The organism is Brevibacterium metallidurans (assembly GCF_037101285.1).
Classification (GTDB): Bacteria; Actinomycetota; Actinomycetes; order Actinomycetales; family Brevibacteriaceae; genus Brevibacterium; species Brevibacterium metallidurans.
In genome coordinates, this window is sequence record NZ_BAAAAF010000001.1 from 1 (window position 1) to 112,870 (window position 112,870).

Genomic DNA, 112,870 nt, shown 5'->3' on the forward strand with positions numbered 1-112,870 from the left:
CTGACTCGTCACTCCTCCACAAACTGTGGAAAACTGTGTGGAAGTCATGCACAGGTGTGGAGCATGCGACGAATGAGAATGACAAGCGAGAGGACCGACGGTGTCGAATTCCAAGAACGAGCTCATCGGCCAATGGCGAACGGTGGTCTCGACCCTGGATCAGGACGCCGATCTGTCCCGGCACCAGAAGAGCTTCCTCTACCTCGCCGTTCCCAAGGCGCTCGTCGACAATGCCCTCGTCCTCCTCGCCGTCCGTGACGAGCACTCCCGCCGGACCATCGAGACCCGCCTTCTCGAACCTCTGACCAGGGAGTTCTCCAAGGTCGTGGGCTTTGACGTGACCTTCGGCTTCGTCGTCGATCCCGAACTCGACGTGCCCATCCGCTTCGAGGAGCTCATCGACGAGTCCGGAACCGACCATCCCGCCGAGGCGGCTTCCGCATCCGTGCCCACGCCGAGTCCCGAGCCGGCCGGGATCCCGCAGACAGCACCCCCCGAGGTGAAGACTCCGGCTCCGACGCCGGCGCCGGAGCCTGTGGAGAACCGCACCGCCGCAGGTCCCCAGCAGCCGGTCTCCCGCGTCGAGGTCGAGATCGCCGAGGCGACCGAGACCCCCACCCCGCCCGTCGACGTTCCCGGCGTCGCCCAGCTCAACCCCAAGTACACGTTCGACACCTTCGTCATCGGCGCCTCGAACCGCTTCGCCCACGCTGCGGCCTTCGCCGTCGCCGAAGCACCGGCGAAGGCGTACAACCCGCTCTTCATCTACGGCGATTCGGGGCTGGGCAAGACCCACCTGCTCCACGCGATCGGCTTCTATGCCACACAGCTCTTCCCCGAGATCCGCGTCAAGTACGTCTCGAGCGAAGAGTTCGTCAACGACTTCATCAACACGATCGGCTCGTCCCGGACCTCGAACGCGCTGCGTCCGGCGTTCCAGCGCCGCTACCGCGAAGTCGACATCCTCATGATCGACGACATCCAGTTCCTCCAGGGCAAGGACGCCACGGTCGAGGAGTTCTTCCACACATTCAACGCCCTGCACAATGAGGCCAAGCAGGTCGTCATCACCTCCGACCAACCGCCGAAGATGCTCAAGGGCTTCGAGGAGCGGCTGCGGTCCCGGTTCGAGTGGGGCCTGCTCACCGACGTCCAGCCCCCGGACATGGAGACGCGCTTCGCGATTCTGCGCCGCAAGGCCGCCGGCGAGCACCTCGACGTCCCCGACGACGTCCTCGAGTACATCGCCTCACGTGTGTCCTCGAACATCCGCGAGCTCGAGGGCGCGCTCATCCGCGTCACGGCCTTCGCGAACCTCAACGACCAGCAGGTCGACGTGTCTCTGGCCGAGACCGTCCTCAAGGACTTCATCACGCAGGACGACACCCCGGCGATCACGGCAGCCGACATCATGGGACAGACCGCCGCGTACTTCAGCCTCACCCTCGACGACCTGTGCGGGACCTCCCGTTCGCGGACGCTGACGACAGCCCGGCAGATCGCGATGTACCTCTGCCGCGAGCTCACCGATCTCTCCCTGCCGAAGATCGGCCAGGCCTTCGGTGGGCGCGATCACACGACGGTCATGCACGCGAACAAGAAGATTCGAACGCAGATGGCCGAACGACGGGCCGTCTACACCCAGGTCACCGAACTCACAAACCGCATCAAACAGCAGCACCGCCTATAGAAGACGCTATGCACACCTGTGGATAACTCTGGGGACAGACTGACCACAGTGGGGATAACCCTGGGGACGACGGCCTCAGGCTGCGTGGACGGATGTGAACTACACGCCTGTGCTTACCCAAGCTCTCCCGGGCGCCCCGGCGCCGATGCACATGCGGTCCACACCCATTCGGAGGTAGGGATCCCAGATGCTGCGCGGCATGGGTCGCCTCCGTCCACAGGATCCACAGGTGCTGATACTTCTGCTGAATCAATCTCAAGAGGTAAGAGGGCGACCGCCATCGCCTGCTGACGATGACCTGACGAGCTCCGCGCTGCTGAGCGAACGATCGGTTCGAGATTCGAACACGCCTCGGAAACCGGTTCTCGGATCCGAGATTCGCTCGGTTCCTCCGCGTGTCCTCCCCGCTCCTCCGCCCATCCTCGGGTATCGCGGAATCGGATAGGCTGTGTACAGTTTTCCGAGCACCGTCACGCCGAAGCCGAATGCACGTCGGGTGATATCCCGAAGGAGTAAAGTGAACGACGAAGCAACCCCTCTCAAGTTCAAAGTCAACCGCGATGTCCTTGCCGACGCCGTGACCTGGGCGACCAAGACCCTCCCCAATCGCCCCTCTGCTCCCGTCCTCACCGGAATCCTCATCACCGCCGAGACCGGCGGAACGGTCCGCCTCGCCGTCTTCGACTACGAGGTCTCCTCCCGTGTCGAGATCTCCGCCGAGGTGGTCTCTCCCGGCACGGTGCTCGTCTACGGCCGTCTCCTCGCCGACATCTCCAAGGCCCTGCCCAACCAGGAGGTCACGCTCGAGCAGATCGGTTCGAAGGTCGACGTCACCTGCGGTTCTTCGCGTTTCTCGCTCATGACGATGCCCGTGGCCGAGTACCCCTCGCTGCCGCAGGTGCCCGAGGACTCCGGCACCGTCTCGGCCGGTGAGTTCCAGAACGCGGTCTCCCAGGTCACGATCGCGACCTCGAAGGACGACACTCTGCCGATCCTCACCAGTGTGCGCGTCGAGATCGAAGGCGAGAAGGTCACGCTCCTGGCCACCGACCGCTACCGCCTCGCCGTCCGCGAATTCACCTGGAACCCCGGACGTCCCGACGTCTCCGCTGTGGCTCTGCTGCGCGGTCGCACCCTCGGCGACGTCTCGAAGTCCCTCGGCGGGGATGTGACGATCGGCCTGAGCACCGATGCGGGCAAGGACCTCATCTCGTTCACCTCGGCGGGGCGGGTGACGACCTCGCTGCTCGTCGAGGGCGAGTACCCGAAGGTCCGTTCGCTCTTCCCCGACTCCGTGCCGATCCACGCGATCGTCGAGACCGCGGTGCTGCGCGAAGCCGTTCGCCGCGTCTCCCTCGTCGCCGAGCGCAACACTCCGCTGCGGTTCGAGGTCAGCGACGGGATGCTCACCCTCCATGCCGGCACCGGCGATGACGCCCAGGCCTCCGAAGCCGTCGAAGCCGTCCTCCAGGGCGAGCCCATCACCGTCGGATTCAACCCGCACTACATCGCCGAGGGCCTCGCGGCCATCGAGAGCCCGTATGTGAATTTCTCCTTCACCCAGCCGATGAAGCCCGTCATCATCTCCGGCCAGAAGGACCTCGACTCCTCGGCCGATGAGTCGTATCGCTACCTGCTCATGCCCACCCGCATCTGAATGTGGATATCCCGACTCTCGCTGCGTGACTTCCGCTCGTACCCCGTGCTCGACCTGGAATTCGAGCCCGGGGTCACGACGTTTGTGGCCGACAACGGCACCGGGAAGACCAACGTCGTCGAGGCCGTCGGGTATCTCGCGCACCTGCGTTCGCATCGGGTGGCCTTCGACGCCCCGCTCGTGCGTGAGACCACGGGCACCGCAACCGTCTCCGCCCTGGTCAACCGGGGCAAGCGGCATGCAGCCGTCGAGGTGACGATCCAGTCCAAGGGCGCCAACCGGGCGCGGGTCAACCGCTCTCCGGTGCGGATCCGGGAGATCCTCGGACTCGTCTCCGCCGTCGTCTTCGCCCCTGAGGACCTCAGCCTCGTCCGGGGGGAGCCGGCGGAGCGACGGGCCTGGATCGACACCCTCGTCGTCGCCCGCAACCCGCGCTTCGCCTCGGTGATCCAGGACTTCGACCGTGCGCTCAAACAGCGCAACGCCCTGCTCAAGCGCCTCCGGGAGGAACGCGACCCCGGGCTCGAGGCCACCCTCGACATCTGGAACATGGCCTATGCCGATGCCGCCTCCGAGCTCGTCTTCGGCCGGCAGCGGGTGCTCGCCGACATCGTCGACCCGCTCAAGGAGAACTTCGCCTACATCGCCGCCGACGCCCGCCTCGAGCGGCAGGGGGTGAGCGCGACCTACGATTCGCGCATCGACTACTCGCAGGCGACCTCGGCCGCCGAATGCCGGGAACTCCTGCTCGCCGCCCTCGAACGCCGACGAGCGACCGAGATCGACCGAGGGCTGACTCTCCACGGGCCGGGCCGCGACGACATCGCGCTGATGATCGGATCGCACCCGGCCAAGGGCTACGCCTCGCACGGGGAGACGTGGTCGCTGGCCCTGGCGATGCAGCTCGCCGGCTGGGATCTGCTCAGCGCGGATGCGGGGTCGAGCGCCGAACAGCCCATCCTCGTCCTCGACGACGTCTTCGCCGAACTCGACTCCGGGCGCCGCAGCCGGCTCGCCTCGCGGATCACGGACGCCGAGCAGGTCCTCGTCACCGCCGCCGTCGACGCCGATCTGCCCGCCGGCCTCGGAGGCACCCGGATCGACCAGGCGAGACTGCTCGCCGCGGGAGCGGCCTGATGAGCGGGGGCCACCGATGAGCGGGATCGAACGCGACGCCGCGACCCCGGTCGCCGCCCTCGAAGCCCTCGATCGGGTGCGGCGGATGGAGGTCACCGAGGCGCGGTTCTTCACCGGCCGCCGCCGCTCGCGCATCCGCGCCGAGGTCACCTACACCTCGGCGGGCAAGGATCGCAGGGATCCCACCTCGATCTCCTCGGTCCTCGGCGGGTTCATCGCCACGCAGGGATGGTCGTCGTCGATCGACATCGGCAAGGTGCTCGGGCGGTGGCCCGACCTCGTCGGCCACCAGGTCGCCCGACACTGCACACCCGTCGACTTCTCCCCGCCGCTGCTCGTCATCGCCGCGGACTCGACGACGTGGGCCACACAGCTGCGGGTGCTGCGGCCGACGATCCTCAAGGCACTCGAGGCGGGTCTCGGCTCGCAGACGATCACGGAACTCGAGATCCGTGGGCCGCGGGGACGCAGCTTCAAGAAGGGTCCGCGCAGCGTCCGCGGCCGGGGTCCGCGCGACACCTTCGGGTGAAGGTCGGCGCCTGATTCGGCACACGGCGGCGCCGTTCCCGGGATGGTGATCCGAAAATCCCCAGAAGGCCTCCAGGCGCGACAGCCGGGACCGATCGTGTCCGGGGGTACGTGACCCGCATGGTAAAAGCGGGAATGGACGTTTCTGAGCCGCTTGCGGGCATTTCGGGCGTGCGCGCGGTAGAATGGACAGCTGATAGCGTTCATTTGCACGAGGAGTCACATGACGACCGAGGAACAGTCCCATTACGATGCCGGGGATATCACGGTACTTGAGGGTCTCGAGGCAGTCCGCAAACGTCCAGGCATGTACATCGGGTCGACCTCGGAGCGCGGCCTCCACCACCTCGTCCAGGAGATCGTCGACAACTCCGTCGACGAGGCGATGGCCGGCTACGCCGACGACATCGACGTGACGATCCTCGCCGACGGCGGCGTGCGCGTGGCCGACAACGGTCGCGGCATGCCCGTGGCGATGCACCCCACCGAGCACAAGCCCACCGTCGAGGTCATCCTCACGATCCTCCACGCCGGCGGCAAGTTCGGCGGCGGCGGCTATGCGGTCGCCGGCGGCCTCCACGGCGTCGGTTCGACCGTCGTCAACGCCCTGTCCGAGCGCCTCGACGTCGAGGTCCTGCGCGACGGCTACCACTGGACGATGGACTTCCGCCGCGGCGTGCCCACCGGTGAGCTGACCCGCGGTGAGCCGACGGAGGAGACCGGGACGATCGTGACGTTCTGGCCGGACGCGGAGATCTTCGAGACCACGGACTTCTCGTACGAGTACCTGCGCGCCCGCTTCCAGCAGATGGCCTTCCTCAACAAGGGCCTGAAGATCCGACTCATCGACGAACGCCACACGCAGGTCGACGACGACAACGTCCAGATCGACGAGGACGAAGAGGTCGACGCGAAGCCGCGCGAGGCGACCTACCGCTACGAGCACGGCCTCCTCGACTACGTCCAGTACCTCAACTCGGCCAAGAAGGTCGACCTCATCAACCCCGACATCATCGTCTTCGAAGCCGAGGAGTCCGAACAGACCCTCTCACTCGAGATCGCGATGCAGTGGACGACAGCGTACAGCGAATCGGTCCACACCTACGCCAACGTCATCAACACGCATGAGGGCGGCACGCACGAAGAGGGCTTCCGCACCGCGCTGACCTCGCTCGTCAACGCCTACGCGCGTGAGCAGAAGCTGCTGCGGGAGAAGGACCCCAACCTCAGCGGCGACGACATCCGCGAAGGCCTGACCGCCGTGATCTCCGTCAAGGTCGGCGATCCCCAGTTCGAGGGACAGACGAAGACGAAGCTCGGCAACTCCGAGGTCAAGGGCTTCGTCCAGCGCGTCGTCCGCGACGAGCTCGGCCACTGGTTCGAGTCGAACCCGGCGCAGGCGAAGGACGTCGTGCGCAAGGCGCTGCAGGCCTCGCAGGCCAGGTTGGCCGCCCGCAAGGCCCGTGAGGCGACCCGCCGCAAGGGACTGCTCGAGACCTCCGGCATGCCCGGCAAGCTCAAGGACTGCCAGTCGAAGGACCCGGACATCTCCGAGGTCTTCATCGTCGAGGGCGACTCGGCCGGCGGTTCCGCCGTCCAGGGCCGCAACCCCTTCACGCAGGCGATCCTGCCGCTGCGCGGAAAGATCCTCAACGTCGAGAAGGCCCGCCTCGATCGGGCGCTGGGCAACAACGAGGTCCAGGCGATGATCACCGCCTTCGGCACCGGCATCGGGGAGGAGTTCGATCTCGAGAAGCTGCGCTACCACAAGATCATCCTCATGGCCGACGCCGACGTCGACGGCCAGCACATCACCACGCTGCTGCTCACGCTCATCTTCCGGTACATGAAGCCGCTCATCGAGCACGGCTACGTCTACCTCGCGATGCCGCCGCTGTACAAGATCAAGTGGTCGAACGCGCCCTACCAGTTCGCCTACACCGACCGGGAGCGGGATGCGCTGCTGGCCACCGGCAAGGCCGAAGGCAAGCGCCTGCCCAAGGATCAGGCGATCCAGCGGTACAAGGGCCTCGGCGAGATGAACTACGAGGAGCTGTGGGAGACGACGATGGATCCCGACACCCGCCTGCTCAAGCAGGTCACCCTCGACGATGCGATCGTCGCCGACGAGATCTTCACCGTCCTCATGGGCGACGACGTCGACTCGCGCCGCCGCTTCATCCAGGAGAACGCGAAGGACGTCCGCTTCCTCGACATCTGAGCACGACCTCGCCGAGGTGGGACCACCTCGGCGAGGGACCTGCCATCCGCATTCCACCCGCCGCCGTTCGCGTCGCCCGCCTGACGCCGGAAGAACGGTTCGAACACAAGGGAAGAGCCCACATTGGCTGACGAATTCGACACCCCCACCGAGATCAACCGCGTCGAGCAGGTCGATCTCAACCTCGAGATGCAGAGGTCGTACCTCGACTACGCGATGAGCGTCATCGTCGGGCGCGCGCTGCCCGACGTCAGCGACGGCCTCAAGCCCGTCCACCGCCGCGTCCTCTACGCGATGTACGACGGCGGGTACCGCCCCGACCGCAACTTCTCCAAGTGCGCCCGCGTCGTCGGCGACGTCATGGGCCAGTACCACCCGCACGGCGACTCGGCGATCTACGACGCCCTCGTCCGCCTCGTCCAGCCGTGGACGATGCGCTACCCGCTCATCGCCGGACAGGGCAACTTCGGTTCGCCCGGCGACGACGGCGCGGCAGCCCCGAGGTACACCGAGTGCAAGCTCGCGCCGCTGGCCATGGAGATGGTCCGCGACATCGACGAGGACACCGTCGACTTCCAGCCCAACTACGACGGCCGCAGCCTCGAACCCGTCGTGCTGCCCTCCCGGTTCCCCAACCTGCTCGCCAACGGTTCCGCCGGCATCGCGGTGGGCATGGCGACGAACATCCCGCCGCACAACCTGCGCGAACTCGCCGCCGGAGCGCAGTGGCTGCTCTCCCACCCCGAGGCGACGAAGGAGGAGGCGCTCGAAGCCCTCCTCACCATCGTCAAGGGCCCCGACTTCCCGCTGGGTGCCACGATCCTCGGACACAAGGGCATCGAGGACGCCTACCGCACGGGCCGCGGGTCGATCACGCAGCGCGCCGTCGTCGAGGTCGAGGAGATCCAGGGACGGACCTGCCTCGTCGTCACCGAGCTGCCCTACATGGTCAACCCGGACACCCTGGCCGCGAAGATCGCCTCGTACGTCAAGGACGGCAAGGTCGCCGGCATCGCCGACCTCCGCGACGAATCCTCGGGACGCACCGGTCAGCGCCTGGTCATCGTGCTCAAGCGCGACGCCGTGGCCAAGGTCGTGCTCAACAACCTCTACAAGCACACCTCGCTGCAGGAGAACTTCTCCGCGAACATGCTCGCGCTCGTCGACAACGTGCCGCGCACGCTCTCGCTCGACTCGTTCCTGCGCCTGTGGGTCAAGCACCAGATCGAGGTCATCGTGCGCCGGACGAAGTTCCGGCTGCGCAAGGCCGAGGAGCGGGCCCACATCCTCCGCGGCTACCTCAAGGCCCTCGACGCCCTCGACGAGGTCATCGCCCTCATCCGCCGTTCGCCGTCCTCGGACGAAGCCCGGGCCGGGCTCATGGAGCTCCTCGAGGTCGACGAACTCCAGGCGAATGCGATCCTCGACCTCCAGCTGCGCCGGCTGGCGGCCCTCGAGCGGCTGAAGATCCAGGAGGAGGCCGAGAAGATCGAGGCGCTCATCGCCGAGTACAACCACATCCTCGAAACGCCGTCGCGTCAGCGTGAGATCGTCTCCGAGGAGCTCGACGAGGTTGTCGAGCGGTTCGGCGACGACCGGCGCACGAAGATCCTCGCCGGCTTCGACGGGGACGTGTCGATGGAGGACCTCATCCCCGAGGAGGAGGTCGTCGTCACGATCACGCGCGGCGGCTACGCCAAGCGGACCCAGTCCACGCTCTACCGTGCCCAGCACCGGGGCGGCAAGGGCATCAAGGGCGCGCAGCTGCGCGGCGACGACGTCGTCGAGCAGTTCTTCGTCACCTCGACGCACAACTGGCTGCTCTTCTTCACCAACACCGGTCGCGTCTACCGCGCGAAGGCCTATGAGATCCCTGAGGGTTCCCGGGACGCGAAGGGACAGCACGTTGCGAATCTCCTGGCACTTCAGCCGGGCGAGACGATCGCGAAGGTGCTCTCGATCCGCGACTACGACGAGGCGGAGTTCCTAATCCTCGCCACGAAGTCGGGGGTCGTGAAGAAGACCCGGCTGAGCGAATACGACTCGAACCGCACCGGCGGCGTCATCGCCATCAACCTCCGCGAGTACAAGGGCGAACCCGACGAACTCGTCTCCGCGCGCATCGTCGGATCCGAGGACCATCTCCTGCTCATCTCGCGCAAGGGCATGTCGATCCGGTTCGCTGCCGATGACGACTCGATCCGTCCGCTCGGCCGTGTCACCGGGGGTGTCACGGGCATGAAGTTCAAGGACGACGACGAGCTGCTGACGATGGACGTCGTCCAGCCGGGCACCTATGTCTTCGTCGTCACCGAAGGCGGCTACGCCAAGCGGACCCCCGTCGACGAGTACCGCGTCCAGGGCCGCGGCGGCCTCGGAATCCGAGTTGCGAAGATCACCGAACAGCGCGGAGACTTGGTGGGCGGACTCATCGTCGAAGACGGTGAGGAGGTCCTCGTCGTCATGGAGCGCGGTAAGGTTGTGCGGTCGAACATCGACGAGGTTCCTGCGAAGGGACGCAACACCATGGGTGTGGTGTTCGCGAAGCCGGGCAAGAATGACCGTATCATCGCAGTAACCCGTGGACCCGAGACCGCAGTGGAAGACGAAGACGAAGCCGAGGCAGTCGAGACCGAGGTCGAGGCACCGCAGGCTGCAGCGCCTGAGGTCGCAGCGACCGAGACCGCCAGCGAGGATGTGGAAGAGTGAGCGAGAACAAGCAGCCAGGGCCTGGCAAGATCATCAGGACGTCGAGCGGATCGACCCGCCTGACCGCAGGCTCTGCGAAGAACGACACCTCTTCCGGTTCCGCACCGGCTCCGAGCAAGGGCGCCGACACCTCGGCGAAGTCTGCGTCGGGGTCGGCTCCGGCGACCGAGAAGGCCAAGGTCGTCACCCCTCCTGCGCCCAAGGCCTCACCCAAGCCCAACCGGGCGCCCTCGACCGGGTCGGGACCGTCGACGACCGCCACCTCGGCGGGATCGGGCTCGGCGGGATCGAACTCTGCCGGGCAGGGATCGTCGGGGACCGGCAGCGGTCCGGCCACCTCGGTGAAGGGCAGCGTCTCGAACACCGTCCGGGCGAGCTCCGGCGGTGTGAAGATGGGCGTGAAGAACATCGTCGACAACGGCAAGGGAAAGAAGAAGAAGGGTCCCCGGACCGTTCGCCTCACCGTCGCCGCGGTCGACCCGTGGTCGGTCATGAAGATGTCGTTCCTCATGTCCGTGGCCATCGGCATCGCCACGATCGTCGCCTTCATCGTCCTCTGGGTCGTCCTCCAGGCCACGGGCGTGATGAGCGGCCTCGAAGCGACGATGACCGAGCTAGCCGGCGCCGAGTCCGCTGAGCGCATCATCGGCATCTTCGGCTTCGGCCGCGTCGTCGCCGCGGGCTTCATCATCGCGGTGATCAACATCGTGCTGATGACGGCCCTGTCGACCCTGGCGGCCTTCATCTACAACATCGGCTCGCTCATCGCCGGCGGCTTCCACCTCACGCTCACCGACGACTGAGACCGGTCCCTTCGGTCGTCGACGATCCGCGCGCCGGCACGCTGTGAGGCGTGTCACGGCGCGCGGATTTGTGCAGGGGATGACCGGTTCGGTATATTTTTACTTCGGGTTCACCCCGAAAGGGCCTATAGCTCAGGCGGTTAGAGCGCTTCGCTGATAACGAAGAGGTCCCTGGTTCAAGTCCAGGTAGGCCCACTTCCTTTCGAGGAGGATCATGAAGAAGTGGATTCTCTCCGGTCTCACGCTCGTGGGGTTGGGAGTGTTCTTCCGGTGGCGGCACAGCAATCAGCGTGCCCAGGCCGAATGGTCAAAGCACACCGACTCGGTGTAGGGTGATAACCCACCTGGGGGTATGGCGCAATTGGTAGCGCATCTGCTTTGCAAGCAGAGGGTTAGGGGTTCGAGTCCCCTTACCTCCACTCGAGTAGTTCTGAGACAGCAACTCGTAGGCGATGGCCCCGAACCTGATGGTTCGGGGCCTTCGTCATGTGCGGGGTCGGTGTGGTGGGAACGGACCCGCCGAGGTGGCCGTTCCCACCGGCCCGAGCCCTACGCCCGGTAGGCGATCACCCCCATCATCCCGGCCTCACCGTGGTAGACGTTGTGGCAGTGGGTGAGCCACCGGCCCGGGTTGTCGGCGTCGAAGTCGATCGTCAGCGTGGCACCCGGCAGCACGATCGAGGTGTCCTTCCGCGGACCGCCGTCGGCGAGCTGATATGTATGCCCGTGGAGGTGGATCGGGTGCCACATGTCCGTGTCGTTGACGAAGCGCACCCGCACCCGCTCGCCTTCGCTGATGCCCCACGCGTTCGTCAGGGGTTTCTCATGGTCGAAGCGCTTCCCGTCGAAGGCCCAGTCGTACTTCGCCATCGACCCGGTCAGGCGGATGGTCAGCTCCTGGTCGGGCCGCTTCTGCGGCAGCGCGACGGCCTTGGCCGCAGTGAGCGCTTCGGCAGCAAGCGGAGCCGATCCGAATTCGTCAAGGTCGCCGTCGAGCCCGGGCACCTGTCCGGACCCAGCCCGCAGCACAGCATGCGTGCGCGCTCCCTTGCCCTCCGCCTCGGCGACGAGGGCGAAGACGCCGTCACCGACGGTGACGATGGCGTCGTAGCGCTCACCCATGCCGATGAGGAGGGAGTCGGTCACGGCGGCATCGCCGGCCTCGACGGGGAATCCATCGGTGTGGGTGACGGTGAGTCGGTGCCCGGTGAGAGCGACCCGGAACGCGGTGTCCCCGCCGGCGTTGATGATGCGCAGGCGGATCTTCTCGCCCGGTTTCGCGTCGAAGGTCTCCGGATCGTCGGGACCGCGCCCGTTGACGAGGTAGTGCGGGTAGAAGACGTCGCCTGCGTCGCCGCCGAGGACATCGGAGCTCGCTCCCATGAGCGTGTTGCCCATACGCATCGGGCCGCCCATTCCGCCGTGGTCCATCCCGCCCATGCCGCCCATCCCCTTGGACAGTTCGGTGAGGACGTCGTCGGGTGTCGCGGTGACGCCGTCGAGCCAGTCGTCGAGGATGATCACCCAGTCACGGTCGTAGTTCAGCGGTTCCTCGGGATCGTCGACGATGAGGGCGCCGTAGAGTCCGCGGTCGAGCTGCGTTCCGACGTGCGGATGGAACCAGTACGTGCCAGGTTGCGGGGCGATGAAGTCGTAGGTGTAGGACCCGCCGGCAGGGATGGGGTCCTGGGTGACTCCCGGCACCCCGTCCATGTCGTTGCGCAGGGCGAGCCCGTGCCAGTGGACGGTCGTCTCCTCCGGCAGATCGTTCCGCACGGTGGCTTTGAGGCGATCGCCGCGGGTCATGCGGATGACCGGTGCGGGGATCTCGCCGAAGCTCCAGGTCCGAGCGGTCGTGCCGCCGATCTGCAGGGTCGAGGCCGCGGCCGTGAGGGCGACGGTCACCGTGTCGCCGGTGGTGTCGCGGGCGGCTTCGACTTCGCCGATGCGGGCGTCGTCGGGACTGAGATACCCGGTTGCACGGGACTGCGGGGCGCAGGCGGAGAGCGCGATGATGCCGAGCGTACCGGTGAGGAAGCCGCGGCGGCGGAGGGAACGTGGGTTCTGGGGTCGGTGAAGGGGTCGGTGGTCGGTCATGAGGTGTCTCCAAGTCAGTGAGGTGGCCCAGATGCGTCGACGCGTGATCGCACGGTCGAGCGGGTCGCATGGCGGTGCCGCGAGCGCCGTCAGGCGGGCGCGCCGAGGCGGGGCCGGTGTCGGTCAGCGGTCGCTGATGAACGAGATCGAGAACGTCGGGGAAGGCGACGTTGGGCTGGTCTACGTCCGACTGATGGAGAGAACGGTGAGACGGGGAGCGAGCGAATCCGGGGGTGCCGGAATCGGCGGCAAGGGCGTCCGCGAGCTCGGCAGCTCACTGCGGGATATGCGGATCATGCCGGCGCGGTGCAGCGGTATGAGCAGGCTGAGGATGATCGCGGCGATCGTGCACATGAGCACGATGATGCAGGGCGTGAGCGGATCGTGGTCGCCGGTGCACGGCATGTCCGCGCAGTCGTTCGCCGAGGCGGCCGCCGAGCCGGAGGGCTCGGGCATCCCCTCGTGACTCATCTCGGATGCAGCGCCCGAGGACTGCATCGCCTGGGACATCTCCCCGGAATGGGGAAGCGCGAGGAGGCCGGCGGTCATCGTCAATGCCGCGATGAGGAAGAGGACCATGCGCGACGAGCGCCCGGAACGACGTCTGCCGTCTTCCCGGGCGCGCACTGCGCGACCATGACCGAGCTCACTCATACCCCGTCAGGGTATCGACTTTCGCTTTGGGCGGCAACGAGCAGAACGCGCTCCGGGGCGATCGCCCCCTGCTGATCAGCTGCCGGCGAGCATGTCCTGGACCATCGGGACGACTCTCTCACCGTAGAGGCCGATCGAGGTCTGCCTCGTCTCGTGGGTGACCTGACTCTGGTCGTACTTGAGGTCGAAGCGGTCGATGCCGAGAGCCGTGACGGTCTTCGCGATCTTCGCCGCCACCGTCTCCGGGGCACCGACGTAGAGGGCGCCTGTCTCGATCTCGGCCTCGAAGTCTCCGGGCTGCGGCGGCGGCCATCCGCGTTCGCGACCCATCCGCCTGCGCATCGCGGTCCAACCGGGTTCGACGATCTCGCGGGCGAGTTCGTCGGTCTCGGCGACGAGGCCCGGCGAGTGGACGGCGATGGGCCGGTGCTCGATGCCGTACTCGTCCTGGGCGCGATGGAACAGGTCGATGTAGGGGGCGAACCGCTCGGGCTCGCCGCCGATGATCGCGAGGAAGAGGTTGAACCCGTACTTCGCGGTGCGCACCACCGATTCGGGGCTGCCGCCGACACCCACCCACGCAGGCATCGGCTTCTCGGTCGAGGGGAACACCTGCTGGTTCGACAGCGCCGAACGCGTCGTGCCCTGCCACGTCACGGGCTGTTCGCGCAGGAGCTTCGCGAGCAGTTCGAGCTTCTCCTCGAAGAGGACCTCGTAGTCGCTGAGGTCGTAGCCGAAGAGCGGGAACGATTCGATGAACGATCCGCGTCCCGCGACGATCTCCGCGCGTCCGTTCGAGACCGCGTCGAGGGTCGCGAAGCGCTCGAAGACCCGCACCGGGTCATCCGAGCTGAGCACCGTGACCGCCGAGCCCAAGCGGATCCGCTCCGTACGGCCCGCGATCGCCGCGAGCACCATCTCCGGGCTCGAGACCGCGAAGTCGGGGCGATGATGCTCACCGACCCCGAAGAAGTCCAGGCCCACCGAATCGGCGAGGACGGCGTCGTCGACGATGTCGCGCACCGTCTGCGCATGGGTGATGAGCTCGCCGTTGCTGTCCTCGGTGAGGGCTCCGAAGGTGTCGAGTCCGAACTCGACCTGTGTGCTGTCCATGTCTGCCATGTCCGTGCCAACGCCGAGGAGGGAGGAAAGATTCCGTGTCCGTGCCGTGTGCGAGCCTGGAGCGGAGGACGGGGAATCGGGCAGCCGAGGACGAGCCATCGGCAAGGAGCCGGGAAGGAGAAGTATGGGAGAATTTCCTCTGCTGCCGGAATAAAGCCGAACTCACACGCCGTTGTGTGCTGTGTCTGCGTGGAATCCTGCGTCGTCCGCGGCAACTGACCACTTCTTCCGATCGGAGATCCGCCTTGTCGAGCGACAAGAACCTCGCTGCCTCACCCGCCTCGCGTGAGGACACCATCGATCCCGCCGGCATGCGGGTGATCTGGCTGCTCCTCGTCGCGGCGTTCGTCGCGATCCTCAACGAGACGACGATGGCGATCGCGATCCCCGAACTCAACCGCTCGCTCCACATCCCGCCCGAGCTCGGGCAGTGGCTGACGAGCGCCTTCATGCTCACGATGGCCGTCGTCATCCCGACCACCGGCTTCCTGCTGCAGCGGTTCACGACCCGGCAGATCTTCCTCACCGCGATGATCCTCTTCAGCGCCGGCACGCTCATCTGCCTGCTCGCTCCCGGGTTCGGGATGCTCCTCGTCGGCCGTGTCGTCCAGGCCGGCGGCACGGGCATCATGATGCCGCTGCTCATGACGACGATGATGAACGTCGTCCCCCCGCACTCGCGGGGACGGATGATGGGTCGGGTCGGCCTTGTCATCTCTCTGGCTCCGGCGATCGGACCGACGATGTCGGGCATCGTGCTCGACTCCCTCGGCTGGCGCTGGCTCTTCGGCATCGTCCTGCCCATCGGCCTCATCGCCCTCGGCTTCGGTGCGAAGTGGATGACCAACCTCGGCGAGACCACTCGCGCCCCGATCGACGTCGTCTCGATCATCCTCTCGGCATTCGCCTTCGGCAGCATCGTCTTCGGCCTCAGCCAGTTCGGCGGCGAAGGCGCTGCCGGCGGTGCGGGTGCGGGACTGGCCTGGGGGGCGATCGCCGGCGGCCTCGTCTTCCTCGGGCTCTTCGTGTGGCGTCAGCTCGTGCTCATCCGGACCGATCGGGCGCTGCTCGACCTGCGCGTGTTCAGTTCCCGGAACTATCTGCTGTCAGTCATCATCATGGCCGTCGTTGCACTGTCGATGTTCGGCACGTTCTCCCTCCTGCCGCTCTACCTGCAGTCCGTGGTCGGTCTCAACGCGACGCAGTCGGGTCTCGTCCTCCTGCCCGGTTCGGTCCTCATGGGCCTGCTCGGGCCGGTGATGGGTCGGATCTATGACGCCAAAGGCCCGCGAACACTGCTCATCCCCGGCACGATCCTCATCGCCTCGGCGATGTTCGCGTACTCGAACGTCGGAATCGGCACGCCGATCTGGGTGCTCATCATCATCCAGATCGGGATGTCGCTCGGCCTGGCGGGCTCGTTCACTCCGCTGTTCTCCGCCTCGCTCGGCTCCCTCGACCGTCACCTCTACTCACACGGTTCGGCCGCACTCAACACCCTCCAGCAGGTTGCCGGTGCCGCGGGAACCGCGCTGCTCATCTCGATCTACTCCTCGGCCCTGCATTCGGGACAGGCACGCGGACTCAGCGTCGCCGAGGCGGGAGCCCCGGGGGCGCACAATGCGTTCCTGCTCGCTTCGATCATCGCGCTCGTGCCCGTCGTCCTCGCGTTCTTCATCCGCAAGCCCGAGGACCAGGTGGAGATGACCGACGCACCCCGCGTCGGCGACACGGTCTGAGGCCGGCGACACGGTCTGAACTCGGCCGCACCGTCCGCGTCGGTCCTCGGAAGCGGTCCCGGAGCGCCGCAATTGTTGGATGCGTCTGAATCTCAGTTGTGCGTAGACACATCGCGAGCCCCCGGCGCATTCTGGAATCCTTAGGGGAGGAGCACCGGCCCGATGCCCCTCGAATCGGGCCGAGCTGCGTCGGACGATCCGCCGACCTGCTCCCCTGAGCCTGAACCATCAGGGGGTCGCATGTCCGCTGCATCCGTCCGAGACAGTCACCACATGGTCACTCCTTGTCGCCGAGGCGGTCATGCCGGGGGCGACGCGCGTACAATGACGACGATGCCACGTCCATCCGTCACCCGCATGGTCGAGGACTACGTCACCCTGATCTGGAAGGCCTACGAATGGCCGGGAGGTCGGCCCACGACGACCGACCTCGCCGATCAGCTGGGTGTGACGGCCTCGACCGTTTCGGCGAACCTCGGCAGGCTCGCGCGCGACGGCTACATCGACTACGAGCCCTACGGGCGAATCGCCCTGACCCCGCGCGGTCAGGAGATCGCCATCGAGATCGTGCGGCGCCATCGCATCGTCGAGACCTACCTCGTCGAGAAGCTCGGTCTGACCTGGGATCAGGTCCACAGTGAGGCGGATCGGCTCGAGCACACCGTCTCCGACCTCGTGCTCGCCCGCATGGATGCGGTCCTCGGCGGTCCGACCCTCGATCCGCACGGCGACCCCATCCCTGACACCGAGGGCCGCACCGACGCCCGCCCCAATCGGTCGCTCGCCGAGGTGACTCCCGGTGCCGATGCCGTCGTCGTCCGCGTCTCCGACCGTTCCCCGGAGCTGCTCCGGTACCTCACGGACCGGGGGATCGTCCTCGGCACCCGACTGCAGGTGACGAGCGTCAACCCGGCCGCCTCGGCGATCGGAGTCAACGTCGGCGGGGAGGCCTTCGAACTCGCTCTCGCCGCTGCCCACGCGATCCGGGTGGAAGCCTGATCAGACGACCGCCTCGGCGGGTTGCGACGGCACTGCCGCCGGACGACGCAGCTCCCCGCCACGGGAGAGACCGGCGATGAGGAAGACGACGAGGCCGGCGAGAGTGACGAGGGCACCGGCCCACAGCGGTGACGCGTAGCCGAAACCGGCCGCGATCGTCAGGCCTCCGATCCACGCACCGAACGCGTTGCCGACGTTGAAGGCCGCGATGTTCGCTCCCGAACCGAGCGTCTGTGCGTGCTGGGAATGACCCATGATGCGCATCTGGAGTGCGGGCACGGTCGCGAAGCCGAAGCCGCCCATGAGGACGAGTGCGAGGATCGTCGCGATCTGTGAGCCTGCCACCTGCGAGAATACGGCGAGGATGACGATGAGGCCGATGAGCAGCACGAGCAGGGTCGTCCCCAGGTTCCGGTCGGCGGCCTTTCCGCCGAGGAAGTTGCCGACGAAGAGGCCGACACCGAAGAGGACGAGCAGCCACGGCACGGTGGAGGCGGCGAAGCCGGAGACGCCGGTGAGCGTGAACGCCATGTAGGTGAACGCGCCGAACATTCCGCCGTAGCCGAGGATCGTGATGAGGATCGAGGCCCACACCTGGGGTGAACGGAAGATCCGGAACTCGCCGAGGATGCTGCCGGTCGAATGCGCCCGCGCAGTGTCCTTCGGGATGAGGGCGATGATGCCGATGAGGGCGACAACGCCGATGGCGGCGATAGCCCAGAAGGTCGAGCGCCAGCCCGCGGCCTGGCCGAGGAACGTGCCGAGGGGAACGCCGAGGACGTTGGCGCTGGTCAGGCCCGCGAACATCATGGCGATGGCGGCGGCCTGACGGTTCGGGGCGACGAGGCTCGCGGCGACGACGGAGCCGATGCCGAAGAACGCACCATGGCACAGAGCCGCGACGATCCGGCCGATCATCATCATCTCGTAGCTCGGTGCCAGCGCTGAGAGCGCATTGCCGAGGATGAAGAGGACCATGAGCCCGATGAGCGCCGTCTTCCGATCGACCCGCGTGAGGGCGACCGTGATGAGGATGGCGCCGAGGGCGACGGCCAGGGCGTAGCCGGAGATGAGGTAGCCGGCGACGGTTTCGGTGACGGCGAAGTCGGCGGCCACCTCGGGCAGCAGGCCCATGATGACGAACTCCGTGAGTCCGATGCCGAACCCGCCGATGGCGAGGGCAAGCAGTGCAAGAGGCATGGAGGATCCTTTTCGATGTGTGCGTGTGATGCCCGCGGGCAGCCCTGGGACGGGGCGCTGTGCGGGCCGTATTATGGGTGCGTCCGAAATAAGCGGCGTACGTAGTAGTTGCAGACGCATCGATATAGATGATTGCACACGCGGTCTATCCGCGCAAGTGGTGTATCATGGTCGAAGACGATCACCGAGGAGGAACACGTGGGAATCAGGGACGACGCGGTCGAGATCCGAGCCCGAGGCTGGCGCACACTCGCGGCCCTGCACGGCCTCATCGACACCGAACTCGAACGCAGCCTGGCTCGTGAGCACGGTCTCTCGGTCGTCGAATTCACCGTCCTCGACGCCCTGAGCAGGCAGGACGGCTGGCATATGCGGATGCGTCAGCTCGCTCGGGCGGCCGCACTGTCCTCGAGTGCGACGACACGACTCGTCACTCGTCTCGAAGACCGCGGGCTGCTCACGCGGATCCTCTGCGCCGACGACCGGCGCGGCATCTACACCGAGCTCACCGCGGCCGGGGAGAAGCTGCTCGAGGCGGCTCGGCCCACGCATGATCGTGTGCTCGAGGAGGCCCTCGCCGAAGCGCGCGAGATCCCGGAGCTCGCGCCGCTGGTCACCGCACTCTACGCCGACGCGCCGGTGGCCTGAGGACTCAGCTGCCGCCTCGGCGGGCGAAGGTCTCCGCGAGGTGGACTCCCGTGAGGCTGTGCGACCGCGACCGCAGATCGGTCGGCGTGCCTGTCGCCACCACCTGGCCGCCGTCGTCCCCGGCACCCGGGCCCATGTCGATGATCCAGTCGACGATGCTCAGGGTCCGCAGATCGTGGTCCGCGATGACGACGGTGTTGCCCGCCTCGACGAGGAGCTGGAGCTGACCGATGAGCATGTCGATGTCGGACGGGTGGAGGCCCGTGGTCGGTTCGTCGAGGATGTAGAGGCTGTGGCCGCGTGCTGAGCGGTGGAGTTCGGAGACGAGTTTGATCCGCTGCGCCTCCCCGCCGGAGAGAGTGGGGGCGCTCTGGCCGAGACTGACATAGCCGAGGCCGATGTTCGTCAGCAGCGTGAGGATCTTCGCGGCCGTGGGCACATCGGCGAGGAACTCCGCGGCATCGTCGACGGTCATCGCGAGCACGTCGGCGATCGTCTTCTCCCGGTAGGTGACTTCGAGGGTCTCCGGGTTGTAGCGCTTGCCGTGGCACACGGGGCACGGCGCGGTCTCCGTGGGCATGAAGAGCAGTTCGATGCTCACCACGCCGTCGCCGAGGCACGTGGGGCACCGGCCCTCGGGCTGGTTGAAGGAGAAGCGTCCGACGCCGAAGCGCCGTTCCTTCGCACCGGGCTGGGCGGCGTAGAGCCGGCGGACCGTGTCGAAGAGGCCGGTGTAGGTCGCCAGCGTCGACCGCGAGGTGCGCCCGATGGGCTTCTGATCGACGACGATGACACGGTCGATCGCCTTCAGGCCCGTCGTCGAGGCGGTCACGAGGGTGTCGTTGCCGAGATCCCAGACCGGTACGCCCTGGGAGATCTCCTCGGCGATCTCGACCGACTGCGGATTCCGCTCCTCGTCGGCGACCACCTCGGCGTGGTTGAGAGAGGTGCGGACGGCCTCGGCGAGGGCGGTGAGGACGGAGGTCTTGCCCGACCCCGAGACCCCGGTGATCGCGGTGAACGCATGGAGGGGGAGCTCGATGTCGACGCCGGAGAGGTTGTGGCCGGAGATGTCGTGGAGTCCGATCCGCTCATCGAGGCGGCGGGGCTCCCCTGGTCCCGGCGGCAGGGGCGGCACCGGACCGAGGTAGGTCGCGGTGACGGATTCGGCGACCTCACCCAGACCGTCGGCGGGTCCGTTGTAGAGGATCCGCCCACCGTAGCGGCCCGCGCCGGGGCCGAGGTCGACGATCCAGTCGGCGGCGCGGATGACGGGGGCGCTGTGCTCGACGACGAAGACCGTGTTGCCGTCGTCCTGGAGTCGACGCAGGGCACCGAGGAGGAGTTCGAGATCGGCGGGATGGAGACCGGCGGAGGGTTCGTCGAGGACGTAGAGGACCCCGAAGAGCCCGCTGCGCAGCTGGGTGGCCAGGTGCAGGCGTTTGAGCTCGCCGCTCGAGAGCGTCGATGTGGGCCGGGCGACCTCGAGATAGCCGAGGCCGAGGTCGATGAGCGTGCCGAGCTGGTCGACGAGGACGTCGATGAGGGCCTGCGCGGCCTGGTTGCGCTCGACGGAGAGCTCACCGGTGGCCGGATGGGTGCGGGCGCTGGCGAGGAACGCGACGAGGCCGGTCAGCGGCAGACGGGCCGCCTCGGCGATGTCGATGCCGGCGATCGTCACGGCCAGGGCCTCGGGATTGAGACGTTTGCCGTGGCAGGTGGGGCAGAGCCTGTCGGTCATGAAGGAGGCGGCGGTCGCGCGCATCCGCGCTGACTGGGAGTCGGCGAAGGTGTGCTCGACCCAGCGTTTCGGGCTCATGTAGGTGCCCTTGTAGCCTTCGGCGACGACGATCGTCGGCTGCTCATCGGTGGTGAGCACCCACTGCCGGGTGGATTCGGGGAGGGAGTCGAAGGGGACGTCGATGTCGATGCCGAGGTCGCGCAGCACCCGGCGGTTGTTCTTCCCGCCGAAGGCGCCCGGCCACGCGACGATCGCACCGTCGTCGATGCTCAGGTGCGGGTCACCGACGAGGCGGTCTTCGTCGACCTGGAGGAGTCGGCCCATTCCCGAACAGGTCCGGCAGGCTCCGACGGCGGTGTTGGGTGAGAAGCTGTCGGAATCGAGTGGGGCGGCGTCGCGGGGGAAGGTGCCGGCGAGATCGGCGGGCCGGTACCCCTCGGGGTAGGTGCCCGACCGGGAGTAGAGCATGCGCAGGACGTTCGAGACCCGGGAGACGGTGCCGACGGTCGAGCGGGTGCTGCCCGACTGCTGCTGTTGGAGGGCGACCGCGGGCGGCAGGCCGGTGATGATGCGGACGTGGGGTGCCGACCCCTGGTCGATGAGGCGCCGGGCGTAGGGGGCGACGGATTCGAGGTAGCGCTGCCGGGACTGGGTGTAGATCGTGCCGAAGGCGAGTGAGGACTTCCCCGACCCGGAGATCCCGGTGAAGGCGACGACGGTGTCGCGGGGGATGTCGACGTCGACGGCGCGGAGGTTGTGCTCGCGGGCACCGCGGACGGCGATGTGCCCGCCGACGACGTCGGTGTCGAGTCGGTCGGCGTTCATAGGTCCTCCGGTTCGACGGCGCTGGCCTTCATCGTAACTGCAGGTCCTGTCGCCGGCTGCGGTGGTGCAGGGGGCAGACGGCTCCGGCCGACAGCGAGGGATTCGCTGTCGGCCGGAGGTGTGGTGTCGGCTGAGCTGCAGTGTCGGCTCGAGGGTGACTCAGGAGTTCTCGTCGCGTTCCTTGTCGGCCTGTGAGAGATCGCTCGCGGCCACGGAGCGGACGTCTTCGGTCTCCCCGTCGCGGGTGAGGTCCCCGGCTTCCGAGGCGACCCAGGCGCTGGTCTCCCCACCGCGGCCGTCGGACTGGCGGAGGACACTCGCGGCGACCGAGCGCTCCTCCTCGGTGGCGTTCGGATCCGCCATGATGCGGGCCGCTTCGGATGCGGTGACCGAACCGGATTCGTTCGTGTTCTCTGACATGTGCTGACCTTTCTCGACAGTGGGGCGAACCCCTGTGGAGCAATGGGTCGGGCCCCTGTGGATGGGTGTTCAGTGTGTCACCGCCGAGGTGAGGTGTCTACCGTTTGACGGCAATTCAGATTGTTGAAAATGCAAGTGTCTGCGCCGCCGGCTGTGTCGGGGACACCGCAGTTGTGTCGGCGACACCGCAGCGAGGACTCACTCAGGAGGAGAGATCCCTCATGTCGACCGAGAGCTTGCCCGTCGTCTCCCCGCGCAGGAGCGATGAGAGCGCCGCGTTGATTCCCTCTGGTGTGACGACCTCGGTGAGTGACACCGTGACAGCTCCCTGCGCCACTGCGTCGAGCGCCCACCGCAGCGAGCGGGTTCCGGCATCGGGATTCGCGCCGAGCCATGCGCCGACGTTGAAACCGGCGGTGGTCTTGTTCTCAAGCCAGTGGGTCATCGAACTCAGACGGACATCGTCAGCCTGCGAGGCGTTGCCGACACGGATGAGGCGCCCGCCGGATCTGAGCAGGGAGAACGCGGTCTCTGCTGCGGCACCGCCGACGGGATCGATGACCAGATCGAAGGCGTCTTGCGGGATCTCCCGCAGCGCGGTCCGCAGCCACACATCGGCGTAGCCGAGCGTTCGAGCCAGATCTGCTTTCTCAGGAGTGCCGACGACGGCAGCGATGCGTCCGGCCCCGAGGGTGCGGGCCACCTCGGCGAACTGCGACCCCAATCCGCCGACGCCGGCGTGGACGAGGACTGTCTCCCTTGGTGAGAAGCGGGCAACTGTGGTCAGCGCGAGATGGGCGGTGACGGTGTTGATGGGCACAACCGAAGCGAGAACGGGGTCGAGGTCGTCGGGGAGAGCGGTGACCAGACTCGCGGAGGCGACAGCCACCTCGGCGAAGGCGCCACCCAACGGGATCGCGGCGACCCTCTGACCTGGGGAGAGGTGTGCGACCTCGGATCCGGTGTCGCGGACGGTTCCCACGAGTTCGAGTCCGGGGACGAATCCGGGAGTCGAGGGCATCCTCCCGAACGACCACAGGGCGTCGATCATGCCGATCCCGGCGAACTCGACGTCGACGGTGACTTCGTCCGGGCCGGGCTCGGGAACAGGGACATCGGTGGTCATGAGGCCGGTGCGGGTGTCGGTGACGGTCAGGGCTTTCATTGAGCTCCTCAGATCGGGGCACGGTCGCAGGCCGATCCTGCAGCTCAGTGCCGTTGACCTGAGGCTAGGAAATGGAGTGGACTCCAGGTCAAGGACGGACTCGGGTCTTGACCTGGAGTCCACTCCAGGGTTTAGTCTCACGGACATGAGAGAGACACAGTCGTCGAGCATCGCGGACGTCGCCGAACTCACGGGTCTGAGCCAGGACACGCTGCGATGGTACGAGCGTGAGGGAATCCTGCCCCGAGTCGGGAGGAGTGCGTCAGGGCACCGGCGCTACAGCGAGCGAGAGCGCGAGCTCGTGCTCATGTTGGCGGCGCTGCGCGACACCGGGATGACGACGGAGATGATGAAGGAGTTCGTCGCACTCCTCGGTGAGGGAGCGGCAAGTCATGGTCGCCGTGTCGCCCTGCTCGAACGGGCCCGCGAGCGACTCGCGGAGAAGCGTGCCGAGATCGAGCGAGCGTCGACGGCGCTGGAGTCGAAGATCGGCCACTATCAGGAGCTCATCGCCGCCGGTCTCGACTGCGACGGTGCACCGGTCACCGAGGAGGTTCGAACCCTGCAGACGGCGCGGGAGTGAGGCGGATGCTCGTCCCCGCGCCGTCCGGGTCTCAGGCGTGGATGCGGATGAGGTGTTCGTTCGTGAACGCCCGCAGCGCCCATTGAGCGTTCTCACGTCCGTAGCCCGAGCGGTTGATGCCGCCGAAGGGGTATTCCGGACCGGACTCCATGTGGGAGTTGACGAAGCTCATGCCGGCGTTGATCCGGGCGGCGAACCGTTCGCCCTTGGCCAGGTCGTCGGTCCACACGGAGCTCATCAGACCGTAGTCGGAGTGGTTGGCCAGCCGCAGGGCGTCCTCTTCGTCCTTCGCGCGGTAGATCATCACGGCGGGCCCGAACAGTTCGTTGCAGCCGAGGTCGGAATCCGGGTCGATGTCGGTGAGCAGCGCCGGGGACATGAACCAGCCGGGTCGGTCGAGCTTCTCACCGCCCGTGTGGAGGGTCGCGCCGTTCTCGACGGCCTTGGCGATCCTCTCGACGATCTCGTCGCGAGCGCTCTCCGAGGACAGCGGTCCCATGCCGACCTCGGGGTCGTCGAATGTCGAGACCTTCGTCGCCTCGACGGCCTTCTTCGCTTCGGCGAGGAATTCGTCGTAGAGCTCGTCGACGACGATGAAGCGCTTGGGTGAGGTGCATACCTGACCGGCGTTCGTCAGGCGGATGCCGACGACCTTCTTCGCCAGTGCCGGCACATCGGTCGAGTCGAGGACGACGAGGGGGTCGTTGCCGCCGAGTTCGAGGACCGAGCGCTTGAGGTACTTCGCGGCGATCCCGGCGACGGAGGCGCCTGCGCCTTCGGACCCGGTGAGCGAGAAGCCCTTGACCCGCGGATCCTTGAGCACCTCCTCGGCGTGGGAGCTGTCGAGGTAGATGTTCTGGTACACGCCCTCAGGCAGGCCCGCTTCGAGGAGGAGGTCGGCGAAGTACTGGGACGACTTCGGACAGATCGAGGCCTGCTTCATGATGATCGCATTGCCGACGACGAGGTTGGGGATGACGAAGCGGGCGATCTGGTTGTACGGGAAGTTCCACGGCATGATGCCCAGCAGCACCCCGAGCGGGTCGTGGCGGACGTAGCTGCGGGCGGCGCCTGCGGCAGGCAGCTCGGTCGGGTTGAGGTAGGTGTGGGCGTGGTCGGCGAACCAGCGGGCGGTGCGGGCGACCTTGTCCACCTCGGCGAGGCCCTGCTGCTTCGGTTTGCCCATCTCACGGCCGATGATGTCGGTCATCTCATCGGCGTTGGCATCGACGAGGTCGGCGAAGCGGCGCAGGATCGCCGAGCGTTCGATGAGCGGGGTGTCCTTCCACGTCTCGAAGGCCGTGAGACCGCGGTCGATGTAGCCGGGGATCTCCTCGACGGGGACCGAGGGGAACTCCTCCTCAAGCTCACCGGTGTTGGCGTTGGTGACGGCGAATCTGCTCATGGATCGTCCTTTCGCTGTTGGGGCGCGGGCGGTGACGCACACGATGTCGATGGTGCCGGGTGCCGCGTGCCGGGTGCCGCGTGGAAGAGCCGGACACCGCTGAGTGGGGGCTCCCGCGGGAAACGAACACCCATCTCCGGGAACACTGCAGGGCGTTCCGGAATTCCACATCGCCGAGGTGGAATCGCGGTGTGGGCGCGGACGTGGAGTCGGCGGTGGCGAGGTTCCGCGGGGGTGACGAAGGGTTCGGGCGGGCGACGGAGGGTTTGGGCGGGCGACGAAGGGTTTGGGCGGGCGACGAAGGGTTCTGCGGGGGCGATTGTCACGGCGGGTTCCGCTCGGGCGATGCGCGGCATAGGGTGGGCGGCATGGAGAGAGTGAACGGAATCGGCGGATACTTCCTGCGCTCGGACGATCCCGAGGCGCTCTCGGCGTGGTATCAGGACATGCTCGGCATCGACACGACCGACGGCGTGTGGCGGCAGGCCGAGGGACCGACCGTCGTCGCGGCCTTCGAGGCGAAGACCGACTACTTCGGCTCGCGCGACGGAGGCTTCGGACAGCAGCAGACGATGCTCAACTTCCGGGTCGACGACCTCGACGCGATGCTCGAACAGCTCCAGGCCGCCGAGGCGGACGTCGACGACGAGATCCAGGAGATGGAGGGCATCGGCCGTTTCGGGTGGGTGACCGATCCCGAGGGCAATCGGATCGAACTGTGGGAGCCCTCGCCGGAGGCGCTCGCCGTCGATGCCGACTGACGGCATGGGCGCCGGCCGAACGATGCCGACGGACTGATCGGGTCGACTGACTGTACTGGCCAACTGACTGTACGGGTCGCGGCCATCGCCCCAGTGGCACGGCCATCGCCGCAGTGGCACGGCCGGTGCACGCGTGTCCGATCGGAGGGTTCCTGCGGTGAGGGGAGCCGATCAGAACGGCGGGGGATCATCGACGAGGTCGTGTTCCCAGTAGTCGCGGAACGCTTTTCTCACGTCGGTCGTGCGCCTGACTTCGAGCGCTCGCCGCATGCGCAGAGTCAGCCGGTCGCGCAGCGAATGCCTGATCTGCAGCTGTCGCGGAGCGATGCGGGACCGTTCGAAGCAGGGTGGCGGCTCGGTCTCGGCCAGGATCGTCGGTGCGATCCACGTCGGTGAGTCCGTGGAATCCGGGTCTTCGCACAGTGGTGCAAGAGGATCCCGAGTCCCGCACGGCAGAGCCCTCTGCGCGCTGGTGCCGGCTCCTGGTGGGAGGGCGCCGGGGAAGTCCGCGTGCTCCCAATCGAGCAGCTGCTCGAGGCGGCGCCGGTTCCTCGCTTCCTTTGACCGTTCGCTCATCTCGGCCAGGCGCTGTCTGCGAGCCGCGGTTTCGGCTTCGCGTCTCCTCTGTTCGGCGTGTTCGTGGGCGAGTTCCTCTGTGGGAGAGACCTCGACGATCGACCAGTCGACGGGAACTGCGTGGTCAGGGTTCTCCCACCGACACGGCTTCATTCCCAGGAGATCATAGAGTTCGAGAGCCTGTTCGACGTCGATGGGCTGATCCGGAGCGGTGACGGTGGTCATCAGACCGTGAGGGAATTCGTACTCCACCGCGCTCGTCGCCGTCCCGGTGTCGTCCATGCGCACCGCATAATGCCGCGCCGTCTTGAGTGAGTGGCACTTCTTGCACAGCGGGTGGAGATTGCCGAATCGCGTGAGTCCGCCGGAGGGAGGATCCGCGTGGAAGAACGGATCGACATGGTCGATCTCGGACTTCTCCGCTGGTCGCCGACAGCCGGGCACCGAGCAGGTGGCCCATTGGGCGATCAGCGTCTTGCGGACGGGTTTGGGAATCGGGTAGGTCGTCGCCTGGGCATCGATCGGAGTTCCCGTGGCCGGATCGGTGAGGATCCGGGTCAGCGAGGGCGACCCGGAAGCGATCCGGCGGGCCACCTCGGCGGGGATGGGCGATCCATCGGGAAGGACTCCGGGCAGGTCCGAGTCGCCGGTCAGCGAGATGAGCGGGACGGTCGTGATCACCGCCGCCTGGTTCCTCATCCATTCGGGAGTGGTCGGCATCTCGGCCATGACCGAGTACTCGATCGGGATCGGCTGGGGCCGTGCGCCGGAGAAGAACGCCTCACCTGACGAGGGTGGTCCGCTGACCTGGGTGTTCGCCGTCGATCCCGGTACGGGGGTGCGTTGGGGTTCTGTGGCGGAGTGAGAATCTGAGCTTGGGACCGACAGAGGATCGGACCCGGACACGGCTGGAGTGCGGTCGAGGCGAGCGGCCGAATTCGGGTCGGAGAGATGGCTCGGACGCTGGTCGGGGAGACGAGCTGCGTTCAGGTCGCCGCGACCAGTTGCGTTCGGGACGGGGACACCAGCAGGACTCGGGTCGAGGAGATCGATGAGTCCGGACACACTGCTGGCATCCTCGTGGAACCTCAGGTCGCCGTTCTCGTCGAGCAGAGGGGCTTCGCGCTGACTCTGGATGCCGGTGACGGGGTCGATCTCCCGTACCCGGATGCTCAGCTTGGGCTGTGGGCGAAGGAACATGTCGCACATGAGCGCGCTGATGGTGCGTTCGTCGATGATCTCGACACCGGCCGGGAGATTGAAGGTGTTCGACTGTCCGGCATGGATGGCGCGAGCCATCGCCTGAACCCGGGCAAAGCAGGCGTGGATCTCGTCGGCAGGGGCGAACACGGAGAGGCACGCGGTTCCGTTTCCGAAGGTTTCGACGTCGACGCGGCGTCGCTGAGAGGCGATCTCGGCGCGGTCCTCGGGCTTCTGCAGCACTTGGATGAACTTGCGGAGCGCGGTCCGCAGGGTATCGCTGGTCACTGTGCTGCGGCGGGTCGCGAGATGGAGGTCGAGGCGGGGGAGGTGGCGGAAGGCGACGGTCTGGCAGAGGTCGGCGACGGTGAGGACGTGGGCCTGGGTGAATTCTCCGGCACGGACACGGGCCGCGAAGCGCGGCAGACCGTGGATGATGGTCATCGCCTGCGTGAGATGCCGATAGGAGCGCGTCGACGAGGTCCCGAGGATCGCCGAGACCCCGGGAATGTGCTCGCTGTGCACCCGCTCGTGGATCCAGGCGGAGAAGTTCGTGTCGAGGGAGAAGGCGGGGAACTCGGGGAGATCGTCGCACTCGGATGCGGATGCTAGTTCGGACGCGGATCCGGGTTCAGATGCGGCGCCGGTGGAGGCGTCTGCGGCCGAGCCCGTCGTCGTATCCGTGGTCGGTCCGGTCGTGTTCTGCGCGACCGTGGTCTGTGTGTTCGTTGTCAGTGGCTGCGCGACCTGTGTACCCGTATTCTGCGCAACCGCATTCTCTGCGCAGCGCCGGCCTGCTTCGCCGACACAGCGGCGGACCGATTCGGAGATCGTGGCGAACCTGTAGGGAGAGCCGTCTTCGGGATAGGCGAAGCCGAGGTCGTTGATGACCTCCGCGAGGACGATGCCTGCGGTGAGTTCGCAGACCCTCAGGTGGGCCTGGTCTACGGCAGAGGCTGCGTGCCCGAGGTCGGTGAGGCTCGATCCGACCCGCAGGGTGTACCGCGACGAGGCAGGCGGCTCGGGCAGATTCGACTTCTGCTTCGGCTCCTGCGCGCAGGGCTGCGTGGTCGAAGCGCCGAGAGGGTCGCCTTCGGCTCCGGAACCGTCATCTCTGCTCCGAGGAGCAGAAGTGCCTCGCATTGTGTTTCACCTGCCTCTGACAACACTGTCGGGGAAGAATGGTGCAACGGTCGAATGGAATGAACTAGTACATCAATAGTAGAAGAATAGAACTGTCTCAGTCAATACACTTTTCGAAAGTTTCTCGAAACTCTTTCGCCCCTTCCGGTTCCCGCTCCGATGTTTGTCCTTCAATGATGGCACTCGCCACTGACACGAGACTCCCCACTGACACGGGACGAGCGACCGACGGATGTATGTCGTCGGGGGTCGACGACGAATCAGGTAGCGGTCTGCCTTCAGACGACACCACCCGTCAGCCGCCTCGCCATGTAGCCGCCACCGCCTGTCAGTTCACCTCGCACGCGGTGAGCCGGCGCTCCTCGGTGTCTCGCTTCCACGCCCGCTCGACCCTGATGGCGACGGCCGCGACAAGGAGAGCGGCGACGGCAAGGAGGACTGCGACGACGACCGGCGCGCGGAATCCCCAGCCGAGCGCGATGACGGCGGCGCCGGCGGCCGGGCCGAGTGCATTGCCGACGTTGAACGCGGACGTGTTGACGCTTGCGGCCAGGGTGGGCGCCTCGGTGGCAATCTGGAACACCCGGGCGTTGAGGGCACCGGCGATCGAGAAGCCGCTCGCGCCGATGAGCACGATGACGACGATCGCAGCCCAACCGACGCCGGCGACGAACCATAGGGCCAGGAGACTCACCGCCAGTGCCGTCAGGCTGCCGACGATGTTGCCGAAGACGCTTCGATCGGCCAGCCGACCGCCCACGACGACCCCGATGAAGGCGCCCACGCCGAACGCTGCGAGCACAGCGGGCACGAAGTCGGGCGAGACCCCCGCGACCCGTGTGAGCAGGGGCGAGAAATACGAGAACGCCGCGAACACCGATGACTGGAACAGAGCCGTGGTGGTCAGCGCCAGCCAGATCCGCGGACCCCGGAACGCGGCGAGCTCGGCCCGCACGAGGGTCGGGAGGTGGACGGGGGAACGGTCGGCCGCCTCGGCGAAAGTGTCCCGATCGACCTCAGGCCGGGTGACGACGGCGATGAGGACGGCGGCCAGGGCAGTGACCCCGGCGATCGCCCAGAACGTCGCCCGCCAGCCGAACTCCGTGCCGATCCACGTGCCCAGGGGCACGCCGACGAGGTTGGCGACGGTGAGCCCGCCGACGAGGCTGGCCAGCGCTCGACCGTGGACCTCGGGCCGGGCGATGCGGGTCGTGTGCACGGCCGCGACCGCCCAGAACCCGCCGCACGCGACCGCGGAGAGGACGCGGCTGAGCATGAGGATCGGGTAGTTCGGGGCGAGGGCGCCGAGGATGTGGAGCGCTGAGAACGCAATGACCGTGATGATCATCGTCGCCCGGCGCGGCAGTCTGAGCGTGAGCAGCGCCATCGCTGGTGCTCCGACGATCATGCCCACGGCGAATCCCGTGATGAGCAGTCCCGCTTCGGGGATCGAGACGCCGAGGTCGGCGCTGATCGGTTCGAGGAGGCCGGCGATCATGAACTCCGAGGTGCCGAGGCAGAAGATCACGGCGGCGAGCAGGTAGACCTGCGCGGGGACGCGGGGTCGTGCCGATGGATCCTCGGTCGCCGAGGCGGTCGTGCCGGTGGGCGGTGACGTCATGAGCAGATCTCTCCTCGTGTGGGTGGTGCGGGTGTGCGCGCGTCGGCCGTGGAGGCAGGCAGCACAGTGGAAGTGTGAACGGAGGCGGCCGGCGGGTGCTGTGGTGGTCCCGCCGGGTCAGAACGTTTCGGCACCGGCTGGGGTGCACAGCGCGGCGACGAAGGTGCGGGCTTGGGCGTCGACGTCCTCGGCGGGCATGACGCGAGCGGAGACGCGGAGTCCGGCGAGGACACTCTGGACGAGTTCGCCCGACGACTTGGGGTCGAGGTCGTCGCGGATGTGGCCATCGGCCTGACCTCGAGTGATGAGGGTCTGGTAGGTCTCGAGCCATGCGGCCCGGTCGGGGTCGAGGATCGTGCAGACGGCGTCGACCTCGCGGCCGAGCTCGGCGGCCGTGTTCGCCGAGAGGCATCCGATTCGCTTCTCGTTTGCGCACTGCTGCGCGAGCTCCCCACCGAGGCGCTCGAAGAGCAGCGCCGGTGCCGGCAGGTCGCTGGTGAGGAGGTGCTCGCGCGCCGGGATGCCGGTGGCGGTGTAGTCGCGCAGGGCGCGGAGGAAGACTGCGTCGAGGCTGTCGAAGGTGTTGTAGAAGCTCGAGCGGCCGATGTTCGCCCGCTCGCAGACGAGGCCGACATCAGTTCCGGCGTACCCGTGCTCGCTGAATACGGCGATCGCCGAGTCGATCACCGCCTGTTCATCGAACGTCTTCCGTCTGCCCATGCTGCGAGCTTAGAATATATTGGACAGATGTGTCCAATAAAATTTCGGCGTGGGTTTCGCAGGTGTAGCCTGACGACAGGGGTTGTTGTCCTCGCCGAGGTGGTGCTCGGTGCGAGCGACGATTGCCCTTTCGAATTCGACAGTCAGGAGGACGATCGTAGATGAGTCAGCTCAGTGCCGAAGAGAAGCGTGAGCTCCGCGAGGACGATGCGAACTGGAAGTACGGCCTTTTCTACTTCTGTCCGCGCGATCCCGGATTCCTCGTTCCGAAGCGGTTCGGCGTGGGGTGGACGATCAACTTCGGCAACGTGTGGACGCTCGTGAGCCTCGTCGTCGTCATCGCGCTCATCGTCTGGGGCGTCGTATTCTGAGGCGCCCCCGTACGCGTCTGGGCTCCGTCACCTCCGTGAGGAGAGGATGCAGAACTCATTGCCTTCGGGATCGGCGAGGACGACCCACGGTTCGTCCCCGGTCTGTCCGACATCGACTTGGCGCGCTCCGAGGTCGAGGAGGCGGGCCACCTCGGCGGCCTGATCCCTGGGCCGGAAATCAGGGTGCAGGCGGTTCTTCACCACCTTCCCACCGGGATCCCGACCGAACAGGAGGCCCGGCAGGCGGTCGGGATTCTCCCTGATCTCGATCTCGTCGTCGTTCTCGTCGACGACGACCCAGCCGAGTGCCTCGGCCCACCAGCGGCCGAGCGCATGCGGATCGGAGGCATCGACGACGATCTGCTCCCATTCGAGGTCCATGCCGAGATCTTAGACCTCGAGGCTGACACGGCTCAGCTGATCGGATCTCCGGTGAGGACCGCCTCGAGCACCGCGGCCTCGCTGATCTCGACGGCCTTCGACGCGGTGAGCAGGGTGAGCGTGCCCGCCGAAGCGTAGTCGCGCAGGGTCGCGAACGCCTCAGCGTGCTGGTCGTCGCCGAGCTCGGCACGGTAGCGGCGGGAGAACTCATCGAACTTCGCCGGATCATGTCCGTACCACGTCCGCAGGTCCGTCGACGGGGCGACGTCCTTGAGCCACTCGGTGAGGTCGGCGCGTTCCTTGCTCACCCCGCGCGGCCACAGCCGATCGACGAGGATGCGCGCGCCGTCGTCGGCACTCGGATCCTCATAGATCCGCTTGACGCGGATCGCGCTGTTCTGGGCCATAGCGATCCTTCCTCTCGCCGCCTGCCGGGGCTCGTCGTCCTCTGAGTCCGCGGCGACCGCCGGTTCCGCTTCGGTCGCCGAATCCTGTCCGTCTGGAAAGTTCGGCGTGGTCGATGCGGGTCCGTCGTCGGTGCCGGTCAGTCTAGCCACCGGTCCTGGGAGCCTTCCGCCACTGGCCCGGGAACCGGAGCGCACTCGCCACCTGCGACGATGCCGTCCTCGGTGCGCCGATCGAGTGCGCGCGGATATCTTCGGTCGCTGTCCATGTGGAAGCAGTCCTCGCCGCGTATACTGACCGACCAAGGACGATTGTCGTCCGGCTCACACCCCACCATGAGCCGCGGAAAAGGAGACGGATCAGTGACCTTCCAGTACGCATCACCCCCGAGCGCAGTCAGCCCCCAGCACGTCCTCGAACCCCCGGCACCCTCCGCCGTCTTCGTCGTCGTCACCGTCAGGCCCGGAGCCGAGGACTCCATCCGCGACTTCCTCGGCGGGATCGGCGGAGTCATCCGCGCCGTCGGCTTCCGCGCGAAGGCCGCGGGCCTCTCCTGCGTCACCGGCATCGGCGCCGACCTCTGGGACCGCCTCTTCCCCGGCAAGCGCCCGGCAAAGCTCCACCCGTTCAAGGAACTCAAGGGCGGAACGAACGTCGCCCCCTCGACCCCCGGCGACCTCCTCTTCCACATCCGCTCGCAGCGCACCGATATGAGCTTCGAACTCGCCCGGCAGCTCATCAACCAGATCTCCGAATCGGTCGACGTCGTCGACGAGGTCCACGCCTTCCGCTACTTCGACCAGCGCGACATCCTCGGCTTCGTCGACGGCACCGCGAACCCCGAGGACCAGCTCGCCGTCGACTCCGTCTTCGTCGGCGACGAGGATCCCGATTTCGCCGGCAGCAGCTACGTCGTCGTCCAGAAGTACCTCCACGACCTTCCGAAGTGGAACTCGATCACCGTCGAAGAGCAGCAGGCCGCGATCGGCCGCCACAAACTCTCCGACATCGAGATCCCCGATGCGGACAAGGCACCGGACTCGCACGTCATCCTCAACACGATCACCGGCCCTGACGGGAAGGAACAGAAGATCGTGCGCGACAACATGGTCTTCGGCTCCGTCGAATCCGGTGACTTCGGCACGTACTTCATCGGCTACGCCGCCGATCCCGGAGTTACGGAGACGATGCTCGAGCACATGTTCCTCGGTCACGGCGATGCCACTCACGACCGGATCCTCGACTTCTCGACGGCGGTGACCGGCGGCCTCTTCTTCGTCCCCACCCAGGACTTCCTCGACGACCCTGCCTCGGTGCTGGGCACGCAGAACCAGAGCTGAGCGGGCCGACGGCGAGACCGACATGGGCACGACCCCGACCGTGGCGCGGATCCTCCCGGGGGATCCGGATCGGCTGAGCCTGCCCGAGGCGTTCGCATTCCCCGCCGAGGCCGAGTTCTGGGTCCGCGCGATCTTCGTCTCCTCCGTCGACGGGGCCGCGACCGTCTCCGGGCGGGCCGGCGGGCTCGGCAACGACACCGACCGCGCCGTCTTCGCGCTCAACCGGGCGCTTGCCGACGTCATCGTCGTCGGGGCGGGCACGGCGCGCACCGAGGAGTACGGTCCCGCCGAGGACGACCCCCGGTGGCGCGCGCTGAGAACCGGCCGCAGTCCGACCGCGCCCATCGCCGTCATCAGCGACAGCCTCGCCCTCGACTTCACCTCGCCGCTGTTCACCGACGCCCCCGAGTGGGCGCGAACGATCCTCATCACCTCGGAATCCTCTCCCGCCGAGGCGCGCGCGAAGGCCGCTGAGGTCGCCGAGGTGATCGTCGCCGGAGTCGAATCCGTCGACCTCTCTACGGCTCTCCTCGACCTCTGGGCCCGCGGCTTCCACCGGATCGTCTGCGAAGGAGGTCCCAGCGTCTTCGCCGAGCTCATCCGCGCCGGCGGCGTCGACGAACTCTGCCTCACCCGTTCCCCCGAGATCGTCGGCGGGGCGGGCACCCGCATCGTCCACGGCCCCGCTTGCGATCCGCCGATCCCCCTCGACCTCGCATCGGTGCTCGCCACCGACGACGGATACCTCTACCTCCTCTACCGATTCCCCGCTGACAGCCGTTCCCCCAGGAGCCGACCATGACCCAATCCCCACAGCCCCCACGACCTCAGCCCCCTGAACCCCCGCACCACCCGCAGGTCACCGAGGCGGCCCCGACCGTGCCTGCCACCGCAGGGACCGTGCCCGCCACCGCAGGGTCAGAGGTCCCGCCGCAGCCCGCCGACGGCGCAGAGATCGGCTCGCTCATCGGCGGTGCCTTCGGACTCGTGTTCCTCATCGTCAACAGCGCAGGCTTCTCGACGTTCGGGCGGATCGCAGTCCTCGTCCTCGGGGTCGCGGCATTCGCGGGGATCCTGTTCCTCGCGTTCCGCAGCCTCGGCCGCCGCCGGGGACGCCCCAGGCCCGCGGGCGCCAACCCGTTCTCCCGCAGCTACTGGATCATCGTCGCCGTCGAAGCGCTCGCCCTCTTCGGCGGAGCGAAGCTGCTCTCGGGTCTCGGGTACCCGGAGCTCGGCGTCGCATGGGTCTCCGTCGTCGTCGGCACGCACTTCTTCGCACTCGGGTACGTGTTCAAACTCCGCCGATTCCACGTGCTCGCCATCGTCGTCACGCTGCTGGGCGTCGCCGGCTTCGTCGCCTACTTCGTCTCCGCACCCGCGTTCACCCCGGTCCTCGCCGGGGTCATCCCCGGCTTCGTGCTCCTCGCCTTCGGCCTCTGGGCGCTCGCCCCGGTCGACCAGCGCTGAACGGCGCCAGGTCGACGGAGTTTCGGACCCGCAGTGACGATTCGTGGGTGCGAAATCGTCACTGCGGGTCCGAAACTCCCTCCTCGGATGGTCCTGACCGGCTTCGCCCGACAGTTGGTATCACAGCTGAAGTCAGTGTTCGGGTGGTGCGCTGATCAACGCGATCGCCTGGTGTTCAGACCATGACACTCAAATCAAAACTATTTCGAATCGTGAGTATCAGAACCGCAACGTTCTGACCGCTGGTGGCGAGCTTCCCGAAACGTCTGCGCCCGGCCGCAAGGCGAAATCACGGTGACCCAAAGGTGCATCGAGAATGCATCAGTTTCTTAACATCACAGCGTCGCACCATACTGGCTGGTAGCGTCTCCAGAGACAAGTTCTCATGTCGTCAAGGAGGATAATTGAGAACATCAAAGATCCGCATGACAGCGATTTCAGCGGCCACAGTTGCGACCCTGATGTTCAGCGGAGGAACGGCCGTCGCGAGTACTTCACCGGGCTCTGTCGATGCGTCGAAGTCAGTTGACGTCAGCGTCACACTCGGAGAGGTGTACACAGTTCTGAAGGCTTCCGATCTCTACGCGGAGGACAAGGAAGTCGATGGTCAGGTCATTACCACTTTCAAATCAGATGATGGCATTAGCTTGGCGGTGCCGAGGCCGGATCAATCTCAGAGCGAAGGATTCGGTACGCAACTCAGCGGAAAGATAAAGAAGAACGGCGAACCGGTGATTTATCTCAACCAGAAAGATCAGAAGGCAGTCAAAGACGTGGGAAAGGCCGCAATTGCGGGTTTTCTGGCGCTGATCCCAGCAGGGAAGGTCGCAAAGTTCCTCGCTGGTGCATTCGGAGTATCCGTGGCCAACTTCATCGGGGACAAAGGCATCTGCTCGTCGAATCGGTCGTTGCGTATCACCGGCACAGTCGGTGGCGAAGCGATCAGGGAGATCAAGTGCGTATGACTGACTCTGAAACTGCAACTCACGACGTGTCAGAACTGAGGAACAGGTACTTCAGGAAATTCAGCATTCGAGCGCTTCTGTTCGTCCCCATTGCTCTTGGAGCCTGGGCGCTGGGATGGAACGGCCCTCTGGGTGCGGTTCTGCCGGTCTTCACTTTCGTCGGCGGGGCGGGCATCCTCGCCATCGACTATGTGTTCGCTTACAGAGCAGAAAAGCGCCGCATGCTCGGTTGAAACCACAGGACTCTCCTGTCGCGGTGCCCACTACCCCCTGTGCTTGCAGTTTCCGCGAGCCCGCCGACCCGCGTCGGCTACTGCCTGGCCCCGCCCTTCCGGCGGGTCCGCACGCGCGGTTCGGGGAGGTCGGGAGCGGTGACCGCGGGGGTGTCCTCGAGGGCGGCGAGCACCTCGGCGATGCCCCGATCGAGCTGCGGATCGTCGGCGGCGAAGAGCTGGGACGGATCGTGCTCGACCTCGATGTCGGGCTCGACGCCGTAGTTCTCCACACCCCACTCCTTGCCCTCGAGCCAGAACGCATACCGGGGCTGCGTCACCCCGGTCCCGTCGACGAGGTCGTACCGGCCGTCGATGCCGACGACCCCGCCCCACGTGCGCACACCGATGACCGGGCCGATGCCCTTCGCCTGCACGCGCGCGTTGATGATGTCGCCGTCGGAGCCGGAGAACTCGTTGGCGAGGAAGACGACGGGACCCCGCCGGGTGTTCTCCGGGTCGGCGACCATCTCGTCGTAGCTGCGGGCTGAGTTCCACGCGATGACCCGGTCGGCGAATCGCTCGGCGACGAGCGCACTCGTGTGCCCGCCGCGGTTGAACCGGACATCGGCGATGACGCCCTCGGCGGCCATCGCCTGCCGGATGTCGCGGTGCAGCTGCGCCCACCCGCCGGCCATCATGTCGGGGATGTGGACGTAGCCGACCCGACCGCCCGACTTCTCCGCGACGTACTCCCGGCGTGAGCGCACCCAGTCCTGATAGCGCAGCTTCTCCTCGGACTTGACCGGCACCACGGCCACCGTGCGCTCCTTGCGTCCGCGCCGCAGGGTGAGTTCGACGATCGTGTCCGCCGCCCCGATCAGCAGCGGCGCCGGACCGTGATCGGCCTCGACCGGCTGCCCGTTGACCGCGACGATGACATCCCCTGCCTGCGCGCCGACCCCGGCCTGGCGCAGCGGCGATCTGGCCGCCGGTTCGCTCGTCTCCCCGGGGAGGATGCGCACGATCTCCCAGCCCGCCTCCGTCCGGGCGAGATCCGCGCCGAGGAAGCCGAGCCTCTTCGACTCATCGCCGAGCGGCTTCGGCGGGGTGACGTAGGCATGCGAGGTGTTGAGCTCGCCCCCGGTCTCCCAGAGGATGTCGACGAGGTCGTCGTGGGTGAGCGCCTTCGCCGCCACGGCCCGCCACCGCAGGGTCACCCCCTGCCAGTCGACGCCGTTCATATCGGCGCGCCAGTAGTGGTCGCGCATGAGGCGGGCGTTCTCCTCGAACATCTGCAGCCATTCGGCCCGCTGATCGAGTTCGAAGCGCAGGCGGGTCAGGTCGACCGTGACGAGCTCATCGTCATCGGCCTCGACCTTGCGGTTCGCCGGCCGCACCGAGACGTCCTGCCCGTCGCGGACGACGATGAGCTTGCCGTTGCCGGAGACCGCGTAGCCCTCGGCCTTCTCGACGACGGTGACGAGCTTGCGCTTGGCGAAGTCGAAGAACTGGACGACCTCGGCGGGTTTGTCCCCGGTGTCCCCGGAGTGCTTGTCCCCGATCTCCCCGTCCTCGGCATCGCCCGTGCGCATCCACAGCACACCGCCGTCGGCGGATTCGAGATCCCGGAACACCGCCGAGGAGACGGGGAACGGCACGATCCGCTCCTCGGCGCCCTCGAGGTCGACGTCGACCGTGGTCACCGCCTCCTTGTCCTTGGATCGGGAGTCCTTCGCCGCGGAGTCCTTGGCCTCATCGGTGAGCTCGCTGATCGCCCAGCCGGCGGTGCTCGGACCGAAGGGCGCGGGATCGACGGCCGAGAGCGGCAGCAGCCACGGCCTCGTCACCCCGTTGAAGGAGAGGTCGAACGAATGCTGGTTGTACGCGGGATCGAAGGTGCGGTCGGAGAGGAAGACGACGTACTTCCCGTCCCTGGTGAACGCCGGCGAGAAGTCGTTGAACTTTCCCGTCGTCAGCGCCGCACCCGGATCATCGGACTTCACCTCGGCGATCATGAGGCGGGCCAGCTGCTCCTCGCCCTGCGTCGGCTCCGACCACACGAGATACCGTCCGTCGGGGGAGAACCGCGGACTGTGCGCCTCCCCGAACCCCGAATGCCCGACGACCCGGCTCTTGCCGCCGGAGACCTCGATGAGGCGCACGGTCCCGTCGTGGGAGATCGTCGCGATCACCTTCCCGGCCGGGTCGGCCGTCATCGCGAGCACCCGTCCCAGCGCCCCCGCCCCGATCCGCCGAGGCGGCTGTCCGCCCTCGATGCCGCGGACCTCGATCGCATCCTCGCCCTCGGCATCGGTGACGTAGGCGGCCAGTCCCGTGCGCCCGAGCACGACGGGCAGCCGCACCCGCACCGAGGAGTCCGCTGCCAGCGCCCTGGCCGGACCTTCGCGGTGGGCGAGGTGGAACGCCTTGCCCCGCCATTCGACGACCGAGGCGTTGCCGCCGAAGTCCGGGGCGATGTCGCCGAGGCGGGTCTCGGGATCGAGGCTGACCGGCTGCACCTGGGTGCCGGGAAGGACGACGTCGAGGGTGCGGACCTCACCGTCGAGGCTGTCGAGGACCTTGATCTCCCCGCGGGAGTGCCACACGATCCGCGTCCCGTCGCTCGTCGCGTCCCGGACGTAGCCCTCGGCCTCGCTCTGGTGGGTGAGCTGCCGGGGCTGCGGCGACGTGGACGAACGCGCGGCGAGCCCGTCGATGATCCACAGGTTCGCCTGCTCATCGGCATGGTCGGGGAAGGTCGCGGCCCGATCCGAGGTGAAGACGAGGGAGTCGCCGATCCACAGCGGATCCGTCAGCGAGGCCTCGTCATCCCGCAGCAGCCGCTCCCACTGCGCGCCGGCCCCGGACTCGTCGCCGGCGCGGTCGAGCCACAGCCTCGGCGCGGTCCCACCCCGGTAGCGCTTCCAATGTGCGGGCGGACGGGAGAACGGCGTCGAGAGCGCCGTGACCCCCGAATGATGGCGGGCAAACCCGGAGGCGCGACCCCAGCTCAGGCGTTCGACCTCACCGTCGATGCTCACCCGCTTGACGACGTGGTCGCGGACCTCGGCCTCGCCGGCGTTCGAACCGATGAGGATGTGGCTCTCGTCGGCCCAGCCGAGCATCGTCGTCGCACTCGCCCCGAGCCACGTGAGCCGACGTCGGGACCCGGTGGCCGCCTCGGCGAGCATGAGCTCGGGATGACCGTCCTTGAAGGACACATACGCGACGAACCGACCGTCGGGGGAGATGCGCGGGGAGCGGACCGGAGCATGATCGGCGGTCAGACGCCACGCGCGCCCGCCCTCCACCGGGGAGAGCCAGACGTCGTCGTCGGCGGTGAAGGCGATCGTCTCGCCCTGGACGTGGGGGTACCGGAGATAAGTCACGTGATCCACATTACAGCCGATGCCCGGCACCGGTCCGGTCGTCGGGCCAGCGGAAACGCGCGTCCCGGCCCCGAATAGAATGGGGACATGCCGACGCTCACGACTCTTCTCACCGACCGGTTCGCAGCCGCCCTGACCGCCGCCTTCGGAGACGACTACGCGGACCGCGATCCCGTCATCAGAAGCTCGCAGTTCGCCGACTTCCAGGCCAACGTCGCCCTCCCCCTGGCCAAGGAGCTGGGCTCGAAGCCCCGCGACATCGCCGCCCGTATCGTCGAGCACCTCGACCTCGAGGGAGTCGTCGAGTCCCCGGAGATCTCCGGCCCCGGCTTCATCAACCTCACGTTCACCCCCGAGTTCCTCGCCCGCACCCTCGAGACCGAGGACGCCACCGCTGTCGAGGAGCCTGCGGACCCGCAGCGGATCGTCATCGACTACTCGGCGCCGAACGTCGCGAAGGAGATGCACGTCGGCCACCTGCGCACGACCGTCGTCGGCGATGCGCTCGCCCGCACCCACGAATACCTCGGCAACACCGTCATCCGCCAGAACCACATCGGTGACTGGGGCACGCCCTTCGGCATGCTCATCGAGCAGCTGCTCGACGTCGGCATCGACTCGGAGACCGCGCAGACGATCTCCGAAGACCCCAACGCCTTCTACCAGGCGGCACGCGTGAAGTTCGACGCGGATGAGGACTTCGCGACCCGCGCCCGCAACCGGGTCGTCGCCCTCCAGGGCGGGGACGCCCAGACGCTCGAGCTCTGGGAGACCCTCGTCGGTTACTCGCGGACCTACTTCAACCGCATCTACTCCCTCCTCGACGTCACCCTGACCGATGCCGACCTCGCCGGGGAGAGCACGTACAACGACGACCTCGAAGCGGTGTGCGACGAACTCGAAGCCAAAGGCCTGGCCCGGATGAGCGACGGCGCGCTGTGCGTCTTCCCCGAGGGCTTCACCGGCCGTGACGGTCAGCCGCTGCCGCTCATCGTCCGCAAGTCCGACGGCGGCTACGGCTATGCGACGACCGACCTCGCCGCCGTGCGCCGCCGTGCCCAGGTGCTGGGCGTCGACCGCGTCCTCTACGTCGTCGGCAGCCCGCAGGCCCTTCACTTCGAGATGGTCTTCGCGACCGCCCGGGCCGCCGGCTGGATCCCCGAGGACATGGTCCTCGAACACGTGAAGATCGGCAACGTGCTCGGCTCCGACGGCAAGATCCTGCGCACCCGCTCGGGCAAGCCGCTGCGCCTGGCCGAACTCCTCGCCGAGGCGGTCACCCGGGCCAAGGCCGCCCTCGAGGAGTCGAACGCCGAGTTCACGCCCGAGGAGGCCGATGAGGTCGCCCGCATCGTCGGGATCGGCGCGGTCAAGTACGCCGACCTCTCCGTCGCCCACGACACCTCGTACACCTTCGACCTCGACCGGATGCTCGCCCCCATCGGCAACACCGCGCCCTACCTCCAGTACGCCGGTGCCCGGATCCGCTCGATCCTCCGGAAGGCAGCGGCCGAGGACATCGCCTTCGCCGACGCCCCCATCGTGCTCGGCGAACCTGCCGAACGGGAGCTCGCGCTGACGATCCTCGGGTTCCCCGATGTGCTCGCCGAGGTGGCCGCCGGCTCCCAGCCCCACCGGATGGCCGGGTACCTCTTCGACCTCGCGCAGGCGTTCACGACGTTCTACGAGCAGTGCCCCGTCCTCGTCGCCGAGACCCCTGAGCTGCGGGCCTCCCGGCTGCGGCTGAGCGCCACCGTGCTCACGGTCCTCGAGGCCGGGCTGAGCGTGCTCGGCATCCGCGTGCCCGAGAGGATGTGACGGAGGCTCGTCAGTGTGAGCCGGCTCACGTAGAGTGGGAGCCACTGTGCCGCTGACCGCAAGGAGAGAGATGTCCGTCGACGTCGTCACCGCCCTGTCCGAAGTCCTGCCCGCAGACGCGCTCGTCACCGACCCGGATTCGATGGACGCTTACCGCTGGGACCGGGCGAACGATCCGGGAGCGGGGATGCCCGCCGCGATCGTGCGCGCGAGCTCGACCGCCGACGTCCAAGCGGCCGTCCGTGTGGCCGCCGAGGCGAAGGTCCCCGTCGTCCCCCGCGGCGCCGGCTCCGGCCTGTCCGGGGGCAGCTCCGCCGTCGAGGGCGGGATCATCGTCTGCCTCGATCGGATGCGCGAGATCGACATCGACCCGGCCACCAGGATCGCCGTCGTCCAGCCGGGCGCCTTCAACGCCGAGGTCAAGGCCGCGGCCGCCGAGCACGGCCTGTGGTACCCGCCGGACCCGTCCTCGTACGAGTTCTGTTCGATCGGCGGCAACGTCGCGACGAACGCCGGCGGGCTGTGCTGCGTCAAATACGGGGTGACCACGGACTACGTCCTCGGGATGACGGTCGTCCTCGCCGACGGTCGCGCCGTCGAACTCGGCGGCCCCCGCGTCAAGGACGTCGCCGGACTGTCCCTGACGAAGCTCTTCGTCGGCAGCGAGGGCACGCTGGGCATCATCACCGAGGTGACCCTGCGCCTCATTCCCGCCCAGCTGCCGCCGACGACGCTCGTCGCGACCTTCCCCACCCTCGAGGGCGCCACGCAGACCGTGCTCGACATCTGCGCGCAGATGCGCCTGTCGATGCTCGAGTTCATGGACCGCGCCTCGATCAATGCCGTCGAGGACGAACTGCGGATGGGACTTGACCGTGAAGCCGCGGGCATGCTCGTCATCCAGTCCGACGAACCCGGAGAGTATGCGGCCGGACAGATCGCGATCGTCGAGGAGCTGTGTGCGAAGAACGGGGCGAGCGAGGTCTATGCGACCGACGACGCCGAGGAGGGGGAGGCCTTCGTCACCGCCCGACGGATGGCGATCCCCGCGGTCGAGAAGAAGGGCACCCTCCTGCTTGAGGACGTCGGTGTGCCGCTGCCCCGCCTCGGCGACCTTGTCATCGGGATCGAGGAGATCGCCGAGAAGCGGGACGTCCTCATCTCCGTCATCGCCCACGCCGGGGACGGCAACACCCACCCGCTGCTCATCGTCGATCCCGCCGACGCCGAGCAGCGCGCCCGGGCCGACATCGCCTACGGCGAGGTCATGGACCTGGCGACCTCCCTGGGCGGGACGATCACCGGGGAGCACGGTGTGGGACGGCTGAAGAAGCCGTGGCTGGCCGACTACCTCGGCGCCGATGTCATGGAGCTCAACCATCTCATCAAGGCAGCGCTGGACCCCGACAACATCCTCAACCCGGGAGCAGTGTATTGACCTGTCTGCCCCGAGATGCCGGAAGGCGGCCCACCGATCGGTGGGCCGCCTTCGCGGTCTGAAGCGGCGGCTCAGCCGCCTGGGCGCATCAGTGCTTGGCGCTGTCGCCCGAGGGCTTCGGAGCGGTCGCCGGCTTCGGGGCCGGGGTCGTCTCCGTCTTCGACTCGGGCACCGGGGCCTGCGAGACGGTCGGGGACGTGCCCTGGCGCGAGGCCGGGGTCGATCCGACGGGGCGGGCGTCGGCGGGACGGTTGTTCGGCAGCGGGGTCGACCAGGGATCTTCGACCGGCTGGGCCTTCTTCCACACGTAGTAGCCGATGCCGGCGGCCGAACCGATGACGAGGGTCCACACGAGAGCCTTCTTGCTCGTGTTCGACTTCCGCGCGGTGTCCTTCTGGATCCGCTTGCCGGCCTCGGCGAGGGCCTTGCGGGCCTTCTTCATCGCCTTCTTGTCACCGGTGAGGCGCACGGCGAGGTTGTCGATGAGCTGCGGGGTCTCCATCGCCGCGAGCGAGGCGGCGGCGGTGCCGGCGACCTTCCCGGCCTTCTCCGTGGCCTCGGGACGGTACGCCTCGATCTTGTCCGCCCAGTCGTGGACCTGCTGGTTGGCCTTCTCCGCGAGAGCCTCGACCTGAGGGCGGGCCTTCTCGGCGAAGGCTTCGACCTGGACGTTGGCCTTATCGGCTGCCTCACGCAGTTTGGGAGCGGCGGCATCCGAGGCGTCAGCCAGGAATCGCAGCGAGGTCTTCTTCGCGGAGTCGAGCTTCGACGCGAGAGTCTGCGGAGCTGGCTTCTTCGACATGAACATTCCCAATCCTCTTAAGTCCGGGGGCAACTGATCACTTCCCAGTCTACGACGTGAGGCGGGGGCGACGGCCACTTCAGGGGAGGGAATTTGCCTGCGGATACGCTGGCAGGTTGTGCAAACCCGCCTTGACGGATCGGCGGATCGGACCCGGCCGTGGAAGAATGAGGGCATGTCTACAGTTGCAACGAACACAGCGGTCCTGCACACCAACCACGGCGACATCACCATCAACCTCTTCGGCAACCACGCTCCGAAGACGGTCGCGAACTTCGTCGAACTCGCCACCGGTGAGCGCGAGTTCACCGACCCCCAGACCGGTCAGCCCACGAAGGGTCCCTTCTACGACGGCACCGGCTTCCACCGCATCATCTCGAACTTCATGATCCAGGGCGGCGACCCGCTCGGCACGGGAACCGGCGGCCCCGGCTACGTCTTCGACGACGAGATCCACCCCGAACTCCAGTTCGACAAGAAGTACCTGCTCGCGATGGCCAACGCCGGCAAGCAGATGGGCCGCGGCACCAACGGTTCGCAGTTCTTCATCACCACCGCTGAGACCCCGTGGCTCAACGGCAAGCACACGATCTTCGGCGAGGTCGCCGACGAGGCCTCGCAGAAGGTCGTCGACGAGATCGAAGGCGTGCGCACGGGAGCGATGGACAAGCCCGTTGAGCCGGTCGTCATCGAATCCGTCGAGATCAAGGACGCCTGAGCGCCACCCCACCCGATGAGTACGATGGTGGCATGAGCACACCAGAGCAGGGCCCGGCACGGGAAACCGGCCGGGCCCTGTCCGTGTCCGTTCCCCCGGTGACGGCCACGATCATGATCGTCACGGGGCTGGCGTTCCTGCTCCAGCTGCTGCCGGGACTCGACCTCCTCCACCGGTTCAGCTTCGTCCCCGCCCTGACCCTCGACCAGCCGTGGCGCCTGCTCACCGTCGCCCTCGTCCACGAGCAGCCCTCGCCGATCCACCTGCTGGCGAACATGATCGGCCTGTTCTTCTTCGGGTCGTTCGTCGAACGCGCACTCGGCCGCCTCCGGTTCCTCGCCGTCTACGTCATCGGCGCCGTCGGCGGCTCCGTCATGGTCCTCCTCCTCGCCGAACCGTGGAGCCGGGACTGGGTGACGAACAACATCGGCGCCTCCGGTGCCGTGTTCGCCGTCATCGGCGTCCTCCTCGTGCCCACCCGTCGCCTCGACCGCAACATCGTCGGCGTCGTCCTCTTCGTCGCGCTTAACTTCGGGTACGGCTTCATCGTCGAAGGCGTCTCCTGGCAGGCCCACCTCGGCGGACTGCTCACGGGCTTCGTCCTCGGCTGCGCGGGTCTGCTCGTGTCGGCCAAGCGTTCGGTGCTCGTCTTCTGGCTCGTCGCCGGAGGCCTCGTCGTCCTCATGGCCGTGGCCGTCGTGGCGAAGATGCTCACGGCCGGGGCGGCACCCTGAGGCGAACCCGATTCACTGCATCTGCGGTTTGTCCACAGCTGTTATCCACATGGGGGAAAACTTACAACGGTGTGTTTTCCCTGATCACAGGGGTGGAAAAAGTTATGCACAGGACAGCGATTCTGCTTGGGTATAACTCAGAAGTCGACGAAACCCTCCGCTGACCGGTGGGAACCGGGCAGCGGAGGGTTTCGGATGCTGCGGGTTTCGGGGATACGCGGCGGGGTGATGTGCCCCGACGTCGCGGTGGGGTGATCTACCGCCAGCGGGTGGACATGATGAGACCGGCGACGAAGAACGCGAAGCCGATGAGGATGTTCCAGTTGCCCCATGCTTCGACGGGGAACGCGCCCTGGGTCAGGTAGAACACCACGAGCCAGATGAGGCCGACGATGAGGAGGCCGAGGAGGACGGGCAGGAACCAGCGCGGGTTCGGCTTGATCGTCTGCTGACCGGCCTCGGAGGTGTAGCTGGCCGTCTTGCGGCCCTGCGAGCGCTTGGCCGGGTTGCCCGAACGCGAGGTGCGCTTCGCCACCGCCTTCTTCGAGTCCTTCTTCGCCGACTTCGCAGACCCGGTCTTCGCGGACTCGGTCTTCGCCTTCGTCGGCTTCTCGTCGGCGTCGTCTGCGTCGACGTCGTCCTCGTCCGTGTCTTCGGACTTCGCCTTCGCCGAGGCGGTCTTCGCCTTCGCGGCAGCGGTGGTCTTCTCGTCGTCGTCCGCTGGGTCGTCGGGGTTCTCGTCGGCGTCCTCGACCTCGGTGACTACGATGTCGGTCTCCTCGACGGTCGTGGTCCCGTCGGCATCGACCTCGACCTCGGTGATCTCGATGTCGGTCTCCTCGACGACGGCAGAATCCTCGGTCGTCGACTTCGCGGTCGTCGACTGGGCTTTCGCCGCATTGCGCGAGGTGCGCTGAGGGCGCGAGGTCCGTCCGTTGGACTTGGCCACGAGAACTCCTTCGACGGCGAACCCGAATGGGCCGCCGATGCTTTGGTCGGGGACGATCGCCCCCAGTCTACTCGGGAGGCCAGCATGCGCGAAAAACCGCATGACGGACCACAGGCTCTCATGAAGGCGTCTCAGAGTGAGCTGGGAACACGCTCCGCTCTCATTCTCATGCGATAAAGTTCTCTTCGGATGTCCCCGCTCGATCACTGGTCGAGTCCCGGATTAGTCATAGGCACGGTGCAGAAGTGGTGAACAGTTCCTCCTCGGGTAACGAATCGTCTTCGAGACCCACCATTCGCGCTGCGCAGAGACGCCAGCCCGCCCCGCAGCCGACCGACTCAGGACCCGTCACCGAGCCCCTGCACACCCAGCAGGCCTCCCGCAGTTTCGACGAGCCGCTGCCGAGCCGTCGCGAACTGCGCCGCCGCGAAGCCGAAGCCTCCGGTGGCGCGCCCTCGTACTCCGATGCACCTGACGATTCCGGCGCTCCCACCGAGGCGCTGCCCCTCCAGCAGGCCCCGTACGCAGGTGCAGGTGCTGCCGCCGGCGCAGGTGTTGCCGCAGGTCAGTACACGGCCGACCAGTACACCGCGCCCCAATACAGCACCGCCCAGAACACAGCGCCCCAATACGCCTCGGCACAGCCCCAGTACACGTCTGCGCAGTACGCCTCGGCCCCGGCCACAGCGGCACAGCCCGCAGCAGCGGAATCCGACCCCCACCTCGGCGGAGGAGGGAACGGAGGACGCGGCAACGGCGGTGGCAGGAAGCCGAAGCCGCAGCGCCAGCCGCTGGGACCGATCCGGGGCACGATCCGCACCTTCGGCGAACTCTGCATCACCGCAGGCCTCGTCCTCATCCTCTTCGTCGTGTGGCAGCTGTGGTGGACGGACATCGAAGCCAACCGCGACAACGAGGTGCTCGCGGACCAGCTGACGAAGGACTGGGCGAACCAGGACCCGAACAAGCTGCCCGCCGACCCCAAGGAACCCGTGGTCGCCGAACCGGTGGAGAAGAACACGGCGTTCGGGATCTTCTACATCCCGCGCTTCGGCGACGACTACTACCGCACCCTGGCCGAGGGCGTCGACCTCGAACCCGTCCTCAACCGGATGGGCGTGGGCCGCTACCCGAACTCGGCGATGCCCGGGGAGGTCGGCAACTTCTCCGTCGCCGGCCACCGCGTCACCTACGGCAAGCCGTTCAACCAGATCGCGAAGCTCCAGCCCGGAGACGAGATCGTCGTCCAGACCAAGGACGGCTTCTACACGTACACGTTCCGCAACTTCGACATCATCCTCCCCGACGCCGTCGAAGTCCTCGCCCCCGTGCCCGACCAGCCGGAGTACAAAGGCAAGGATCGGATCCTCACGCTCACGGCCTGCAACCCGATGTTCTCCGCGCGCGAACGCTACATCGCCTACGCCGAGCTCACCGAATGGCGTCCCGCCGCCGACGGCCCGCCGGAGGCGATCAAGGACTCGAAGGCCTACGACAAAGTCAGCAAGAACGGTGGTGCCTGATATGTACGCGCTCATCTGGCGACTCCTGCCGGGACCGTGGTTCGTCAAACTCGTCCTCGCCCTCATCCTCATCGCCGCGGTCATCCTCCTGCTCATGCAGTACGTCTTCCCGGCCGTCGCCCCCTACATGCCGTTCAACAACGCGACCGTCACCGACGAGGGCGCGTGATGACGACGATCCTCGTCGTCGACAACTACGACAGCTTCGTCTACACCCTCGTCTCCTACGTCCGTGAGCTCGGCGCCGAGGTCGACGTCATCCGCAACGACGATGTGTCCGCCGAGGCGGTCGCCGGGCTGGCGAGCGGCTACGACGGGATCCTGCTCTCCCCGGGACCCGGGGTTCCCGCCGAATCCGGTGTGTGCCCCGACCTCATCCGCTGGGCCGCGGACACGGCGACGCCCCTGTTCGGCGTGTGCCTGGGCCATCAGGCCCTCGGCGAGGTGTTCGGGGCGACCGTCACGCATTCGCCGGTGCTCATGCACGGCAAGACCTCCGTCATCACCCACGACGGGGCGGGCATCTTCGCAGGCTGCCCGTCACCGCTGACGGTGACCCGCTACCATTCGCTGGCGATCGTCGACGAGACGATCGACCTCGACACCTTCGCCGTGACCGCCCGCACCGCGGACGGCGTCGTCATGGCCATCGAGCACCGCAGCGCACCTCTCTACGGCGTCCAGTTCCACCCCGAGTCCGTGCTCACCGAGTCCGGGTACCTCATGCTCGGCAACTGGCTCGAGGTCTGCGGGCTGAGCGGTGCCGCCGCCCGGGCGCAGGCGATGTCGCCGCTGGCCACCGCGATCACCGAGTAGTCGGATCTGCGGGCAGGCGCTTCCGCGGCACCCGGGCAGCGCTTAGGATCGGTTCCACACAGGATCGCATCGTCACCCGCGTCAGGGAGAGGACAACCCATGTCAGAGCCGAGCTACTTCCCCACCGAGCCCTACAGCGAACTCACGGTCTTCGAAGCCCAACCCGTGCCCACGGTCGTCGTCGAAGCCCAGAACTATCCGATGGCAGAGCTGCCGCAGCTCTTCGACTCCGTGTTCTCCGGTCTCTTCCCCGCCCTGGCCGCCGCCGAGGTGGAACCCACGGGTCCCGCGTTCTCCCTCTACACGCGCCAGCCCACGGACACCGTCGACATCCAGGTCGGCATCCCCGTCTCCGCGGGTCTGAGCCAGGCGCTCGAGCTCGGAGACGACCTCACCGCGATCCCCTCGGAACTGCCGGGCGGATCGATCGGGGCCGTGTCCTACCAGGGCGGCTACGACGGCCTCGGCGAGGCGTGGAATGCGCACATGCAGGCGCTCGTGGCCGCCGGCCACCATCCGGACCTGCCGTTCTTCGAGGTCTACGTGACCGAACCGAACCCGGAGATGGACCCGGCGGACCTGCGCACCGACCTCTACGTCAGCCTGGGCTGAGACCCGACCGCGGCCCGGCCGGCTCAGTCAGTGCCGGGTCAGTCAGGGCCGGGTCAGTCAGGGCCGGGTCAGTCAGGGCCGGGTCAGTCCCCGTTGCCGTTGCCGCGTCCGCGGGGGTCGGCCCAGCCGTCGAACCACGAGTCCCCGCCGCCCACGGCTCCGTCGGCGTCCGTCCCACCGCCGTTGCCGCCGCCGCCGTTGTTGCCATTGTCGCCGGGGGGTGAGGTGGGGATGCCGCCGGGGACCGACGGGATCGTCGGTGTGGGCTCCGGCGGCTTCTTCGCCACGGTCACGGTGATCTCCGATCCCTGCGCCACCTCGGTGCCTCCGGGGATCGACTGATCGTAGACCTTGCCCTCCTCCTGGTCGGCGGTCTCGACCTCCTCGACCTTGCAGCCGAGTTTGTAGTCGTCGCCCTGCAGGGTCTTGCAGGCCTCGTCCTTCGTCTGCCCCGTGACATCGGGAACCTCGACGGTGCCGGAGGAGACGACGATGTCGACGTTCGAATCGACATCGACCTTCTCGCCCTCACCGGGCTTCGTCTCGATGACGACGCCCTTCTTCACATCCGGTGAGGTCTGGGTGATCGTCGAACCGGCCTGGAGTTTGGCGTCCTTGATCAGCTGCCTTGCCTCCTGCTCGGTCTTGCCGGAGACCTCCGGGATCGTCACGCTCTCGGGGCCGAGGGAGACGACGAGTTTCACGGTGCTGTTCTCCGGGATCGACTGCCCGGCGGCGGGGTCAGTGGAGATCGCCTTGCCCTCGTCGACCTCGGTGCTGTACTGCTCGTCGCGGGTGACCTGGAACTTCTGGTTCCGCAGCTGTGATTCGGCCTGGTCGGCGTCCATGCCTGCGACGTCGGCGACCTGGACCTGGACGATGGGTTCGGGTTTGTTGATCTCGTAGACCCACAGGGCGAGTGCCGCGAGTGCGAGGAGGACGAAGATGCTGCCGATCCAGATCCACGCCTTCGACCGCTTCTTCGGCGGCTGCTCCTCCTGCCGGTTCATGATCGAGGACATCGGCCCCGTCTCGGGAGCCGGTTCGGCATCGAGCGGGTAGGCCTGAGTGGCGGTGGGCGGTCCCATCATGCCCGCACCGCCGGCGGCGGCGAGGACCTGCGTGCGATCGTTGTCGCCGTCGATGCTCAGAGGCCTGCCGTCACGGGCGGCGAGCACGTCCTCCCGGAAGGTGTACGCGTCCTGGTAGCGGTCGTCCCGGTCCTTCTGGAGGGCGTGGAGGACGAGGCGGTCGACCTCGGGCGGGATGTTCGGGTTGTAGAAGCTCGGCGGCTGCGGAGTCTCCCCGACATGCTGGTAGGCCACCGCGAGCTGGGAGTCCCCGACGAACGGGGGACGACCGGCGAGCAACTCGTAGAGCAGGCACGCGGTCGAGTAGAGGTCGGAGCGGGCGTCGACGACCTCGCCGCGCGCCTGCTCGGGGGAGAGGTACTGGGCGGTGCCGACGACGGACTGCGTCTGGGTCAGCCCGCTGTTGTCCTTGAGCGCCCGGGCGATCCCGAAGTCCATGACCTTGATGTCGCCGTCGGGGGTGAGCATGACGTTGGCGGGTTTGATGTCGCGGTGGACGATGCCGTTGCGATGGGAGTACTCGAGCGGGGCGAGGACTCCGGCGACGACGTTGAGCGCCTCGTCGACGGTGAGCGTCCCGTGCTCGTTGAGCACCTCGCGCAGGGTCTGGCCCTCGACGTACTCCATGACGATGAACGGCACGGACACGCTGGAGCCGCCGGATTCGACGAACTCCTCCTCTCCGGAGTCGTAGACGGCGACGATGCCGGGATGGTTGAGACCCGCGGCGGACTGCGCCTCCCGCTTGAGGCGGGTGTGGAAGGAGGGGTCGCGCGCGAGATCGGAGCGCAGAAGCTTGATCGCGATGCGCCGACCCAGGCGGGTGTCGACGCCCTCGTGGACTTCCGCCATGCCCCCACGGCCGAGGAGGGTACGGACTTCGTACCTCTCCGACAGGACCTTGGGCTCACTCATCTGCATCCTCCGCGTATGTCACCCCTGCAGGGGCGTGTTTCCTGGTCGTCATTGTCACCCGGCGTCGCTCGACGAATCAGTGTTCTGGCCGTCGTTGCCGCCCTGGCTCGAGTTGCCGTCGCTGCCCGATCCCGAGTTCGAGCCGGAGTCCGAGTTCGCGTTGGAATTCGCGTTCGAGCTGTTGCCGGAGTTCGAGTTGGAGTCGCTGCCCGACCCGCTGCCCGAGCCCGAACCGGAGCCCGAGTTCGAGTTGGAGTTCGAATTCGAGTTCGAACTGCTGCCCGAGCCTGAGTTCGACCCGGAGTTCGAGCCGCTGTTCGAGCCTGAATCAGAACCGGAGTTCGAGTTCGAGCTCGAATCGGACCCGGAGTTCGAGCCCGAGGTCCGCGTCGGTCGCGGGGCGGGCTGCTCCTGCCGGCCGGCGGAGATGTAGAGGGTGACGGTGTCTCCCTCGGTGAACGTGTATCCGCCGCCGGGTGCTTCGCCGACGTCGGCGACGGTGCCCGCGGCCCGGGACGAGTCGATCGTCTCCGTCTTGACCTTGAGGCCCTTGTCCTCGAGGTTCTGTGTCGCCGAGGATTCGGACTGGCCGATGTAGTCGCTGGCATCGATCTCGACCTCGGCGGGTGCCTGGGACGTCGTCGGGGCGCTCGTGCTCGGTGTCGGGGTCGGTTCCCCGCGCCCGCCGAGGAAGAACCACAGCAGGGCGCCGACGGCGATGAGAGCGAGGATCGCTAGGACCCAGATGAGGATTTTGCCCTTCTTCGACTGCTTCTCCTCGGCCTGCCCATCGGGGTCGTCGCCGTCGACGGCGCCGTTGTACCCGGTCACCGGTCCGCCCGGGCCGCCCGGCCCGTCGGCACTGTAGACACGGGTGGCGTCGTTGCTCGAGGTGGTCGGCAGGACCTGCGTCGAGGGCACGGGTTCGGGTTCGCTGAAGACCTGCGTGAGCGCCTCCGAGGCGGCGTTGCCGTGCCTCATCTGCGGCAGGATCGCCTCGGCGCCGGCGATGTCACCGGCGGCGATCGCCTCGGCGGCCTTCGACACGGCCATCGCATCGTCGGGGCGGCGTTCGGGCTTCTTCTCGAGCAGGGAGTCGACGAAGCGGCGGACCGGTTCGGACACCGTCGTCGGCAGGGGCGGGTGCTGCTGATTGACCTGGGCGATCGCGATCGAGACCTGCGAGTCCCCGGTGAAGGGACGCTGGCCGGCCAGTGCCTCGTAGGCGATGATGCCGAGCGCATAGAGGTCGGAACCGGGACCCGAGCCCTTGCCGGTGGCCTGTTCGGGGGCGAGGTACTGCGCGGTGCCCATGACCTGGCCGGTCTTCGTCAGCGGCGCCTGATCGGTGACGCGGGCGATGCCGAAGTCGGTGATCTTCACCCGGAAGTCCGGGGTCATGAGGATGTTGCCGGGCTTGATGTCGCGGTGGACGACACCGGCCTTGTGGGCGGCGCCGAGCGCCTGCGCGGCCTGCGCGACGATGCTCAGAGTGTCCGTCTCGGACAGCGGGGCGCTGCGTTCGATGATCGTCGACAGCGGCTCACCGGGCACGTACTCCATGACGAGGTAGGGCGAACCCTGCTCGTCGCCGTAGTCGTAGACCCCGGCGATGCCCGGGTCGGAGACGCGGCCCATGTTCTGCGCCTCGGCGCGGAAGCGGGCGAGGAACGTCGAGTCGGAGAGGTACTCCTCCTTGAGGATCTTCGCCGCGACCTCGCGGCCGAGGACGGAGTCGACGCCCTTCCAGACCTCGCCCATGCCGCCCACGGCGATGCGTGAGGTCAGGGTGTACCGGTTGCCCAGCTGCGTGCCTTCGCTCGGCCTCATTTGTCGACCACCGCTTCCATCATGTCCTTGGCGATCGGTCCCGCGACCGTCGCACCGTATGCTTCGTTGCCCGCGTTTCCGCCGTTCTCGACGACGACCGCGACGGCGATCTTCGGATCGTCGGCGGGGGCGAAAGAGATGAACCAGGCATGCGGCGCGGCACCCTTCTGGTGCTGGGCGGTGCCCGTCTTCGCCGCGACCTTGACGCCGGGGATCTTCGCCACCGAGGCGGTGCCGTCGGTGACGACGCCCTGCATCATCGTATTGAGCTGCTCGGCCGTCTGACCCGAGACGGGGCGGGAGAGCTCCTTCGGGCGGGTCTCGGTGATCGGCTCGAGGGTATCGGCGTTGAGGACCCGGTTGACGAGCTCGGGCTTCATCATCGAGCCGCCGTTGGCGATGCCCGCGGTCATCATCGCCATCTGCATCGGCGTCGACCGGACCTCGTACTGACCGAGGGAGGACTGCGCGAGCTGCGGCGGGTTGAGACCCGAGGGGAACGTCGACGGGGTGACCGTGAGCGGGATTGTGAGGTCCTGCCCGAAGCCGAACTTCTTCGCCTGCTCGGCGATCGCCTCTTCCCCGAGGTCCATGCCGAGAGAGGCGAACGAGGTGTTGCACGACTCCGCGAGGGACTGCGCGAGCGTCGGCTTGCCCCCGCCCCGGCAGGCGCCGGCATGGGAGTTGCTGATCGTCGCCGTCGTCTGCGGCAGGTCGAGGGTGGCGGGACCGTTGAGGCGCGAATCCGGGGTGTAGTTGCCCGATTCGAGGGCCGCGGCGGCGACGAGGACCTTGAACGTCGATCCCGGCGGGTAGAGGTTGCCGCCGATCGCCCGGTTGTAGGCCGGGTTGTCCGGGGCGTTGTCGAGCTTCTCGAACGCCGCCCTGGCCTCCTTCGAGTCGTGGCTGGCGATCGGGTTGGGGTTCCAGCCCGGGGTGGAGGCCATCGCGAGGATCTTGCCCGTCTTCGGGTCGAGGGCCACGGCCGCACCGTTCTGGTTGCCCAGGCCCTTCCAGGCGGCTTCCTGGACCTTCGGATCGACGGTGAGCTCGACGGCGGCACCGCGCGGCTGTTCGCCGGTGAAGAAGCTGCCGACCTTGTCGTAGAACAGCGCATCCGACTCACCGGAGAGGTACTCGCCGGCGGCGCGTTCCATGCCCGAGGCGCCCGAGACGATCGAATAGTAGCCGGTCATCGACGCATACGCCCGCGGATCGAGGCCGTCGGAGCCGTATTTGCGCTGGTACTTGTACTTGTCGTCGACCGGCACGGAGTACGCGATCGGGGTGCCGTCGACGAGGATCGGCCCGCGGTCGCGGGAGAGCTGGTCGAGGATCTGGCGCGTATTCAGCGGGTTGGCGTTGAGCGAGTCCGCGGTGACGAACTGCACCCAGCTCGTCGAGGCGAAGAGGAGGGCGAACATGACGAATCCGACGACGCCGATGTGCGTGAGTGACTTCTTCATCGCTGACCTCCCTGGCCCGAGTCGCCGGATCCGCGCGTGCTGAGGTTCGTCGTGACCGCCTCGTCGGAGTCCACGGATCCGGGAACCGCCTCGGCGGGGGAATCGTCCATGTCATCGTCGGTGCTGCGCTTCTTCGCCGAGGCGGACGTGGCGTCCTCCGTGATCCGCAGGACTCCGGTGTGGAACTCCTCGACGGGGCGGCGGGCATTGTCGGACATGCGCAGGAGCAGAGCGATGATCACCCAGTTCGCGACCAGGGACGACCCGCCTTGGGCGAGGAACGGCGTGGTCAGACCCGTGACCGGGATGAGGCGGGTGACGCCGCCGACGACGACGAAGACCTGAAGGGCGATCGTGAACGACAGACCCGCGGCGAGCAGGGTGCCGAAGCCGTCGCGCAGCTTCTGCGCGGTGCGGATGCCGCGTTCGAAGATGAGGAGGTAGCAGAGCAGGATGACGAAGAGGCCGGCCATGCCGAGCTCCTCGCCGAGGCTCGCGAAGATGAAGTCGGACTCCGCGTAGGGGACCATGTTCGGCCGGCCCTCGCCCAGACCTGTGCCGACGAGGCCGCCGTTGGCCATGCCGAAGAGTCCCTGGACGAGCTGGTAGGAGCCGCCCGGGGTCTTGTTGAACTCCTCCGGGGTGAGCGCGCCCAACCAGCCGTCGATGCGCTGCTGGACGTGGGAGAACATGAGGGTTGCGATGACGGCGCCGACGGCGAAGAAGCTCAGTCCGATGATGATCCACGAGACCTTCGAGGTCGCGACGTAGAGCATCGCGACGAAGAGGCCGAAGAAGAGCAGGGAGGTGCCGAGGTCGCGTTCGAAGACGAGGATGCCGACGCTGGCGACCCACGCGATGATGATCGGCCCGAAGTCGCGCAGACGCGGGAAGCGGATGCCGAGGATCTTCGGTCCCGCGAGGACGAGCTGGTCGCGGAAGCTCACGAGGTAGCCGGCGAAGAAGATCGCGAGGAGGATCTTCGCGATCTCACCGGGCTGGAAGGACAGCGGTCCGATGCCGATCCAGATGCGGGCGCCGTTGATCGTGCGGCCGAGACCGGGCACGAGCGGCAGGAGGAGGAAGAAGAGGGCGAGGAAGCCGGAGACGTACGTGTAACGGCGCAGCCACCGGTGGTCGCGCAGCAGGACGAGGACGAGGACGGCGAGTGCCACTCCGAGGGTCATCCAGATGAGCTGCTGGGTCGCGCTGTTCTTGAACTCGACGCGGCCGAGGTCGACGCGGTGGATCATCGCCAGGCCGATGCCGTTGAGGAGTACGGCGATGGGCACGAGCACGGGGTCGGCGTACTTCGCCTTCCACCACACGACGACGTGGACGATGAGGGCCAGGGCCGTCAGCCACGCCATGTACTGGACGGTGTCGTCGGGGATCGCATCGTCGACGCCGAGGCCGACGAGGGCGTAGGCGCTCGAGGAGGCGGCGATCGCGAGGATGAGCAGACCGAGCTCGGCCAGGCGGTAGGGCCTGGGCCGGGCTGCCTGGGAGACGGAGTCCGACATCACTGCGACTCCTGGGTGATCGCGTCGCTGGGCTCCGCGCTCTGCCCGCCCGGCGGCGACGGCGCCGGGTCGCTCGGGTTCGTCGCGTCCTCGGCGTTGCCGGAGACGGTCCCGGAGTTCTCGGCCTCCTGCCGGAGGTTGTCGATGATCCGGTCGGCCTCCTCCCGGGAGTCGGCCTGGATCGACCCGCGCAGACGGTCCTGCGAGAACGCATTGAGCGCCTCGACCTGGATGTCCGTGGTGTCCTCGAGGCGGCTGAGTTCGATGGGTCCGAGCGTCGTGTCGAGGCCCCGGTAGAGGGCGACCCGCCCGTTGTCGCTCGTGAGGTAGTAGTGGTTGTTGATGTAGTTGAAGGCGAAGAAGCCGCCCACGGCCAGTGCGATGACGACGAGGGCGGCGATGATCCAACCGAGGTAGGAGCGCTTCTCCTTCTCCTCCTCGCCGTCGAGGTCGTCCTCGCCCACCGGCTCGTCCTCGGTGTCCACGGCGGTGCGCAGGGACCCCGCCGGCATCTCCGCGGTGGGCTCCTGCCCGGACTCGGCCGAGGCAGAGCCGTCGGTGACGGTCTGCAGGGGCACGGTGTCGGTGGGGACGTCGGTGCTCGCGAAGTCGTGCTGCGCGGTCGGAGCTTCACCCTCGGGGCGGGTGCCGATCGTCGCGTACTGGGGGTTGACGTGGACCGAACCGACGGAGATGCCCTGCGGCACGTCGACCTCGCCTGCGATGACGTCGCCGATGACGACGGTGACGTTGTCCGCGCCCCCGCCGGCCAGAGCCAGGTCGATGAGCTGGCGGCACGCCTCGTCGGGGTCGGCCACCTCGGCGAGGACCCGGGTGATGTCGCCGATGTCGGCGAACCCGGTGAGACCGTCGGAGCAGAGCATCCACCGGTCGCCGACGTAGGCCTCGCGCAGGGACAGGTCGAGGTCGGGCGAGGTGCCGACGTCGCCGAGGACCTTCATGACCACGGAGCGCTGCGGGTGGGTGTCGGCCTCATCGGCGGTGATGCGGCCTTCGTCGACGAGCATCTGGACGAAGGTGTGGTCGTGGGTGACGGGGTGGAGTTCGCCGTCGCGGAGCACGTAGCCGCGGGAGTCGCCGATGTGGGCGAGGGCGAAGCGGTTGCCCGGGGCGCGCAGCAGGGCGGTGACGGTCGTGCCCATGCCGGCGAGTTCGGGCTGTTCGGCCACGCCGCGGCAGATGCGGTCGTTGGCGTCGAGGATCGAGGCGCGGAGGAGTTCGAGGGCATCGTCGCCGGCGATGTTCTCATCGAGTTCGGCCAGGCGGGCCACGGTGATCGCCGAGGCGACGTCGCCGCCGGCGTGTCCGCCCATGCCGTCGGCGATGAGGAGGAAGTTGGGACCCGCGTACCCGGAGTCCTGGTTGTTCTTGCGCACGAGCCCGGTGTGCGACCGAGCGGCGGAGCGGAGGGTGATCGTTCCGTCGGTCGTCACGATTGGGTCTCCAACGTCGTATGTCCGATGGTGATCTGGTTGCCGATGCCGAGGTCGACCGGGGCGGTGATCCGCGAACCGTCGACGAAGGTGCCGTTCGTCGAGCTGAGGTCCTCGAGCACCCAGGCGCCGCCGCGGGCGATGATCCGGGCATGATGGCTCGACGCGAAGTCGTCGTTGATGACGATCGTGTTGTCCGGGGCCCGGCCGAAGGTCACGGGAGCCCCGGAGAGGATGAGCGAGGTGCCGGCGAGCGGTCCCACGGTCACCCGGATCGATCCGGGATTGGCGCGCGGGATCGGCGCCGGGGTCGGGGTGGGGGCCGGTGCAGGTCGGCTGGGAGCCGGGGCCTGCTGCCTGCCGGAGTCCTTGGCCGCCTTGGCCTTGCGGGACTTGCGGGGTCCGCGCTTGGCGCCGAAGATGTCGCGTCTGAGCACGCCTGCCACGCCGAAGACGAAGAGCCAGAGGATGACGAAGAAGGCGAACCGGAAGACGGTGACGGTGAATTCGCTCACAGAGAGTCCTGTTCGGTGTAGCGCACTTCGGCGTCGCCGGCCGTGAGCACGTCGCCGTTGCCGAGGTTGGCCGAGGTGAGCTTGCGTCCATGGAGCAGCGTGCCGTTGGTCGAGCCGAGGTCGTTCGCGATCGCATGGTCGCCTTCGACGACGATCTCGAAGTGCCGACGGGAGACGCCGGGGTCGTCGATGACGAAGTCCGAGCTGTTCGAGGAGCGGCCGAAGACGTTCGAGCCCTGCCGCAGCGGGTAGGTCTGCCCGTGGATCGTCACACTCGCCTCGATCGTGCGGGGTCGGGCGGGGGCCGCGGGACGGATCGGGGTCGAGGCGCGGGCCGGTTCCGGGGTGCGTCGCGGTGCGGCGACGGGGCGCGAGCCGGAGCTCGGGGCCGGTTCGACGATGCTGTGGGAGCGGGAGACCGGGTCGTAGCCGCCGCGGTTGGCCGGCTGCGCGGCCGGAGAGCCGTCGGGGCGCTGCGTCGAGGAGACGACACGGTACATGCCGGTGTCGAGGTCGTCCGCCTCGGCGAAGTCGACGGAGACGGGACCGACGAAGCTGTAGGCCTGCTCGATCGCATGGTCGCCGATGACCTGACGCAGGTCGGCCCGCAGCTCGGATTCGATGCCGGAGAGGCGTTCGAAGTCGGCGGGCGAGAGTTCGATCGTGTAGTGGTTGGCCGTGAGCGTGCGGCCGCGCGAGACGACGGCGGCCTTGTTGTCGGACTCACGGCGCAGCGCGCCGCCGAGTTCGACGGGTTCGACCTGAGAGCGGAAGGCCTTCGCGAAGGCGCCGTTGACGACGTTCTCCAGTCCCTTCTCGAAGCGATCGAGAATCCCCATGGCACCTCCTTAGTCCTCGTCCGTCATTGTCGTGGTCGGGCTCGTGCTCGGCCGGTGGCCGGAACCCTGGCACATGGTCTGTCCTGCGGTTCTGTGCGGGCTTGACCGAGTCCGACGCGGGGCGCCGATTCGGGTACACCAACACCCAATCCTAACGCGGAGGCGGCCTCAACTCACGTTCGCAGGCCGAGCGGGATCCACCTCGGCGGGGATTCACCGTGCGTGTTCAGCCTGGCAGGAGCGGCCGGACGCGTGCATCATTGCGGTCGGATGGGACGTCGCGATGGCGGGTGCGCGTGCGGATCGGCGGAGCGCACGCACGCTCGCGAGCGGGTCTTCGGCGGGGTCACCGCGTTGGTGCGGAATGTGATCTTGCCTGCATTCAGGTGAAATCATGCTCCGGCGGGGGTCGTGGGTTTCCGCAAAGCCGGGCGGCGATGCTAGAGTCTTCTCTTGTTCGCGCGAGTGGCGGAATTGGTAGACGCGCTGGCTTCAGGTGCCAGTGATCGCAAGGTCGTGGGGGTTCAAGTCCCCCCTCGCGCACACGAATGAGATGACCCCTGGCCTGGGATGAAACTTCCCGGGTCGGGGGTCTTTCGCGTGTGGAGTGCTCGAAGACGCGCTCAGCATCGTCGGTGGAGTCGTTGTGTTCCACCTTCTGCGCACATGGCGCTGTCAGCGGGACCCGAGAACACAGAGGCATGTGGTCCGTGGTGTTCGTGCATGGTTCGGGCGCGGTGCCGGGCGTCAGGGTGCGCGGCCGTGCTGCCTCACCCTCGGGCTTCGAGGGTGCCGGCGAGGCGGCTACGGCTGGGCGAGCGTCGCGTCGACTGCCCGGGCAATGCTCTCTTCGATGGGCGCATCGGGGTCGATGGTGATGCGGTGAAGCAGTATTCCCTCTGCTGTCGCCATGAGGAAGGGGGCTCGTGCTTCGGCCTCATCACCGCCGAGAATCCTGAGGATGGTGCGTATCCACGCTTCCATCCCGGCCCGCTGCTCGCGCAGCGGCCTGGCCGCCGCCTCGTCGGCCTCGAGGAAGAGCGCGTACCGTGCTCGGGTGCGGCCGGCAAGCGGCCCTGACTGCACCTCGATCATGCGGGTCAAGGCCCCTACCAGATCGTCGTGCGATCGGATATCGGGAGCGCCTGCGTCTCCCCGTTCGGAGGTGGCGATCCACTCGATGACCCCAGCGAGCAGAGCAGCCCTGGTGCGGAAGTGGTTGGAGGTCGACCCGGGAGGCAGCCCCGCCGCGGTGTCGACGCGGCCGTGCGTGAGCGCCCGAACCCCGTGCGCACCGACAAGGGTGGTGGCGGCTTCGAGGGCGCGCTGGCGGGTGCGGTTCACATCACGAGCCTACACAACTAGATTTCTAGTGACAAATCAGTACGATCGTAGTAGATTGCGGGTATGGGATACGCAGTGGTCGGAGCTTGGGTGGTGCAGCTGCTCGTGGGAGTCCAGCTGCTCGTCGGGTGGGTTCGGCACGCTCGCGGTGCGGGAGCCGGCCCGGTGGTGGCGCACACCGCACTCATGGTCGGCTACCTCGTGCCCTGGGCCGTGTTCGTCACGACCGGGCACCCTGTCTGGGCCTGGGGAGCGGTGGGCGTCCTGTGCATCGGGATCCCGTTCGGCGATGTGCTCATGATGCATCGTTCCCGGCGCATCCGCGGAGAACGGCGCCCGGGCCTACGCGACTACGGAGCCGCGATCGGAGATGTCTTCGCGGGCAGGATGCCGGCGAAGGTGGCGTTCCACGCACTCTTCGGCGGGCTCGTCTTCTTCGGCTCGATCGCTGTGGCAATCGGGGCGACGGCAGCCGCAGCCTGAGCGGCACGAATGAGGGAAAGAAGGGGCGATCATCATGAACGCCGAACTCGAGAACGACGTGATCGGGCTGCGGATGCAGCGGGAGCTGCCGGGATCCCCGGCCGAGGTGTTCGCGGCGTACACGACCCCCGAGCGGCAGCGACTCTGGCTGTCGATGCTGGGGCCCGACGAGGGAGAGGTGGAGACGACCGTTGATCTTCGTGTCGGCGGACAGTGGGAAGCGCGGTTCCGACCGAATCCGCAGACCCGCGTGCACGATATCCAGACGTACCGGGAGATCGACCGCCCGTACAGGCTGGTCAGCGACCTCGTCGCCGAGTCGATCATCGACGGACAGGCCATGCCGGTGCTCGAAAGCCACATCGTCATGACCTTCGAGCCGAGGGACACGGCCGCCGGAGTCGGAACGGGCACGCTCGTCACCGTGGAGCAGACCGGGTTCCCCGCCGCCGAGATGCGTGACTTCTTCATGGGCGTCGTGTGGCCCGGTGGACTCGACCGCCTCGGAGCCTGCGTCGCCGGGCTCGACCACTCTGATGGGACGAGTCGGTGATGTCTCCGACAGCGCCCGGCTGCGACATCCGCGACCTCTACATCATCCATCGGGTGCTCCGTACGGCGTTCAGCCGTGCGCCGGGCCTGGTCGCCGCCGCGGGAGACGACCCTGCCCGGCATGAGCTGCTCGACGCACACATCAAGGAGATCACCGAGGCCCTCCACCGGCACCACCACGGCGAGGACCTCACGCTCTGGGATCGCCTCGCCGAGCGCCGCCCGGCCTGCGCCCTGCACGTCGAGCAGATGCGCGCCCAGCATGCCGACATCGGTCGGCGACTGACCGATGTGAAGAATGCGCACGCACGGTGGAAGGCGGACCGCAGCGGTGCCAACGCGGAACTGGCAGCGGCGCTCGAAGCCGTCGACACCGTGCTGGCGGCGCATCTCGGCGACGAGGAAGCCTTCGTCGCCGAGCACGCACCCGCGCTGCTCACGCAGACCGAGTGGGACGAGATGCGCGACCACGGGATCGCGGGCATTCCGAAGAACCGGCTGCTGATCCAGCTCGGTTACATGCTGCGCGCGTTCGAGTCAGAGGAGGAGCGGGCAGAGTTCTGGCGGGCGATCCCGCTCCCGGCGAGAGCGATGTACCGGCTGTTCGGCGAGCGGCAGCTCACCCGTGAGCTCACCGCCCTGTACGGTCCGGACGATGCGGCGGGGCGGAGCGCCGACGCGTGAGCGGGAGCGCCCCGACGGCAGCAGCCGGCATCGCGGCGGCGAGCCTGGGGGTCGCGGGCATCGCGCTGTGGACGGCGGCATTGACCCCGCAGTTCTTCCCCGTCTGGCGGGGGCAGGGTGACGTGCTCGAAACCGTCGCGCAGCACACGGCGCTGTGGCGGGTCACCGTGATCCTGTTCCTGATCAGCGCCGTCGCGTCCCTGCTCGGGTGCGCGCTCCTCTTCACCCAGGGCCGTGGCGTGTTCGGACTGTCGGGAGTGATTCTGCTCGGAGTGGCGACGCCGTTGTGGATGCTCAACCTCGCGGCACGGTTGAGCATCGTGCCGTCTGTCGCGACGGATCGCTCTCCTGAAGCGGAGGCGCTGCTCGCTCTCATGCAGTCGTGGACCGCGGCAGCATGGTACATCGCGGCGTTTCTCATCGCTGCCGCGTTCGCCGGGTTCGGTGCCGACATCCTGACCACCGGGTCGCTGACCACGTGGGCCGGCTGGGGCTGCCTGGCATCGGCGGCACTGTCCGTGGTGGTCCTCGTCGTGGCGCGCGACGCGGTGCCGGTCATCATCTATCTGCCCACAGTGCCACTGGCCATCGCCGTCACCATGACCTCGTCCCGTGGCTGAGCAGCCCGGAGGTCGGGGTGAGCCGTCCACAGGGCATCTGTCGGAGATCGTTGATTCCGTGCGGGAGAACGCCCGACTGGGATTCGCAGCACGAGGGGGGCGGTTCACGTCCTCCGCGCAGCGCTCTCCCTCCGCACGGAACCGGGCGAGCGGCCGACCTGCCGGGTGAAGGCGCGGCTGAACGCGGCCTCCGAACGGTAGCCGAGCTCACCGGCGAGGCGGGCCGCGGTGACGTCGGTCTCGCGCAGGCGGGATTCGGCTATGCTCATCCGCCAGCGGGTGAGGTACGCGATCGGGGCCTCGCCGACGAGTTCGGTGAACCGCGCGGACAGCGAGGATCGGGACATCCCGGCGACCCTCGCGAGCCGCTCGAGCGTCCACTCGTGGCCGGGATGTGCGTGGACGGCCTCGATGACCCGGCCGATGCGTTCGTCCCGGAGGGAGCGCAGCCACCCGGCGCTCGCCTCGGCGTCGGAGTTCATCCACGAGCGGATCGCCTGGACGACGAGGACGTCGGCGAGCCGGGTCGCCACGGTCTCCGCGCCCGGTTGCGGGTGGGCGAGCTCGGCGGCGATGAGGCGCAGGGTCTCTCGCACCGAGGAGGCGACGGAGACCGAGTCCCCGCTGACGTGGAGGACGGGCGGAAGGGCCCGCACGAGTTCGCGTGCGGCCGGATCGTCGAAGGCGACGATCGCGCAGATGAGCGTCGTGGTCCTCCCCGGTCCGCCGTAGCGCAGCCTGGAGCAGCTCTCACTGAGGTAGTCCTGGGGCAGCAGGTCGACGCGGGGTCCGCGCGGGGAATCGGGGTCGCTGAGGAGGTCATGGCCGGCCCCGTGCGGGACGAGGGCGAGATCACCGGCGGCGAGTTCGACGAGGGAGGGCCGGGTGGATCCGGCCCCCGGCAGCCGGAGCCAGCACGTGCCGGCGATGAGGACGTGGAAGCTCAGCGAATCGGGGATCGCAGGCATCTCGAGCGACCACGGGTCCCCGAGCTCGGCGTGGCTGTAGAACGTCGACCGCATCCGCAGATTCGACAGCACGCGCGCAAGCCGCTCATCCGCGCCTCCCGGGGGCCTGACTGCGGCGGAGGTGCTCTCGGTGCGGGTGCCTGTTCCCATGCCCGCATCGTCGCACAGAATCCCACCGATCGTCCGCCTGGTTCGGACGATCGGGCAAGAAGAGCGGTTCTCCGGGCATGGATCGACCGAACTGCGCTCCGTAGCGTCGGAGGTGCAGGCAGAACGGTTCGCAGCAGAAGAGAAGAGGACTGACCATGTACGTCATCGCAGGAGCAACGGGACGCGTCGGATCGGCCACCGCGAGGGCCATGCTCGATTCAGGCGCGGACACCCGCGTCCTCGTCCGCAGGGACACTGACGCGAAGCGCTGGGAGGAGGCCGGCGCCGAGGCGGTCGTCACCGGCCTCGACGACGAGGAGGGATTGAGCGCGGCGCTGAACGGAGCGGACGGATTCTTCGTGCTCCTTCCCTTCGACCTCGGCGCCGACGACCTCGACGCCCACGCCGACCGGCTCATCGCCTCCATCGCCGCAGCCGTGGCCAGGGCTGCCGTGCCTCACGTCGTCATGCTCTCCTCGGTAGGCGCCGACCTCGCGACCGGCACGGGCCCGATCACCGGACTCCACCGCCTCGAGCGGGCGCTGCGGGCGGCTGGGACGAAACTCACCGCCCTGCGTTCGGGCCACTTCCAGGAGAAGGTCTCCGACGTCATCGACCTCGCCCGCGACACCGGGACCTACCCCGTCTTCGCCTCCTCCGCCGAAGTGCCCGTGCCCATGGTCGCGACCCGAGACCTCGGGGCGCTCGCTGCCGGGTGCCTGCTCGACCCGCCGCCCGCGACCGAGGCCGTCGACGTCATCGGTCCCGCCCGGACGGAACGGGAGGTCGCCGAGGTGCTCGGCCGGGGTCTCGGGCGTGAGCTCACCGTCGACCTCGTTCCCGAGCCCTCGTGGTCGCCGGCCCTGGCCGAGGCGGGCTTCCCTCCGCATGTCGCCGACAGCCTCGCCGAGCTCTACCGCGCCGATGCGGCCGGCCTCCTCGCTCCCCGCGGGGATCGGTCGGTCACGGTGGACACGAGCATCGAGGAGACCGTCGCGGCACTCCTCGGCGCGGGCGGGACGGACCCCGGAGCGGGTCCACGGTCATGATCACGGGACTGCTCACCGCCTCGGCGGTCGTGGTCAACGGACTCCTCGCGGGACTCTTCTTCGCGTTCGTCTGCGCGGTCTCACCTGCGTATCGTCGCCTGAGCGATGAGGAGTTCGTCCACGGATTCCGCGCGATCAACCGAGCGATCCTCCGGCCCTCGTTCCTCACGGTGTTCTTCGCCGCCCCGGTCACGGCACTCGCGGCCGCAGTGGTCGGGACGGTGAGCGGGGCCGCGGTCGACGGAACAGCGGTGCTGCTCCTCTGGGTCGGCGCCGCCGGGTCACTCGCCTCCTTCCTCATCACCGTGACGGTCAACGTCCCGCTCAACCAGCGCCTCGACCAGGCGCCGATCGACACGAACGCTGACTGCTCAGTTGCGCGAGTGGGCTTCGAGGCGACGTGGAACCGGTGGAACCTCGTCCGGTGCGTGGGCAACATCGTCGCCGTGCTCGCGCTCTCCCTCGGGTGAGTGCCGGCCCTGCTCTTGCTTATCGCGGTAGGGAAGACGACTGTTGCCGAACCTGAACAGCGCAGACGGCCCACAGCGCGGATCCGGGGATGGCTTCGCTTCCATGCGCCGACTCCGGCGATGGCGGAGTTCTCCTGCTGCTGGGTCTGTCAGGAAAGCAGCTCGGATGCTAGAGGAGCGCCAAAACCGCCGCTCCATGACAGAGCACGGCGAACACGGCACCGGTGATCATGCCGGGAAGTCGATGGAGAACCCCGATGATCACGTCGCCGACTTGTGCGAGGATCGCGGTCCCGAGCAGAAGAAACAGGAATATCGACGCTGGAGAGAGCCAGACTGCGATGCCCACCGCGAGCCCAAGCGGTATCGCGCGAGCAGCGTACATCGCTGGATAGAAGCGGCTTGGCGTGCCCTCGTCGGCCTGTGGTGCGATCATGCCGGGCTTGACCAGCGCGGCGACCCCGAAGCCGGTTGAGGCGAGAGCAGCCAGAGTGTTGAACAGTGCGATCCACCACGGCATAGTCGTTCTCCAATCAATCATTCTTTACTGAATCATTCACAATGTTATCGTAGTGGTCATGAGTGAAGGAGAAGACGAGGCGATTCTCGGCGCGGCGTGTTTCCGGCTGGGCCTGCTGGGGGCGAGACTCACGCAGGCGTTCTCTGAGCGCATCGAACAGATCGGACTCACGCACAAGCAGGTCGGCCTGTTGGCCGTGGTCAACGCGGGTCTCGCGCAGTCGCAGCGCGACATCGCGACGCGACTGCAGGTGGCGCCGAGTCTGGTGGTGTCGCTGGTCGATCAGCTCATCGAGATCGGCGCCGTGACACGGTCGCGCAGCGTATCGGACAGGCGAGTGCAGACGATCGAACTCACCGAGCGAGGTCGCAGCCTTCTGGCCGAGAGCAACAGTGCCGCGGCTGATCTCGACTCCGAATTCCGAAGCACCCTCTCCCAGCCGGGACGGGCTGCGCTTGACACGCTGCTGCGTGAACTCGACGTGCAGCACACCGCGACCCGCACGGTCATCGAGTAGACCGAGAATCGCAGAGACAAACCGATCAGGACGTCGCTGGTCTTCCAGCTCTGCGGGTGCTCGACTCTTTGCCGCCGCTCGCGAGTGTGATCGCGCTGTACGTGGTCGCCGGGCTGTCGGTGGTGAGTGCGGGGATGAAGATCGCGCCGATGAGGCAGAACCGGAACAGCGCGGGCACGTCTGCGACCGGATCCGAGGATAGATTCGCTTCCATGACCTCGACCCGTCCCGCCGTCCGCACGATCGCCGCGCTCGCCGTCGCGCTCGGTCTCGCGCTGACCGGCTGCACTCCCGCGAATCCGAACGATCCTGACCTGCCGCCCGAGGCGGATCTGCAGCTGTCCCCGCACGGCGATGCGGGCGCGTGGTTCGATCCGGCCTATGCCGCGGGACTCGGAGACCAGTACGCGACGCCGAACGAGATCTGCGCCGTGACCGACGATGTGGTCGTCGAGTTTCAGCGCGGACCGGTGGGCACGTCGACGGTGCTCGGCCGGGCTCTCACCGGAGGGGCGGTGCAATGGCAGCTCGAGGATGCGGCGTGCACTCGGGACGCGTTCCTGCCCTCCGAGGCCCAAACCAACCGTGCGGCGGCGGTGCTCATCGGCACCGCGCAGGGCTCCGCGAACCCGAGGTGGTCGCTGTTCGATCCGGCCACGGGTCGTGAGCGGCAGAAGCTCGGCGTCAGTCCGCAGGCAGCAGGGGTGACACCGCTGACCTGGGTCGATGACATGCTCGTCGCCGAACTGACCGACTCCGGCATCGTCGGTCTGCGAGGTGAGGACGAGGTGTGGCGACTGCCGATCGCGAGCGGAGCGACGGTGACCGTCCTCGCCGACGGCTTCCTCGGCGTGACGGAGCGACTGGGAGGAACGATCTCCGTCATCGACGCGAACAAGGGCGCGGTGACGATGACGAGATCGGTGGCCGATGCCTTCGACATCACGTGGGCCAGCGACGGCTATGTGCAGAACATCCAGGAGACCGACCCCGAATACGCGTACTACGACCTGCGAGGCAACGAGGTCGACCGGACGAAGGGCGTCTCCCAGTATCCGTTCGTCCCGCAGCCCTACCGCGGGGTGACCTTCCCGGTCGCCGACCATCGGAAGGCGGGCACCGTCGTCGGCGTGAGCGCCGACGGGACGCCCGCACTCTTCGAAGCCGAGAACGGACGCACCTTCACCCAGGCCGGTGAGCTCGAGGACCTGCCGGGAGGCATCCTCGGCCTCACCGGAGTGAGCACCGACGGCTCGCTGCTGCTCTTCGAGACCAGCGATGGGCTCGTCATCCGGGATGATGAAGGCAAGACGGTCGGGCAGTGGCCCCTGGACTACTCGGAGCTGCGAATCGAATCCGGCCGCATCATCGTCTCTGGTGCCTTGGGGACCGCGGTGCTCCTGCCGTCCGCAGTCTAGTCAGTCGTCAGTCTAGTCAGTCGTCGCCGAGGCGGTGTGCGATGCCCGTGAGGTGATCACGTTCGGCGGGGTCTGTGGTCAGGGAGATCGCGCGCGCCACCGCTTCCCGCGCCTCGGCGTTCCGACCGGATCTGCGGAGCAGATCGGCTCGCAGCGTCCACGCGGGCTGATACCCAGCGATCCTCGCGGTGTCCCCTGCGTGATCGAGGGCCCGGAGGCCGGCGTCGGGGCCGCTGATCTCTGCGATGACGGCGCTGCGGGCGACGGCGCCGCCGAGCGTCGGCGCCATCGCCTCGAGATCGTTATGCAGGCGCAGGAGCACCGGCCAGTCGGTCCGACCCCGCCGGATGCCTGACATGTGGACGATCTGGATCGCTGCTTCGAGGCCGAACCGCCCCACCGACCGGCATAGGTGGACGTTCCGGAGGTGGTGTTCGCCGCGGGCGACGAGGGAGGCATCCCAGCGGTCCGGATCCTGCTCGGCCAGCGGGACGAACGCTCCGGCCGCGTCGCGTCGGGCGGGGAAACGCGAGGCGGAGAGGTGGAGGAGGGCCGCGAGGCCGTGGGACTCGGCGTCGTCGGGGCAGAGCTCGGCGACGAGTCGGGAGAGGAAGAGCGCCTCCCCAGTCGTCCCCGCGCGCGGTTCCGCGGCCGCATGGACCCACTCGATCGCGAAGGCCCCGTAGATCGCCTCGAGGATCGCCTCGAGCCGCGCGGGCATGCTCGACCGGTCGGGCAGCTCGAATCCGATGCCCGAGGCCGCGATCCGCTTCTTCGCGCGGGTCAGCCGCGCCGAGACGGTCGCCGCCGGCAGGGCCATCGCCGCGGCGATCTGCGCCCCGGTCATGCCGAGGACGGCCGAGAGCATGAGCAGAGGCCGCGTCGGCGGATCGATCTGCGGGTGCGCACACGCGGCGAGGAGTTCGAGCCGGCGATCGGGAACGGCGTCGACATCGCCGCCGTCGGCCGCCTCGGCGCGGGAGGGACGGTCGTGGAGGTCGGGGGAGAAGGCCACCGACGTCCGCGCCGCCGCTGACTTCCACACGTCGCGGCGCGCATTGCGGGCGACCCGGTAGAGCCAGCCCTGCGGATTGTCGGGCACACCGTCGACCGGCCATGTGCGGACGGCCTTCTCGAGCGCGGCGGCCAGGGCGTCCTCGGCTCCGGCGATGTCGCCGTCGGCAGCGGCGAGGAGGGCGATGATCCTGCCCCAGGCATCCTGGGACACGATCATCGCCCGCTCCTCCGGGGTGATGGCCATCAGCGGCTCACGACTGCACCCATGCGCCGTCGATGTAGGCGACGGCGACGGGACGGACCTCGATGACCCCGTAGGCCGTGCCGGGGAACTTCTCCGCCCAGGCCAGCGCCGCGTCCCGGTCCTCGACGTCGATGACGAAGACGCCGGCGAGGGCCTCCTTCGTCGCGGCGAACGGTCAGTCCTCGATGACGACGGTGCCGGTGCGGCGGGTGACGGTGACGGTCGCGGATTGGGGTGCGAGCATCTCGGCGGCGACGAAGACGCCGGCCGCCTCGAGGGCATCGGCGTAGTCCGTCATCAGCCGTTGCATCTCCTCCATATCCTCGGCCGAGGGCTGCGGGGCGCCTGCGCCGGGTTCGGGGGCGTGGAAGACGAGTGAGCAGCGCATGATCGATTCCTTTCCTCTGCTGCGGATCGTGCAGCCGTTCCGGCGACCGTGGTTCGGTCGCTCATCGGTGAGACGACCGAGCCCGGCTGGTTTCGACATCTGCGGCAAGAATATTCGAGATCATGCTCAGGCGGGCCGCGTCAGTCCCGCGCAGTAGGGTTGACCCATGCCCTCCGAGTCCGCGCCGACGCCTGCGTGGACGGTGCTCGGTCGCGCGGACTCGGAGGCGGATGCGCCTGTGGTGCGCGACCATCGGGTCACCGTCGTCGACCTCGGACCCGACGGTGAGGAGATCGGACGGACGACCCTCGCCGAGGCGGCCCTGCCCGACCTCGTCCGTGACCGTGAGGGCGGTGCTGGGCCCGGTGCCTCCCCGCCGAGGTGGGTCGTCAGCGACACCCCGAAGTGGTATCCGGTGCTGCTCGCCTCCGGCGTGCGCATCGACCGTGCCCACGACCTCCGGCTCGCCCACGCGATCCTCGCCCGTTCCTCTCTCGTCACCGACCGTTCGGCGCTCACAGCGGCAGACGAGTGGGACGCGGGACCGGTCACCGCACCCGCCGTCGGGCAGGCCGAGACCCTCTTCGACGTCGCGGGAGGACGCGGGCACGTGAAGGAGGTCCCGCACGGCATCGCCGCAGCGCTCGCCGAATTCGCCCGCCAGCAGGCGGCAGTCGGGACCGCGAGCGACCCCGGGCGGCTGCGGCTCCTCCTCGCCGCGGAATCCGCCGGCGGCCTCGTCGCCGCGGAGATGCACGCGGCAGGCGTCCCGTGGGACGTGGCCGAACATGAGCGGATCCTCGCAGACCTCCTCGGCCCGAGACCCGCTGCGGGAGCGAAGCCTGCGAAGATGCTCGCCGCCGCCGAGGAGGTCCGCACCGCCCTCGACGACCCGAACGTCAGCCTCGACTCCCCGACCCGACTGCTCCCTGCCCTGCGCAATGCTGGGATCAACGTGTCCTCGACCTCGAAGTGGGAGCTCGCCGAATCGACGCATCCTGCGATCGAACCGCTGCTGCGGTACAAGAAGATGGCGCGGCTGCTCTCGGCCAACGGCTGGCACTGGCTCGCCGAGTGGGTGGCCGAGGGCCGCTACCGTCCCGTCTACGTCCCCGGCGGCGTCGTCACCGGCCGGTGGGCTGCCAGCGGTGGGGGCGCCCTCCAGATCCCCCGGCAGCTGCGCCCGGCCCTCCGCGCCGATGACGGGTGGACGCTCATCTCCGCGGACGTCGCCCAGCTCGAACCGCGGGCGCTCGCCGCGATGTCCGGCGACCGAGCGATGGCCGAGGCCGGGTCCGGCCGCGACCTCTACTCCGGCCTCGTCGACGAGGGTATCGTCGCCACCCGGCAGGAGGCGAAGATCGCGGTCCTCGGGGCGATGTACGGCTCGACGACCGGGGAGGCCGGTCGTCTCGTCCCCCGCCTGCGCCAGTCGTTCCCCGCCGCGATGCGCCTCGTCGACACCGCAGCCGAGGAGGGACGCCGCGGGGGAGTCGTGACGACGTGGCTCGGACGGACCTCCCCGGAACCCGGAGAGGGCTGGCGACGCGTCCAGTCCCGGGCCGACCAGATCGATGCCACCCCGCACGATGAGAATCGGGCCCGTCGGGCCGCCGGGGACTGGGGGCGCTTCACCCGCAACTTCGTCGTCCAGGGCACCGCCGCCGAATGGGCGCTCGCCTGGCTCGCCGACCTCCGATTGCGACTGGCCCAGCTGCCGGAGATCGAGGGCTCGCCCGCGACCGCCTCGGGGCCGGCCTTCTCTCGGCGCGCCCACCTCGTCTTCTTCCTCCACGACGAGGTCATCGTCCATGCCCCGGAGGCGCACGCCGAGGCCGCCGCGGACGCGATCAGGGAGGCGGCCGCCTCGGCGGGGAGACTCCTCTTCTCCGGTGCCCCCGTCGACTTTCCGCTGGACCTGACGATCGGGGAACGGGCGGCGGCGAAGTAGCCGGTGTCCGAGGTGCTCCGAGGACGTGGGCGACGAGTCAGCGGGACACGGGCCTTGACGCGGGGGGACATGTCAGCGGCAGGATGTAGTGTGTGCGGAGTCCGCACGAACCCCTGTCTCGAGCACTGGAGGAACCTATGTCGATCACTGTCAAAGCACTGCAGAAGACCGGACCCGACCAACCGTTCCGCGTCGCCGAGATCGACCGCCGCGACCCCCGCCCCGACGACGTCGTCATCGACATCAAGGCGGCAGGCATCTGCCACAGCGACATCCACACGATCCGCAACGAATGGGGTGAGGCGAGCTTCCCGCTCACCGTCGGCCACGAGATCGCCGGCGTCGTCTCGGCCGTGGGCTCCGAGGTCACCGACTGGAAGGTCGGCGACCGCGTGGGTGTGGGCTGTCTCGTCAACTCGTGCGGCGAATGCGCCGAATGCCTCGCCGGCCAGGAGCAGAACTGCCTCATCGGCAATGTCGGCACGTACAACTCGACCGACGTCGACGGGACGGTCACGCAGGGCGGTTACGCGGAGAAGGTCGTCGTCAACGAACGGTTCGTCCTCCGCATCCCCGACGGCCTCGACTTCGACGTCGCCGCCCCGCTGCTGTGCGCGGGCATCACAACATACTCGCCGCTCCACCGCTGGGGTGCCGGCGAGCTCAAGGACGGCAAGCCGAAGAAGGTCGCGGTCCTCGGCCTCGGCGGTCTCGGACACATGGGCGTGCAGATCGCCGCGGCCATGGGCGCCGACGTCACCGTGCTCTCCCGGTCGCTGAAGAAGGAGCAGCTCGCGATCGACCTCGGGGCGGCCAGGATGCTCTCGACGGCGGAGGAGGACTTCTTCACCGAGCACCGCGGCGAATTCGACCTCATCCTCAACACGATCAGCGCCGACATCCCCGTCGACCGGTATCTGCGGCTCCTCGCCCCGCGCGGTGTCATGGCCGTCGTCGGCCTGCCGCCGAACAAGCAGGAGCTCTCCTTCGGTTCGCTCATCGGCGGCGGCAAGGTGCTCGCCGGATCGAACATCGGCGGCATCGCCGAGACCCAGGAGATGCTCGACTTCTGCGCCGAGCACGGCATCGCCGCCCAGATCGAGACGATCGGCATCACCGAGGCGGACTCCACCTACGACCGGGTCGTCGCCGGTGAGGTCTACTTCCGCGCCGTCATCGACATCGCGACCCTGAACGACGCCGAGGTGGCAGCCGGGGTCTGAGGGCTGCGTGCCCTGAGGGTCGCGTGCCCTGAGGCCGGAGTGCCGGTCAGAGGATCGTCGCCGCCGAGGCGAGCAGCGCGAAGGCGGCGACGATGACGGCGACGCGGACGATGTGGAGCCGGTCCCATCGGCGGACCTGCTCGCGCCAGTCCGTCGGATGGGCCTCGGCGGTCCACGTCCTGGTGCGGTTGTTGATCGGGACGAGCAATGTCACGGACATAATGACACTGACGGCGAGGAGGACGGCGGCGATCGCGGCCGTCGACGCCGAGGCCGATCCCCAGGTCAGGGCCGCGAACGCGCTCGTGAGCACAAGCGAGACGATGTACCACACGGGCATCGACGCCCCGAGCATCCGCGCACCGTCGGCCCGCGCGCTCAGCGATGGGCCTGCGGGCAGGCGCAGGGTGATCGGATTGACGACGACGGCGACGGCGAGTTCGACGCCGACCATGATGCCGACGGTCGTCGTCGCGAGGATTCCGAGGATGACGTCCACGGTGTTGTCCTTCCACTGGCGAGTGCTGGTTCGGATGATGTCGGCGATTCCGCTATACCGTCGCGACCCCCGCGTCGACTTCTGGATGCCGATTCTTCGACAGTTCCGATCCGGCACGACCGACAATCTAGCAGCGCTAGACGATCTAGCAATGCTAGATTAGAGCGCGGAGGTCGTCGATGCAAGGATTCCAGGGGAGGGGGCGGCGGTGACCGACAGACAGACACGACTCGACGAGCGGCGCGCCGCGATCCTCGCAGCCGCCCGCACCAGCGCGGACTCCGCAGGCTGGTCGGCGGTGACGACCCGACGGCTCTCCGAGGCGATCGGCTATTCGCAGCCGGTCCTCTACGGGCACTTCCCCGGCGGCAAGGCGGAGATCATGCGCACTGTCGCCCTCGAGGGATTCGTTGACCTCCGGCAGCGGTGTCGGACGGCGATCGACGCGGCGGGAGACGAGTCCGGAGGCGATCGACGCGCCCTCATCGCAGCGCTGGCCCACGCCTACCTCGATTTCGCCGACGCGCACCCGGCCGTCTACGAGGCGATGTTCGCCGAGCCCATCGGAGCGCGATTCGCAGAAGAGGACAATGAACCCGAACTCAGGGACGCCTTCACGGTGATCGCCGAGGTCGTCGGCGAGGACACCGCGACCGAGGTGCTCTGGGGTGCGCTGCACGGGATGAGCCTGCTCGAACGCGCGGGGCGAATGAAGGTCGCCGACCGGTCACGGCGGGTCGCCGACCTCAGCGCGCGCTTCGCGTGAGCGCGCCGTCTCAGGCTCGCCCGGTATCGTGGACGGCGATGACAGGCTTCAGGCAACGCGTGCGTTCGGTCCCGTTGGGCCTGCTCATCCTCTACACGGCCTTCATCGGGCTCGTCACGCTCACCCCGCGACAGCTCGACACGTCTCCCGGCTCCCCGATCGCCCGCCTGCTCAGCTTCTTCGCCTCCCACGAGGCGACCGCGTGGCTGACCTACGAACGCGTGGAGATGCTCGCCAACGTCGGCCTCTTCGTGCCCTTCGGCTTCCTGCTCGCCCTTCAGCTCGGTGAGCGCCGCTGGTGGATCGGCTGGGTCGCCGGCGCCGTCTTCACGAGCCTCATCGAGGGCGCACAGCTCACCCTGCTCTCCCCGACCCGCTTCGGGACGGTGAGCGACCTCGTGACGAACACGCTCGGGGCCGGCCTCGGGTCCGCGCTCGCCCTCCTCGTCATGCTCCTGTCGCCCCAGCGCATTGAGAGGGAGCCCGCCGAGTTCGTCGTGCGCTGAGCCTGCCAGGTTCGTCGTGCGCTGAGCCTGCCAAGTTCGTCGTGTGCTGAGCGCCCCTTCGAGCAGGTCGGCCCTCCAGCGTCTCAGCTCTTCAGCGCCTCAGTCCTGCAGCGCCTCGATGCACGACTCAATGGCCTCGGCGAAGCCGCGTTGCGCATCCTCATCCAAGCCGCTGACCAGGCGTTCCTCGATCCCCGCGACCGCTGCGACCGCCTCGTCGAGGAGCTGCTCGCCTTCGGGAGTGAGCGTCGTCGGACGCGCCCGACCCGTGTCGACAGTGCTCGGCCGGGTGACGAGACCGCGCTCCTGCAGTCCGCGCAGCAGGGTGTTCATCGCCTGCCGCGTGACGAAGGCCCCGCGCGCGAGCTCGGAGTTCGACGCCCCGGGGGAGCGCCGAAGCAGTTCGAGGCACGCGTACTGCGGCGTCGAGAGCTCGAGCGGACGCAGCACCTCCTCCATGCGGGCCCGCAGCAGGGACTGGAGATGCTTGAGCTGATAGCCGATGAGGGATTCGAGGCGCGGAAGGTCTTGACTCATGTCAGTAGTCTGACATACATTCGAGATGTCAGAAACCTGACATATTGATTCTCGTTGAGAAGAATCCTCATCGAGGACAGAGCCCCAACGACGACAGAGGAGAGAGATCATGACTGTCACAGGAGTCGACTTCGTCGCCCTTCAGGTCCGAGACATCGAGGCTGCCGCGGACTTCTACACCACCCGTCTCGGGCTCACCCGTGCACCGGCGAGCCCGCCCGGGGCCGTCGTCTTCACGACCGAGCCGATCCCCTTCGCCGTGCGCGAACCTCTGCCCGGTGTCGACCTCGATTCCGGTCCGAGGCCGGGCAACGGGGTGGCGCTGTGGTTCAAGTGCGAGGATGCCGCAGAGTTGCACGATTCCCTCGCCGAGGCGGGGGTCGAGATCCTCCGGGCCCCGGCGCCGAGTCCCTTCGGACAGACCTTCACCTTCGCCGATCCCGACGGCTACGCGGTCACCGTCCACGACGGCTGAGCGGTCAGGCTCGGGTTCCGGGGGCTATGCGCCGGCGGTCAGGGAGTCGACGATCTTGGCGATCCGCCGCTCTCGGGTCTCGGGAGCCTTTGCCGAGGTGACCTGCCGGACGTGCTCCTTGCGCTTCGAGGGAGCCAGCGCATCGAAGGCGTCGCGGACACGGCTGCGGTCGAGCGCCTCGGCGAGATCATCCGGGACGGGAGTGTCCCGACTCGAAGTGTCGTGGACGAGGGTGACCTCGTGGGTCTCGCCGCCCGCGACACCGGCGGCCTCCCGATGCGCCTTCGCGAGCGGGATGAGGTGCTTCCCGCCCATGACCGCGGTCGTCGACGGGTACGAGTAGCCGTTGATCGTCACGATCACGGGCACGCGTCGGCCGGCGTCGAAGCCGAGGACGACCTCCTCGGGGACCTCGATGCCGACATTGTTCCCGTTGCTGATGAGCGTCGTGGTGAAGGTGACCATGGGGTTCCTCTCAGGTGCGGGGCCGCGGGACCCAGCAGGCCACCTCGGCGGAGTAGTCGTCGAAGTCCTCACCGAAGCGGCTGCGGAGGTCGGCCTCCTCGTGGGGGCGGATCATCCAATTCCACAGTAGGGACCCGGCGATCGCGTAGGCGATGACGAACCATGACTCGACGAACAGCCCGATCGCCACGCCCTGGACGACCCCGGCCACGGCCATCGGATTGCGGAGGAAGCGGTAGGGGCCGTCGTCGACGAGGCGGTTGGCCATCTCGGCGGGCAGGGGCGTGCCGCCGCCGAAGCGCGCCATCGTCACCGCCGACCAGATGCCCAGGGCGCTGGCCAGGACGAGGAGGGCGAAGCCGGCGACGACGACGAGGACGGGGAACTTCACGTCGAGCCCCCACCGCTCCTCGAGCGCTGCGAGGATCCACGGGATGACGACGAGGAAGACACCCCAGAAGACGACGAGTTGGAGGCCGGTGCGCACGAGCAGGGAATTCTGGTCCTCGGTGCCCGAGCTGCGGAAGGAGAACGGGCCGAAGAGGAGCCTCTCGGTCGGCACGCGGCCGGTGAGGACGAGGAGGCCGGCGAGGGTGCTCGCGACTGCGGCGGCGATCATGAGGACGGCGCCGAGGCCCGCCTCGGTGGTCACGGTCGCATAGACGGCCATGCCGAGAGCGACGAGGATCGTCCACGGCACCGCGACCCACACGGCCCGGCGCAGACCTAGGGCGACGGCTGCGGAGGCGAGGACGAAGAGCGGGATGTCGACGGCGGCGACGAGGACCGGATCGAGGGATCCGAGCGTCGCCGTGCGCACGGCGGTCACCGTGAAGACGCCGAGCCACCAGGCGGCGCCGGCGATCGCCTGGACCGCGAAGTAGGCGCGGCCGTGGATGCGGGAGAGAGGGAGTTCGGTCGCGGGGCGCTGGTGCGGCTGCGGTTGATTCTGCGGCTGCGTCATCGGGGGATCCTCACGCGACCACGGTGCCGGTGATGCACACGGTCGTCGGTCCGCCGACCCAGATGGTTGGGGCGGGAGCTTCGGCGTCGGTCGGTTCGGCGGTGCTCGCCTCGGCGGCTGGAGTCTCGACGGGTTCGCGTCTGATCGAGATGACTCCGGCGCGGCCGATCGCCGTGCCTTGGGTCGCGGTGTAGGAGTCGGGGACGAGGCCCTGGCCCGTGAGCCATTGGGCGACCGAGGCGTTGAGGCTGCCGGTGACGGGATCCTCGGCGACCCCGACGCCGGGGACGAAGGCGCGCACCTCGTACTCGTGCTCGGAGTCGGCCGGATGGGCGCCGACGACGCCGAGCTTGGCATCCGGGATCGCGGAGAAGTCGGGGGTGAGGGCGAGGACCTTCTCGGCGGAGTCGAGGCGCACGGCCGCCCAGCCGGGGCCGTTGTCGACCCACGCGTGATCGAGGATCTCGGCCCGGTCGATGCCCAGGGCCGTGGCGATCTGCGCGACGAATTCCTCGTCGAGGGGGCCCGAGCGGAGCAGGTCGGGGGCCGCGAACGCGAGTTCGGCGGTGAAGGGGGAGCCGGCAGGGGGACCGCTCTCTGATCCGCGTCGGAGTTCGACGAGGCCGACCCCGCACTCCTGGACGATGGAGTCGGCGCGCTGCGGGGTCCCGCCGGAGGCCAGCCACGCCGCGGCAGACCCGAGCGTCGGATGACCGGCGAAGGGAAGCTCGCGGGAGGGGGTGAAGATGCGCAGCCGGTAGTCGGCCCGGTCGTCGGTGGGTGGGAGGACGAACGTCGTCTCCGAGAGGTTGGTCCAGTTCGCGAACCGCGCCATGTCCTCATCGCTCAGACCCTCGGCGTCGAGGACGACGGCGACGGGATTGCCCCGGAAGGGAACGCGGGAGAAGACATCGACCTGGGCGAACGCGCGAGAGCGGGGCATGGGACTCCTCATCGTCTGGGCTGATCCGCTTCCATCGTAGACGGCGAAGCTCCGCGTTCTTCGACAGGCCCCCGGTCGACCGGAAGAAAGACGCCTTGTCGCCGAGGTGGGACGGTGTGGCCGCGGATGCGCGGATGCGCGGAGGCGGTGTGGCAGGGACGATGCTGAGCCGATGCCGAGCCGATGGAGGCGATCCGATGCTGAGCCGATGGTGGCGAGACGAGGCACAGCCGTTCCCGAGACGATGCTGGCGATCTCCTGAACAGGTCACTCAGATTCCGTTCCTAGACTGGGGTGCTCAGGCGGGAGTGTGTGCAGGCTCCGCCGACGATCTCACCGGCGACCGGGCCGAAGACGAGGTGACGATGGATCTCAGACAGGGCGTTGACACGTGGTGGACGGCCATCACCACGGGCTTCGGACGGGGGGACGGGCTCGAGCTCGGGCCCGTGCAGCTGCTCATCATCCTCGGCGTGCCCCTGGTCATCACGATGACCCCGGCGATCTGGCGGTTCTTCGGGCTCTTCGTCACCTTCGTCCACGAGCTCGGGCACGCGTTCGCCGCGCTCATGACCGGACGCATCGTGCGGGGGATCTCGCTCAACTTCGACCATTCGGGGCAGATGAACTCGTTCGGTCGGGTCGGGTTCTCGGCGACGTGGGCGGGATTCTGGGGATATCCGGCACCGGCGGTGCTCGGGCTCGTCCTCATCACCTCGGCGATCTACGGCTGGGCGCCCCTCGCGCTCTCACTCGGTGCGCTCGTCCTGCTCGTCGCCCTCATCTTCATCCGCAACGTCTCAGGCGTCGTCATCGCGGTGTGCACCGCGGTGGCCGCGCAGCTCCTTGTCGTCTTCCTCCCGCGCGAGGGCATCGCCGTCTTCGTCGCGGGCCTCGGCGTCGCGCTCGCCCTCGGTTCGCTCAAGGACCTCGTCAAGGTCATCCGCGTCCACACGCGCCGGCGCAACGTCCAGCAGTCGGATGCCTATATCCTCAGTCGCGGATCGGCGGTGCCGGCAGGCGGCTGGCTGACGCTCTTCGGCCTCGTCATCATCGGCTGCGCGCTGGGTTCGGCGGCCCTGCTGTGGTCGGCGTACCCGGTCTGACCTGGGAGTGGGCGGCGCGGTTCCCGCGGGTTCGGGGCCACCTCGGCGGACCTTCCTCGGCGGACCCACCTCGGCGGACCCACCTCGGCGGGGCCGGTCCCATTTCGACGGTGCCACCTCGGCGTATCCTGGGCCACCGCGACGGAGCCAGGACCACCTCCGCGGGCGCACCTCGGCGGTGCCACCTCGGCGGGGATGACAGAATCGAGCCATGGATCTGAGCCCGAAATTCGCTGCCGTGCTGTTCGACTGTGACGGCGTCCTCGTCGATTCCGAGAGCATCACCAACGGGGTGCTGCGGACGATGCTCGCCGAACTGGGATGGAACCTCTCGCCCGAGGAGGCGGTCACCCGATTCGTCGGCAAGATGCTGCGCGACGAGGCCGACGTCATCGAGGAGCACACCGGCTACCGCATCGACGCCGACTGGCTCACCGAGTTCCGCCGCCGACGCAACGTCGAACTCGACGCCCGTCTCGAGGCGATTCCCGGCGTCGTCGAGGCCGTGCGACTGCTCGAGCCGGTCTACCCGGGGAAGCTCGCGTGCGCGTCGAGCGCGGACCGACCCAAGATCGAGCTGCAGCTGAAGAAGATCGGCCTCTACGACGCCTTCGAGGGTCGGATCTTCTCCGGTATGGAGCTTCCCCGGTCGAAGCCGGCCCCCGACGTCTACCTCGCCGCCGCGCATGCTCTCGATGTCGATCCCGCCGAGGCGGCCGTCATCGAAGACTCCCCGACCGGAGTCATCGCGGGGCGGGCTGCGGGATCGTACGTCTTCGGGTTCTGCCCGCCGTCGCCGGTGCATCAGACGCCGGAGGTCCTGCTCGCCGCCGGTGCCGATGCGACCTTCGACTCGATGTCCGAGCTGCCGGGACTGCTCATGCGCGGAGGGTGAGTGCGCGGGCGATTCTGTCCACGAGTGAGGGGTAACGGGGCGGACGAAGGCGCCCGGGGCTGCCCCTTCAGCCTGCTGATTGATCGCCGAAAACGACTGAGCGTACTCAACTCAATGAGTTCGACGTTCGAAGAGATTTCGAAAAAGGGATTGACACGATTTGTGATGTGATCTAGACTGGGATCACAGATCCACACCGAAGTGGAAAGGCAGGTGACCAGCGATGACGGACCTCTCGAACCTTGACGGGGCTGGTTGCAGTGCTGCCGATGATGGTTGCCCGGATCGATCGCGGATCCCGCGCTTCGATGTCGACCCCGATTCCCCGTTCGCCGATGTCGTCTCGGTCTATGCCGCCCGTGACCGCGCGCATTTCGATGCGATGAGGACCACTGCCGGGCTGTTCCTCGACGAAGTCGTCGAGCACCTCCGCCTCCTCAATCCCCGGCCCGATGAGCCCTATGCGCATGCGTCGTTCATCGACACCGCCCACCGCTACGACCCACCCGAGAGCGGCGCGTCCGTAGACCCCTCGAAGCGTGATGCGTCTGCAGACGGTGTGACCGACGAGGAGGAGTCCTCGAACACCGACGGCCGTACCGACGAGGAGGAGTCCTCGAACGGGGACGGCATCACCGATGGCCCTGCCGGCGAATCAGCTGTTGGCTCCACCGGCGACGCAGCAGTCGCTGCAGCAGGAGTCGGCGCAGTTTCCCCGGTAACCGAGCATCTTCCGGGATTCCCGCGGTTCCGGCCGGACTCGACGTTCTACAACTGGGTGCACATGTACTCCCACACCGAGGACCTCGCCGAATTCGCCGCCGTTCTCGGCGCGACGACCACGCGCACCTACAGCCACGTCACGGCGTCGATGATCCTCGTCCACGGGCTGCCGCAGTTCTATCAGCGCTGCCTCGACGGCGAGTTCACCATCGAACACGTCAACGTCGCGACGCGGCTGTGCCAGGACGTGCGCTTCGCGCTGCTGCCGAACATCGACGACTACCTCGCCGGGAGGCGTGCCGACATCACCCCGGAGACGTTCGCGAAATCCCTGGGCACGCGGATCAATGCGATCCAGCCCGAACCCGATCGCACGAAGACGGCGCACGAGAAACGGCGGGTATCGATCACGACGTACCCCGACGGGACTGCGAGCGTCTCCCTCGTCGGACCCTCGGCAGACCTGCAGGCCTACTATCTGCGGATCGAAGCGTTCGCGAAGGCCATCCGCAACGGCAACACCGCTTGCTTCGCGGATCAGCTGCCTGAAGGCTCCGTCATCGACGACGATCGGGCGATCGACGCGCTGATGTTCGACATCGCCACCTGCACCCGACCCCAGGTGCGCCTCGAGGTCCTCGTTGCGGACACCGACACGGGGTCGACGACGACCCGGCAGATTCCGCTCGACCTCGAGCACGTCCGCAGTGTCGACGACATCAATGGGACCATCGCCGAGGCGGTCGACACCGCCACGAGCGCCCCATCCGGTAACAGCACCGCTGCGGCCGGCGGCACCGAATGCGCTGCACTCGACGGTGTGGGCTCGGATGCAGTCATCGAAAGCGGCACAGGCGCCAGCAGCAGTGAAGTCGCTGCCGCCGCCGACGGTATCGCCACCGACTTCGAGCTGGACTCCAGTTCGGTCGTCGATCGCGACGAACATGGTCGAAGCCGCGTCAAAGTGCTGCTGTCGATGCCGACCGGACCGTATTGGGTGAGCGTGCAGGCGAAGATGATCACCACCGTGCCGTGCATGAGCCTGCTCGGGCAGTCAGACCTGCCCGGCACATTCCCTGATGGGTCACCCATTCCGGCGGAGACGGCGAGAGCGATCGCAGGCCAGTGCTCGACATGGACACGAATCCTCACCGACCCGGCAACCGGGACACCGATCGACGCGAAGGCCAAGAGCTACTACATACCTCAATCGGTGCGGCAGACGCTTGTGACGAAATGGCAGAGATGCACGATGCCCGGCTGTCGACGGCGTGCGGAATCCGCTGAAGTCGACCACATCATCCCCTACAACCACGACGACCCGTCCGCGGGCGGACTGACGGTGTTCGGAAACCTCCACCCGTTGTGCAAGAAGGACCATCAGGCGAAGACCGATGGCAGGTTCTCGGTGACTATGAACGACTGCGGCGAACTGGAGTACCGATTCCCGCACGGAATCAGTGCGTCGGTGGCCGCAGGGGACAACCCTGTCAACATCGAGAACGCCCGGCTGATGGGCGACGCGGCCCAGAGGATGAACGGGAACGGCGGAAGGGCCCGGGTCGCTGGCGTTGGCGCGGGCATTGGTTCGGATGGAGACAGCGGGTCGGAGGGCGACGGCGGGTCGGAGGGCGACGGCGGCTTGTTTAGCGATGCAGTCACCCCTGCACCCGAACCGGGCGAGATCAGATTCGCCGAGGAGTGCCCGGGCCCCGAGGGAAGCGTCGGCAGTTCCGGGTGGGTGAGCGCGCCGGAAACCTCGCCGTGGCTGCTCCAGTGCCGTGAGGGTGAGGACACAGGCATCCGGGACTCGAGCTCTCAGAACTCGAGGGTACGGCGCTGGGTCTGGGACAGCGGCGAACCTCCGCCGTTCTGACAGAGCAATTCCTCAGTTATTCGACCAAGCCCGGTTGGTCACTCACTCCCACGACTCTCGACTGCAGGGTCAGATAACCGCATGACCGCATGACCCCTTAGGACCACTCAGAGGAGGACGGCCCAGTCAGTCTGACTGAGCCGTCCTCCTCTGCACCGCTCGCCACCTTCGACAGGCTCACCGACCCGGATCTCGGTGCTCGTGTCCTGGTCTCTCAGCGGTCGGGCGTCTCCGTCTCCTCGATGACCCGGCGGACATCGTCACGGGTCTTGACCTCGCCGCTGCGGACCGCCTCGGCGAGCTTCTCGTGCTGATCCTCGGTGACGACCGGGACCTCCTCGCCGTTGCAATCGACGACCTTGCCGTCCTTGATCGTGTCGCCCTCGGCGAGGATCGCCTCATGGTCGAGCAGCCGCTGGAGATCCTCCCTGCGTATGACCCTCCCCGTACCGGCGACGAACACCGAACGATCCGACCGGTCCTTCGTCTTCACGCCGATGTGGTTGAAGACGAGGTTGAGCAGGACTGCCATGATCGTCGCCGAGGAGATGCCCGAGTGGAGGATGATGCCGACCCACGACGGGAACGCGTTGTAGAACTCCGGTGCGACGACCGGGATGATGCCGAACGCCAGCGACACCGCGACGATGATCATGTTGAGGTTGCCCTCGTACTCGACCTTCGACAGAGTGCGGATGCCGGAGGCGGCGACCGTGCCGAAGAGCACGATGCCCGCACCGCCGAGGACCGGGGAGGGAATCGCAGCGACGACCCCGCCCATGACCGGCAGCAGACCGAGCACGACGAGGATCGCGCCACCGGCCGTGACGACGAAGCGCGACTTCACCCCCGTGATCGCGACGAGCCCGACGTTCTGCGCGAACGCCGACTGAGTGAACGAGTTGAACACCGGAGACACGGCGGAGGAGAGCATGTCGGCGCGCAGACCGTTGGCGATGCGCTTCGAATCGACCTTCGTCCGCACGATCTCACCGACGGCGATGATGTCGGCAGTGGTCTCGGCGAAGGTGACGATGATGACGATGAACATCGAGATGATCGCCGCCGCCGAGAACGTCGGCATGCCGAACGCGAACGGCTCCGGGAACGCGAAGATGCCCCGATCGAGGACCCGCGAGAAGTCCGCCCACCCGAAGATCAGGCACACCACGGTGCCGATGACGATGGCGAGGAGGATCGACAGCCGCGAGATCATCGCCACCGGGATCCGACTGAGCAGCAGCACGATGGCCAAGGTGCCGACCGCGATGAGGATGTTGCGCATGCTGCCGTAGTCGGGCGCCTCGGCGTTGCCGCCCATCGCCCACCCCGCAGCCACCGGCATGAGCGAGAGCCCGATCGTCGTGATCACCGTGCCCGTGACCACCGGTGGGAAGAACTTGACGATGAGTGCGAACCCGGGAGCGACGATGAGCCCGATGGCCGAGGCGACGATGACCGCCCCGAACACCTCCGGCAGCCCGTCCCCACCGGCGAGGATCGCCGTCATCGTGGCGACGCCGGCGAACGAGACGCCCTGGACCAGCGGCAGCTGCGACCCGAAGAACGGCACACCCCACGATGGAGGATCGTTGCGAGCCCGCCCATGAACAGACACGAGGCGATGAGGACGCTGATGCCCCCGTCATCGAGACCCGCGGCCTTGCCGATGATGAGGGGAACGGCGATGATCCCGCCGTACATCGTGAGGACGTGCTGCAGGCCGTACGCGAACGACGTGCCGACAGGCAGCCGCTCGTCCTCGGGACGCCGCGGCTTGCGCTGAGACTGCTTGGACACCGACATCTTCTTCTCCATTGAATTCCTGGCCGCGACCCGAAGCGCTGTGCTCTCGGGCGCGAACCTGCTGGCCGGTCGCTGGAGGCGCGGATGCGGCAGTGCACCCCGGGTCGGATGAGCTCAGATCATGAGCCCGGCCTGTGCCTCTGAGGATCGGATCGTACTTCCGGTGAGGGGGTCCCTCTGGCGACTATCACTTCCAACATGCGAAAGTATTTTTCCTTATCGCAGAATGCTAGGCGAAGGCTTCGGAGTTGGCAACCTGGATTCGTGATCCGGGACACATGCTAGAGTGCAGTCTTGTCGGTGTGAGTCCCACGCACAAATCGGCCGTCGAAATCGGCCGCATGGGACGCGGACACACACCCTCCGGCGGAGCAGCAGACGCCGTGAAACCTGAGCTGGCGGCCACGGCCCCAGCGTCGTCGCCGCACCCCCGGGCGGGCGAGCGCTCTCCCGCAGCACTCATCGAGAGGCGACTGAGATGTCCAGAATCTGGCTGCGCAATCCCCTGGCCGTCCACCTCGGCGGCGGCACTGAACCGAGCGGTGCCGGAACCGAACCCGACGCCGCCGGCGGCCTCGTCGTCGACACCGATACCGGCACCATCGTCGAACTCGTCCCCTCAGGCGGGGAGCCCGAGGGCTTCGGTGCCGGCGCCATCGACGAGGTCGTCGACGCGAGCGAGCACGTCATCACCCCGGGCCTCATCAACACCCACCACCACTTCTACCAGACCCTCACCCGCGCCTGGGCGCCAGTCGCCGACCTCCCGCTCTTCGGCTGGCTGCAGAACCTCTACCCGGTGTGGGCACGCCTGACACCGAAGGCCCTCGACCTCGCCACGACCGTCGCGATGGCCGAACTCCTCGAATCCGGGTGCACGACCGCCGCCGACCACCACTACCTCTTCCCGACCGGCATGGACGATGCCATCGACATCCAGGTCGACGTCGCCCGCCGGCTGGGCATGCGCGCGATGCTCACCCGCGGCTCGATGTCGCTGGGAGAGAAGGACGGCGGCCTCCCGCCGCAGCAGACCGTCCAGGACGCCGAGGTGATCCTCGCCGACTCCCGCCGCCTCGTCGAGACCTACCACGAACGCGGCGCCGGCGCGCAGATCCAGATCGGCCTCGCCCCGTGCTCGCCGTTCTCCGTGACCACCGACCTCATGCGCGAATCCGCGGCACTCGCGAACGAGCTCGACGTCCGCCTCCACACCCACCTCGCCGAAACGCTCGACGAAGAGGACTTCTGCCGCGAGCGCTTCGGCCTGCGCACCGTCGACTACCTCGACTCGGTCGGCTGGCTCAGCGACCGGACGTGGCTCGCCCACGGCGTGCACTTCGACGATGAGGAGATCGTCCGCCTCGGCGCGGCCGGGGTCTCCGTCGCCCACTGCCCGACGTCGAACATGCGCCTGGCCTCGGGCATCGCCCGCGCCGTCGAACTCGAGGACGCCGGGGTCGCCGTCGGCCTCGGCGTCGACGGCTCGGCCTCGAACGACGCCTCGAACCTCATCCGCGAAGTCCGTCAGGCCCTCTACATCCAACGCCTGCGCTACGGCGCCGAGGCGGTCACGTGCGACCGCGTGCTCGACTGGGCGACCCGCGGCTCGGCAGCAGCGCTCGGGCGCACCGACATCGGTCGCATCGCCGTCGGCGCGCAGGCCGACCTCGCGCTCTTCCGCCTTGACGGCCTCGCGTTCTCCGGGTCCCACGACCCGATCCCCGCCCTCGTCCTCTGCGGTGCGGAACGCGCCGACCGGGTGATGATCGCCGGTGACTGGCGCGTCATCGACGGCAACGCGATCGGCGCCGACGGGCAGGCACTCGACAAGGAGGCGCTCATCGCCGCCCACCAGGAGGAGGCGCGCCGACTCGTCGCAGGGTGATCGCGCGTCTGTTCAGCAGGGACGTCCTCGGCGGGGACTCGGTCAGCGGGGGAGGCGGAAGACCTCACGCAGGTGGTCGCCGGTGAGGAAGTCGCCGATGCCGATCATGATGAGGCTGAAGACGATCTGCTCGGTGATCATCCAGCCCGGGTAGAGGCCGGGGATCGCGGCCATGACCAGGGTGATGATCGGGAAGATCTTCGTGAACAGACGCAGCCGCTGGTACCCCCAGTAGAAACCCTTCGTTGCCCGCCAGAAGAAGTAGAACAGGGTGATCGTCATGCCGAGGACGACCACCGTGCGCATCCACACAGCGAACGGGACCGCGTCCCCCGCCTCGGCGAAGGCAATAGCCACACCCACGGCACCGAGGCCGATGACGAGTTCGAGGACGAGCAGCCAGAGGATCCAGCGGAACGCCGTCGTCGTCTTCGGGTTGTCAAGACCCTCGCGGGCGACGACGACATCGGCCTTGCGGCCCCCGGCGATGCGGTCGATGCGGGTGAAGAGACTCATGGGCTCAGGCTAACGCCGCACGCGCCCCGATCCGCGCCGTTTCGGGCCTGGGAGCCCTGTGAGACGAAACATCAATCGGAAGTTGGGGACAGGTTTCCATCCTTGTGGTCATGACGCGACCCGCCTGCGCCTGATGAGGTGGAAGCATGACAAAGATCTTCACCGCAGCATTCGCGTACATGATCGCCGGAGTCCTCTCGGGACTCTTCTACCGCGAGTTCACGAAGGCCAACGACTTCCCGTCCGGCGACTTCACGCAGCTCGGGCTCGTCCACACCCACCTGCTCACCCTCGGCTTCATCGTCCTCCTCCTCGTCCTTGCCCTCGACAAGGCCTTCGGCCTCTCCGGGACGCGGATGTTCACGTGGTTCTTCGCCACGTACAACGTCGGCGTCATCATCACCTCGGCGACGATGGTCTGGCACGGCAGCCTCACCGTGCTCGGGCACGAGTCCAATGCGATGATCTCCGGGATCGCCGGCCTCGGCCACATCAGCCTCACCGTCGGACTCGTCCTCTTCTTCCTGCTCCTGCGCAAGCGGGTCGTCGCCGCGAGCGCCGCTCGGCAGAGCGCGCCCGAGGCGGCCGGACTCAGCCGGTGAGCGGCTGCTGGCTGATGACCCACCCGGACTGATCGGCATCGTCGTCACCATCGGCCCACCGGCCGCACTGTCAGATGCACGGGCCTGCCAGATGGATTGGTCGGGCCTACTTCCCCTCGAGGAAACCGCGCAGCAGCTGCTCGGTGCCCTCGGCGTGCTGGGCGGCCAGGGTCGCCGCCGCCTCGGCGTCGTGATCGAGGATCGCCTCGACGAGGCGGGCGTGCTGCGCACACGAATGCTCGACGTTGGTGTGGATGAACGGGATCCGATCGAGCAGCGCGTTGATCCGGTCGCGCGTCGTCGCCGCCGCCTGTGTGAGCGACGGGATCCCCGTGAGCTCGGCGATCGTGAGATGGAACCGCGCGTCGAGGGCGCGGAACTGCTCGATGTCCTCGGCCGAGGACCCCAAGGGCATCCAGCACCGCTGCTCCGCGGCGACGAGCGTCTCCCGTTCGGCCTCGCTGAGATCCCTGCCGGCGACGATCCGGGCGGCCGCGGTCTCGAGGATGAGCCGGAACCGCACCGCATCATCGAGCTCGCCGAGGTCGATGCCCGCATCCGTGTCCGCGCTCGGCAGCGCGGTGACGACGGTTCCCCCGTACCTGCCGCGCCGGACGCTGACGACCCCGGCGATCTGCAGCTCGCTCAGCGCCTGCCGCAGGGTCGCCCGGGAGACGTTGATCTGCGCGGCGAGCTCGCGTTCGGGAGGCAGCTTGTCCCCGACGAGGTACTTGCCCAGCCGGATCGCCCGCAGCAGCTCAGCGATCGTGTGCTCGAAGACATTGCCCCCGCGCAGCCGAGGCGGACGGCCCGCCGCCTCGGCGCCGGAACCTGTGCCCTCACGGCCGCTCTCACGGCTGCCGTCGTCGTCGTTCCGATCCACGTCCACCTCTTCACACTAACCTCGGCGAACCCTTGACACCGTGATCTGGGTCATACTACATTCGACCTCAGCCAATGGTCTGATTGTGATCCATTGAACGTGATGGGGCGGATATGAGCAAGAACATCGAGTACGGCAACGTCGACGAGCACTATCTCGAGAAGCGGCAGCTGAAGAAGGGCGCGGCCGGGTGGATCCTGCTCGCCGGCCTCGGCGTCGCCTACGTCATCTCCGGGGACTTCTCCGGGTGGAACCTCGGCCTCGCGGAAGGCGGCTGGGGCGGCCTGCTCATCGCCTTCCTCCTCATGGGGCTCATGTACGTGTGCATGGTCTTCGGTCTGGCCGAACTCTCCTCGACCCTGCCGACGGCCGGCGCCGGATACGGCTTCGCCCGGCGCGCGCTCGGTCCGCTCGGCGGCTTCGCCACCGGCATGGCGATCCTCATCGAATACACGATGGCTCCGGCGGCGATCTCGACATTCATCGCCGGCTACGTCCAAGCGCTCGGCATCCTCCCCGAATCGGTGCCGACGTGGACGATCTACCTCGCCGCGTATGCGATCTTCGTCGGCATCCACCTGTGGGGCGTCGGCGAGGCGCTGCGCCTGATGTTCGTCATCACCGCGATCGCCGTCATCGCCCTCATCGTCTTCGTCGTCGCCGCCGTCGGCCACTTCGACGCGAGCAACCTCTTCGACATCGAACCGACAGCCGCCCTGGGGTCGAGCGCCTTCCTGCCCATGGGCATCAGCGGCCTGCTCGCCTCCCTCGTCTTCGGCATCTGGTTCTTCCTCGCAATCGAGGGCGTCCCCCTGGCCGCCGAAGAATCGGCCGACCCGAAGCGGGACATGCCGCGCGGCATCATCACGGCCATGGCCATCCTCGTCGTCTTCGGCGCCCTCATGCTCCTCCTCGTGCCCGGCATCGCCGGCGCCGCGGCCATGGGCGAATCCGACAACCCGCTGCCCGAGGCGCTGCGATACGTCTACGGTGACAACTCGTGGCTGGCGACCTTCGTCAACTGGGCGGGCCTGGCCGGGCTCATCGCGAGCTTCTTCTCGATCATCTTCGCCTACTCCCGCCAGCTCTTCGCGCTCTCCCGCGCCGGCTACCTGCCGAAGTGGCTGTCGCTGACCGGCAAGCGCAAGACCCCCGTGCTCGCGCTCATCGTCCCCGGCACGATCGGCTTCCTCATCGCCGTCCTCTCCGGCGGCAACGGCGGAGTCCTGCTCAACGTCGCGGTCTTCGGCGCCACCGTCTCCTACGTCCTGCTCAACCTCTCCCACATCCGCCTGCGCTTCAAGGAGCCCGACCTCCCGCGCGGCTACCGCACCCCCGGCGGTGTGGTGACCACGGGCATCGCCCTCGTCCTCGCCTCGGTGGCGGTCGTCGCGACGTTCTTCGTCGACATCCTCGCCGCCGCGATCGCCGCCGGCGTCTTCCTCATCGCACTCGCCTACTTCTGGTTCTACTCCCGCCACCACCTCGTCGCGAGCGCCCCCGAAGAGGAGTTCGCCCAGATCGAGGCCGCCGAGAGCGAACTCAAATAGCCCGGCAGGCCAGCCCACCCGCCGACTCGCACAGACTCACACCGACCCACACTGACTCACACCGACGCACTCAACCTGACGAGAACAGAGGTACCACCCATGGCAGATCTCACCACCGGCACGGCCGCACCGCAGCGGACGACCCGCGGGTCGATGCAGGCGAAGCCGCTCACCCTCGACGAACTCCGGCGGCTGACCGAGGAGGGCACGATCGACACCGTCGTCGTCGCCGTCACCGACGCGCAGGGCCGGCTGCAGGGCAAACGGCTGGGCGCGCAGTTCTTCCTCGATGACGTCGCCGGACACGGCTCCGAGGCGTGCAACTACCTGCTCGCCGTCGACGTCGACATGAACACCGTCGACGGCTACGAGATGTCCTCGTGGGAGACCGGGTACGGCGACATGGTCATGGAGCCCGACCTCGCGACCCTGCGCCTCATCCCGTGGCAGCCGGGCACGGCCATGGTCAACTGCGACCTCACGTGGACGAACGGGGACTCGGTCACCGCCTCCCCACGACAGATTCTCAAGAGGCAGCTCGACCGCCTCGCCGAGGCGGGGATGAGCGCCCACGTCGGCACCGAACTCGAGTTCATCACCTTCGACACGAGCTACGAGGAGGCCTTCGACTCCCGGTACCAGGGGATGACCCCGGCGAACCAGTACAACGTCGACTACTCCCTGCTCGGCACCGCTCGCGTCGAACCCCTGCTGCGCGACATCCGCAACTCGATGGCCGGGGCCGGACTCTACGTCGAGGGCGCGAAGGGCGAATGCAACTTCGGCCAGCACGAGATCACCTTCCGCTACCAGCAGGCCCTCAAAGCCTGCGACGACCACGCGGTGTACAAGAACGGGGCGAAGGAGATCGCCGCCCAGCACGGCAAGTCGATCACCTTCATGGCCAAGTACGACCAGAAGGAGGGCTCGTCGTGTCACATCCATCTGAGCTTCCGGTCCGCCGCCGGCGACATGGTCATGGCCGGTGACGGCGAGCACGGCTTCTCCCCGCTCATGGAGCACTTCATCGCGGGCCAGCTCGCCTGCATCGAGGACTTCACGTACTTCTTCGCCCCTAACATCAACTCCTACAAGCGCTTCGTCGAGGGGTCCTTCGCTCCCACGGCCGTGGCCTGGGGCTTCGACAACCGCACGTGCGCGTTCCGGGTCGTCGGACACGGACCGTCCCTGCGCGTCGAATGTCGGGTGGGCGGTGCCGACCTCAACCCGTACCTCGCCGCGGCCGCGCTCATCGCCGCGGGCCTCCACGGGATCGAGAACGAGCTCGAGCTGCCTCCCATCACCGAAGGCAATGCGTACACGACGGGGGCGAAGCGTCTGCCGACGACGCTCACCGGTGCCCGCGACCTGCTCGAGGACTCGGCGATCGCGAAGGAGGCGTTCGGCGAGGACGTCGTGCGCCACTACGTCCACGCCGCCGACATCGAACTCGACGCCTACAACGCGACCGTGACCGACTGGGAGAGGATCCGTGGCTTCGAACGTCTCTGACCCCACTCCCGTCATCGGGATCACCTCGTACCTCCAGCAGGCCCAATGGGGAGTCTGGGACGCCGAGGCGGCCCTCATCCCCGCCGACTACGTCCGCATGGTCGCCGGCTGCGGGGCGATCCCCGTCCTCCTGCCCCCGCACGGGCAGACGCCGGCGGTCCTCGACCGGATCGACGGGCTGATCATCGCCGGAGGAGCCGATATCGCCGCCGAGGCGTACGGTGAGATCGCGCACGAGCGCACCGGATCCCAGCCCTACCGGGACGCCTCGGAGTTCATGCTGCTCGCAGGTGCCCGGGAGCGCGGACTGCCGGTGCTCGGGATCTGCCGCGGCCTCCAGGTCATCAACGTCGCCGCCGGCGGCAGCCTCATCCAGCACCTGCCCGAGGTCGTCGGCCACACCGACTACCAGCCGAGCCCCGGCGTCTACGGCGAGGTCGAGGTGACCACCGAGCCCGGCAGCCTCGCCCGCGAGGTCCTCGGGGAGGCGACCACGGCACCCTGCTATCACCATCAGGCGGTCGACCGCCTCGGCGAGGGACTCACCGTCACCGCGCGCAGCGCCGACGGACTCATCGAAGCGATCGAACAGGATTCCTCCCCGGCCGGCGCTGCGGGGGAGAATGGATGGCTGCTGGCGGTGCAGTGGCATCCCGAGCACAACCCCGACGATGCGCGCGTCGTCGCCGCCCTCGTCGCGGCGGCGGGGGACCGTCTCGCGGGGACGGGGCAGCGCCTCGGCGAGGAGATCACAACGTGAAGGAGAGCACCGAATTGAGCACGTACACCGTCGTCAACCCGGCCACGGAGGTCTCGATCGCCGAGGTGGAGCTCGCGGATCTCGCGGCCACCGACCGGGCGATCGCGCGGGCCGCAGAGGCCTATGAGACCTGGCGGCACGTCGCCCCCGGCGACCGGGCCAGGCTGCTGCGGCGCTTCGCGGACGCCGTCGACGACGCGATCGACGAACTCGCTGCCCTCGAGGTCGCCAACGCCGGGCACACGATCTCGAACGCGACGTGGGAGGCGGGCAACGTCCGCGACGTCATCGAGTACTTCGCGGCGATGCCCGAACGCCTCTTCGGCCGGCAGATCCCCGTCGACGGGGGCGTGAACATCACGTTCGCCGAACCGCTCGGGGTCGTCGGGGTCATCGTGCCGTGGAACTTCCCGATGCCGATCGCCTCATGGGGGTTCGCGCCCGCGCTCGCCGCCGGCAACACCGTCGTCCTCAAGCCCGCGGAGATCACCCCGCTCACGGCGATCCGGATCGGCGAACTCGCCCGTGAGGCCGGCATCCCCGAGGGTGTGCTCACGGTCATCCCCGGCAAGGGCTCGGTCGTCGGAGAGCGCTTCGTCACCCACCCGGCGGTGCGGAAGGTCGTCTTCACCGGCTCGACCGAGGTGGGCAAGCGGATCATGGCCGGGTGTGCGGCGCAGGTGAAGAACCTCACCCTCGAACTCGGGGGCAAGAACTCGAACATCGTCTTCGACGACGCCGACATCGCCGCGGCCGCGGCCGCAGCCCCCGGCGGGGTCTTCGACAACTCGGGTCAGGACTGCTGTTCGCGTTCCCGTCTGCTCGTCCAGCGCGGCGTCTACGACGATTTCATGGCGGCCCTCGAGACCGCTGTCGGGGACTTCGCGGCCGCGGATCCGACCCTGCCGGACACGGCGATGGGCCCGCTCGTCACCGCCGCCCACCGGGACAAGGTCGCCGCCTACGTAGACGCCGGCGAGGTCGCATTCCGGGGAACGGCGCCGGAGGGGCCCGGCTTCTGGTTCCCGCCGACCGTGCTCACCCCGGGCTCGACGTCCACCGCCGACTTCACCGAGGAGATCTTCGGGCCCGTGCTCTCGGTCGTGCCCTTCGACACCGAGGCCGATGCCCTGCGGATCGCCAACGACACCGAGTACGGGCTCTCCGGTTCGATCTGGACGAACAGCCTCGACCGGGCGATGCGGGTCTCCCGCGGTGTCGAGGCCGGCAACCTCTCGGTCAACTCGCACGCCTCGGTCCGGTACTGGACGCCCTTCGGCGGGTTCAAGCAGTCGGGCCTCGGCCGGGAGCTCGGACCCGATGCGGTCGCGAGCTTCACCGAGACGAAGAACGTCTTCTTCGCGACCCGGCCGGCGGACTGAGACCAGCCCCTGCGGACGGCGCCCGGCCTCGGCGGACTGTCTCCGGCCTCGGCGGGGCCGGCCCACCAGCACTGACACTTCATCACCACTGACTCTGCACCACCACTGACACTGCACCACATCGGAACTCAAGGAGAACCATGACCACTGCGGCAACTCGACTCAAGGACAAGGTCTGCGTCATCACCGGGGGCGCCTCCGGACTCGGCCTGGCCAGCGCGCGGCGGCTCGTCGAGGAGGGGGCGAAGGTCGTCATCGCCGACCTCGACGAGGTCCGCGGGCAGGAGATCGCCGAGGAGCTCGGCGGACTGTTCGTGCGCACGAACGTCGCCGAGGAGGAGGACGTGAAGAACCTCTTCGCGACCACCGTCGAGCACTTCGGGCGCGTCGACGTCGCCTTCAACAACGCCGGCATCAACCCCACCGACGACAATTCGATCCTCACCACCGACCTCGCGGCCTGGCAGAAGGTGCAGACGGTCAACCTCACCTCGGTGTTCCTCTGCTGCAAGTACGCGCTCACGCACATGGTCGCCCAGGGGTCGGGTTCGATCATCAACACGGCCTCGTTCGTCGCGCTCATGGGGGCCGCGACCTCGCAGATCTCGTACTCGGCCTCGAAGGGCGGGGTGCTCTCGATGAGCCGCGAACTCGCCGTGCAGTTCGCGAAGGAGGGCATCCGCGTCAACGCCCTGTGCCCGGGACCGGTGAACACGCCGCTGCTGCGCGACCTCTTCGCCGCCGACCCCGTCCAGGCGCAGCGCCGCCTCGTCCACGTGCCCGGCGGTCGCTTCGGCGAGCCGGAGGAGATCGCCGCTGCCGTTGCCTTCCTCGCCAGCGACGACTCGACGTTCGTCAACGCCTCGGCATTCACCGTCGATGGCGGTATCACCTCGGCGTACGTCACCGCCGAGTGACAATGCCGGGGCCCTCGTTTGGGCGGTGGCGCGGACCTCGAGTGAGGAGAATGGCGGGATGAAGATCCTCGTGGTCGAACATGAGCGGGGGACCGGTCCCGAACGCTTCGGGGAGTGGCTTGAGGAGGCCGGCGCCGAGGTGGTCGTCGTTCGTCCGTACCTCGGCGAGGCGATCCCGATGGCTGAGTCCGGGTCCCTCGGAGCCGGCGGCAGCGACCGCGGGGCCGCGGGTGGTCTCGGCGAGTACGCGGCCCTCCTTGTCCTCGGCGGTGCCGCCGGACCACTCGAGGACGCCGCGAACCCGTGGTTTCCGCAGGTGAGGGACCTGCTGCGGCGCTCAGCCGGAGGTGAGTTCCCGAGCTTCAACATCTGCCTCGGCGGGGAGCTGCTCGCCGCGGCCGCCGATGCGCCGATCTCCCGGCGGGAGCGCCCGCAGATCGGGATCTACGATCTGGCGACCACCTCGGCGGGGGATGCGGATCCCGTCTTCGCGGCCCTGTCGGGGACGACGATTCCCGCGGTGCTCTTCCACCAGGAGGAGATGGCGCTGCCCGAGAACGCGGAGCTGCTCGTCACCGGGTCGGACGCTCCCGTGCAGGGGTTCCGGGTCGGCGAATTCGCGTGGGGGACCCAGTTCCACCCGGAGACGGATGTCGCGCAGATCCAGCGGTGGTTGGGTTCGGCGTCGCTCACTCTGCCGGAGGGGAAGACACAGGAATCGATCGCCGAGGAGCTGCGCGAGGCCGATGCGGAGCTCGTGGATGTGGGGCGCACGCTCGCCCGCAGCTTCGTCGACTATCTGCGCTCGCGGGAGAGCCGCACCGCGGGGTGAGGGCGATGCGGCTCTGCCATGGCGAACGTCCCGGCTGACCGCGGTACGGCCGGCTACGGTGCGACGATCTTCTGGTCGGTGTTGCTGTAGGTGATCGAATCGGCCATCGAGCCGACGAGGCCCATCGTCACCCGCACCAGGCCCGGTTCGACGTCGTCGAGCGGGGGCGGGGTGTCGGTGCCGATGGTCAGCGACTTCCCGCCCTTCGTCGTGGCCGTGATCGACCCGAGGTAGACGCTGACGTCGCCCTTGAGTGTCATCTCGTCGGCCTTCGTCACGAGCCCCGGCTCACCCGGAGGGCGCACCGTGAGCGAGAACCCGGAGATCGTGATCGACTCCGCGGTGATCTTCAGGGTGCGGATGGACCCGCCGTCGGCAGTGGGCACATCGACGATGGAGACCCCGCTCAGACCGGTGAACGACAGCGCCTTCGACCCCATCGAAGCCGGGGTCTTCGCGAAGACCGGGGCATCGTCGTCCCGCTCGGCCTCGACCGGGGCGGTCGGGGTCTGGGTGGGTGACGGCGGGGCGGTTGTTCCTGGCGGGTCCGTCGGTGACTCCGAGGGCGTGCCGATGCCCGGTGACTCGGTGCCCGGTGACGCTGGATCCGTGGTCGGATCCGTGGTCGGTCTGCCGAGACCGGGACCGGACGCCGAAAGCCGCTGACACGGGGCCTGCGGAGTGCACGGTGATCCTCCGGTCGCCTCGACGTCCTCGGCGGCGACTGCCGTCGATGCGCCCAGCGCCATCGGACCTGTGAGCGCGAGTGCCGCGAGGAGCGCCGCCGCGCGGGCCCTCATGCAGTCTCCGCGTCGTTCGACGACACCGTCTCTGCTGCCGATTCAGCCCTGACTGCCGGCCCGGCCTTGGCTGCCGACTCTGCCGATGTTCGCCTGCGCCGTCGTTCGGACCGGGACTCGCGCGGTCCCATCCACGCGACGACGAGCACGGCGCCGACGCTCGCGAGCAGCATGCCGAGGACGAACCCGCCGAGGTTGACCCCGATGAGCGAATAGACGGCGATGATGAGCGCGAGGATCCCGTAGAACACATGATGGACGGGCATTGCGATCGCGAGCACGCCGAGGAGGACGAGGGCGATCGGGATGATCGTCGCCTGCAGTCCTTCGATGCCGAACTGGACCTGGATCCTCCCCGTGTCGAGCTGACCGGAGAAGAAGAGCTCGATCCCGCCGAGGACGACGAGCAGCCCGCCGATGAACGGCCGTTGCCGACGCCACAACCGGAAGCGGGCGGTGCGCCCGTTCTGCTCGGCTCGCTCAGTGCGCTCGTTTCGCTCGGCGTCGTGGCGGCTGCGTCGTGTCTGTGCGCTCGCCATCAGAAGCACGTCTTCGAGCCGTCGGTGAGCTCGAGTTTCATCCCCTTGAGGGTGAAGACCGAGGCCTGGGTGCTCCACGCCGTCTGCTCGAGACCCTTGATCGAGATCGTGTCGGAGTCCTGCGCGAAGTCACCCGCCGTGCCCTTGGCCTTCGTGTTGACGTCCGAGGCGTCGACGCCGATGCGGATGTTCGTGAACTCGGCGTCGCCCTTGAGCCCGGTCATCCCGATCTGCAGGTCGCTGGCCGTGGCCGGTTCGCCGTCGCCGCCGGCGGTGATGAGCACGCCGACCTTGCCGAGCGGGGTGTTCGTCACCGCCGATTGGCAGAGATCACTGAGTTCGGCGCTCTTGATGTTGGCGATGGCGACGGTGTGCTTGCCCTTCTCGGAGTCCTCGGCGACACCGCCGTACTGGGAGAACCCGGTGCCCTCGAGCTGCGAGGCGCTGATCTGGAACTGACTTCCCGAGACCGAGAACGAGACCGGCACCGCGCCCTGCGCGACACCGCCCATCAGACCGGCGGAGACGATGCCGGCGGGAATCGCGACGAGGGCGATCCGACCGGCATACGACGAGGTGAGCGAGCGGAACTTGGGGAACTTCATCGATCCTCTTCCCGACGCCGACATCTGTGTCAGCGCCTCAAATGTGACGTAAGTTACTACGGGGTGTTACTGCCGAGTATATCGATCGACCTTTCAGCGTCAACACCTCTCGCCTTGTCGGTATGCGGGCGTCGGATGGGGGCTGCCCCTGCCCTCACCCCTCGAGGACGGACCAGTTCTCCCTGGTCAGGTCGACGGCGCGGTCGTGGTCGCCGGCACGGATCGCGGCGAGGATCTCGACGTGCTGTTCGGGGGAGGCCGAACCCTTCTCCGAATCGAAGTGCAGGTATTCGGCGCGGCGCAGGGTCGCGGTGACGACCTCGAGGTGGTCAAGAATGAGCGGATTGCCGCTGCGGGTGAGTGCCACTGCGTGGAAGTCGTCGTCGGCGGTGATGGCCGCTTCGCTGTCGGATGCCACGAGCGCCGCCTGCAGCCGCTCGTTCGCCTCCTCCATCTCGTTCAGGTCATCGGCATCGAGGTGGGGGAGGGCCAGCCTCATCCCCAGGGCGTGGAGTTCGGCCGCGATCTGGCGGGCATTGATGATCGCGGCGGGGTTCTCAGGTGCGACGCGGGTCATTTTCCCCGGCTCGGCGACGACGAGGCCGGCCTGGGCGAGGCGCTGGAGGGCCTCGCGCACGGGGGTCCGGGAGACCCGCAGCCACGCCCCGAGCTCCTGATCGCGCAGCTGCTCTCCCGGCGCCAGCTGACCGCGGATGATCGCATCACGGATCGACCGGTAGACGTCGTCGCGGAGCAGCGTCCGGTGCGGGATCGGTGACGCCTGAGGTATCGGCACGGCTGCTCTCCCTGTCTGTGCGGTGACGGCTCGGCGACCAGCCCCCGTGAATCCTGGAATGTGGGATGGCCGGTCGGTCCCCATTGTAGCGAGCACCAGAATGCAATATATTGCATATCGTGAGGTGGGTCTCAACGAGGAGACCCATCCACCTCCGCTCCAGCACCGCCCCAGAGACGAGGACGCCATGGCCATCACCGACTTCGAGCGCTGCCCCCTGACCTTCGGCCCGAGCCCCGTTCACGAGCTGCGCCGACTGAGCGACCACCTCGGCGGGGCCAGGGTCTGGGCGAAACGGGAGGACGTCAACTCCGGCCTCGCGTTCGGCGGGAACAAGACCCGCAAACTCGAGTACATCGTCCCCGACATCCTCGCCTCCGGCGCGGACACGCTCGTCTCGATCGGCGGCTACCAGTCCAACCACACCCGCCAGGTCGCCGCCGTCGCCGCCCACCTCGGACTGGGCTGCCGCCTCGTCCAGGAGCGCTGGGTCGATTGGGACGACCCCGCGGCCGAGACGCTGGGCAACATCGAACTCTCCCGCATCATGGGCGCCGACGTCCGCCTCGACGACTCCGGCTTCGACATCGGCATCCGCGACAGCTGGACCGAGGCGATCGCCGAGGTGGAGGCCGCCGGCGGTCGCCCCTACCCGATCCCGGCGGGCGCCTCCGAACACCCGCTCGGCGGACTGGGGTTCGCCAACTGGGCGTACGAGGTCGCCCAACAGGAGACCGAGCTCGGGGTCTTCTTCGACACGATCGTCGTCTGCACCGTCACCGGGTCGACGCATGCCGGCATGATCGCGGGCTTCGCCGCCCTCGAAGACGCCGGGGGTCGCCCGCGTCGGATCATCGGCATCGACGCCTCGGCGACGGTGGAGAAGACCCGCGATCAGGTCACCCGGATCGCGAAGAGCACCGCCGAGCTCATCGGTCTCGGCCGGGAGATCAGCCCGCACGAGGTCGACATCCGCTCCGGCTGGGAGGGCCCGGCCTACGGCATCCCCGACGCATCGACCATCTCCGCCATCCGCACGACCGCCGAACTCGAAGGCGTCATCGTCGACCCCGTCTATGAAGGCAAGTCGATGGCCGGACTCATCGATCTCGTCTCCACGGGGGCGATCGCGCCGGATTCGACGGTCCTCTACGCCCACCTCGGCGGGCAGCTCGCCCTCAACGCCTACTCATCGATCTTCACCGACGGGAGCCCCACATGACCGCACACAGCCAGCACACCGACGACGAACTCCACCAGTTCGAAACGTCGATGCAGGTGAGCCCGCCCGGAACGAATGACCGGCCGCTGACCGCCTCGGCGTCGGGCGAAGACGAGATCCTCGACGAGATCGCCCAGCGCGTGCTCTGGCTCGCGACCTCGATCATCGACCGCGCCAACCGGGGTCGGGCGAACACCGACGGGGTCAAGGTCGGCGGCCATCAGGCCTCCTCGGCGTCGATGGCCGGCATCATGACCGCGCTCTGGTTCACGACCCTGCGCTCGACCGACCGGGTCTCGGTCAAACCGCACGCCTCCCCGGTCCTCCACGCGATCAACTACCTCCTCGGCGACCTCGACGTCTCCTACCTCGACACCCTGCGCTCCCGCGGCGGCCTCCAGCCCTACCCGTCGCGGACGAAGGACCCCGACACCGTCGACTTCTCGACGGGATCCGTCGGCATCGGCGCGACCGCCCCCATCTGGGCCGCCCTGTCCCACCGCTACGTCTCCGACCGCTTCCCCGACACCCCGTCCGCCGGCCGCTTCTACTCCCTCCTCGGCGACGCGGAGATGGACGAAGGCGCGGTGTGGGAGGCGATCATCGACCCCGAGGTCCGCGCCCTCGGAGAGGTCACCTGGATCGTCGACCTCAACCGCCAGTCCCTCGACCGCGTCATCCCCGACGTCCAGATCCAACGCCTCCAGGGCATGTTCTCCGCCGCCGGCTGGCAGGTCCTGACCTGCCCGTGGGGACGCAGGCTCGAGGCCGTCTTCGCAGGTGAGGGCGGTCAGGCGCTCAAGGACCGACTCGTGTCCATGCCCAATCCCGAATACCAGCGGCTCCTGCGCGCCCACCCCACCGAGGTCCACGACCGACTGCTCTCCGGCCTCGCCGAGGTCGACGCCGCCTCCCTGCGCACCGTCATCGACCGGTTCGACCCCGATGCGCTCGCCTCCCTCATCCGCGACCTCGGCGGTCACGACCTCGGGCAGCTCGTCGACACCTTCGACCAGATCGACGACACCCGGCCCACCGTCGTCTTCGCCTACACGATCAAGGGCCGAGGGCTGGCCACGGAAGGCCACCCGGGCAACCACGCCGCCCAGCTCACCGAGGCGCAGATGCGCGACCTCGCGGCCGCCTCGGGTATGGAGCTGGAGAACCCGTGGGTCGCCTTCGACCCGGACACCCCGGCCGGTCGACTGTGCGCGGAGACCGCGGACCGGCTCCGGCGGGAGCCGTTGACCACCCATGCCGTCGCCGAGGTGCCGGCCGAGCTCGGCTTCACCCCGAAGTCCGTGGTCTCGACGCAGGCGGCCCTCGGCCGGTTCCTCTCCGACCTCAAGCACGTCGCCCCGGAGGTCGCCCGCCGAGTCGTCACGGTCTCACCCGACGTCGCGACGTCGACGAACCTCGGCGGCTGGATCAACAAGACCGGCGTGTGGTCCCCGGCCGGACGCGAGGACTGGTTCTCCGACGACCGCGAGCGTGTCCTCAAATGGCACGAGGGCGCGGGCGGCCAGCACATCGAGATGGGCATCGCCGAGGTCAACCTCGTCTCGCTCGCCTGCGAACTCGGGGCGACGGGGTCCCGGTGGGGGCAGCCGCTGCTGCCGATCGCGACGATCTACGACCCCTTCATCAACCGGGCGCTCGAACCGTGGACCTTCGGCCTCTACGCGGGCGGGCGCTCGATCATGGTCGGCACGCCCTCGGGAGTGACGCTCGCCCCCGAAGGCGGGGCGCACCAGTCGTTCAACACGCCCTCGGTCACCCTCGAGATCCCGCGGCTGACCAGCTGGGAGCCGGCCTTCGCGCAGGACCTCGAATGGACGCTGCTCGAGGCTCTGTCCGAACTCGCCGACCCCGACGGCGACTCCGCGTACTTCCGGCTGACGACCCGGCCCGTGGCACAGGAGCTCGCGGCAGTGCCCGAGGATGCGCTGCTGCGCGAGCGCCGGCGCCGCCAGGTCATCGCCGGCGGCTACCGGCTCAGCCCGCACCCGGCCGGCGCGGACGAAGTCACGCTCGTCGGCGTCGGGGCGATGATGACCGAGGTCCTCGAGGCGGCAGAGCGCCTGACCGGGCTCGGCGTGCGCGCCGGAGTCGTGTGCCTGACCTCCCCGTCGAAGATCTTCCGGGCCGTGCAGGAGCGGACGAAGGTGAGCCCGAGCCCGCGCTCGGCGATCGCCGAGGAGCTCTTCCCCGCAGCCCACCCGACCCCGCTGGTGACCGTCCTCGACGGCCACCCGCACACGCTGTCGTTCCTCGCCGGCATCCGCGGGGACCGCACGCGCAACCTCGGCGTCAGCGACTTCGGGCAGGCCTCCTCGGTGGCCGAGGCCTACGAGATCCACGGCATCGACGCCGTCTCGATCACCTCACACGCCCTCGACCTGCTCGGACGGTGAGGATCGGGTCCGCCGAGGTGGTGAGGCCGCCTCGGCGAGTCCTGCCGAAACCGTGACATCCGTAGTGCCCGCTTGCGGATTCCGTCGTTTGCGAGACGGAATCCGCACCACCTCGGCGGGGTCGTCAGAGTGCTCGGGGCGCTGATGATACCCCCAGGTTCCGCCACTTGTTGCTCAGGTCACGTGTTGATAGCGTGAGGGACAGGCATACGCGATCCGTCGATTCCGACGGCGTCGCGGTAGGCATTCGCTTCCCTGGAACCACCCAGGGTGCCACGAGTCAAAGGAGTCTGGAATGAGCAGTTCAGTCAGCGCCGCGACCGGCTACCGGGTCGAGAATCCGGCCACGGGCGAGATCGTCGAACGGTTCGACACCGCGACCGACGAGCAGATCGGCCAGGTCATCGACGAGGCACAGGCTGCTTACCTCAAGTGGCGTGAGAAGACCATCGAAGAGCGCGCGGCGATCGTCAACAAGGTCGCCGACCTCTTCGGCGAGCGCAAGGAAGAGCTCGCGAAGATCATCGCCGAGGAGATGGGCAAGCCCGTCCCCGAAGGCATCGAGGAAGCCGAGTTCAGCGAGGCGATCTTCAACTACTACGCCGACAACGGCCCCGAGTTCTCCAAGGACGAGGAGATCAAGTCCTTCTCCGGCGGCAAGGCATACATCCAGCGTCGTCCCGTCGGCGTGCTGCTGGGCATCATGCCGTGGAACTTCCCGTACTACCAGGTCGCGCGCTTCGCGGCCCCGAACCTCGTGCTCGGCAACACGATCATCCTCAAGCACGCTGAGATCTGCCCGCGGTCGGCGGCCGCGATCCAGCAGATCATGGACGACGCGGGTGTGCCCAAGGGCGTCTACACGAACGTCTACGCCTCGCACGACCAGGTCGAGACGATCATCGCCGATCGGCGCACGCAGGGTGTGTCCCTGACCGGGTCCGAGCGTGCGGGCTCGATCGTCGGCGCGCTCGCCGGCAAGTACCTCAAGAAGGCCGTCCTCGAGCTCGGCGGATCCGACCCGTACATCATCCTCGACACGGACAACCTCGACGAGGCCGTCGACACCGCGTGGGGCACGCGCCTGTACAACACCGGCCAGGTCTGCAACGCGAACAAGCGCATGATCGTCATGGACGACATCTACGACGACTTCGTCGCAGGACTGACCGAGCGTGCGCAGAGCTCGCAGAAGTCGAACCCGTCCGATCCGGTCGAGGGCGGATACTCGCCGCTGTCCTCGCGCGCCGCCGCGGAGAACCTGCGCAAGCAGCTCGACCGCGCCGTCGAGCAGGGTGCGACCCTCGTCGGCGGTGAGCTCGCCGATGACGGTTCGGCCTACATCTCCCCGGCCGTGCTCACGAACGTGACCGACCAGATGGACGCCTACCGTGAGGAGCTCTTCGGACCCGTCGCGACCGTCTACAAGGTCACCAACGACGACGACGCCCTCGAGCTCGCCAACGATACGGACTTCGGACTCGGCGGCGCCGTGTTCTCGAAGGACGAGGAGCGCGCTGCGAAGATCGCCCAGCGCCTCGATGTCGGCATGTCGAACGTCAACACCCCTGCCGGTGAGGGCGCGGAGATCCCGTTCGGCGGCACCAAGCGCTCGGGCTTCGGCCGCGAGCTCGGCCCCTACGGCATGGACGAGTTCGTCAACAAGCGCATGTACTACGTCGCCGAGTGATCGGATCCGCGTGAGCGGGTTCGGCTCGGACGGCTGATCGGGTTGGGCTCGGTCAGCTGACCGGATTCGGATCGGTCGCGTGAGAGCGGGCGTCGTGTCCGGGGCGGGAGTTCCTCCCCTCCGGGCACGGCGCCCGTTCCGTGTCTGCGCTCGGTGGTGCGAGCGCTCCCCGTAGCGAGCAGCTCCCCGCCCGCGGATCCACCGCTGTCAATTGACCGGTCATCTCGACCCTTTAGACTTCCGACTATGAGTGACGAGTGGACATCTCAGTGGCACATCACGGGCAAGGGCAAAGTCATCCGGCAGTGGTCGAAGGGTGAGGATCCGGGGGAGCGGATCTACCGCGAACTCCCCACCACCCGCCGCCCGAAACTCTCCGATTTCGACGTCCTCGACGAGGAGATCGGCCGCTTCGACGCGGTGTGGAGCCGCATCACGCTCGTCCTCGTGTGGCTCGGCGCGCTGGCGATCCTCGGCGCCGCCCTCGGCCTCTTCGGCCTGCCGATGTACGGCGTCGCGAACTCCGTGTCCCTGGCCGTGGGCGTCACCTCGGTCGTCATCATCGTCCTCATCCCCATCGTCGCGATCTTCATCATGCGCTCCCTGCGCACCCGCGTTTCACGGCTCTACGCCGAGGCCGGCCTGACCGACCCGATGGGCGTCGTCCTCCCCATCGCCGAAGCCGAGGTCATCGTCGCCGACCCGAATACCCTCACGAGCAGCCCCGTCCCGGCCAAAGCCCCCTGACCTGGGTCTTCACCCGGAAGTCTGCCCGTGCCGATCACCGCCACCATCCTCGAAACCGCTCGCACCCACCCCGATCGACTCGCGATCGCGGGTGCGCACGAACGACTGACCTACGCTGAGCTCGTCGCCGATTCGCAGGCCCTCTTCGCCGCCGTCGACGACCTCCACCGTGCGCAGGAGACCCCGCCGGCACCCGCGCCCGAGACCCTGGGCATCCCGATCACGGCCGTGAGCCTCACCTCGGCGTTCCTCACCGCTCGCATCATCGCCGGGCTCGCCGGCTTCCGGGCGGTCTCTGCGACCATCGACCCCCGCTGGCCGCTCGACCATCAGGTCGGGGTCATCACCGTGACCGGGATCGGGCTCGTCATCAGCGATTCCCCCGCCCTCGCCGAGGCGCTCGCCGCCACCGGCTGGACCGGCACCGTCATCTCCTCCGCCGCCTTCACCGACGCCGTCGACCGTCGTACGCGAACGGCGCAGGCCCAGCAGACCCCGCTGCCTGCCCCCACAGTCCGGGACGGCGCCGAACCGTTCCTCATGCTCTTCTCCTCCGGGACGACGAGCAACCCGAAGGCCTTCATCAAGACCCGCGACCAGTACCGCGCGAACGTCGCCGTCTCCGCCGCCCACCTCGAACCGCTGCCGGGCATCGTCACGCTGGCCCCCGGCCCAGTCTCGTACAGCCTCACCCTCTACGCCGTCATCGAGAGCCTCGCGACGGCCGGTTCGATCCACTTAGCCGACGAGTTCGAACCCCTCACCCTCGGCGCCCGCATCAACGAAGAGTCGATCACCCGCATCGTCGCCGTTCCCGCCGTCGTCAAGGCCCTCGCCGAGGCGGCCCACCGCGACCCCGCCCGTTTCGTCGGTCTCGACCTTGTCGTCACCGGGGGCGCGAACCTGCCCGCTGCCATCCGCGACCGCCTCGGCGAGGTACTTCCCCGCACCCGCCTCATCAGCTATTACGGTGCCGCGGAGATCGGCTTCATCGGCGACAGCCGGGACGGGGACGGCACGTGGATCGAGATCTACCCGACGATCGGGGCACAGATCCGCGACGAATCAGGGCATCCTGTGCCCGACGGCGAACTCGGGACGCTGTGGATCCTCGCCGCCGCGTGCTCCGACGGCTATGTCACCGGCACGACCGAGGCGGTGCTGCGCGGTCCCGACGGCTGGGCAACCGTCGATGACCAGGGGCGGATGTCGAACGGTCGCCTCCAGCTCGCCGGACGGGCCGGTGACATCGCCGTGACCGGTGGGCACAAGGTGTCCCTGCCCGAGGTCGAACGCGCCTTCGACGGATATGCGGCCGGCGGGCACCGCCTCGGCGAGGTGGTCGCGATCGTCCTGCCCGATGCCGCTCTCGGGAGCATCGTCGCCCTCGTCATCGAAGCCGGCGGTGAGGGCATCGGCAAGGCCGCCCTGCTGGCCCACGCCCGGTCGCGCCTGGCCCCGCAGTTCGTGCCCCGCCGATTCTTCGTCCTCGATCGGCTGCCGCGGACGGTCGGCGGGAAGATCCGGCGGGCCGAAATCGTTGACCTCATCGTGGACGGACAAGGACTACGACTGTGACCACCGATCGCCGCGTCGCCATCACCGGCATGGGTGCGATCACCCCGAGCGGACTCGACGTGAGAACGCTCTGGGACTCCGTGCGGGGTGGCCGCAGCGCGATCGACGTCCTCACCGGCGAGCAGTTCGCCGACCTCGCCGTGCGCATCGGCGGGCAGATCAGGGACTTCGACGCCGAGGCGGTCCTGCCCCGGGCTCTCGCCCGCAGACTCAGCCCGGTCCAGCACTGGGCGATCGCGGCCGCCGACCAGGCGTTCACGCACGCGGGACTCCCTGCCCCATCCGAGGAGCTGCCGTGGGACCGGTCGCGGGTCGCGGTCATCGCCGCCACCGGCTCGGGCCCGGTCGATGCGATGCAGGAGGCCACCCGCGCCCTCGACGCCTCCGGCCCCCGCGGCGTCCCGCTCACCCTCGCCATCCACGGCGCCCCCGACTCCGCCGCCGCGCTCATCAGCCAGCGCCACGACATCCGCGGACCCGCGCAGGGAGTGTCGGCGACGTGCGCATCCGGGGCGATCGGCCTCGGCGAAGGGATGCGGCGCATCCGCCACGGATACGCCGATGCCGTCCTCGTCGTCGGGATGGAGGACTGCCTGGGACCGGTCAACCTCGCCTCGAACGCGAACATGCGGGCGCTCGCCGCCGGCTACGAGGACGATCCGAGCGCCGCGAGCCGACCCTTCGACTCGCACCGCACCGGTTTCGTCATGAGTCAGGGAGCTGCGGCGATCCTCCTCGAATCGGCAGACAGCGCGAGAGCGCGCGGCACTGAGATTCTCGCCGAACTCGCCGGCTTCGGAGCTGCGAGCGACGCCCACCATCCGACGAACCCGCACCCGCAGGGACGCGGCGCCGCGGCTGCCGTGGTCGAGGCACTCGCCGATGCGAGCCTGAGGCCCGGAGACGTCGACCACATCAACGCGCATGCCACAGGCACTCCCGCCGGCGACCGGGCCGAGCTCGCCGCCTTCGACGCGGCGCTCGGGGCGGCCGCCCGCAGGATCCCGATCAGCGCGACGAAGTCGAGCACGGGGCACCTCCTCGGTGCCTCGGGCGTCGTCGAAGCGGTCCTCGCGGTGGAGACGCTGAGGACACGGACGCTGCCGCCGACGATCAACCTCGGCGAACCGGAATTCGACGGCTGGGACATCGTCGCAGATCAGCCCCGTGCCCTCGCCGACGATGCGCGACTGGAGACCGTGCTGTCGACGTCGTTCGGATTCGGCGGCCACAACGGGGCGATCGTCCTGCGTCACCACCCACCAGCAAGGAGCACCGATGACCGACCGTGAGACCCGTATCGCCGACCTGGCCGCGCGCTACCTGCCCGAGGAGACCCTCGAGCGGTTCCGGGAACGCGCCGCCGTCTACGACCGGGAGAACACGTTCTTCGACGAGGACCTCGAGGAGCTCAGAGCCCTCGGCTATCTCACGCTCTTCGTCCCCGCCTCCCACGGTGGCCCGGGACTGACCCTGTTCGAGGTCGCCAGGCTCCAGCAGCGGTTGGCCGCGGCCGCCCCGGCGACGGCCCTGGCGATCAACATGCACCTCATGACCACCGGCGTCGTCAAGGCCCTGGCCGACCGCGGCGACGACTCGCTGAACTGGGTGTTCGACGAGGTCATGTCCGGTGAGATCTTCGCCTTCGGCATCTCCGAACCCTCGAACGACTGGGTCCTCCAGGGCTCGACGACCGAAGCCGTGCCGACGGCTGACGGCGGCTTCGAACTCACGGGCGTGAAGATCTTCACCTCGCTCTCCCCAGTGTGGACGCGGCTCATCGTCCACGGTGCGGTGACCCGCGACGACGAGGGTCTCGCCGGCCCGGACGCCGACGAACCGGCGGCCGGGGAACTCGTCTACGGGTTCATCGACCGCACCGCGCCCGGCATCACGGTCTCCGACCGGTGGGACGTCCTCGGGATGCGCGCCTCGCAGTCGCGGGCGACGATCCTCGACCACGTGCCCATGCGCCCCGACCGCGTCTCCCGGATCATCCCCGCCGGCCGCCACCCCGATCTGCTCACCTTCGCGATCACGAGCAACTTCCAGCTCCTCATCGCCGCCGTCTACGCGGGAGTGGCCGCGCGTGCCCTGGAGATCGGGGCCGCCGGACTGCGGAAGCGGACCTCCGCGAAGTCGGGCACCTCGTTCGCCGAGGTGCCCGAGACCCGGGCGCGGCTCGCCGACGCCCACCTCGACTTCCAGGCCGTGCCCGCGATGATCGACGCGTTTTCCCGGGACTTCGACGACCTCGTCGACCACGGCTCCGGATGGCCGCTGCGTCTCGTGGCCGCCCGGATCAAGGCCGCCGAGGTGGCCCGCCGCACCGCGGAGATCGCCCTGATGAGCACGGGCGGAGGAGGCTTCGACACCAGCCACGAGGCGTCGCGTCTCTACCGGGACGCGACCGCCGGTCTCTTCCACCCGCCGAGCGCCGACGCCGCCCGTCCGATGTACGCCGCCGCCCTCCTCGACGAGTAGGTCGGCACCGCCCTCAAAGGTTCCTGGAACCAACCACATGTTTCCGCCACAACATATTGACATATAAATATACGTGCATATGATGAAGGCATGGAACAGACAACGCGTGCAGACGAGAAGCACACCCACACGAAAGGGCAGGGAGCCGATCACGAGCACGGCCACCTCGGTGGTCCGGCGTGGGAGCTCGGCTTCGCCATCACCTCAGGCGTGACCTACATCGCCGGTGCGATCTTCGAGTACTTCGTGCCCGGAGCCCCCGTCGTCCAGGTCGCGATCCCCCTCTTCCTCGCCACCTACTTCTTCGGCGGCTTCTTCACCTTCGCCACCGCGATCCGATCGGTGATGCGCGGGCGCTTCGAGGTCGACTTCCTCATGCTCGTCGCCGCGATCGGCGCGGCCAGCGTCGGTCGGTTCGCCGAAGGCGCCGTCCTGCTCTTCCTCTTCTCCCTCGGCCACGCGCTCGAGGAGTACGCGATGGGCCGGGCGAAGAAGTCGATCGAGGCACTCGCCGAACTCGCACCCCCGTTCGCCCTCGTGCGCGTCGGCGACGAAGTCGTCGAACGCCCCACCGAGGAGCTCGAGATCGGCGACGTCGTCGTCGTCCGACCCCATGCGCGGATCCCGGCCGACGGCTTCGTCCTCGTCGGGAACTCGGCCGTCGACCAGGCGGCGATCACCGGTGAGAGCATCCCCGCGGAGAAGTCCCCGGCGCCCGACCGCGAGGACGCGCTGGCCAATCCGGGCCGCATCGACGAGACCTCGCGTGTCTTCGCCGGCACCGTCAACGGCTCAGGATCCCTCGACGTCGTCGTCCTCGCCGTCGCCGCCGACTCCACGCTTTCGCGCGTGGTGACGATGGTGCGGGAGGCCGATGACACGAAGAGCTCGACGCAGCGCTTCATCGACCGCTTCCAGCGCTGGTACGTCCCGCTCGTCATCGCACTGGTCCTCGTCGTCCTCGCCTTCGGCTGGCTGGTCCTCAGCGAACCGTTCGCCGACAGCTTCTACCGGGCGATGCTCGTCCTCGTCGCCGCGAGCCCGTGTGCGCTGGCCGTGGCTACCCCGGCCGCCGTGCTCTCGGGCGTCGCCCGCGCCGCCCGGGCAGGGCTGCTCGTCAAGGGCGGCGGTCCCCTCGAGACGCTCGGCAAGGTCAAGTCGATCGCTTTCGACAAGACCGGCACCCTGACCTGGGGTCAGCCCCGGCTCACCGACATCACCCCCGCACCTGGTGTGACCGCCGAGGAGCTCTCCCGAGTGGCGCTCGCCCTCGAATCCTCCGTCGACCACCCCCTGGCCACGGCGATCGTCACCGGCCTTGAGCCCGATGTTCCCGCCGATCAGCGCCTGCAGGCCGCCGATGTCGAATCGATCACCGGCCAGGGCGTGCGGGCCGAGATCGACGGACAGCAGGCCGAACTCGGCAGCCTGCGGATGTTCACCGGCGATCTCACCCCGGAGATCGAGACGCTCGCCCGCGACCTCCAGGACGCCGGACGGACCATCATGGTCGTGCGCTGGGGAGGCAGGTTCCTCGGCGTCCTCGGCGTCATGGACGCTCCCCGCGCCGAGGCGAAGGCCGTCATCTCCTCCCTGCGCGGGTCCGGTGTCGATCAGCTGGTCATGATCTCCGGTGACAACCAGCGGGTGGCCGATGCGATCGGCGCCGAGGTGGGGGTCGACACCGCGCGCGGCGACCTCATGCCCGAGGACAAGGTGACCACGGTGCGCACGCTGTCGGCGCAGGGCGACACGGCGATGGTCGGCGACGGCGTCAACGACGCCCCGGCCATGGCGAACGCCTCGGTGGGCGTGGCGATGGGGGCGGCGAGTTCCGCGGTCGCCCTCGAGACGGCCGACGTGGCGCTGATGAGCGACGACATCGGCAAGGTGCCGTTCCTCATCCGGCTCAGCCGCGCCTCGTCGAGGATCATCCGGCAGAACCTCATCGCGTCCCTCGTCATCGTCGGCTTCCTCGTGCCCGCGAGCCTGCTCGGCCTGCAGATGGGGCCGGTCGTCTTCATCCACGAGGGGTCGACGTTCCTCGTCGTGCTCAACGCCCTGCGCCTGCTGCGGTACGGCAACGGCGACGAGCACTCCGGCATCGCCCACGAGAGCCGGCCCGCATAGAGACTCCTCCCCTCATGTATCGGAGGATCACCGGTTCGATCCACGCGCAGCGAAGGCTCGCGTGGATCGAGCGCGTTACGGGGCGACTTCCGGACGCTGAGTGCCGGGCGCGCTCGATCGCAGCCGCGTTCTCCGGACGCTGAGTGCCGATCCGTGGCAGTGAAATCGACACTCAGCGTCCAGGAACCGCGCACTGAACCGTGCTGAGGGTGCCAGTGCGGACAGCCGCGGCCCCACAGGCGGTGACTACCGGGTCGACGGGAGCCCGAGGACAGCCTCGGCGGTGGAGTGGGAGATCGCGGCACGGTCGGTCTCGCTCAGATCGAGGCGGTCGAACCATTCCCGGGCTCGGGTGTTGTCGCTGAACGGATAGTCGACGGAGAACATCATCCGGTCGAGCCCGAAGGTCTCGGCGGCGAGAGTGAACGGTCCGTCGTAGAAGAAGCCGCTCGTCGTCTCCCAGATGTGGTTGCGCAGGTACCAGCTCACGGGGTGGGCGATGTCGGTGTCGAGCGCGGAGACGAAGTCGTCGAGGCGCTGGGAGTAGAACGGCAGGCCCTCGCCGAGGTGGCCGATGATGATCCGCAGGCCCGGGATCCGATCGAAGACGCCCTGCGTGATCATCCGCACGATGTGGAGGCCGATCTCGAAGTGCCAGCCCATGCCTGCGGTCTCGAGCGCCGGACCGACGCTGCCGGGCAGGCCGCTGTAGTAGGCGGTGCGGATCGTGTCGGTCGGGTATTCGGGGTGGAGGTAGATCGGCACGTCGAGGTCCGCGGCCGTGCGCAGCAGGCCCTCGTATCGGGGATCGTCGAGGAACACGCCGCCGGTGGCGCCGTGGATCATCGCGCCGAGGAGGCCGAGCTCGCGCACCGAACGCTCGAGTTCGCGGCTGGCAGCCTCGGGGTCGCCGGTCGGCAGGGTCGCGAAGCCCGAGAAGCGGTCGGGGGTGCCGGCGATGATCGACTCCGCGAGCTCCGTGTTGAGCGACTGTGCCAGCGGGATGGCGCGGTCGGCGGGCAGCTCCTGCACGGCCGGGGTCACCGCCGAGAGGACCTGGACGTCGATGCCGGCGTCGTCCATCCGCCGGAGCCGGTCGTCGCCGAGGTCGCAGAGGCGCTGGTCAGGGCGGCCGGGAAGCCAGGAGACGTCGAGGCCGGTGGCGGCGAGCAGTTCCGGGGTGCCGTAGTGCTCTTCGAGAGCGATGGTGCGCATGGATGAACCTCCTCAGATAGTTTTGTAACAAAACTATCTGAGGAGGCGGGGGCGGTCAACCCGTGGGGACGTGGTGCACCGTGTCAGTGTGTGCCGTGTGGCTGTACGGCTCTCAGCGGTCGCGCACCTCGGCGAGGAGGCGCTCAAGTGCTCCGGCCGCCTCACCGAGTACCGCCCGGTCAGCGGCCGAGAGTGCGGCGGAGGCCTCGGAGAGGACCTCGGCGGCCGCGGCGTCGAAGCGGGCGAGCTGATCCCGGGCGAGAGCCGTGACGGACAGGGACTTCGACCGCTGGTCGCCGGGGACGGGGAGCTGTTGGAGGAGCTCTGCGGCAAGCAGGGGGCGGAGCAGATTGCTCACCGTCGACGGTGCCATCGCGAGCAGCTCGGCGATCTCCCGCGGAGTGGCCGTGCCCGAACGGTCGACGGCCCGCAGCACCTCGACCTGCGCCTCGCTCAGCTGCGGGAGACCGGCCTTCTCCCTGGTGCGGGCGACGACCGTGCGGCGGAAGGGGGCGACGACGCCGAGCAGAGCGAGCAGCTCGGCTCGGGCAGGATCAGGACCGGGAGTCATGCGCCCATCTTGCCAAACCCGGCGGCGACTGCCGTGAGGCGCGGAGCCCTCACACCTGCGGAGCCCTCACACCTCCGGGAGGAGGGCGATGGGGTTCTCGATGCAGTCGGCGACGAAGGTGAGGAACTCGCTCGGCTCGGCGCCGTCGCAGGCACGGTGATCGAAGACGAAGCTGAGATACATCACCTTGCGCACGGTGAGTTCGCCGTCGACGACCCACGGGCGGTCCTTGATCCGCCCGAGGCCGAGCATCGCGACCTCGGGCAGATTGATGATCGGGGCCGATCCGTCGACTCCGAACACGCCGTAGTTGTTGAGCGTGAACGTCCCGCCCGAGAGCTCCGAAGACGCGAACTTCCCGGTGGCGGCCTTGCCGACGGTCTCACCGATCGAATCGCGCAGCTGGCGCAGGCTCATCTCGCCGGCCCCGTGGACGACGGGGACCATGAGTCCGCGCGGGGTCTGCGCGGCCAGGCCGAGGTTGATGTCACCATGGGTGACGATCTCGTTCGCGGCCGTGTCGATCGAGGAGTTGAGGATCGGATACTTCTTCAGACCTGCGATGACGAACCGCGCGACGAGCGCGAGCAGCGAGTACTTCTCACCCGTGCGTGCCTCGAGTGCCTTCTTCGTCCGCAGCAGCTCGGTCGCGTCGACGTCGAGCCAGATCGTCGCCTCGGGAATCTCCCTCCGCGACTGCGAGAGCCGCTCGGAGACGACCTTCCGCAGCCCTGTGATCGGGGTCCGGATGTCGTGATCCGTACTGTCGGTGGGCATCGAGCTGTCAGTGGGCATCGAGGTGGGCATGCTCGCCGAGGCGGTCGCCGCAGGAGCGCTGTCCCCGGACGTTCCAGCGGACGTCAGCCCGACCGGGCTCGTCGCACCGGCAGCGGCGTTGCCAGCAACGCTGCCGTCGGCAGCCGAGGAGCCTGCGCCGGAGTCGATCGCGGCGAGGACATCGGCCCGCGTGACGACCCCGCCGGGGCCGGAACCGCGCAGGTGCTTCGCGCTGAAACCGTGGTCCTGTGCGAGCCGGCGGACGATCGGCGAGGTGACCGGCGAGGTCGTGGACGACAGGGTGGAGACTGCTGAAGTCGCAGACTGTGCCGAAGCCGTCGACCCTGCCGTAGCCGTCGAC

At 68.1% G+C, this 112,870-nt stretch carries 101 protein-coding genes, 3 tRNA genes and 2 pseudogenes (1 of these 106 cut by a window edge); 62 read left to right on the top strand and 44 right to left on the bottom strand.

The window, feature by feature from the left end; translation table 11 throughout:
* The first annotated feature begins 100 nt into the window (after positions 1-100).
* From dnaA to AACX88_RS00045, 9 genes are all read left to right on the top strand, one after another.
* Positions 101-1,690, top strand: coding sequence for a chromosomal replication initiator protein DnaA (dnaA, locus tag AACX88_RS00005; RefSeq protein WP_339391063.1), 1,590 nt, complete (start codon positions 101-103; stop codon positions 1,688-1,690).
* A 517-nt stretch (positions 1,691-2,207) separates the two neighbouring features.
* Positions 2,208-3,347, top strand: coding sequence for a DNA polymerase III subunit beta (gene dnaN, locus AACX88_RS00010; protein WP_339391064.1), 1,140 nt, complete (start codon positions 2,208-2,210; stop codon positions 3,345-3,347).
* Positions 3,348-4,484 carry a DNA replication/repair protein RecF gene (recF, locus tag AACX88_RS00015; protein ID WP_339391065.1) on the top strand — a complete coding sequence of 379 codons (1,137 nt, stop codon included), beginning with the start codon at positions 3,348-3,350 and terminating at the stop codon, positions 4,482-4,484.
* A gap of 16 nt (positions 4,485-4,500) precedes the next feature.
* Positions 4,501-5,013, top strand: a complete 513-nt coding sequence (locus tag AACX88_RS00020) for a DciA family protein (RefSeq protein ID WP_339391066.1) — start codon at positions 4,501-4,503, stop codon at positions 5,011-5,013.
* 222 nt (positions 5,014-5,235) lie between these two features.
* Positions 5,236-7,233: a DNA topoisomerase (ATP-hydrolyzing) subunit B gene (gyrB, locus tag AACX88_RS00025; protein WP_339391067.1), complete on the top strand. Its 1,998-nt coding sequence runs from the start codon at positions 5,236-5,238 to the stop codon at positions 7,231-7,233.
* 123 nt (positions 7,234-7,356) lie between these two features.
* Positions 7,357-9,942, top strand: a complete 2,586-nt coding sequence (gyrA, locus tag AACX88_RS00030) for a DNA gyrase subunit A (protein ID WP_339391068.1) — start codon at positions 7,357-7,359, stop codon at positions 9,940-9,942.
* Complete coding sequence (locus AACX88_RS00035) at positions 9,939-10,745, top strand: DUF3566 domain-containing protein (protein ID WP_339391069.1); 807 nt, start codon at positions 9,939-9,941, stop codon at positions 10,743-10,745. The genes gyrA and AACX88_RS00035 overlap by 4 nt, the downstream gene beginning before the upstream one ends.
* 121 nt (positions 10,746-10,866) lie before the next feature.
* Positions 10,867-10,940: transfer RNA gene (locus AACX88_RS00040), tRNA-Ile, on the top strand.
* 151 nt (positions 10,941-11,091) lie between these two features.
* A tRNA-Ala gene (locus AACX88_RS00045) sits at positions 11,092-11,164 on the top strand.
* Positions 11,165-11,294: 130 nt separating this feature from the next.
* On the opposite strand, the gene AACX88_RS00050 is transcribed toward AACX88_RS00045, so the two are convergent.
* Positions 11,295-12,842, bottom strand: a complete 1,548-nt coding sequence (locus AACX88_RS00050) for a multicopper oxidase family protein (RefSeq protein WP_339391070.1) — start codon at positions 12,840-12,842, stop codon at positions 11,295-11,297.
* A 136-nt stretch (positions 12,843-12,978) separates the two neighbouring features.
* Here AACX88_RS00050 and AACX88_RS00055 point away from each other — a divergent pair, with 136 nt between their 5' ends.
* Positions 12,979-13,308 carry a hypothetical protein gene (locus AACX88_RS00055; RefSeq protein WP_339391071.1) on the top strand — a complete coding sequence of 110 codons (330 nt, stop codon included), beginning with the start codon at positions 12,979-12,981 and terminating at the stop codon, positions 13,306-13,308.
* Positions 13,309-13,571: 263 nt separating this feature from the next.
* Here the strand turns inward: AACX88_RS00055 and AACX88_RS00060 are convergent, their stop codons facing one another.
* Positions 13,572-14,609, bottom strand: a complete 1,038-nt coding sequence (locus AACX88_RS00060; protein WP_339391072.1) for an Atu2307/SP_0267 family LLM class monooxygenase — start codon at positions 14,607-14,609, stop codon at positions 13,572-13,574.
* Positions 14,610-14,929: 320 nt separating this feature from the next.
* Between AACX88_RS00060 and AACX88_RS00065 the strand changes: the two genes are divergently transcribed.
* Positions 14,930-16,357 (top strand): DHA2 family efflux MFS transporter permease subunit, encoded by a 1,428-nt coding sequence (locus AACX88_RS00065; protein ID WP_339391536.1) that lies wholly within the window; start codon positions 14,930-14,932, stop codon positions 16,355-16,357.
* A gap of 333 nt (positions 16,358-16,690) precedes the next feature.
* Complete coding sequence (locus AACX88_RS00070) at positions 16,691-17,356, top strand: metal-dependent transcriptional regulator (RefSeq protein WP_339391073.1); 666 nt, start codon at positions 16,691-16,693, stop codon at positions 17,354-17,356.
* Here the strand turns inward: AACX88_RS00070 and AACX88_RS00075 are convergent, their stop codons facing one another.
* A complete protein-coding gene (locus AACX88_RS00075; protein ID WP_339391074.1) occupies positions 17,357-18,556 on the bottom strand; it encodes an MFS transporter in 1,200 nt (399 codons plus the stop codon).
* Positions 18,557-18,754: 198 nt separating this feature from the next.
* On the opposite strand from AACX88_RS00075, the gene AACX88_RS00080 reads away from it, so the two are divergent.
* The gene (locus tag AACX88_RS00080) at positions 18,755-19,204 is read left to right on the top strand and encodes a MarR family winged helix-turn-helix transcriptional regulator (RefSeq protein WP_339391075.1); all 450 of its coding nucleotides are present in this window, start codon (positions 18,755-18,757) and stop codon (positions 19,202-19,204) included.
* 4 nt (positions 19,205-19,208) lie between these two features.
* Here the strand turns inward: AACX88_RS00080 and AACX88_RS00085 are convergent, their stop codons facing one another.
* The 3 genes from AACX88_RS00085 to AACX88_RS00095 form a co-directional block, all read right to left on the bottom strand.
* Positions 19,209-21,770, bottom strand: coding sequence for an excinuclease ABC subunit UvrA (locus AACX88_RS00085; RefSeq protein WP_339391076.1), 2,562 nt, complete (start codon positions 21,768-21,770; stop codon positions 19,209-19,211).
* A 159-nt stretch (positions 21,771-21,929) separates the two neighbouring features.
* Complete coding sequence (locus tag AACX88_RS00090) at positions 21,930-22,190, bottom strand: hypothetical protein (RefSeq protein ID WP_339391077.1); 261 nt, start codon at positions 22,188-22,190, stop codon at positions 21,930-21,932.
* Positions 22,191-22,392: 202 nt separating this feature from the next.
* Positions 22,393-23,355, bottom strand: coding sequence for a quinone oxidoreductase family protein (locus AACX88_RS00095; RefSeq protein ID WP_339391078.1), 963 nt, complete (start codon positions 23,353-23,355; stop codon positions 22,393-22,395).
* A 145-nt stretch (positions 23,356-23,500) separates the two neighbouring features.
* Between AACX88_RS00095 and AACX88_RS00100 the strand changes: the two genes are divergently transcribed.
* Positions 23,501-23,938 carry a MerR family transcriptional regulator gene (locus AACX88_RS00100; protein ID WP_339391080.1) on the top strand — a complete coding sequence of 146 codons (438 nt, stop codon included), beginning with the start codon at positions 23,501-23,503 and terminating at the stop codon, positions 23,936-23,938.
* A gap of 31 nt (positions 23,939-23,969) precedes the next feature.
* Here AACX88_RS00100 and AACX88_RS00105 read toward each other — a convergent pair whose 3' ends face one another.
* The gene (locus AACX88_RS00105; protein ID WP_339391081.1) at positions 23,970-25,343 is read right to left on the bottom strand and encodes an NAD-dependent succinate-semialdehyde dehydrogenase; all 1,374 of its coding nucleotides are present in this window, start codon (positions 25,341-25,343) and stop codon (positions 23,970-23,972) included.
* 368 nt (positions 25,344-25,711) lie between these two features.
* On the opposite strand from AACX88_RS00105, the gene AACX88_RS00110 reads away from it, so the two are divergent.
* A complete protein-coding gene (locus tag AACX88_RS00110; RefSeq protein WP_339391082.1) occupies positions 25,712-26,104 on the top strand; it encodes a VOC family protein in 393 nt (130 codons plus the stop codon).
* A 171-nt stretch (positions 26,105-26,275) separates the two neighbouring features.
* On the opposite strand, the gene AACX88_RS00115 is transcribed toward AACX88_RS00110, so the two are convergent.
* From AACX88_RS00115 to AACX88_RS00125, 3 genes are all read right to left on the bottom strand, one after another.
* Complete coding sequence (locus AACX88_RS00115; protein WP_339391083.1) at positions 26,276-29,023, bottom strand: HNH endonuclease signature motif containing protein; 2,748 nt, start codon at positions 29,021-29,023, stop codon at positions 26,276-26,278.
* 328 nt (positions 29,024-29,351) lie between these two features.
* The gene (locus AACX88_RS00120) at positions 29,352-30,644 is read right to left on the bottom strand and encodes a Cmx/CmrA family chloramphenicol efflux MFS transporter (protein WP_339391084.1); all 1,293 of its coding nucleotides are present in this window, start codon (positions 30,642-30,644) and stop codon (positions 29,352-29,354) included.
* 117 nt (positions 30,645-30,761) lie between these two features.
* Positions 30,762-31,364, bottom strand: coding sequence for a TetR/AcrR family transcriptional regulator (locus AACX88_RS00125; RefSeq protein WP_339391085.1), 603 nt, complete (start codon positions 31,362-31,364; stop codon positions 30,762-30,764).
* Between the two features lie 161 nt (positions 31,365-31,525).
* On the opposite strand from AACX88_RS00125, the gene AACX88_RS00130 reads away from it, so the two are divergent.
* On the top strand, positions 31,526-31,735 hold the full coding sequence (locus AACX88_RS00130) for a DUF5808 domain-containing protein (protein ID WP_339391086.1): 210 nt from the start codon (positions 31,526-31,528) through the stop codon (positions 31,733-31,735).
* A 27-nt stretch (positions 31,736-31,762) separates the two neighbouring features.
* Here the strand turns inward: AACX88_RS00130 and AACX88_RS00135 are convergent, their stop codons facing one another.
* Both AACX88_RS00135 and AACX88_RS00140 read right to left on the bottom strand, forming a co-directional pair.
* Complete coding sequence (locus AACX88_RS00135) at positions 31,763-32,116, bottom strand: VOC family protein (protein WP_339391087.1); 354 nt, start codon at positions 32,114-32,116, stop codon at positions 31,763-31,765.
* 32 nt (positions 32,117-32,148) lie between these two features.
* Positions 32,149-32,523 (bottom strand): DUF488 domain-containing protein, encoded by a 375-nt coding sequence (locus AACX88_RS00140; RefSeq protein ID WP_339391088.1) that lies wholly within the window; start codon positions 32,521-32,523, stop codon positions 32,149-32,151.
* Positions 32,524-32,883: 360 nt separating this feature from the next.
* On the opposite strand from AACX88_RS00140, the gene AACX88_RS00145 reads away from it, so the two are divergent.
* The 5 genes from AACX88_RS00145 (at position 32,884) to AACX88_RS00165 (ending at position 36,526) form a co-directional block, all read left to right on the top strand.
* Positions 32,884-33,861, top strand: coding sequence for a Dyp-type peroxidase (locus AACX88_RS00145; protein WP_339391089.1), 978 nt, complete (start codon positions 32,884-32,886; stop codon positions 33,859-33,861).
* A 22-nt stretch (positions 33,862-33,883) separates the two neighbouring features.
* Positions 33,884-34,663, top strand: a complete 780-nt coding sequence (locus AACX88_RS00150) for a pyrimidine reductase family protein (protein ID WP_339391090.1) — start codon at positions 33,884-33,886, stop codon at positions 34,661-34,663.
* Positions 34,660-35,328, top strand: coding sequence for a hypothetical protein (locus AACX88_RS00155; RefSeq protein WP_339391091.1), 669 nt, complete (start codon positions 34,660-34,662; stop codon positions 35,326-35,328). Before AACX88_RS00150 ends, AACX88_RS00155 begins: the two co-directional genes overlap by 4 nt.
* 404 nt (positions 35,329-35,732) lie before the next feature.
* A complete protein-coding gene (locus tag AACX88_RS00160; protein WP_339391092.1) occupies positions 35,733-36,293 on the top strand; it encodes a hypothetical protein in 561 nt (186 codons plus the stop codon).
* Positions 36,290-36,526, top strand: coding sequence for a hypothetical protein (locus AACX88_RS00165; RefSeq protein WP_339391093.1), 237 nt, complete (start codon positions 36,290-36,292; stop codon positions 36,524-36,526). The genes AACX88_RS00160 and AACX88_RS00165 overlap by 4 nt, the downstream gene beginning before the upstream one ends.
* Before the next feature lie 77 nt (positions 36,527-36,603).
* On the opposite strand, the gene AACX88_RS00170 is transcribed toward AACX88_RS00165, so the two are convergent.
* On the bottom strand, positions 36,604-39,897 hold the full coding sequence (locus tag AACX88_RS00170) for a S41 family peptidase (protein ID WP_339391094.1): 3,294 nt from the start codon (positions 39,895-39,897) through the stop codon (positions 36,604-36,606).
* Between the two features lie 87 nt (positions 39,898-39,984).
* On the opposite strand from AACX88_RS00170, the gene argS reads away from it, so the two are divergent.
* Together argS and AACX88_RS00180 are read left to right on the top strand one after the other, a co-directional pair.
* The gene (gene argS / locus AACX88_RS00175) at positions 39,985-41,715 is read left to right on the top strand and encodes an arginine--tRNA ligase (protein WP_339391095.1); all 1,731 of its coding nucleotides are present in this window, start codon (positions 39,985-39,987) and stop codon (positions 41,713-41,715) included.
* 70 nt (positions 41,716-41,785) lie between these two features.
* The gene (locus AACX88_RS00180) at positions 41,786-43,153 is read left to right on the top strand and encodes an FAD-binding oxidoreductase (protein ID WP_339391096.1); all 1,368 of its coding nucleotides are present in this window, start codon (positions 41,786-41,788) and stop codon (positions 43,151-43,153) included.
* 88 nt (positions 43,154-43,241) lie between these two features.
* On the opposite strand, the gene AACX88_RS00185 is transcribed toward AACX88_RS00180, so the two are convergent.
* On the bottom strand, positions 43,242-43,955 hold the full coding sequence (locus AACX88_RS00185) for a hypothetical protein (protein ID WP_339391097.1): 714 nt from the start codon (positions 43,953-43,955) through the stop codon (positions 43,242-43,244).
* Positions 43,956-44,130: 175 nt separating this feature from the next.
* Here AACX88_RS00185 and AACX88_RS00190 point away from each other — a divergent pair, with 175 nt between their 5' ends.
* On the top strand, positions 44,131-44,673 hold the full coding sequence (locus AACX88_RS00190; RefSeq protein WP_339391098.1) for a peptidylprolyl isomerase: 543 nt from the start codon (positions 44,131-44,133) through the stop codon (positions 44,671-44,673).
* Positions 44,674-44,705: 32 nt separating this feature from the next.
* A complete protein-coding gene (locus tag AACX88_RS00195) occupies positions 44,706-45,407 on the top strand; it encodes a rhomboid family intramembrane serine protease (protein WP_339391099.1) in 702 nt (233 codons plus the stop codon).
* A gap of 256 nt (positions 45,408-45,663) precedes the next feature.
* Here AACX88_RS00195 and AACX88_RS00200 read toward each other — a convergent pair whose 3' ends face one another.
* Complete coding sequence (locus tag AACX88_RS00200) at positions 45,664-46,356, bottom strand: cell division protein CrgA (RefSeq protein ID WP_339391100.1); 693 nt, start codon at positions 46,354-46,356, stop codon at positions 45,664-45,666.
* Positions 46,357-46,601: 245 nt separating this feature from the next.
* On the opposite strand from AACX88_RS00200, the gene AACX88_RS00205 reads away from it, so the two are divergent.
* From AACX88_RS00205 to AACX88_RS00220, 4 genes are all read left to right on the top strand, one after another.
* Complete coding sequence (locus AACX88_RS00205) at positions 46,602-47,879, top strand: class E sortase (protein ID WP_339391101.1); 1,278 nt, start codon at positions 46,602-46,604, stop codon at positions 47,877-47,879.
* A 1-nt stretch (position 47,880) separates the two neighbouring features.
* Complete coding sequence (locus AACX88_RS00210; protein WP_339391102.1) at positions 47,881-48,048, top strand: hypothetical protein; 168 nt, start codon at positions 47,881-47,883, stop codon at positions 48,046-48,048.
* The gene (locus AACX88_RS00215; protein ID WP_339391103.1) at positions 48,048-48,695 is read left to right on the top strand and encodes an anthranilate synthase component II; all 648 of its coding nucleotides are present in this window, start codon (positions 48,048-48,050) and stop codon (positions 48,693-48,695) included. The genes AACX88_RS00210 and AACX88_RS00215 overlap by 1 nt, the downstream gene beginning before the upstream one ends.
* Positions 48,696-48,794: 99 nt before the next feature.
* The gene (locus AACX88_RS00220) at positions 48,795-49,307 is read left to right on the top strand and encodes a GyrI-like domain-containing protein (protein WP_339391104.1); all 513 of its coding nucleotides are present in this window, start codon (positions 48,795-48,797) and stop codon (positions 49,305-49,307) included.
* An 83-nt stretch (positions 49,308-49,390) separates the two neighbouring features.
* Here the strand turns inward: AACX88_RS00220 and pknB are convergent, their stop codons facing one another.
* From pknB to AACX88_RS00255, 7 genes are read right to left on the bottom strand one after another with little or no spacing between them, the layout of a single operon-like run.
* Positions 49,391-51,313: a Stk1 family PASTA domain-containing Ser/Thr kinase gene (gene pknB / locus AACX88_RS00225; protein WP_339391105.1), complete on the bottom strand. Its 1,923-nt coding sequence runs from the start codon at positions 51,311-51,313 to the stop codon at positions 49,391-49,393.
* A gap of 54 nt (positions 51,314-51,367) precedes the next feature.
* Positions 51,368-53,143: a protein kinase domain-containing protein gene (locus tag AACX88_RS00230; RefSeq protein ID WP_339391106.1), complete on the bottom strand. Its 1,776-nt coding sequence runs from the start codon at positions 53,141-53,143 to the stop codon at positions 51,368-51,370.
* Entirely contained in the window at positions 53,140-54,609 is a 1,470-nt protein-coding gene (locus AACX88_RS00235) for a peptidoglycan D,D-transpeptidase FtsI family protein (protein ID WP_339391107.1), read from the bottom strand. The genes AACX88_RS00230 and AACX88_RS00235 overlap by 4 nt, the downstream gene beginning before the upstream one ends.
* Complete coding sequence (locus AACX88_RS00240; RefSeq protein ID WP_339391108.1) at positions 54,606-56,132, bottom strand: FtsW/RodA/SpoVE family cell cycle protein; 1,527 nt, start codon at positions 56,130-56,132, stop codon at positions 54,606-54,608. The genes AACX88_RS00235 and AACX88_RS00240 overlap by 4 nt, the downstream gene beginning before the upstream one ends.
* Positions 56,132-57,586: a protein phosphatase 2C domain-containing protein gene (locus AACX88_RS00245; RefSeq protein WP_339391109.1), complete on the bottom strand. Its 1,455-nt coding sequence runs from the start codon at positions 57,584-57,586 to the stop codon at positions 56,132-56,134. Before AACX88_RS00245 ends, AACX88_RS00240 begins: the two co-directional genes overlap by 1 nt.
* Positions 57,583-58,101 carry an FHA domain-containing protein FhaB/FipA gene (locus AACX88_RS00250; RefSeq protein WP_259863245.1) on the bottom strand — a complete coding sequence of 173 codons (519 nt, stop codon included), beginning with the start codon at positions 58,099-58,101 and terminating at the stop codon, positions 57,583-57,585. Before AACX88_RS00250 ends, AACX88_RS00245 begins: the two co-directional genes overlap by 4 nt.
* The gene (locus AACX88_RS00255) at positions 58,098-58,940 is read right to left on the bottom strand and encodes a DUF3662 and FHA domain-containing protein (protein WP_259786707.1); all 843 of its coding nucleotides are present in this window, start codon (positions 58,938-58,940) and stop codon (positions 58,098-58,100) included. Before AACX88_RS00255 ends, AACX88_RS00250 begins: the two co-directional genes overlap by 4 nt.
* A 459-nt stretch (positions 58,941-59,399) precedes the next feature.
* Here AACX88_RS00255 and AACX88_RS00260 point away from each other — a divergent pair.
* Positions 59,400-59,483 (top strand) — tRNA-Leu (locus tag AACX88_RS00260).
* Between the two features lie 261 nt (positions 59,484-59,744).
* On the opposite strand, the gene AACX88_RS00265 is transcribed toward AACX88_RS00260, so the two are convergent.
* Positions 59,745-60,284, bottom strand: a complete 540-nt coding sequence (locus AACX88_RS00265; RefSeq protein ID WP_259786705.1) for a TetR/AcrR family transcriptional regulator — start codon at positions 60,282-60,284, stop codon at positions 59,745-59,747.
* Positions 60,285-60,347: 63 nt separating this feature from the next.
* On the opposite strand from AACX88_RS00265, the gene AACX88_RS00270 reads away from it, so the two are divergent.
* Genes AACX88_RS00270 through AACX88_RS00285 form a run of 4 tightly spaced genes read left to right on the top strand, consistent with a single transcriptional unit; the run spans position 60,348 to position 62,623 of the window.
* Positions 60,348-60,767: a hypothetical protein gene (locus AACX88_RS00270; RefSeq protein ID WP_259786703.1), complete on the top strand. Its 420-nt coding sequence runs from the start codon at positions 60,348-60,350 to the stop codon at positions 60,765-60,767.
* Between the two features lie 34 nt (positions 60,768-60,801).
* On the top strand, positions 60,802-61,320 hold the full coding sequence (locus AACX88_RS00275; protein ID WP_259786702.1) for an SRPBCC family protein: 519 nt from the start codon (positions 60,802-60,804) through the stop codon (positions 61,318-61,320).
* Positions 61,320-62,003 (top strand): hemerythrin domain-containing protein, encoded by a 684-nt coding sequence (locus AACX88_RS00280; protein ID WP_259786700.1) that lies wholly within the window; start codon positions 61,320-61,322, stop codon positions 62,001-62,003. The genes AACX88_RS00275 and AACX88_RS00280 overlap by 1 nt, the downstream gene beginning before the upstream one ends.
* A complete protein-coding gene (locus AACX88_RS00285; protein WP_259786699.1) occupies positions 62,000-62,623 on the top strand; it encodes a hypothetical protein in 624 nt (207 codons plus the stop codon). Before AACX88_RS00280 ends, AACX88_RS00285 begins: the two co-directional genes overlap by 4 nt.
* Before the next feature lie 104 nt (positions 62,624-62,727).
* Here AACX88_RS00285 and AACX88_RS00290 read toward each other — a convergent pair whose 3' ends face one another.
* The gene (locus AACX88_RS00290; RefSeq protein WP_259786697.1) at positions 62,728-63,741 is read right to left on the bottom strand and encodes an AraC family transcriptional regulator; all 1,014 of its coding nucleotides are present in this window, start codon (positions 63,739-63,741) and stop codon (positions 62,728-62,730) included.
* 155 nt (positions 63,742-63,896) lie between these two features.
* Here AACX88_RS00290 and AACX88_RS00295 point away from each other — a divergent pair, with 155 nt between their 5' ends.
* Entirely contained in the window at positions 63,897-64,790 is an 894-nt protein-coding gene (locus tag AACX88_RS00295) for an NmrA family NAD(P)-binding protein (RefSeq protein WP_259786696.1), read from the top strand.
* Positions 64,787-65,260 carry an anthrone oxygenase family protein gene (locus tag AACX88_RS00300; protein WP_259786694.1) on the top strand — a complete coding sequence of 158 codons (474 nt, stop codon included), beginning with the start codon at positions 64,787-64,789 and terminating at the stop codon, positions 65,258-65,260. The genes AACX88_RS00295 and AACX88_RS00300 overlap by 4 nt, the downstream gene beginning before the upstream one ends.
* A 169-nt stretch (positions 65,261-65,429) precedes the next feature.
* Here AACX88_RS00300 and AACX88_RS00305 read toward each other — a convergent pair whose 3' ends face one another.
* On the bottom strand, positions 65,430-65,780 hold the full coding sequence (locus tag AACX88_RS00305; RefSeq protein ID WP_259786692.1) for a hypothetical protein: 351 nt from the start codon (positions 65,778-65,780) through the stop codon (positions 65,430-65,432).
* 58 nt (positions 65,781-65,838) lie between these two features.
* Between AACX88_RS00305 and AACX88_RS00310 the strand changes: the two genes are divergently transcribed.
* Positions 65,839-66,297 carry a MarR family winged helix-turn-helix transcriptional regulator gene (locus AACX88_RS00310; protein WP_259786690.1) on the top strand — a complete coding sequence of 153 codons (459 nt, stop codon included), beginning with the start codon at positions 65,839-65,841 and terminating at the stop codon, positions 66,295-66,297.
* Between the two features lie 25 nt (positions 66,298-66,322).
* On the opposite strand, the gene AACX88_RS00315 is transcribed toward AACX88_RS00310, so the two are convergent.
* The gene (locus AACX88_RS00315) at positions 66,323-66,511 is read right to left on the bottom strand and encodes a hypothetical protein (RefSeq protein ID WP_259786688.1); all 189 of its coding nucleotides are present in this window, start codon (positions 66,509-66,511) and stop codon (positions 66,323-66,325) included.
* Between AACX88_RS00315 and AACX88_RS00320 the strand changes: the two genes are divergently transcribed.
* Complete coding sequence (locus tag AACX88_RS00320; protein WP_339391110.1) at positions 66,510-67,715, top strand: hypothetical protein; 1,206 nt, start codon at positions 66,510-66,512, stop codon at positions 67,713-67,715. The genes AACX88_RS00315 and AACX88_RS00320 overlap by 2 nt on opposite strands.
* 16 nt (positions 67,716-67,731) lie before the next feature.
* On the opposite strand, the gene AACX88_RS00325 is transcribed toward AACX88_RS00320, so the two are convergent.
* From AACX88_RS00325 to AACX88_RS00335, 3 genes and pseudogenes are all read right to left on the bottom strand, one after another.
* On the bottom strand, positions 67,732-68,976 hold the full coding sequence (locus tag AACX88_RS00325) for an RNA polymerase sigma factor (protein WP_339391111.1): 1,245 nt from the start codon (positions 68,974-68,976) through the stop codon (positions 67,732-67,734).
* Between the two features lie 7 nt (positions 68,977-68,983).
* Positions 68,984-69,139: pseudogene (locus tag AACX88_RS00330) on the bottom strand (YciI family protein); the annotation flags it as partial.
* A gap of 12 nt (positions 69,140-69,151) precedes the next feature.
* Complete coding sequence (locus tag AACX88_RS00335) at positions 69,152-69,463, bottom strand: YciI family protein (RefSeq protein ID WP_339391112.1); 312 nt, start codon at positions 69,461-69,463, stop codon at positions 69,152-69,154.
* Between the two features lie 67 nt (positions 69,464-69,530).
* On the opposite strand from AACX88_RS00335, the gene AACX88_RS00340 reads away from it, so the two are divergent.
* A complete protein-coding gene (locus tag AACX88_RS00340) occupies positions 69,531-71,315 on the top strand; it encodes a bifunctional 3'-5' exonuclease/DNA polymerase (protein ID WP_339391113.1) in 1,785 nt (594 codons plus the stop codon).
* 137 nt (positions 71,316-71,452) lie between these two features.
* On the top strand, positions 71,453-72,538 hold the full coding sequence (locus tag AACX88_RS00345; RefSeq protein ID WP_339391114.1) for an NAD(P)-dependent alcohol dehydrogenase: 1,086 nt from the start codon (positions 71,453-71,455) through the stop codon (positions 72,536-72,538).
* Positions 72,539-72,584: 46 nt separating this feature from the next.
* Here the strand turns inward: AACX88_RS00345 and AACX88_RS00350 are convergent, their stop codons facing one another.
* Positions 72,585-73,037: an anthrone oxygenase family protein gene (locus AACX88_RS00350; protein WP_339391115.1), complete on the bottom strand. Its 453-nt coding sequence runs from the start codon at positions 73,035-73,037 to the stop codon at positions 72,585-72,587.
* Positions 73,038-73,245: 208 nt separating this feature from the next.
* Between AACX88_RS00350 and AACX88_RS00355 the strand changes: the two genes are divergently transcribed.
* Positions 73,246-73,803: a TetR/AcrR family transcriptional regulator gene (locus AACX88_RS00355; protein ID WP_339391116.1), complete on the top strand. Its 558-nt coding sequence runs from the start codon at positions 73,246-73,248 to the stop codon at positions 73,801-73,803.
* Between the two features lie 38 nt (positions 73,804-73,841).
* Positions 73,842-74,309: a VanZ family protein gene (locus tag AACX88_RS00360; protein WP_339391117.1), complete on the top strand. Its 468-nt coding sequence runs from the start codon at positions 73,842-73,844 to the stop codon at positions 74,307-74,309.
* Between the two features lie 99 nt (positions 74,310-74,408).
* Here AACX88_RS00360 and AACX88_RS00365 read toward each other — a convergent pair whose 3' ends face one another.
* Positions 74,409-74,846: a MarR family winged helix-turn-helix transcriptional regulator gene (locus AACX88_RS00365; RefSeq protein ID WP_339391118.1), complete on the bottom strand. Its 438-nt coding sequence runs from the start codon at positions 74,844-74,846 to the stop codon at positions 74,409-74,411.
* Positions 74,847-74,955: 109 nt separating this feature from the next.
* Between AACX88_RS00365 and AACX88_RS00370 the strand changes: the two genes are divergently transcribed.
* The gene (locus AACX88_RS00370; RefSeq protein WP_339391119.1) at positions 74,956-75,321 is read left to right on the top strand and encodes a VOC family protein; all 366 of its coding nucleotides are present in this window, start codon (positions 74,956-74,958) and stop codon (positions 75,319-75,321) included.
* A gap of 24 nt (positions 75,322-75,345) precedes the next feature.
* On the opposite strand, the gene AACX88_RS00375 is transcribed toward AACX88_RS00370, so the two are convergent.
* Genes AACX88_RS00375 through AACX88_RS00385 form a run of 3 tightly spaced genes read right to left on the bottom strand, consistent with a single transcriptional unit; the run spans position 75,346 to position 77,693 of the window.
* Complete coding sequence (locus tag AACX88_RS00375; protein WP_339391120.1) at positions 75,346-75,786, bottom strand: YdeI/OmpD-associated family protein; 441 nt, start codon at positions 75,784-75,786, stop codon at positions 75,346-75,348.
* A 10-nt stretch (positions 75,787-75,796) separates the two neighbouring features.
* Positions 75,797-76,750, bottom strand: a complete 954-nt coding sequence (locus AACX88_RS00380; protein WP_339391121.1) for a methyltransferase family protein — start codon at positions 76,748-76,750, stop codon at positions 75,797-75,799.
* 10 nt (positions 76,751-76,760) lie between these two features.
* Positions 76,761-77,693, bottom strand: coding sequence for a PhzF family phenazine biosynthesis protein (locus tag AACX88_RS00385; protein WP_339391122.1), 933 nt, complete (start codon positions 77,691-77,693; stop codon positions 76,761-76,763).
* 365 nt (positions 77,694-78,058) lie between these two features.
* On the opposite strand from AACX88_RS00385, the gene AACX88_RS00390 reads away from it, so the two are divergent.
* The 3 genes from AACX88_RS00390 to AACX88_RS00400 all read left to right on the top strand — a co-directional run bounded on the left by AACX88_RS00390 (position 78,059) and on the right by AACX88_RS00400 (position 82,293).
* Entirely contained in the window at positions 78,059-78,799 is a 741-nt protein-coding gene (locus tag AACX88_RS00390; RefSeq protein WP_339391123.1) for a M50 family metallopeptidase, read from the top strand.
* A 211-nt stretch (positions 78,800-79,010) separates the two neighbouring features.
* Positions 79,011-79,694, top strand: a complete 684-nt coding sequence (locus AACX88_RS00395) for an HAD family hydrolase (protein WP_339391124.1) — start codon at positions 79,011-79,013, stop codon at positions 79,692-79,694.
* Between the two features lie 223 nt (positions 79,695-79,917).
* Complete coding sequence (locus AACX88_RS00400; protein WP_339391125.1) at positions 79,918-82,293, top strand: HNH endonuclease signature motif containing protein; 2,376 nt, start codon at positions 79,918-79,920, stop codon at positions 82,291-82,293.
* Between the two features lie 214 nt (positions 82,294-82,507).
* On the opposite strand, the pseudogene AACX88_RS00405 reads toward AACX88_RS00400, so the two are convergent.
* A pseudogene (locus AACX88_RS00405) lies at positions 82,508-84,111 on the bottom strand (nucleobase:cation symporter-2 family protein).
* 466 nt (positions 84,112-84,577) lie between these two features.
* Between AACX88_RS00405 and AACX88_RS00410 the strand changes: the two are divergent.
* The gene (locus tag AACX88_RS00410; RefSeq protein WP_339391126.1) at positions 84,578-85,987 is read left to right on the top strand and encodes an 8-oxoguanine deaminase; all 1,410 of its coding nucleotides are present in this window, start codon (positions 84,578-84,580) and stop codon (positions 85,985-85,987) included.
* A 42-nt stretch (positions 85,988-86,029) separates the two neighbouring features.
* Here the strand turns inward: AACX88_RS00410 and AACX88_RS00415 are convergent, their stop codons facing one another.
* Positions 86,030-86,503, bottom strand: coding sequence for a hypothetical protein (locus AACX88_RS00415; RefSeq protein WP_339391127.1), 474 nt, complete (start codon positions 86,501-86,503; stop codon positions 86,030-86,032).
* Positions 86,504-86,649: 146 nt separating this feature from the next.
* Here AACX88_RS00415 and AACX88_RS00420 point away from each other — a divergent pair, with 146 nt between their 5' ends.
* A complete protein-coding gene (locus AACX88_RS00420) occupies positions 86,650-87,105 on the top strand; it encodes a DUF2871 domain-containing protein (RefSeq protein WP_339391128.1) in 456 nt (151 codons plus the stop codon).
* A gap of 106 nt (positions 87,106-87,211) precedes the next feature.
* On the opposite strand, the gene AACX88_RS00425 is transcribed toward AACX88_RS00420, so the two are convergent.
* A complete protein-coding gene (locus AACX88_RS00425; protein ID WP_339391129.1) occupies positions 87,212-87,988 on the bottom strand; it encodes a FadR/GntR family transcriptional regulator in 777 nt (258 codons plus the stop codon).
* A gap of 113 nt (positions 87,989-88,101) precedes the next feature.
* On the opposite strand from AACX88_RS00425, the gene eat reads away from it, so the two are divergent.
* The 6 genes from eat to AACX88_RS00455 all read left to right on the top strand — a co-directional run bounded on the left by eat (position 88,102) and on the right by AACX88_RS00455 (position 94,941).
* Positions 88,102-89,538 (top strand): ethanolamine permease, encoded by a 1,437-nt coding sequence (gene eat, locus AACX88_RS00430; protein ID WP_339391130.1) that lies wholly within the window; start codon positions 88,102-88,104, stop codon positions 89,536-89,538.
* A gap of 153 nt (positions 89,539-89,691) precedes the next feature.
* The gene (locus AACX88_RS00435) at positions 89,692-91,050 is read left to right on the top strand and encodes a glutamine synthetase family protein (RefSeq protein ID WP_339391537.1); all 1,359 of its coding nucleotides are present in this window, start codon (positions 89,692-89,694) and stop codon (positions 91,048-91,050) included.
* Entirely contained in the window at positions 91,031-91,810 is a 780-nt protein-coding gene (locus AACX88_RS00440) for a gamma-glutamyl-gamma-aminobutyrate hydrolase family protein (RefSeq protein ID WP_339391131.1), read from the top strand. Before AACX88_RS00435 ends, AACX88_RS00440 begins: the two co-directional genes overlap by 20 nt.
* Before the next feature lie 14 nt (positions 91,811-91,824).
* On the top strand, positions 91,825-93,192 hold the full coding sequence (locus tag AACX88_RS00445; RefSeq protein ID WP_339391538.1) for an aldehyde dehydrogenase family protein: 1,368 nt from the start codon (positions 91,825-91,827) through the stop codon (positions 93,190-93,192).
* 140 nt (positions 93,193-93,332) lie between these two features.
* On the top strand, positions 93,333-94,109 hold the full coding sequence (locus tag AACX88_RS00450) for a 3-oxoacyl-ACP reductase (RefSeq protein ID WP_339391132.1): 777 nt from the start codon (positions 93,333-93,335) through the stop codon (positions 94,107-94,109).
* Between the two features lie 58 nt (positions 94,110-94,167).
* Complete coding sequence (locus AACX88_RS00455) at positions 94,168-94,941, top strand: type 1 glutamine amidotransferase (protein ID WP_339391133.1); 774 nt, start codon at positions 94,168-94,170, stop codon at positions 94,939-94,941.
* A 53-nt stretch (positions 94,942-94,994) separates the two neighbouring features.
* Here the strand turns inward: AACX88_RS00455 and AACX88_RS00460 are convergent, their stop codons facing one another.
* From AACX88_RS00460 to AACX88_RS00475, 4 genes are all read right to left on the bottom strand, one after another.
* Positions 94,995-95,741 carry a hypothetical protein gene (locus AACX88_RS00460; RefSeq protein WP_339391134.1) on the bottom strand — a complete coding sequence of 249 codons (747 nt, stop codon included), beginning with the start codon at positions 95,739-95,741 and terminating at the stop codon, positions 94,995-94,997.
* On the bottom strand, positions 95,738-96,280 hold the full coding sequence (locus tag AACX88_RS00465; protein ID WP_339391135.1) for a DUF6114 domain-containing protein: 543 nt from the start codon (positions 96,278-96,280) through the stop codon (positions 95,738-95,740). The genes AACX88_RS00460 and AACX88_RS00465 overlap by 4 nt, the downstream gene beginning before the upstream one ends.
* On the bottom strand, positions 96,280-96,885 hold the full coding sequence (locus tag AACX88_RS00470) for a DUF6230 family protein (protein WP_339391136.1): 606 nt from the start codon (positions 96,883-96,885) through the stop codon (positions 96,280-96,282). Before AACX88_RS00470 ends, AACX88_RS00465 begins: the two co-directional genes overlap by 1 nt.
* A gap of 154 nt (positions 96,886-97,039) precedes the next feature.
* Complete coding sequence (locus AACX88_RS00475; RefSeq protein WP_339391137.1) at positions 97,040-97,681, bottom strand: GntR family transcriptional regulator; 642 nt, start codon at positions 97,679-97,681, stop codon at positions 97,040-97,042.
* A gap of 187 nt (positions 97,682-97,868) precedes the next feature.
* On the opposite strand from AACX88_RS00475, the gene AACX88_RS00480 reads away from it, so the two are divergent.
* From AACX88_RS00480 to AACX88_RS00515, 8 genes are all read left to right on the top strand, one after another.
* Positions 97,869-98,903 (top strand): 1-aminocyclopropane-1-carboxylate deaminase, encoded by a 1,035-nt coding sequence (locus AACX88_RS00480; RefSeq protein ID WP_339391138.1) that lies wholly within the window; start codon positions 97,869-97,871, stop codon positions 98,901-98,903.
* Complete coding sequence (locus AACX88_RS00485) at positions 98,900-101,317, top strand: transketolase-like TK C-terminal-containing protein (protein WP_339391139.1); 2,418 nt, start codon at positions 98,900-98,902, stop codon at positions 101,315-101,317. Before AACX88_RS00480 ends, AACX88_RS00485 begins: the two co-directional genes overlap by 4 nt.
* A gap of 295 nt (positions 101,318-101,612) precedes the next feature.
* On the top strand, positions 101,613-103,007 hold the full coding sequence (locus AACX88_RS00490; RefSeq protein ID WP_339391140.1) for an NAD-dependent succinate-semialdehyde dehydrogenase: 1,395 nt from the start codon (positions 101,613-101,615) through the stop codon (positions 103,005-103,007).
* A 246-nt stretch (positions 103,008-103,253) separates the two neighbouring features.
* Positions 103,254-103,754: a hypothetical protein gene (locus AACX88_RS00495; RefSeq protein ID WP_339391141.1), complete on the top strand. Its 501-nt coding sequence runs from the start codon at positions 103,254-103,256 to the stop codon at positions 103,752-103,754.
* 27 nt (positions 103,755-103,781) lie between these two features.
* Positions 103,782-105,332: a class I adenylate-forming enzyme family protein gene (locus AACX88_RS00500; RefSeq protein ID WP_339391142.1), complete on the top strand. Its 1,551-nt coding sequence runs from the start codon at positions 103,782-103,784 to the stop codon at positions 105,330-105,332.
* On the top strand, positions 105,329-106,624 hold the full coding sequence (locus tag AACX88_RS00505) for a beta-ketoacyl-[acyl-carrier-protein] synthase family protein (protein ID WP_339391143.1): 1,296 nt from the start codon (positions 105,329-105,331) through the stop codon (positions 106,622-106,624). Before AACX88_RS00500 ends, AACX88_RS00505 begins: the two co-directional genes overlap by 4 nt.
* Positions 106,611-107,816, top strand: a complete 1,206-nt coding sequence (locus AACX88_RS00510; protein ID WP_339391144.1) for an acyl-CoA dehydrogenase family protein — start codon at positions 106,611-106,613, stop codon at positions 107,814-107,816. The genes AACX88_RS00505 and AACX88_RS00510 overlap by 14 nt, the downstream gene beginning before the upstream one ends.
* Before the next feature lie 90 nt (positions 107,817-107,906).
* Positions 107,907-109,946 carry a heavy metal translocating P-type ATPase gene (locus AACX88_RS00515; protein ID WP_339391145.1) on the top strand — a complete coding sequence of 680 codons (2,040 nt, stop codon included), beginning with the start codon at positions 107,907-107,909 and terminating at the stop codon, positions 109,944-109,946.
* Positions 109,947-110,192: 246 nt separating this feature from the next.
* Here AACX88_RS00515 and AACX88_RS00520 read toward each other — a convergent pair whose 3' ends face one another.
* From AACX88_RS00520 to AACX88_RS00530, 3 genes are all read right to left on the bottom strand, one after another.
* Entirely contained in the window at positions 110,193-111,161 is a 969-nt protein-coding gene (locus AACX88_RS00520; protein WP_339391146.1) for an amidohydrolase family protein, read from the bottom strand.
* Between the two features lie 112 nt (positions 111,162-111,273).
* A complete protein-coding gene (locus AACX88_RS00525; RefSeq protein WP_339391147.1) occupies positions 111,274-111,732 on the bottom strand; it encodes a MarR family winged helix-turn-helix transcriptional regulator in 459 nt (152 codons plus the stop codon).
* Positions 111,733-111,798: 66 nt separating this feature from the next.
* Positions 111,799-112,870: the 3' portion of a dihydrolipoamide acetyltransferase family protein gene (locus tag AACX88_RS00530; protein WP_339391148.1), read on the bottom strand. The gene runs 605 nt beyond the window's last position; 1,072 of the gene's 1,677 nt are visible here — the last part of the coding sequence; the start codon falls outside the window, past its right edge; it ends in the stop codon at positions 111,799-111,801.

What these genes read in the sequence shown, in the direction of transcription:
- recF (WP_339391065.1), top strand. Translation starts at nt 3,348, where the DNA reads ATGTGGATATCCCGACTCTCGCTGCGTGACTTCCGCTCGTACCCCGTG.
- AACX88_RS00020 (WP_339391066.1), top strand. Translation starts at nt 4,501, where the DNA reads ATGAGCGGGATCGAACGCGACGCCGCGACCCCGGTCGCCGCCCTCGAA.
- gyrB (WP_339391067.1), top strand. Translation starts at nt 5,236, where the DNA reads ATGACGACCGAGGAACAGTCCCATTACGATGCCGGGGATATCACGGTA.
- AACX88_RS00050 (WP_339391070.1), bottom strand. Translation starts at nt 12,842, where the DNA reads ATGACCGACCACCGACCCCTTCACCGACCCCAGAACCCACGTTCCCTC.
- AACX88_RS00055 (WP_339391071.1), top strand. Translation starts at nt 12,979, where the DNA reads ATGAACGAGATCGAGAACGTCGGGGAAGGCGACGTTGGGCTGGTCTAC.
- AACX88_RS00060 (WP_339391072.1), bottom strand. Translation starts at nt 14,609, where the DNA reads ATGGACAGCACACAGGTCGAGTTCGGACTCGACACCTTCGGAGCCCTC.
- AACX88_RS00065 (WP_339391536.1), top strand. Translation starts at nt 14,930, where the DNA reads ATGCGGGTGATCTGGCTGCTCCTCGTCGCGGCGTTCGTCGCGATCCTC.
- AACX88_RS00070 (WP_339391073.1), top strand. Translation starts at nt 16,691, where the DNA reads ATGCCACGTCCATCCGTCACCCGCATGGTCGAGGACTACGTCACCCTG.
- AACX88_RS00075 (WP_339391074.1), bottom strand. Translation starts at nt 18,556, where the DNA reads ATGCCTCTTGCACTGCTTGCCCTCGCCATCGGCGGGTTCGGCATCGGA.
- AACX88_RS00085 (WP_339391076.1), bottom strand. Translation starts at nt 21,770, where the DNA reads ATGAACGCCGACCGACTCGACACCGACGTCGTCGGCGGGCACATCGCC.
- AACX88_RS00090 (WP_339391077.1), bottom strand. Translation starts at nt 22,190, where the DNA reads ATGTCAGAGAACACGAACGAATCCGGTTCGGTCACCGCATCCGAAGCG.
- AACX88_RS00095 (WP_339391078.1), bottom strand. Translation starts at nt 23,355, where the DNA reads ATGAAAGCCCTGACCGTCACCGACACCCGCACCGGCCTCATGACCACC.
- AACX88_RS00100 (WP_339391080.1), top strand. Translation starts at nt 23,501, where the DNA reads ATGAGAGAGACACAGTCGTCGAGCATCGCGGACGTCGCCGAACTCACG.
- AACX88_RS00105 (WP_339391081.1), bottom strand. Translation starts at nt 25,343, where the DNA reads ATGAGCAGATTCGCCGTCACCAACGCCAACACCGGTGAGCTTGAGGAG.
- AACX88_RS00110 (WP_339391082.1), top strand. Translation starts at nt 25,712, where the DNA reads ATGGAGAGAGTGAACGGAATCGGCGGATACTTCCTGCGCTCGGACGAT.
- AACX88_RS00115 (WP_339391083.1), bottom strand. Translation starts at nt 29,023, where the DNA reads ATGCGAGGCACTTCTGCTCCTCGGAGCAGAGATGACGGTTCCGGAGCC.
- AACX88_RS00120 (WP_339391084.1), bottom strand. Translation starts at nt 30,644, where the DNA reads ATGACGTCACCGCCCACCGGCACGACCGCCTCGGCGACCGAGGATCCA.
- AACX88_RS00125 (WP_339391085.1), bottom strand. Translation starts at nt 31,364, where the DNA reads ATGGGCAGACGGAAGACGTTCGATGAACAGGCGGTGATCGACTCGGCG.
- AACX88_RS00130 (WP_339391086.1), top strand. Translation starts at nt 31,526, where the DNA reads ATGAGTCAGCTCAGTGCCGAAGAGAAGCGTGAGCTCCGCGAGGACGAT.
- AACX88_RS00135 (WP_339391087.1), bottom strand. Translation starts at nt 32,116, where the DNA reads ATGGACCTCGAATGGGAGCAGATCGTCGTCGATGCCTCCGATCCGCAT.
- AACX88_RS00140 (WP_339391088.1), bottom strand. Translation starts at nt 32,523, where the DNA reads ATGGCCCAGAACAGCGCGATCCGCGTCAAGCGGATCTATGAGGATCCG.
- AACX88_RS00150 (WP_339391090.1), top strand. Translation starts at nt 33,884, where the DNA reads ATGGGCACGACCCCGACCGTGGCGCGGATCCTCCCGGGGGATCCGGAT.
- AACX88_RS00155 (WP_339391091.1), top strand. Translation starts at nt 34,660, where the DNA reads ATGACCCAATCCCCACAGCCCCCACGACCTCAGCCCCCTGAACCCCCG.
- AACX88_RS00165 (WP_339391093.1), top strand. Translation starts at nt 36,290, where the DNA reads ATGACTGACTCTGAAACTGCAACTCACGACGTGTCAGAACTGAGGAAC.
- argS (WP_339391095.1), top strand. Translation starts at nt 39,985, where the DNA reads ATGCCGACGCTCACGACTCTTCTCACCGACCGGTTCGCAGCCGCCCTG.
- AACX88_RS00180 (WP_339391096.1), top strand. Translation starts at nt 41,786, where the DNA reads ATGTCCGTCGACGTCGTCACCGCCCTGTCCGAAGTCCTGCCCGCAGAC.
- AACX88_RS00185 (WP_339391097.1), bottom strand. Translation starts at nt 43,955, where the DNA reads ATGTCGAAGAAGCCAGCTCCGCAGACTCTCGCGTCGAAGCTCGACTCC.
- AACX88_RS00190 (WP_339391098.1), top strand. Translation starts at nt 44,131, where the DNA reads ATGTCTACAGTTGCAACGAACACAGCGGTCCTGCACACCAACCACGGC.
- AACX88_RS00195 (WP_339391099.1), top strand. Translation starts at nt 44,706, where the DNA reads ATGAGCACACCAGAGCAGGGCCCGGCACGGGAAACCGGCCGGGCCCTG.
- AACX88_RS00210 (WP_339391102.1), top strand. Translation starts at nt 47,881, where the DNA reads ATGTACGCGCTCATCTGGCGACTCCTGCCGGGACCGTGGTTCGTCAAA.
- AACX88_RS00215 (WP_339391103.1), top strand. Translation starts at nt 48,048, where the DNA reads ATGACGACGATCCTCGTCGTCGACAACTACGACAGCTTCGTCTACACC.
- AACX88_RS00220 (WP_339391104.1), top strand. Translation starts at nt 48,795, where the DNA reads ATGTCAGAGCCGAGCTACTTCCCCACCGAGCCCTACAGCGAACTCACG.
- pknB (WP_339391105.1), bottom strand. Translation starts at nt 51,313, where the DNA reads ATGAGTGAGCCCAAGGTCCTGTCGGAGAGGTACGAAGTCCGTACCCTC.
- AACX88_RS00230 (WP_339391106.1), bottom strand. Translation starts at nt 53,143, where the DNA reads ATGAGGCCGAGCGAAGGCACGCAGCTGGGCAACCGGTACACCCTGACC.
- AACX88_RS00235 (WP_339391107.1), bottom strand. Translation starts at nt 54,609, where the DNA reads ATGAAGAAGTCACTCACGCACATCGGCGTCGTCGGATTCGTCATGTTC.
- AACX88_RS00240 (WP_339391108.1), bottom strand. Translation starts at nt 56,132, where the DNA reads ATGTCGGACTCCGTCTCCCAGGCAGCCCGGCCCAGGCCCTACCGCCTG.
- AACX88_RS00255 (WP_259786707.1), bottom strand. Translation starts at nt 58,940, where the DNA reads ATGGGGATTCTCGATCGCTTCGAGAAGGGACTGGAGAACGTCGTCAAC.
- AACX88_RS00270 (WP_259786703.1), top strand. Translation starts at nt 60,348, where the DNA reads ATGGGATACGCAGTGGTCGGAGCTTGGGTGGTGCAGCTGCTCGTGGGA.
- AACX88_RS00275 (WP_259786702.1), top strand. Translation starts at nt 60,802, where the DNA reads ATGAACGCCGAACTCGAGAACGACGTGATCGGGCTGCGGATGCAGCGG.
- AACX88_RS00280 (WP_259786700.1), top strand. Translation starts at nt 61,320, where the DNA reads ATGTCTCCGACAGCGCCCGGCTGCGACATCCGCGACCTCTACATCATC.
- AACX88_RS00290 (WP_259786697.1), bottom strand. Translation starts at nt 63,741, where the DNA reads ATGGGAACAGGCACCCGCACCGAGAGCACCTCCGCCGCAGTCAGGCCC.
- AACX88_RS00295 (WP_259786696.1), top strand. Translation starts at nt 63,897, where the DNA reads ATGTACGTCATCGCAGGAGCAACGGGACGCGTCGGATCGGCCACCGCG.
- AACX88_RS00300 (WP_259786694.1), top strand. Translation starts at nt 64,787, where the DNA reads ATGATCACGGGACTGCTCACCGCCTCGGCGGTCGTGGTCAACGGACTC.
- AACX88_RS00305 (WP_259786692.1), bottom strand. Translation starts at nt 65,780, where the DNA reads ATGCCGTGGTGGATCGCACTGTTCAACACTCTGGCTGCTCTCGCCTCA.
- AACX88_RS00310 (WP_259786690.1), top strand. Translation starts at nt 65,839, where the DNA reads ATGAGTGAAGGAGAAGACGAGGCGATTCTCGGCGCGGCGTGTTTCCGG.
- AACX88_RS00320 (WP_339391110.1), top strand. Translation starts at nt 66,510, where the DNA reads ATGACCTCGACCCGTCCCGCCGTCCGCACGATCGCCGCGCTCGCCGTC.
- AACX88_RS00315 (WP_259786688.1), bottom strand. Translation starts at nt 66,511, where the DNA reads ATGGAAGCGAATCTATCCTCGGATCCGGTCGCAGACGTGCCCGCGCTG.
- AACX88_RS00325 (WP_339391111.1), bottom strand. Translation starts at nt 68,976, where the DNA reads ATGGCCATCACCCCGGAGGAGCGGGCGATGATCGTGTCCCAGGATGCC.
- AACX88_RS00335 (WP_339391112.1), bottom strand. Translation starts at nt 69,463, where the DNA reads ATGTCGAAACCAGCCGGGCTCGGTCGTCTCACCGATGAGCGACCGAAC.
- AACX88_RS00340 (WP_339391113.1), top strand. Translation starts at nt 69,531, where the DNA reads ATGCCCTCCGAGTCCGCGCCGACGCCTGCGTGGACGGTGCTCGGTCGC.
- AACX88_RS00345 (WP_339391114.1), top strand. Translation starts at nt 71,453, where the DNA reads ATGTCGATCACTGTCAAAGCACTGCAGAAGACCGGACCCGACCAACCG.
- AACX88_RS00360 (WP_339391117.1), top strand. Translation starts at nt 73,842, where the DNA reads ATGACAGGCTTCAGGCAACGCGTGCGTTCGGTCCCGTTGGGCCTGCTC.
- AACX88_RS00365 (WP_339391118.1), bottom strand. Translation starts at nt 74,846, where the DNA reads ATGAGTCAAGACCTTCCGCGCCTCGAATCCCTCATCGGCTATCAGCTC.
- AACX88_RS00370 (WP_339391119.1), top strand. Translation starts at nt 74,956, where the DNA reads ATGACTGTCACAGGAGTCGACTTCGTCGCCCTTCAGGTCCGAGACATC.
- AACX88_RS00375 (WP_339391120.1), bottom strand. Translation starts at nt 75,786, where the DNA reads ATGGTCACCTTCACCACGACGCTCATCAGCAACGGGAACAATGTCGGC.
- AACX88_RS00380 (WP_339391121.1), bottom strand. Translation starts at nt 76,750, where the DNA reads ATGACGCAGCCGCAGAATCAACCGCAGCCGCACCAGCGCCCCGCGACC.
- AACX88_RS00385 (WP_339391122.1), bottom strand. Translation starts at nt 77,693, where the DNA reads ATGCCCCGCTCTCGCGCGTTCGCCCAGGTCGATGTCTTCTCCCGCGTT.
- AACX88_RS00390 (WP_339391123.1), top strand. Translation starts at nt 78,059, where the DNA reads ATGGATCTCAGACAGGGCGTTGACACGTGGTGGACGGCCATCACCACG.
- AACX88_RS00395 (WP_339391124.1), top strand. Translation starts at nt 79,011, where the DNA reads ATGGATCTGAGCCCGAAATTCGCTGCCGTGCTGTTCGACTGTGACGGC.
- AACX88_RS00400 (WP_339391125.1), top strand. Translation starts at nt 79,918, where the DNA reads ATGACGGACCTCTCGAACCTTGACGGGGCTGGTTGCAGTGCTGCCGAT.
- AACX88_RS00410 (WP_339391126.1), top strand. Translation starts at nt 84,578, where the DNA reads ATGTCCAGAATCTGGCTGCGCAATCCCCTGGCCGTCCACCTCGGCGGC.
- AACX88_RS00415 (WP_339391127.1), bottom strand. Translation starts at nt 86,503, where the DNA reads ATGAGTCTCTTCACCCGCATCGACCGCATCGCCGGGGGCCGCAAGGCC.
- AACX88_RS00420 (WP_339391128.1), top strand. Translation starts at nt 86,650, where the DNA reads ATGACAAAGATCTTCACCGCAGCATTCGCGTACATGATCGCCGGAGTC.
- eat (WP_339391130.1), top strand. Translation starts at nt 88,102, where the DNA reads ATGAGCAAGAACATCGAGTACGGCAACGTCGACGAGCACTATCTCGAG.
- AACX88_RS00435 (WP_339391537.1), top strand. Translation starts at nt 89,692, where the DNA reads ATGCAGGCGAAGCCGCTCACCCTCGACGAACTCCGGCGGCTGACCGAG.
- AACX88_RS00450 (WP_339391132.1), top strand. Translation starts at nt 93,333, where the DNA reads ATGACCACTGCGGCAACTCGACTCAAGGACAAGGTCTGCGTCATCACC.
- AACX88_RS00455 (WP_339391133.1), top strand. Translation starts at nt 94,168, where the DNA reads ATGAAGATCCTCGTGGTCGAACATGAGCGGGGGACCGGTCCCGAACGC.
- AACX88_RS00460 (WP_339391134.1), bottom strand. Translation starts at nt 95,741, where the DNA reads ATGAGGGCCCGCGCGGCGGCGCTCCTCGCGGCACTCGCGCTCACAGGT.
- AACX88_RS00465 (WP_339391135.1), bottom strand. Translation starts at nt 96,280, where the DNA reads ATGGCGAGCGCACAGACACGACGCAGCCGCCACGACGCCGAGCGAAAC.
- AACX88_RS00470 (WP_339391136.1), bottom strand. Translation starts at nt 96,885, where the DNA reads ATGAAGTTCCCCAAGTTCCGCTCGCTCACCTCGTCGTATGCCGGTCGG.
- AACX88_RS00480 (WP_339391138.1), top strand. Translation starts at nt 97,869, where the DNA reads ATGGCCATCACCGACTTCGAGCGCTGCCCCCTGACCTTCGGCCCGAGC.
- AACX88_RS00485 (WP_339391139.1), top strand. Translation starts at nt 98,900, where the DNA reads ATGACCGCACACAGCCAGCACACCGACGACGAACTCCACCAGTTCGAA.
- AACX88_RS00490 (WP_339391140.1), top strand. Translation starts at nt 101,613, where the DNA reads ATGAGCAGTTCAGTCAGCGCCGCGACCGGCTACCGGGTCGAGAATCCG.
- AACX88_RS00495 (WP_339391141.1), top strand. Translation starts at nt 103,254, where the DNA reads ATGAGTGACGAGTGGACATCTCAGTGGCACATCACGGGCAAGGGCAAA.
- AACX88_RS00510 (WP_339391144.1), top strand. Translation starts at nt 106,611, where the DNA reads ATGACCGACCGTGAGACCCGTATCGCCGACCTGGCCGCGCGCTACCTG.
- AACX88_RS00515 (WP_339391145.1), top strand. Translation starts at nt 107,907, where the DNA reads ATGGAACAGACAACGCGTGCAGACGAGAAGCACACCCACACGAAAGGG.
- AACX88_RS00520 (WP_339391146.1), bottom strand. Translation starts at nt 111,161, where the DNA reads ATGCGCACCATCGCTCTCGAAGAGCACTACGGCACCCCGGAACTGCTC.
- AACX88_RS00525 (WP_339391147.1), bottom strand. Translation starts at nt 111,732, where the DNA reads ATGACTCCCGGTCCTGATCCTGCCCGAGCCGAGCTGCTCGCTCTGCTC.